Source organism: Chitinophaga hostae, from assembly GCF_018224885.1.
Taxonomy (GTDB): domain Bacteria; phylum Bacteroidota; class Bacteroidia; order Chitinophagales; family Chitinophagaceae; genus Chitinophaga; species Chitinophaga hostae.
The window spans coordinates 1-115,343 of sequence record NZ_JAGTXB010000019.1 but is presented as its reverse complement, the minus strand read 5'-3'; the positions used below and the strand labels follow the sequence as shown (position 1 = coordinate 115,343).

The 115,343-nt window shown below is 47.6% G+C and carries 90 protein-coding genes (1 of these 90 running past the window's edge); 52 read left to right on the top strand and 38 right to left on the bottom strand.

The window, feature by feature from the left end; translation table 11 throughout:
* The 5 genes from KE626_RS27425 to KE626_RS27405 form a co-directional block, all read left to right on the top strand.
* A protein-coding gene (locus tag KE626_RS27425) for an FAD-dependent oxidoreductase (RefSeq protein ID WP_211976224.1) crosses the window boundary here: on the top strand, positions 1 to 483 show its final stretch. Its footprint begins 1,530 nt before the window's first position; the window shows 483 of its 2,013 coding nt (coding positions 1,531-2,013); its start codon lies beyond the left edge, outside the window; its stop codon occupies positions 481 to 483.
* A gap of 83 nt (positions 484 to 566) precedes the next feature.
* Positions 567 to 1,196, top strand: a complete 630-nt coding sequence (locus KE626_RS27420; RefSeq protein WP_211976223.1) for an RNA polymerase sigma factor — start codon at positions 567 to 569, stop codon at positions 1,194 to 1,196.
* A gap of 93 nt (positions 1,197 to 1,289) precedes the next feature.
* Positions 1,290 to 2,510 (top strand): FecR family protein, encoded by a 1,221-nt coding sequence (locus tag KE626_RS27415; protein ID WP_211976222.1) that lies wholly within the window; start codon positions 1,290 to 1,292, stop codon positions 2,508 to 2,510.
* An 81-nt stretch (positions 2,511 to 2,591) separates the two neighbouring features.
* Positions 2,592 to 5,933, top strand: a complete 3,342-nt coding sequence (locus tag KE626_RS27410; protein ID WP_211976221.1) for a TonB-dependent receptor — start codon at positions 2,592 to 2,594, stop codon at positions 5,931 to 5,933.
* A gap of 11 nt (positions 5,934 to 5,944) precedes the next feature.
* The gene (locus KE626_RS27405) at positions 5,945 to 7,645 is read left to right on the top strand and encodes a RagB/SusD family nutrient uptake outer membrane protein (protein ID WP_211976220.1); all 1,701 of its coding nucleotides are present in this window, start codon (positions 5,945 to 5,947) and stop codon (positions 7,643 to 7,645) included.
* Between the two features lie 39 nt (positions 7,646 to 7,684).
* Here the strand turns inward: KE626_RS27405 and KE626_RS27400 are convergent, their stop codons facing one another.
* Positions 7,685 to 8,611, bottom strand: coding sequence for a helix-turn-helix transcriptional regulator (locus tag KE626_RS27400; protein ID WP_211976219.1), 927 nt, complete (start codon positions 8,609 to 8,611; stop codon positions 7,685 to 7,687).
* A gap of 93 nt (positions 8,612 to 8,704) precedes the next feature.
* Between KE626_RS27400 and KE626_RS27395 the strand changes: the two genes are divergently transcribed.
* The 7 genes from KE626_RS27395 (at position 8,705) to KE626_RS27365 (ending at position 21,347) form a co-directional block, all read left to right on the top strand.
* On the top strand, positions 8,705 to 9,577 hold the full coding sequence (locus tag KE626_RS27395; protein ID WP_211976218.1) for an NmrA family NAD(P)-binding protein: 873 nt from the start codon (positions 8,705 to 8,707) through the stop codon (positions 9,575 to 9,577).
* Between the two features lie 86 nt (positions 9,578 to 9,663).
* Positions 9,664 to 10,383, top strand: coding sequence for a metallophosphoesterase family protein (locus tag KE626_RS27390; RefSeq protein ID WP_211976217.1), 720 nt, complete (start codon positions 9,664 to 9,666; stop codon positions 10,381 to 10,383).
* 274 nt (positions 10,384 to 10,657) lie between these two features.
* A complete protein-coding gene (locus tag KE626_RS27385) occupies positions 10,658 to 13,234 on the top strand; it encodes a GH116 family glycosyl hydrolase (RefSeq protein ID WP_211976216.1) in 2,577 nt (858 codons plus the stop codon).
* A gap of 203 nt (positions 13,235 to 13,437) precedes the next feature.
* Complete coding sequence (locus tag KE626_RS27380; RefSeq protein WP_211976215.1) at positions 13,438 to 16,515, top strand: SusC/RagA family TonB-linked outer membrane protein; 3,078 nt, start codon at positions 13,438 to 13,440, stop codon at positions 16,513 to 16,515.
* Between the two features lie 25 nt (positions 16,516 to 16,540).
* Positions 16,541 to 18,343 carry a RagB/SusD family nutrient uptake outer membrane protein gene (locus KE626_RS27375; protein ID WP_211976214.1) on the top strand — a complete coding sequence of 601 codons (1,803 nt, stop codon included), beginning with the start codon at positions 16,541 to 16,543 and terminating at the stop codon, positions 18,341 to 18,343.
* A gap of 24 nt (positions 18,344 to 18,367) precedes the next feature.
* On the top strand, positions 18,368 to 20,062 hold the full coding sequence (locus tag KE626_RS27370) for a DUF4091 domain-containing protein (RefSeq protein ID WP_249207739.1): 1,695 nt from the start codon (positions 18,368 to 18,370) through the stop codon (positions 20,060 to 20,062).
* Positions 20,063 to 20,084: 22 nt separating this feature from the next.
* Positions 20,085 to 21,347 (top strand): hypothetical protein, encoded by a 1,263-nt coding sequence (locus KE626_RS27365; RefSeq protein ID WP_211976213.1) that lies wholly within the window; start codon positions 20,085 to 20,087, stop codon positions 21,345 to 21,347.
* Here KE626_RS27365 and fucP read toward each other — a convergent pair whose 3' ends face one another.
* From fucP to KE626_RS27325, 8 genes are all read right to left on the bottom strand, one after another.
* Positions 21,348 to 22,628 carry an L-fucose:H+ symporter permease gene (fucP, locus tag KE626_RS27360; RefSeq protein WP_211976212.1) on the bottom strand — a complete coding sequence of 427 codons (1,281 nt, stop codon included), beginning with the start codon at positions 22,626 to 22,628 and terminating at the stop codon, positions 21,348 to 21,350. It lies immediately after the preceding gene.
* Positions 22,629 to 22,649: 21 nt separating this feature from the next.
* Positions 22,650 to 23,510, bottom strand: a complete 861-nt coding sequence (locus tag KE626_RS27355) for a fumarylacetoacetate hydrolase family protein (protein WP_249207738.1) — start codon at positions 23,508 to 23,510, stop codon at positions 22,650 to 22,652.
* A gap of 45 nt (positions 23,511 to 23,555) precedes the next feature.
* Complete coding sequence (locus KE626_RS27350; protein ID WP_211976211.1) at positions 23,556 to 24,788, bottom strand: DUF6786 family protein; 1,233 nt, start codon at positions 24,786 to 24,788, stop codon at positions 23,556 to 23,558.
* A 480-nt stretch (positions 24,789 to 25,268) separates the two neighbouring features.
* On the bottom strand, positions 25,269 to 26,918 hold the full coding sequence (locus KE626_RS27345) for a UxaA family hydrolase (protein WP_211976210.1): 1,650 nt from the start codon (positions 26,916 to 26,918) through the stop codon (positions 25,269 to 25,271).
* Positions 26,919 to 26,949: 31 nt separating this feature from the next.
* The gene (locus tag KE626_RS27340) at positions 26,950 to 27,732 is read right to left on the bottom strand and encodes an L-fucose dehydrogenase (protein ID WP_211976209.1); all 783 of its coding nucleotides are present in this window, start codon (positions 27,730 to 27,732) and stop codon (positions 26,950 to 26,952) included.
* Positions 27,733 to 27,735: 3 nt separating this feature from the next.
* On the bottom strand, positions 27,736 to 29,298 hold the full coding sequence (locus tag KE626_RS27335; protein ID WP_211976208.1) for an aldehyde dehydrogenase (NADP(+)): 1,563 nt from the start codon (positions 29,296 to 29,298) through the stop codon (positions 27,736 to 27,738).
* Positions 29,299 to 29,332: 34 nt separating this feature from the next.
* Positions 29,333 to 30,469: a glycoside hydrolase family 172 protein gene (locus KE626_RS27330; protein ID WP_211976207.1), complete on the bottom strand. Its 1,137-nt coding sequence runs from the start codon at positions 30,467 to 30,469 to the stop codon at positions 29,333 to 29,335.
* Between the two features lie 147 nt (positions 30,470 to 30,616).
* Positions 30,617 to 31,636 carry a LacI family DNA-binding transcriptional regulator gene (locus KE626_RS27325; RefSeq protein WP_211976206.1) on the bottom strand — a complete coding sequence of 340 codons (1,020 nt, stop codon included), beginning with the start codon at positions 31,634 to 31,636 and terminating at the stop codon, positions 30,617 to 30,619.
* Positions 31,637 to 31,931: 295 nt separating this feature from the next.
* Between KE626_RS27325 and KE626_RS27320 the strand changes: the two genes are divergently transcribed.
* The 3 genes from KE626_RS27320 (at position 31,932) to KE626_RS27310 (ending at position 34,864) form a co-directional block, all read left to right on the top strand.
* Positions 31,932 to 33,038, top strand: coding sequence for an epoxide hydrolase family protein (locus KE626_RS27320; protein ID WP_211976205.1), 1,107 nt, complete (start codon positions 31,932 to 31,934; stop codon positions 33,036 to 33,038).
* A 219-nt stretch (positions 33,039 to 33,257) separates the two neighbouring features.
* Positions 33,258 to 33,611 (top strand): YciI family protein, encoded by a 354-nt coding sequence (locus tag KE626_RS27315; RefSeq protein ID WP_211976204.1) that lies wholly within the window; start codon positions 33,258 to 33,260, stop codon positions 33,609 to 33,611.
* Between the two features lie 83 nt (positions 33,612 to 33,694).
* Positions 33,695 to 34,864, top strand: coding sequence for an RNA polymerase sigma factor (locus KE626_RS27310; protein WP_346344495.1), 1,170 nt, complete (start codon positions 33,695 to 33,697; stop codon positions 34,862 to 34,864).
* 21 nt (positions 34,865 to 34,885) lie between these two features.
* Here KE626_RS27310 and KE626_RS27305 read toward each other — a convergent pair whose 3' ends face one another.
* Positions 34,886 to 36,397, bottom strand: coding sequence for an alpha-L-fucosidase (locus tag KE626_RS27305; protein WP_249207730.1), 1,512 nt, complete (start codon positions 36,395 to 36,397; stop codon positions 34,886 to 34,888).
* Between KE626_RS27305 and KE626_RS27300 the strand changes: the two genes are divergently transcribed.
* Positions 36,396 to 36,884: a DUF2147 domain-containing protein gene (locus KE626_RS27300; protein ID WP_211976201.1), complete on the top strand. Its 489-nt coding sequence runs from the start codon at positions 36,396 to 36,398 to the stop codon at positions 36,882 to 36,884. The genes KE626_RS27305 and KE626_RS27300 overlap by 2 nt on opposite strands.
* Positions 36,885 to 36,886: 2 nt before the next feature.
* Here KE626_RS27300 and KE626_RS27295 read toward each other — a convergent pair whose 3' ends face one another.
* The 3 genes from KE626_RS27295 to KE626_RS27285 all read right to left on the bottom strand — a co-directional run bounded on the left by KE626_RS27295 (position 36,887) and on the right by KE626_RS27285 (position 40,167).
* Positions 36,887 to 38,320: an MFS transporter gene (locus KE626_RS27295; RefSeq protein WP_211976200.1), complete on the bottom strand. Its 1,434-nt coding sequence runs from the start codon at positions 38,318 to 38,320 to the stop codon at positions 36,887 to 36,889.
* Between the two features lie 9 nt (positions 38,321 to 38,329).
* Positions 38,330 to 39,370: a bifunctional transcriptional activator/DNA repair enzyme AdaA gene (locus KE626_RS27290; RefSeq protein WP_211976199.1), complete on the bottom strand. Its 1,041-nt coding sequence runs from the start codon at positions 39,368 to 39,370 to the stop codon at positions 38,330 to 38,332.
* Between the two features lie 140 nt (positions 39,371 to 39,510).
* On the bottom strand, positions 39,511 to 40,167 hold the full coding sequence (locus KE626_RS27285; protein ID WP_211976198.1) for a GNAT family N-acetyltransferase: 657 nt from the start codon (positions 40,165 to 40,167) through the stop codon (positions 39,511 to 39,513).
* Positions 40,168 to 40,754: 587 nt separating this feature from the next.
* On the opposite strand from KE626_RS27285, the gene KE626_RS27280 reads away from it, so the two are divergent.
* The 3 genes from KE626_RS27280 (at position 40,755) to KE626_RS27270 (ending at position 46,016) form a co-directional block, all read left to right on the top strand.
* The gene (locus KE626_RS27280; RefSeq protein ID WP_211976197.1) at positions 40,755 to 43,820 is read left to right on the top strand and encodes a SusC/RagA family TonB-linked outer membrane protein; all 3,066 of its coding nucleotides are present in this window, start codon (positions 40,755 to 40,757) and stop codon (positions 43,818 to 43,820) included.
* A gap of 16 nt (positions 43,821 to 43,836) precedes the next feature.
* A complete protein-coding gene (locus tag KE626_RS27275; RefSeq protein WP_211976196.1) occupies positions 43,837 to 45,237 on the top strand; it encodes a RagB/SusD family nutrient uptake outer membrane protein in 1,401 nt (466 codons plus the stop codon).
* Between the two features lie 95 nt (positions 45,238 to 45,332).
* A complete protein-coding gene (locus KE626_RS27270; protein WP_211976195.1) occupies positions 45,333 to 46,016 on the top strand; it encodes a hypothetical protein in 684 nt (227 codons plus the stop codon).
* On the opposite strand, the gene KE626_RS27265 is transcribed toward KE626_RS27270, so the two are convergent.
* The 3 genes from KE626_RS27265 to KE626_RS27255 form a co-directional block, all read right to left on the bottom strand.
* Positions 46,017 to 46,661 (bottom strand): hypothetical protein, encoded by a 645-nt coding sequence (locus KE626_RS27265; protein ID WP_211976194.1) that lies wholly within the window; start codon positions 46,659 to 46,661, stop codon positions 46,017 to 46,019.
* Between the two features lie 4 nt (positions 46,662 to 46,665).
* Positions 46,666 to 47,175, bottom strand: coding sequence for an RNA polymerase sigma factor (locus KE626_RS27260; RefSeq protein ID WP_211976193.1), 510 nt, complete (start codon positions 47,173 to 47,175; stop codon positions 46,666 to 46,668).
* A gap of 72 nt (positions 47,176 to 47,247) precedes the next feature.
* Positions 47,248 to 47,880, bottom strand: coding sequence for a DNA-3-methyladenine glycosylase (locus KE626_RS27255; protein WP_249207728.1), 633 nt, complete (start codon positions 47,878 to 47,880; stop codon positions 47,248 to 47,250).
* A gap of 132 nt (positions 47,881 to 48,012) precedes the next feature.
* On the opposite strand from KE626_RS27255, the gene KE626_RS27250 reads away from it, so the two are divergent.
* From KE626_RS27250 to KE626_RS27230, 5 genes are all read left to right on the top strand, one after another.
* Complete coding sequence (locus KE626_RS27250; protein ID WP_211976192.1) at positions 48,013 to 48,948, top strand: glycoside hydrolase family 43 protein; 936 nt, start codon at positions 48,013 to 48,015, stop codon at positions 48,946 to 48,948.
* Between the two features lie 73 nt (positions 48,949 to 49,021).
* Complete coding sequence (locus KE626_RS27245; RefSeq protein ID WP_211976191.1) at positions 49,022 to 49,861, top strand: NAD(P)H-binding protein; 840 nt, start codon at positions 49,022 to 49,024, stop codon at positions 49,859 to 49,861.
* Positions 49,862 to 50,015: 154 nt separating this feature from the next.
* Complete coding sequence (locus KE626_RS27240) at positions 50,016 to 50,897, top strand: hypothetical protein (protein WP_211976190.1); 882 nt, start codon at positions 50,016 to 50,018, stop codon at positions 50,895 to 50,897.
* Positions 50,898 to 51,056: 159 nt separating this feature from the next.
* Positions 51,057 to 51,497: an SRPBCC family protein gene (locus KE626_RS27235; protein ID WP_211976189.1), complete on the top strand. Its 441-nt coding sequence runs from the start codon at positions 51,057 to 51,059 to the stop codon at positions 51,495 to 51,497.
* An 18-nt stretch (positions 51,498 to 51,515) separates the two neighbouring features.
* On the top strand, positions 51,516 to 52,259 hold the full coding sequence (locus tag KE626_RS27230) for an isocitrate lyase/PEP mutase family protein (RefSeq protein ID WP_211976188.1): 744 nt from the start codon (positions 51,516 to 51,518) through the stop codon (positions 52,257 to 52,259).
* 128 nt (positions 52,260 to 52,387) lie between these two features.
* Here KE626_RS27230 and KE626_RS27225 read toward each other — a convergent pair whose 3' ends face one another.
* The 3 genes from KE626_RS27225 to KE626_RS27215 form a co-directional block, all read right to left on the bottom strand.
* Positions 52,388 to 54,667, bottom strand: coding sequence for a hypothetical protein (locus KE626_RS27225; protein ID WP_211976187.1), 2,280 nt, complete (start codon positions 54,665 to 54,667; stop codon positions 52,388 to 52,390).
* Positions 54,668 to 54,796: 129 nt separating this feature from the next.
* Complete coding sequence (locus tag KE626_RS27220) at positions 54,797 to 55,390, bottom strand: dihydrofolate reductase family protein (RefSeq protein ID WP_211976186.1); 594 nt, start codon at positions 55,388 to 55,390, stop codon at positions 54,797 to 54,799.
* A 54-nt stretch (positions 55,391 to 55,444) separates the two neighbouring features.
* A complete protein-coding gene (locus KE626_RS27215) occupies positions 55,445 to 56,320 on the bottom strand; it encodes an alpha/beta fold hydrolase (RefSeq protein WP_211976185.1) in 876 nt (291 codons plus the stop codon).
* A gap of 136 nt (positions 56,321 to 56,456) precedes the next feature.
* Between KE626_RS27215 and KE626_RS27210 the strand changes: the two genes are divergently transcribed.
* Positions 56,457 to 56,705: a hypothetical protein gene (locus KE626_RS27210; protein ID WP_211976184.1), complete on the top strand. Its 249-nt coding sequence runs from the start codon at positions 56,457 to 56,459 to the stop codon at positions 56,703 to 56,705.
* A 7-nt stretch (positions 56,706 to 56,712) separates the two neighbouring features.
* Here the strand turns inward: KE626_RS27210 and KE626_RS27205 are convergent, their stop codons facing one another.
* Positions 56,713 to 57,354 carry a LysE family translocator gene (locus tag KE626_RS27205; protein ID WP_211976183.1) on the bottom strand — a complete coding sequence of 214 codons (642 nt, stop codon included), beginning with the start codon at positions 57,352 to 57,354 and terminating at the stop codon, positions 56,713 to 56,715.
* A gap of 127 nt (positions 57,355 to 57,481) precedes the next feature.
* On the opposite strand from KE626_RS27205, the gene KE626_RS27200 reads away from it, so the two are divergent.
* Both KE626_RS27200 and KE626_RS27195 read left to right on the top strand, forming a co-directional pair.
* Positions 57,482 to 57,979, top strand: coding sequence for an anthrone oxygenase family protein (locus tag KE626_RS27200; RefSeq protein WP_211976182.1), 498 nt, complete (start codon positions 57,482 to 57,484; stop codon positions 57,977 to 57,979).
* Positions 57,980 to 57,984: 5 nt separating this feature from the next.
* Complete coding sequence (locus KE626_RS27195; protein ID WP_211976181.1) at positions 57,985 to 58,326, top strand: hypothetical protein; 342 nt, start codon at positions 57,985 to 57,987, stop codon at positions 58,324 to 58,326.
* An 11-nt stretch (positions 58,327 to 58,337) separates the two neighbouring features.
* On the opposite strand, the gene KE626_RS27190 is transcribed toward KE626_RS27195, so the two are convergent.
* On the bottom strand, positions 58,338 to 59,591 hold the full coding sequence (locus KE626_RS27190) for a thioredoxin family protein (protein ID WP_211976180.1): 1,254 nt from the start codon (positions 59,589 to 59,591) through the stop codon (positions 58,338 to 58,340).
* A 94-nt stretch (positions 59,592 to 59,685) separates the two neighbouring features.
* Between KE626_RS27190 and KE626_RS27185 the strand changes: the two genes are divergently transcribed.
* Together KE626_RS27185 and KE626_RS27180 are read left to right on the top strand one after the other, a co-directional pair.
* Entirely contained in the window at positions 59,686 to 60,222 is a 537-nt protein-coding gene (locus KE626_RS27185) for a DinB family protein (protein ID WP_211976179.1), read from the top strand.
* A gap of 264 nt (positions 60,223 to 60,486) precedes the next feature.
* Positions 60,487 to 61,143, top strand: a complete 657-nt coding sequence (locus tag KE626_RS27180) for a GIY-YIG nuclease family protein (protein WP_211976178.1) — start codon at positions 60,487 to 60,489, stop codon at positions 61,141 to 61,143.
* Between the two features lie 157 nt (positions 61,144 to 61,300).
* Here KE626_RS27180 and KE626_RS27175 read toward each other — a convergent pair whose 3' ends face one another.
* The gene (locus tag KE626_RS27175) at positions 61,301 to 61,726 is read right to left on the bottom strand and encodes an SRPBCC family protein (protein ID WP_211976177.1); all 426 of its coding nucleotides are present in this window, start codon (positions 61,724 to 61,726) and stop codon (positions 61,301 to 61,303) included.
* 132 nt (positions 61,727 to 61,858) lie between these two features.
* On the opposite strand from KE626_RS27175, the gene KE626_RS27170 reads away from it, so the two are divergent.
* Positions 61,859 to 62,881, top strand: a complete 1,023-nt coding sequence (locus KE626_RS27170) for a serine hydrolase domain-containing protein (RefSeq protein WP_211976176.1) — start codon at positions 61,859 to 61,861, stop codon at positions 62,879 to 62,881.
* An 86-nt stretch (positions 62,882 to 62,967) separates the two neighbouring features.
* Here KE626_RS27170 and KE626_RS27165 read toward each other — a convergent pair whose 3' ends face one another.
* Positions 62,968 to 63,324 carry a hypothetical protein gene (locus KE626_RS27165; protein ID WP_211976175.1) on the bottom strand — a complete coding sequence of 119 codons (357 nt, stop codon included), beginning with the start codon at positions 63,322 to 63,324 and terminating at the stop codon, positions 62,968 to 62,970.
* 171 nt (positions 63,325 to 63,495) lie between these two features.
* Between KE626_RS27165 and KE626_RS27160 the strand changes: the two genes are divergently transcribed.
* The 5 genes from KE626_RS27160 (at position 63,496) to KE626_RS27140 (ending at position 68,395) form a co-directional block, all read left to right on the top strand.
* Positions 63,496 to 63,954, top strand: a complete 459-nt coding sequence (locus KE626_RS27160; RefSeq protein ID WP_211976174.1) for a hypothetical protein — start codon at positions 63,496 to 63,498, stop codon at positions 63,952 to 63,954.
* Positions 63,955 to 64,241: 287 nt separating this feature from the next.
* Positions 64,242 to 65,690, top strand: coding sequence for a TlpA family protein disulfide reductase (locus KE626_RS27155; RefSeq protein ID WP_211976173.1), 1,449 nt, complete (start codon positions 64,242 to 64,244; stop codon positions 65,688 to 65,690).
* An 18-nt stretch (positions 65,691 to 65,708) separates the two neighbouring features.
* Complete coding sequence (locus KE626_RS27150) at positions 65,709 to 66,971, top strand: flavin-containing monooxygenase (RefSeq protein WP_211976172.1); 1,263 nt, start codon at positions 65,709 to 65,711, stop codon at positions 66,969 to 66,971.
* Positions 66,972 to 66,995: 24 nt separating this feature from the next.
* Positions 66,996 to 67,415, top strand: a complete 420-nt coding sequence (locus KE626_RS27145; protein WP_211976171.1) for a hypothetical protein — start codon at positions 66,996 to 66,998, stop codon at positions 67,413 to 67,415.
* A complete protein-coding gene (locus KE626_RS27140) occupies positions 67,412 to 68,395 on the top strand; it encodes a class I SAM-dependent methyltransferase (protein WP_211976170.1) in 984 nt (327 codons plus the stop codon). The genes KE626_RS27145 and KE626_RS27140 overlap by 4 nt, the downstream gene beginning before the upstream one ends.
* Positions 68,396 to 68,400: 5 nt before the next feature.
* Here KE626_RS27140 and KE626_RS27135 read toward each other — a convergent pair whose 3' ends face one another.
* The 7 genes from KE626_RS27135 to KE626_RS27105 form a co-directional block, all read right to left on the bottom strand.
* On the bottom strand, positions 68,401 to 68,925 hold the full coding sequence (locus KE626_RS27135; protein WP_211976169.1) for a class I SAM-dependent methyltransferase: 525 nt from the start codon (positions 68,923 to 68,925) through the stop codon (positions 68,401 to 68,403).
* Positions 68,926 to 68,967: 42 nt separating this feature from the next.
* Positions 68,968 to 70,281 (bottom strand): sensor histidine kinase, encoded by a 1,314-nt coding sequence (locus tag KE626_RS27130; RefSeq protein WP_211976168.1) that lies wholly within the window; start codon positions 70,279 to 70,281, stop codon positions 68,968 to 68,970.
* Between the two features lie 2 nt (positions 70,282 to 70,283).
* Positions 70,284 to 70,955 carry a response regulator transcription factor gene (locus KE626_RS27125; RefSeq protein WP_211976167.1) on the bottom strand — a complete coding sequence of 224 codons (672 nt, stop codon included), beginning with the start codon at positions 70,953 to 70,955 and terminating at the stop codon, positions 70,284 to 70,286.
* Positions 70,956 to 71,843 (bottom strand): hypothetical protein, encoded by an 888-nt coding sequence (locus tag KE626_RS27120; RefSeq protein WP_211976166.1) that lies wholly within the window; start codon positions 71,841 to 71,843, stop codon positions 70,956 to 70,958.
* A gap of 19 nt (positions 71,844 to 71,862) precedes the next feature.
* A complete protein-coding gene (locus KE626_RS27115; RefSeq protein WP_211976165.1) occupies positions 71,863 to 72,168 on the bottom strand; it encodes a hypothetical protein in 306 nt (101 codons plus the stop codon).
* A gap of 81 nt (positions 72,169 to 72,249) precedes the next feature.
* Entirely contained in the window at positions 72,250 to 72,720 is a 471-nt protein-coding gene (locus KE626_RS27110) for a hypothetical protein (protein WP_211976164.1), read from the bottom strand.
* Positions 72,721 to 72,820: 100 nt separating this feature from the next.
* Positions 72,821 to 73,792, bottom strand: coding sequence for a GlxA family transcriptional regulator (locus KE626_RS27105; RefSeq protein ID WP_211976163.1), 972 nt, complete (start codon positions 73,790 to 73,792; stop codon positions 72,821 to 72,823).
* Positions 73,793 to 73,932: 140 nt separating this feature from the next.
* Here KE626_RS27105 and KE626_RS27100 point away from each other — a divergent pair, with 140 nt between their 5' ends.
* The 6 genes from KE626_RS27100 to KE626_RS27075 all read left to right on the top strand — a co-directional run bounded on the left by KE626_RS27100 (position 73,933) and on the right by KE626_RS27075 (position 77,245).
* Positions 73,933 to 74,430, top strand: a complete 498-nt coding sequence (locus KE626_RS27100; protein ID WP_211976162.1) for an SRPBCC family protein — start codon at positions 73,933 to 73,935, stop codon at positions 74,428 to 74,430.
* 72 nt (positions 74,431 to 74,502) lie between these two features.
* Positions 74,503 to 74,700, top strand: a complete 198-nt coding sequence (locus tag KE626_RS27095) for a helix-turn-helix transcriptional regulator (RefSeq protein ID WP_211976161.1) — start codon at positions 74,503 to 74,505, stop codon at positions 74,698 to 74,700.
* Between the two features lie 79 nt (positions 74,701 to 74,779).
* Positions 74,780 to 75,535, top strand: coding sequence for an SDR family oxidoreductase (locus tag KE626_RS27090; RefSeq protein WP_211976160.1), 756 nt, complete (start codon positions 74,780 to 74,782; stop codon positions 75,533 to 75,535).
* A 132-nt stretch (positions 75,536 to 75,667) separates the two neighbouring features.
* Complete coding sequence (locus KE626_RS27085) at positions 75,668 to 75,931, top strand: hypothetical protein (RefSeq protein ID WP_211976159.1); 264 nt, start codon at positions 75,668 to 75,670, stop codon at positions 75,929 to 75,931.
* 205 nt (positions 75,932 to 76,136) lie between these two features.
* A complete protein-coding gene (locus tag KE626_RS27080; protein ID WP_211976158.1) occupies positions 76,137 to 76,439 on the top strand; it encodes a DUF493 domain-containing protein in 303 nt (100 codons plus the stop codon).
* 134 nt (positions 76,440 to 76,573) lie between these two features.
* Positions 76,574 to 77,245 carry a YceI family protein gene (locus KE626_RS27075; protein WP_211976157.1) on the top strand — a complete coding sequence of 224 codons (672 nt, stop codon included), beginning with the start codon at positions 76,574 to 76,576 and terminating at the stop codon, positions 77,243 to 77,245.
* A gap of 75 nt (positions 77,246 to 77,320) precedes the next feature.
* On the opposite strand, the gene KE626_RS27070 is transcribed toward KE626_RS27075, so the two are convergent.
* From KE626_RS27070 to KE626_RS27055, 4 genes are all read right to left on the bottom strand, one after another.
* Positions 77,321 to 79,237, bottom strand: coding sequence for a sialate O-acetylesterase (locus tag KE626_RS27070; RefSeq protein WP_211976156.1), 1,917 nt, complete (start codon positions 79,235 to 79,237; stop codon positions 77,321 to 77,323).
* A gap of 33 nt (positions 79,238 to 79,270) precedes the next feature.
* Positions 79,271 to 80,020, bottom strand: a complete 750-nt coding sequence (locus tag KE626_RS27065) for an SDR family NAD(P)-dependent oxidoreductase (protein ID WP_211976155.1) — start codon at positions 80,018 to 80,020, stop codon at positions 79,271 to 79,273.
* Between the two features lie 29 nt (positions 80,021 to 80,049).
* Positions 80,050 to 82,200 carry an alpha-glucuronidase family glycosyl hydrolase gene (locus KE626_RS27060; RefSeq protein WP_211976154.1) on the bottom strand — a complete coding sequence of 717 codons (2,151 nt, stop codon included), beginning with the start codon at positions 82,198 to 82,200 and terminating at the stop codon, positions 80,050 to 80,052.
* Between the two features lie 112 nt (positions 82,201 to 82,312).
* Positions 82,313 to 83,362, bottom strand: coding sequence for a LacI family DNA-binding transcriptional regulator (locus KE626_RS27055; RefSeq protein ID WP_249207727.1), 1,050 nt, complete (start codon positions 83,360 to 83,362; stop codon positions 82,313 to 82,315).
* Between the two features lie 195 nt (positions 83,363 to 83,557).
* On the opposite strand from KE626_RS27055, the gene KE626_RS27050 reads away from it, so the two are divergent.
* Genes KE626_RS27050 through uxuA form a run of 4 tightly spaced genes read left to right on the top strand, consistent with a single transcriptional unit; the run spans position 83,558 to position 92,335 of the window.
* Positions 83,558 to 86,629: a SusC/RagA family TonB-linked outer membrane protein gene (locus tag KE626_RS27050; RefSeq protein ID WP_211976153.1), complete on the top strand. Its 3,072-nt coding sequence runs from the start codon at positions 83,558 to 83,560 to the stop codon at positions 86,627 to 86,629.
* A 24-nt stretch (positions 86,630 to 86,653) separates the two neighbouring features.
* Positions 86,654 to 88,339 (top strand): RagB/SusD family nutrient uptake outer membrane protein, encoded by a 1,686-nt coding sequence (locus tag KE626_RS27045; protein ID WP_211976152.1) that lies wholly within the window; start codon positions 86,654 to 86,656, stop codon positions 88,337 to 88,339.
* Positions 88,340 to 88,388: 49 nt separating this feature from the next.
* Positions 88,389 to 91,148, top strand: coding sequence for a beta-galactosidase GalB (galB, locus tag KE626_RS27040; protein WP_211976151.1), 2,760 nt, complete (start codon positions 88,389 to 88,391; stop codon positions 91,146 to 91,148).
* A 26-nt stretch (positions 91,149 to 91,174) separates the two neighbouring features.
* A complete protein-coding gene (gene uxuA, locus KE626_RS27035) occupies positions 91,175 to 92,335 on the top strand; it encodes a mannonate dehydratase (protein WP_346344494.1) in 1,161 nt (386 codons plus the stop codon).
* Positions 92,336 to 92,541: 206 nt separating this feature from the next.
* On the opposite strand, the gene KE626_RS27030 is transcribed toward uxuA, so the two are convergent.
* The 4 genes from KE626_RS27030 to KE626_RS27015 form a co-directional block, all read right to left on the bottom strand.
* On the bottom strand, positions 92,542 to 93,927 hold the full coding sequence (locus tag KE626_RS27030; RefSeq protein WP_211976150.1) for a RagB/SusD family nutrient uptake outer membrane protein: 1,386 nt from the start codon (positions 93,925 to 93,927) through the stop codon (positions 92,542 to 92,544).
* An 11-nt stretch (positions 93,928 to 93,938) separates the two neighbouring features.
* Positions 93,939 to 97,160, bottom strand: a complete 3,222-nt coding sequence (locus tag KE626_RS27025) for a SusC/RagA family TonB-linked outer membrane protein (protein ID WP_211976149.1) — start codon at positions 97,158 to 97,160, stop codon at positions 93,939 to 93,941.
* 97 nt (positions 97,161 to 97,257) lie between these two features.
* Entirely contained in the window at positions 97,258 to 98,280 is a 1,023-nt protein-coding gene (locus tag KE626_RS27020) for a FecR family protein (protein WP_211976148.1), read from the bottom strand.
* 83 nt (positions 98,281 to 98,363) lie between these two features.
* A complete protein-coding gene (locus KE626_RS27015) occupies positions 98,364 to 98,927 on the bottom strand; it encodes an RNA polymerase sigma factor (protein WP_211976147.1) in 564 nt (187 codons plus the stop codon).
* Positions 98,928 to 99,292: 365 nt separating this feature from the next.
* On the opposite strand from KE626_RS27015, the gene KE626_RS27010 reads away from it, so the two are divergent.
* From KE626_RS27010 to KE626_RS26980, 7 genes are all read left to right on the top strand, one after another.
* Positions 99,293 to 99,847, top strand: coding sequence for an RNA polymerase sigma-70 factor (locus KE626_RS27010; RefSeq protein WP_211976146.1), 555 nt, complete (start codon positions 99,293 to 99,295; stop codon positions 99,845 to 99,847).
* 136 nt (positions 99,848 to 99,983) lie between these two features.
* Entirely contained in the window at positions 99,984 to 100,928 is a 945-nt protein-coding gene (locus tag KE626_RS27005; protein WP_211976145.1) for a FecR family protein, read from the top strand.
* 118 nt (positions 100,929 to 101,046) lie between these two features.
* Positions 101,047 to 104,364, top strand: a complete 3,318-nt coding sequence (locus KE626_RS27000) for a TonB-dependent receptor (protein ID WP_211976144.1) — start codon at positions 101,047 to 101,049, stop codon at positions 104,362 to 104,364.
* A gap of 18 nt (positions 104,365 to 104,382) precedes the next feature.
* Entirely contained in the window at positions 104,383 to 106,017 is a 1,635-nt protein-coding gene (locus tag KE626_RS26995) for a RagB/SusD family nutrient uptake outer membrane protein (protein WP_211976143.1), read from the top strand.
* 140 nt (positions 106,018 to 106,157) lie between these two features.
* Positions 106,158 to 110,225: a hybrid sensor histidine kinase/response regulator transcription factor gene (locus KE626_RS26990; protein ID WP_211976142.1), complete on the top strand. Its 4,068-nt coding sequence runs from the start codon at positions 106,158 to 106,160 to the stop codon at positions 110,223 to 110,225.
* A gap of 271 nt (positions 110,226 to 110,496) precedes the next feature.
* Positions 110,497 to 113,622, top strand: a complete 3,126-nt coding sequence (locus KE626_RS26985; protein WP_211976141.1) for a SusC/RagA family TonB-linked outer membrane protein — start codon at positions 110,497 to 110,499, stop codon at positions 113,620 to 113,622.
* Positions 113,623 to 113,633: 11 nt separating this feature from the next.
* Positions 113,634 to 115,343, top strand: a 1,710-nt coding sequence (locus tag KE626_RS26980; RefSeq protein WP_211976140.1) for a RagB/SusD family nutrient uptake outer membrane protein, incomplete at its 3' end; no start/stop codon positions are given.

The window sequence follows — 115,343 nt, the reverse complement described above, 5'->3', positions numbered from 1 at the left end:
GAAGCAGATGTAAAGAAAGTACAGCAGTTGCTGCAAACTGATCCCCTGGCAGATAACAGCCCGGCGGAGATTTTGGTAGATGATAACGACGAGGCACATGTGACCATCACGGGCGATTGGAAGAAGGGTGGACGTGGCAGTTACGGACCCTCCATGCTTACAGACGATAGCAAGGGCGCTGCGGCTAAATCGGTACGCTTTGCGCCGGAAATTAAGAAAGCCGGTAAATATGAAGTGTTTACCTATGTGCCCCGTTTTCCCGGCATGGATGCAAATATGCATGTAAAGGTCAGCGACGGGCAGCAGATCACCGAAAAACAGGTTGCAGGAGAAACGGTGAAGGTATTGGGACAAACCACCGGTGAATGGGTGAGTTTGGGCAGCTACCAGCTAAAAGCAGGAAAAGGCGCCTATGTGGAAATTGACAACCATAAAACGAATGGGATTGTTGTGGCCGATGCGGTACTGTTTATTCCCCGGTAAAAAAATAATTTGCCGGAAGGATTCGCAGCTATCTTTTTAACGTCTTTAGCAATAACGGTTATATACAGCGTAATTCCACAAAATTGTTATTTTGTAATAAATTCCATGACCTTCCTTTGCTGAAAGATAGCTTACATAATGAAAAAGAGCTGTTGCAGCGTGTGGCTGCGGGAGACCAACAGGCCTTCCGGTTGTTATTTGACCGTTACTGGAAGAAGATGTATGCCAATACCCTGCAGTTTGTAAAATCGGCCGCCAGGGCAGAAGATCTTACCCAGGAAATATTTATTAAAGTGTGGATGAGCCGGGAACGGTTAACAGCCGTGAACCGCTTTGACGCCTTTTTGTATACGGTGTCGAAAAACATGATCCTGGACGAGTTCAGGAAACGGGTATTGCCTACGGTACAGGAAAACGGGCATCATGTTTATATGGAATCAGACCTTCCTTCCGCGCAGGATAAACTGGAATTCAAGGATGTGGAAACACAGCTGAATGCGGCCATCAACCGGTTGCCGGCACAAATGCAACAGGCATTCCGGTTGAGCCGCTTCCAGGGGATGTCGCATGATGAAATTGCGCAGCAGATGAATATTTCCCGCGTTACTTCCAAAAACTATATTGCACGTTCTATTGCCGCTATCAGGAAACACCTGGCCGCAAAAGCCGGTCATTTAACCAGTGTGGGATTGTTGTTGTGGTTATGGTGGTAAAAAGTTTCGCTGGCAGCGGATTCCCGTCATCATTTTTTTCGTCTTTATAATAGCAGCCCTTCATGAGAGTGTGCTGATCTGTCATCCGGTTTTATGTCAAATGAGGAACTAAAAGTATTATTGGAAAAATACCTGAGCGATGAAATCACTCCGGCGGAGCGGCAACGTTTGCAGGTATTGGTACAAAATGATCACAACAGACATACACTGGGTGAAATGATTGCCGCTATCCTGGCAGAAGAACGATATACCACCACTTCGCAGGTGGATCTGCAGCAGGCTTTTGGTGAGGTAATGCAGGAAGCAGCGCATAGGGAAGCCAGGAGCAGGGAGCGAAGCATGATGGTTGTAACAGACAGTTCTTCATCTCCCTACTTCCGTATTTTTTATAAACTGGCAGCAGCGGCTATATTGCTGGTAGGCCTCGGAACAGGCGCCTATTGGTGGTACCGGTCACCACAGCCGGTGGCTAACCGCCCCGTGGCAGCTGTAGTGGTTCCCGGTGGCAACAAAGCTATACTCACCCTGGCAGATGGCAGTATCATTGAGCTCGACAGCGCCCGGGAAGGCGCACTGGGTAACCAGGGCGGTACCCGTATCATAAAGCTCAACGGTGGCCGGCTGGCTTACGCTGCTAACAGCGCAGCAAACGCAGGCGCCGGTTCACAATACAATACCATCAGCACTCCCCGGGGCGGACAATACCAGGTGGTACTGCCCGACGGCAGCCAGGTATGGTTGAACGCCGCTTCCTCCCTGCGATTCCCGGTGGCATTTACGGGGAAAGACAGGGCCGTGACCCTGACAGGAGAAGCCTATTTTGAAGTGGCCCAAAATGCCGGTCAGCCTTTTATCGTGCAAACCACCGGTATGCAGGTAAAAGTATTGGGAACGCATTTTAATGTCATGGCATATTCCGATGAAGGCCGCGTAAAAACAACGCTGATGGAAGGCGCCGTCAGTGTATCACAGGGCAAAGCCACCTCGCTGATGCAACCCGGCCAGCAGGCCAGCATCAACGAATCCGGTGAAGCATTTAATATCACCCGCCCCGACCTGGAAGAGGTGATGGCATGGAAAACAGGAGAATTCAGATTCCGGAAAACAGATATCCGCATGATCATGCGGCAGATAGCCCGCTGGTATAATGTGGAGATTGAATATAAAGGAGACTTATCAGGCATTACCCTTTACGGTGGCATGACCCGTAAAGAAAATGTCGCCCAGCTGCTGGAATTGCTGGAACAAACCGGGGAGGTGCATTTCAGCACCAATGGTAACCACATTACCGTTATGCCCGCCGGAATGAACTAATCAATTGCCCGTTGCCTTTCCACGTTTGGCACCCGCATTTATTTTTAATATCCTTTACACTAAACTCAACCAAAAGATAGTATGGAACTGCTAACCATTTCCAACTCCCGCGGGAGCAGGAGCCGCGTGCCGGCTACATTCAAAACATGGCTGGTCAGGAAGCTCGCCATCTGGTTGCTTATCGCAGGCGCGTTTTCGGCGCAGGCACAAACCACGCAAACAGTCCGGCTCTCCGTCAGCAAGATGCGGCTCGATAAAGTGTTTGACATACTGAGTAAACAAACCGGCTACCAGTTTATCTGCGATCAGAAATTACTGGAAAATACACCGCCACTCAGTGTGGACATTAAAAACAAATCACTCGAGGAAGCATTGAAAATATGCCTGAAAGATTTGCCACTTACCTACCTGATCAAATACGGAACGGTAGTGATAAAGAAAAGCAATGCAGCAGGAGCAAAGCCTGGCACAACTTTGCCGGGAAACGCCACCTCCGGGAAAACCATTACCGGTAACATTACGGATAACAAAGGCGTTCCCTTGCCCGGCGTATCCGTAGGTGTAAAAGCTACATCGAAAGGCGTGCAAACAGATGTAAACGGCAATTTTACGTTGGGCAATATTTCCGACGCAGACGTGCTGACCATTTCCAGCATGGGGTTTCAAACCATCCAGGAACCGGTAAAAGACCAATCTGATTTTCGCATCCAGCTATCGCCCACACCTAAAGCGTTGTCGGAGCTGGTAGTTGTGGGGTACAGCACACAGAAAAAAGTAGATCTCACCGGCGCCGTGGCTACCGTTTCCGGTGAAACGCTGGCGGCAAGGCCCGTAGGACAAACATCCGCAGGTTTACAGGGTACCATGCCCGGGGTTACCATTACACAAGGCTCCGGCAAACCCGGTGGCGACGGAGGCACCATCCGTATCCGTGGCTGGGGTACCCTCAAAAATCCCGATCCGCTGGTGCTGGTAGATGGGGTGGAAGGATCTATCAACAACATTGATCCAAATGTAATTGCGTCTATCACGGTGCTGAAAGATGCGGCATCTGCCTCTATCTACGGTTCCAGGGCGGCCAACGGCGTACTGCTGGTTACCACCAAACGCGGTAAAGGCAATAAACTTTCCATCAGCTACAACGATTACCTGGGTTGGCAAAAGGCCACCAATTTGCCCGAGCTTACTAACGCGCTCGACTATATGCTGCTGGCCAATGAAGCCTACAAAAATTCCGGCCGTACCCCATTGTATGCAGATGCGCTGCTCGATAAATACCGTCAACAGGGCAATGGCAGCTCCGATTCACTGCCTAATACTGACTGGCAGAAAGCGGTATTAACCGGTTCCGGTTTTCAGCAAAGCCATTTCTTAACGGTGAACGGCGGTACCGATAAAGTAAAAATGCTGGTATCCCTGGGATATTTTGACCAGAAAGGTTTGATGAACAATTCCGAATTTAAACGCCTGACTATCCGCAGTAACACAGATATTGTTTTTTCCAAAAAACTGAATATGCAGTTTGACCTGCAATATATCAGTCCTGTTACCACTGAACCCGCCGCCGGCGCAGATGCAATATTTGCCTACATGAATAATATTTCTCCTAACCAGCTGGCCCGTAATGCCAATGGCAGCTGGGGAGAAGGATGGGTGGGAAACAATCCCGCCGCTTCCGCCATCGACGGGGGCATAAGCCGCACCAGCGCGCCCTGGGGAAGCATCAATACCTCTGTCAACTACCAACCCGTAGAATGGCTTACCGCCTCTTTTAATATCGCCCCCAAATACGTGCAAACCTATACGAACAAGTTTAACAAAGTAGTACAAACCTATCATCCGGATGGCACAGCCGGTTTGAAAAATCCACAGATAAGCACCCTCGATGTTTCCGATCAGCGGCAGTTTTATAATAACATGCGCGGTACGCTCACCTTCCATAAAACATGGGGCAAACACGATGTAAAAGTATTGGGTGGCGCAGAACAAAACAGCTACCGGCAGGATAAATTCAGCGCATACCGCGACAACTACGTATTACCCGCTTATCCTGTACTGGATGCAGGTGGCGCCAGCAATATGCGGAATGGCGGCGGCGGAGAAGAATGGTCACTGCGTTCCTTCTTTGGCAGGATCAACTACAACTTCAAAGAAAAGTACCTGCTGGAATTAAATATCCGTAACGACGGTTCTTCCCGTTTTGCCGAAGGCCGCAAATGGGGCGTGTTCCCTTCTGCTTCCGCCGGCTGGCGTATTTCGGAAGAAGCTTTTATGGCCTCCCTTAAACCCGTGATCAATGAACTGAAGCTGCGCGGTTCCTGGGGTAAACTGGGGAATCAGAATATAGGTACCTATCCATCCGCCACGGTGGTAAACCTCAGCGCCTATACGATCGGCGGACAAATCGTGAATGCCGCCGCACTCGACGCATTGGCTAACAGGAACATTACCTGGGAAAGCACCGAGATGAGTGACGTAGGTATAGACATCACCTTGTTTTCACATCTCTCCATAACAGCAGATTATTACAGCAGCAAAACAAAAGATATCCTCCTGCTGCTCAATATACCACTGATCACCGGTTTGAAAGCGCCTTATCAAAATGCCGGTAAAGTAAGCAACAAAGGCTGGGAACTGGGTATCAACTATGATGGTAAAATCAACGACTTTAAATACAATATCGGGGTGAATGTTTCCGATGTAAAAAATAAAGTGATAGACATGCACGGCATTAACCAATCCAATGTAACCGTGAGCAGGGAAGGATACCCGGTGAATGCCATTTTCGGATTACAGGCAGAAGGTTTTTTCCAGAACGCGGATGAAGTAGCCAAGCATGCCACCCAATTCGGTACCGTGGCGCCTGGTGACATCAAGTATAAAGATCAGAACGGCGACGGCATCATCAACGAAAGCGATAAGGTGATTATGGGAAACACCATTCCACGGTATACTTACGGTGTAAACCTGAATGCCTCCTGGAAAGGCATCGACTTTGGCGCATTTATACAGGGAGTGGGAAAGGTAGACGGGTTAATTTATGGTGCAGGGATTATGCCTTTTTATGTAAGCTCCGTGGGTGGTACAGCACAGGAACGGTTTAAGGCCTACTGGACGCCGGAACATACCAATGCCGCCTTTCCGCGGTTGGTATTTGGCGGTACCAACAACCAGCAGATCTCCAGTTTCTGGATGAAAAGCGCTGCCTACCTGCGTTTGAAGAATCTGCAGATAGGCTATACGCTGCCCGCTCATATGGCAAAAGCCATGAAGCTGAATACGCTGCGCGTTTTTGTAAATGGGTCGAACCTGTTTACCGCAAATAAATTCTGGAAAGGATATGATGTGGAAACCGCTGTGGGCGTGGCCGACAACTATCCCGTTGTAAAAGTGTACAGCTTTGGTGTTAATGTAAATTTCTAAAAAACGTAATCATGACGAAGCGTTTAACTTGCTGGACGATCATTACTATTTCCCTGCTGACCATGCAGGCCTGCAATAAAGATTACCTGGAAAAAGATCCTAAGGGAGGTCCTTCCGACGCCTCCTTTTTTAAAAGCCAGGACGAGCTGTTGCTGGCCGTTAACGGGCTATATAAAGCCATGAATAAACCGATGGATCCCGACTATGACCCTGGACAACTCGAAGGCCCTAATATCAGCGTGATGCTGGATGCCGCCAGCGACATCGGTTACGAACGGAATGCCAGCGACCTGCAGAAAATAGGCACCGGCAACCAGGATGCCAACAACACTTATACACAGGGTTTATGGACCGATTTTTATAAGGTGATAGGCCGCTGTAATTTTATATTGGATAACGCGGAGAAAGTAAAACCGGTGACAGATGCAGCGCTGTTTAAACGCAGCATGGGCGAAACCAGGTTCATACGGGCATACATGTACGAACAGTTGATTTCGCTGTTTGGCGGGGTGCCGTTGGTAACGCATCAGTTGAATCTCGAAAATTCGCAGGTACCCCGCAGTGATAAACCGGTAGTACTGGATTTTATTTTTGAAGAGCTGGACAGTGCTGCGGCATGGTTGCCGAAAACATATGCTTCCTCAGAGGCTGGTCGTGCTACCAAAGGTGCTGCGCTGACCATCAAAGCACGTGTGGCATTGTACAATGAAAAATGGAAAGTAGCGGCGGAAGCAGCTAAAGCGGTGATGGACCTGAATGTATATAAACTGGAAGATAGCTATCCCCGCTTGTTTTCCTATGATAATAAAAATTCCGCAGAAGTAATTCTCGCGCTGCAATACCAGCAGCCGGTGATCAACTGGGGCGGGCCATATCCTATTTTATGCAGGAATGCGGGGGGCGCATCCAATAAAATTCCATCGCAGTCGCTGGTAGATGCATTTGAATGTACCGATGGACTCACCATTGATAAATCGCCTTTGTTTGATCCGAAGAAACCTTTTGTGAACCGTGATCCCCGGCTGGCATATACCATTGCATTGCCGGGATCGATATTTTTTAATTATCAGTTTGAAACGCATAAGGACAGCCTGATGTGCTGGAACTACAATACCACACCGGCTACCCGTATTGTGAACCAGGATGCAGTAAATGCGTATGCTTCGTTTAGTGGTTACTGCTGGCGTAAATATGTAGATCTGAAAGATAAGGACAATACCCGTTTGTCGACCATGAGTATTATCCTGGCGCGCTATGCAGAAGTATTGCTTACCTATACCGAAGCCAAGCTGGAAGCCAATGAGCTGGACGCGTCTGTATTTAAGGCGATCAATGACGTGCGGCAAAGACCAGGTGTGAATATGCCGGTTATCCCGGCCGGGGCTACCAAAGAAGAGCTGCGTTCAGCCGTGCGCCGGGAGCGGATGTATGAACTGGCCTATGAAGGATTCCGTTTGTTTGATATCCGTCGCTGGAAAATTGCCGAGAAGGTGATGAAAGGTCCTTTGTATGGCAGGGTGCCAAGAGGGCTGCTGGCAGCAGCGCCGGTTATTGATGCCAATGGTATTGCAGATTACAGCCAGGTGCCTAACCGGGCAGATATGCGGGTGGTGGAGGTGCGTACATTTAACCCGGGAAGGGATTACCTGTGGCCGATTCCGTATATAGAAACCCAAACGAATCCGAAAATTGTACAGAATCCATTGTACTAAGTATAACAAGGATTGCCCGTTGCTTTGCAGCGGGCAATTTTATTTCCTGGTATCTCTTGGCAGCATCCCGAACTTTTTCCTGAAAGCTGCGGTGAAATGATGCGGGTGTTTATAACCGATCCGGTCGGCCACTTCGTTGACATACATTTTCTCGTCCTGTAACAGCCTTTTCGCTTCCTGCATGCGGATATCGCCCAGATAGCCAAATACGGTGCTGTTAAACAACAATTTGAACCCGTTTTTCAGTTTCATCTGGTTGATGCCTGCGCGTTTTGCCAGTTGCTGAAGGGAGAGCGCTTCGCCGTAATGTTCTTCGATGTATTGCCTGATATCGTGGAGGGCTTCGATATCTTTTGTTTGTAATGTAGTTTGTTTCGGGAGATGTTGTTCGTCCAGTTGTTTCACCTGCATCAGGAAAAGCTCGGTAGCCTTGGCTTCGAGATATAGCGCCTTTAAATGGCCGCTGTAGGGCGATTGCTGCATGTTGCCGATAACGCTGTACATACCGGGCGTCATATGAGCCGTAAAAGCAGGAGAGGGAGTATTGACATCGGTGTAGTGCCGGAAGCTTTCCAGGAATTTGCTTTCTGCCGTAAAAAAATCAGCAAAGAAATCCTCTGTGATAATCAGCTCAAAGAACGAACGCTTTTTATTACGTGTAGCCGTTACCGTCATATCAAATGCTTCGGGCGATTCCCGGTATACCACAAATTGTTTTTCGGGGAGTGCCTGCGTGGGATTCACGGTATCATCCTGCATCCTGAAATGGGATACGATGGCTTTTTTACCGGGAAGAAACGACAATATTTTATCGCTGGGGTTGCGGTAACTGCCCCAGCGGAGGTCTACATTTTTGATGGAGAGCTCTTTCAGCTCTATGTGGAACCCGGATGGATCACCGATCCGGACCGTTTTCTCCTGCACGGGGACCTTGTTTTCACTACCTTCCTGGCAATTGCTGAGCATAAAACTTCTTTTTGCGTTGATCAGATTTCCTTTCCCGTTAGCCAACGGCCACGGCAGCAGCTAACTTTGTGTCTACTAAATTAAATCAATAAAATGGAAAACAAGCAGTATATCACCGTATTTGGCGCCACCGGAAAGATAGGGGGTGCAGTGCTTCAATTTTTATCCGCCGCAGGCATACCTGCAATTGCAGTTACCCGTAACAAAAGCAAGGCCGTGGAATTACCTGGCGTCACCTGGGTGGAAGCGGATATGGCCGTTAAGGAAAGTCTGCATAAAACGATGGCGCAGAGCAGCAGTGTGTTTTTATCGTCCGGTATGGGCAGTAATTTTGTGGAAGAACAGCATAACGTGATACAGGCCGCTGCAGCAGCGGGTGTATCGCATATGGTGAAATTATCTTCCGCGGCGGCTGGTAAAAGTACGCCGGGATCGCAGATTGGGAAGTTACACGGCGAAGTGGAAGTATTGCTGAAAGCATCCGGTATTAGCTGGACCATCCTGCAGCCTACCGGCTTTATGCAGAACTGGTTAGGCGAATTTTCGCAACGGGTGAAAGCAGCCCGCAGTATCGAGGAAGCTACCGGTGATGGTAAAAGAGCGTATATAGATGTACGTGATATTGCCGAAGTAGCCGCGCGTATTTTAACCGCGCCGGCAGCCTATGCCGGGCAAACTTATGTACTCACCGGTGGCGAAGCGATCAACTATCAGCAGCTGGCCACTATTATCAGCGACGCAACCGCTACACCGGTAACTTACGTACAGCTTACGATTGAAGCCGCGAGGCAGCGGATGGAACAGAAAGGAATGCCGGCATGGGCAGTACAAACATTAATCGCATACACAGAAGTACAGCATAACGGCGGCGCCGATTTTGTGAGCGGCGCCGTTGCACAGATACTGGAGAAACCTGCCCGCACCGCCGAAGACTTTGTACAGGATTATGCAGCATGGTTTAACTAGTTTTTAGTGCAGCATAGGCGATACTGCGCTTTTTATCCAGCGCAGTATTGGCTATGCTGTTCCCGTATTAATCCGTATATTCAAATATGAAAAGAACCATCGCTTATATCACCGATCCGCATATGGATGACGCATTTACTACCGGGAACCAGGTAGATGCAAAAATAGATTTTGAACATATTCTGCAGGAAGTACAGGCCGCTGGTATTACCTCTGTTGTGATTGGCGGTGATATCGGCGAGCATGTTGTACATGATTTCTTTTTCGACCGGTTAAAGCAGTATGTCACCGATGTAAAAATTACGTTGGGCAACCATGATCATTTTAAAGAAATCCTCCCTTTTTATAACCCGTTGCCGGCAGGCAGAAATGAATTTTATTATTCGGAGGAAGCTGCGGTTTACAAATACATCTACCTCGATTCTTCTGCCGAAGAAATAAGCCCGGAACAGTTTGCATGGCTTGAAAAGGAGATACAGACACCCAAAAAAATAGTGTTGTTTATTCATCATCCGGTGCTGGCCGTTGATGCGGAAGTAGACCGGCTGTTTCCGCTGAAAGGAAGGGAACAGATCGCCGCGCTGCTACAGCAGCACCAGCAGGAGGTGCATATCTTTTGTGGTCACTATCACCTGGCGGATGAGCAGCAACGGGGTAATATACGGCAATATATTACGCCTGCCGTGTCGATACAGTTTGTTAAGGAAGCCCCGGAGCTGGTAATGGATAAGCATGTTTTCGGATATAGGATTATTCATATTGAGGAGGAGGGTATTGATACGAAGCTGGTGTTGAAGAAGCGGTAATAAAGAAACTCAGCCATCCCTTCTCAAAAAAAATTTGGACACTCAAATAAATTATTATAGTTTCATCCTTATAACGTAATTTTTTTTATCGCCCATTTGCTTAAACGTTTAAGCAAATGGGCAGCCACGGAACACGAAAAACGAAAAGCATCCGGCAGGAGGCATGAAAAACTATTGATTAAAAAGAGGGACAGTTGCTTCCGCGTCAACACCTGTGCGAGAAAATTGCCATGCTGGTAGCATCTGCCAGCAGATTTTATAAAATAAATGATACATGAAAAAAAGTAACAACCGACGTTTTTTTCTGAGAAATATCGCCATGACTTACCTCGGTGTTTCTGCGCTCCCCATGGTAGCGCTGGCAACAAATACCGGTGAAACAAGGCCGGCAAAAGAAGGCGCAGACACACCACTGGCAGATCCGGCAAACGACCGTCGTTTTAATGATGTGTATAAAGGAAAATACAATAACCGGATTGCTTTCCCGATAGGGGGGATTGGCGCCGGTATGTTTTGTATTGAAGGTACCGGTGCTATTTCGCATATGTCGGTGCACCATAACCCGGAAATGTTTTATGAACCGGCCATGTTTGCAGCCCTCAGTATAAAAGGCGGTGGCGCAAGGGTGTTGGAAGGCGCCATTCCTGAATGGAAAAAATTCGGGATGCGCGATGCCGGCCTGGGTGGCACCGGTGGCGCTACCTGGGGACTGCCACGTTTTAAAGACGCCACCATGAAAGCGCGTTTCCCTTTTGCGGATATTAATTTGAAAGATCCTGTCATGCCGGTGCAGGTAGCTATAAAAGGCTGGAGTCCTTTTATCCCCGGTGATGAAGATCACGCCAGCATGCCCGTGGGCGCGCTGGAATATCATATCACCAACACCGGCAGTAAAGCGGAAGAATTTATCTTCTCCTATAACGCCCGCAATTTTATGCGGCAGGCCGATACACTGCATACGGTCAGGCCTATGCAAAACGGGTTTGTGCTCACACAGGGCGCACCGGAAAAAGCGGCAGAAAAACAGGGCCACTTTGCCATTTTTACTGCGGAACCCAATACGGTAGTAGATCATTGCTGGTTCCGCGGCGGCTGGTTTGATCCGCTGACCATGGTGTGGAATACTTTGAAAGATGGTAACACGCGCAGTACCCCGCCGGTAGAAAAAGATGCACCCGGTGGCTCCCTGTTCGTACCATTCCGTTTAAAACCCGGGGAAAAGAAAGTGATACGCCTCATGATGGCCTGGTATGTGCCGGATTCAAAACTACGTGTAGGCGAAGACGTGAGTGGGAAGGAAAATGCTTTTGGTAAATATTATAAGCCATGGTACAGCAACCGCTTTAAAGACATTGGTGAAGTAACAGCTTACTGGAACAGCAACTACGACGATCTTTATAAAAAGACCTCGTTGTTTACCAACACTTTTTATAACAGCAGCTTGCCAGCAGAAGTAGTGGAAGCGGTGGCCGCCAATCTCACGATCCTCAAATCAGCTACCGTTATGCGGCAATACGACGGGCGCTTCTGGTGCTGGGAGGGTTCCGGCGATACCTGGGGCAGCTGTCATGGTACCTGTACGCATGTATGGAATTACGCGCAGGCAGTACCGCATTTATTTCCGGCGCTGGAAAGAAGTCTGCGTCAGACCGAGTTTCATGAAAATCAGAATGCGGAAGGCCACCAGGGATTCCGCGCCAATATCCCGATCTCCCCGCTGGTGCATAACTTCCATTCGGCGGCAGATGGGCAGTTGGGTGGCATCATGAAAGTATACCGCGACTGGCGTATCGGCGGTGATGATGAATGGTTGAAGCAACTGTTCCCGCTGGTAAAAGTAAGCATGGACTATTGCATCCGCACCTGGGATCCCCGGGGCAAGGGCCTCGTGGAAGAACCACATCACAACACGTATGATATTGAGTTCTGGGGCGCCACCGGTATGTGTACCAGTTTCTATCTCGGCGCGCTCAGCGCCATCACGCTGATGGGAAAACACCTGGGGGAAGATGTCAGGAAATACAGCGCCCTCTATGAAAAGGGAAAACATAACCTGGAAACAGAACTGTACAACGGGGAGTATTTTATACAGAAAATTCAATGGACAGGGTTAAATGCACCAGACCCGGTAAAAGCGCAGTCCTTCAGTACACAATATGCCGATGAAGCAGTTGTATTGCTGAAGAAAGAAGGGCCCAAATACCAGTACGGCACCGGATGCCTGTCGGACGGGATCCTGGGCTCCTGGATAGCGCGTGTATGCGGCATGGATGAACCCGTGGATCCTGCAAAAACAAAAAGCCATTTGCTGGCGGTACATAAATACAACCTGAAAAAAGACCTGAGCAATCATGTGAACCCGCAACGCTCCACCTATGCGCTGGGCGATGAAGGTGGCCTGTTATTATGCTCCTGGCCTAAGGGCGGTATGTTATCGCTGCCTTTTGTATACAGCAATGAAGTATGGACCGGTATCGAATACCAGGTAGCTTCCCACCTCATGTTCCAGGGTGAAGTGGAAAAAGGACTGGACATTGTACGCGCCTGCCGTAAACGCTACGACGGTACGGTACGTAATCCGTTCAATGAGTACGAATGCGGTCACTGGTATGCCAGGGCCATGTCGAGCTACGGACTGCTCCAGGGCCTTACCGGCGCACGGTACGATGCCATCGATAAAGTACTGTATATCGATTCCAAGATAGGTGACTTCACCAGCTTTATTGCCACCGATAAAGGATTTGGTACGGTGAGCTGGAAAAAAGGCGTACCCTCCCTACAGGTAGCCTATGGTTCCATTCCCGCCACACAAGCCATTGTGGGCGGAAAGAAAATACCACTGAAAGCATAAACTTCTATTGCGGGAAGCCTGTTTCCACCACACGGTTACGCCACCGGAAACGACTTCCCGCCAATACATCACCAAAACAATCTTTACCAATATTCTCTATACATCCAGACAGGAACTATCATCAGCAAACGGCTTTTTAAACAAATAATGCTTAAACGATTAAGGTAGCACCATTAAAACCTATCACCAAAATCAACACGTTTATGAAAGCTTCCCTGCAAGGAAGGCCTCCCATGCCAGGCTCTTTCAAGAAAAGAGGTACAGGCTTCCTCTTCTTTCTTTTTATTTTTATCAATACCCTCTCTGCGCAAAAAGTGATCACCGGAAAAGTCACAGGAGCGGCAGATGGTAAGCCACTCGCCGAAGTGAATGTGGTGGTAAAAGGTACTCCTATAGGCACTACCACCTATCCGGATGGTACCTATGCCATCAAAGCAGAAAAAAATGCCACGTTGGTATTCACCTATGTAGGATATGAAATCCAGCAAATACCGGTAAGCGATATCAGCCAGCTGAATGTAGCCATGAAACAACAATCCAGTACCCTGGGAGATGTAGTAGTGGTGGGTTTCGGTAAACAAAAAAAGATATCCGTTACCGGCGCCATCTCCAGCGTGCCGGTCAGCAACCTGCAGCGCATTGCTACGCCATCCTTATCAAATGCATTGGCCGGCAGCATGCCCGGCATTATTACCCGCCAGAGTTCCGGCGAACCGGGTTATGATGGCGCCGCCGTTTTTATACGCGGCTTCGGCACCTGGGCCAACAGAAGTCCCCTGATCCTGGTCGATGGTGTGGAACGCGACATCAACAACCTCAACACCCAGGAAATCGAAAGTTTCTCCATCCTCAAAGATGCTTCCGCTACCGCGGTATATGGGGTAAGAGGCGCTAACGGCGTTATCCTCATCACCACCAAAAGAGGCAGGGTGGGCCGTCCACAGGTCGTATTCCGCACGGAAAATGCCAGTCTCACCGCCATGCGCCTGCCCGATTATATCAACGGCTACGAATACGCAGGTTTAATCAATGAAGCATTAAACAATGATAATCTCCCGTTAAGATATACGCCGGAAGAACTGCAGAAATTTAAAGATCATTCCGACCCTTACCTCTATCCTGATGTAAACTGGACGGACGCTGTACTGAAGAAGAATACTTTCCAGAGCATCAACAACCTCAGTGTTACCGGTGGAAATGAAATTATAAAGTACTATACCAATGTAGGCTATACGATACTGAATGGTATTTATAAACAGGACCCCGACAATGCCTATAAAACCAATGCGCAGATGAAGCGCTACAATTTCAGGTCGAATGTGGATATCAACGTTTCCAAAACCATCAGCCTGGAACTGGGCGTGGGCGGTATTATCCAGAAAGGTAACTATCCCGGCACACCGGCGCCGGATATTTTTAACGCACTTAAAATCACTTCTCCCATTAACTATCCAAAAGTAAATCCCGACGGGTCCATTGCCGGCGCCTCTACTTCCTACCTGCAGAATAATCCCTGGGGCCTCGTTACAAGGGCTGGTTATACCCGGCAGGACCGGAACACCCTGCAGGGTACTTTCGGAGGTAAATGGGACCTGTCGTCGCTGGTAACGAATGGTCTTTCGGTAAGAGGACTGTTTTCCTACGATCACTGGTATGCCGCTTCCACCGACCGAAAAAAACCTTATGCTATCAAACAATACCTGGGCAAGGATAACAACGGGAACGACCGCTACTCCGATCCGCCGATCCGGGAAGAACAACCCATGGGCTTTAACGTGATCAATGCCGCCAACCGCGCCATCTATACGGAAGTTGCCGTGAATTACAACCGCAGCTTTGGCGATCATAACGTTACCGGCATGATACTCGGTAACCGCCGGGAATATATTGATCTTACGGCCGACAATACCATCAAAAACCTGCCTTATCGCCGTCAGGGATTGGCAGGACGTATCACCTATAATTACAAAAACCGTTACCTCGCTGAAGTAAACGCCGGCTATAACGGTTCGGAAAATTTCCCGGAAGGAAAGCAATACGGTTTCTTCCCCTCTGTATCTGCCGGATGGGTGATCAGCAATGAAAATTTCTGGCACGTTGATGCGGTCTCCAATCTGAAAATAAGAGGATCGTACGGACAGGTGGGTAACGACCAGATAGGCGGTCGCCGCTTCTTATTCCTCACTACCATCAACCGCACCGGGCAATCCTACCTCTTCGGCGATAACCAGCGTTTTTACCAGGGCTTTGATGAAGCACAGATCGGTAATGATGATGTGAGCTGGGAAGTGGCTACGAAGTCTAATATCGGACTGGATATGGAATTATTCAAAGGCGCCGTTACCCTGCAGGTAGATGCGTTCAAGGAAAACAGGTCCGGTATTTTAATTCAGCGGGGCGTGATCCCGAGAGTAACGGGATATTATCCATGGACATTACCATACGCGAATCTCGGTAAAGCCAGGAACAGCGGCATCGACGCATTGCTGGAAGTAAAACATACTACGCACAGCGGGTTCTATTATAATTTCAGAGGTACGTTTACCTATGCCCGTAGTATCTGTACGCAGAATGATGATCCTATCCCGAAATATGCGTATCAGTCGTTCGTAGGGCAACCCATTGACCAGCCACTCGGGCTCGTGGCACTGGGCTTTTTTAAAGACCAGTCGGACATCGACAAAAGCCCGAAACAAAATTTTATGGAAGCAGTAAAACCTGGTGATATCAAATACCAGGATACCAACGGCGATAATGTGATCGACGATTACGACCGGGTACCAATCGGCTACCCGAGAACGCCGCAGATCGTATACGGCGCAGGCGCCAGCTTTGGCTACAAAGGATTTGAACTGAGCTTCTTCTTTACAGGAGTGGCACAAACCAGTTTGTTTGTAGACGGCGCTTCTATGTATGCCTTCCAGATGGGACTGGGCACCTACAATATTATGAGGGAATATTATGACAACCGCTGGACACCGCAAACACCAGATGCCAAATATCCCCGGGTATCACCCATGCAAAATCCCAATAACAACCGGACCAATACCATGTTCCTGCAGGATGCCAGCTACCTGCGACTGAAAAGTGCGGAAGTAGCCTACAACATCAACCTGAAGCAGGGTAAAAGAGCCGGCCTGGAAAGCATACGCGTGTTTATAAACGGTTATAACCTGATGACCTGGGATAAAATAAAAGTGATAGACCCTGAGTCTGACTACGGCACCGGCGGATATCCTTTGCAGAGAAGCGTGAATTTCGGCACCCAGCTTACGTTTTAATTCATTCAATTTTTAAACTGGTCAGATGAAAAATATTGCTCTAGCTATAAAAAATCAGTTTCGCCTGCTGCTACTGGGCCTGCTGGTACTGATACCGTCCTGTACAAAGGACTACCTGAAGAAAGCACCGGATGAAGACCTCGACATCAAAAAGGTTTTTTCCGAAAGAAAATATGCGGAATCATTTTTAACTTCTGCCTATAACAACATTCCTGTGATGCTGGGGGCGGCCGACTGGGACCAGCGCAATCCTTTTACCGGCGCCAGTGATGAAATGGAGATCACTTTCCTGGGCGCCTATTCCCACCTGCTGAACTCCGGCGCCTGGAGTGCCAATGACTACTACCCGGATGTATGGGGCTTTATGTATGAAGGCATCCGTAAAACAAACATCTTCCTGGAAAACGTGGCGCTGGTGCCCATGCCGGAAGAAGACCGGAAAAAATGGATAGGGGAAGCTACTTTCCTGAGAGCGTTTTTTCACTTTATGCTGGCACGCATATACGGACCTATACCTATTGGTGATCATTCGTATGCGCTCAACGAAGACTACACGAAAATCCGGCGTCAGCCGGTTGATAAGGTGATTGAGTTTATTGCTTCAGAGTGCGATAAGGCTGCAGGTATGCTGGACTGGTCGGTATCTACCGATAAGCTGGGCCGCGTTACCAGGCCGGCTGCACTCGCGCTCAAAGCACAGGCATTGTTGTATATGGCCAGCCCGCTGTGGAATGGCAACCCCGATTATACAGGCATAAAAGATAATGTTGGTACGGCGTTGTTTCCAGCCTATGATAAGGAAAGGTGGAGACAGGCGGCCATCGCTGCCAAAGCATGTATCGATGGTGCAGAAGCCAATGGGTATAAACTCTACCGCTCAGCCTCCAATGATCCCGTGAGGAATTACCAGGAAGTGTTTATAGAGCGAAATAATCCGGAAGTGCTGTTTGCCCGCAATGCCGGTGAACACTCGCATTTTGAACGCTGCAGCAATCCCATCAGTTATGGCGGATACTCTATTTTTTGTCCCACCCAGGAATTGATAGATGATTATGAAATGGCAAACGGAGAACGACCTATCACGGGATATAATGGGGATGGTACGCCTGTTATCAATGCTGCTTCGGGGTATGTGGAAACGGGTTATGTGGCTGATAAACATCCTAAAGATTATTATCCGGCAGGTGTAAGAAATATGTATGTGGGCAGGGAGCCACGTTTCTATGCAAGTATTAACTTTAACGGAGCTGTCTGGAAAAACAGGAACATACAATTTTGGTTTGAAGGGCTGGATGGCAGAAAAAGAGCAGGTTCCGATTATTGTATCTCCGGTTACCTGATGAAGAAAATGGTGAACCCAACTTCCGACATCTTCCAAAACAGGTTTTCTTTAAATACCTGGATCTACTACCGGTTAGGAGAAGAATACCTCAACTACGCGGAAGCATTGAATGAAGCAGATGGCCCGGTGGCCGATGTGTATAAATATGTAAACGCGATCCGCGACCGCGCCGGTTTGCCCGGACTGCCCACCGGCTTATCACAAACAGCAATGCGGGAACGTATTCATCATGAACGCCGGATAGAGCTGGCATTTGAAACCCATCGATATTTTGATACACACCGCTGGAAAACAGCGGCAGGCATTGATAGCAAAGAAATTCACGGTATGAATATCGGCGCGGGAAATGCATTGAACGACGATAATTTTTACAAGAGAACCGTTATTGAAAAAAGGGTATTTGTAGCGCCCAAGCACTATCTATGGCCCATACAACAGGCAGAAATAAATAAGAACCCTAACCTGGTACAAAACCCCGGGTGGTAATTTTTTGACGTAAACAATATTCACATGATGCAAAGGTATTTATTACTCGTGGCGCTTTTCCTGGTTGGTAACCATGCCGCGGGCATATCGCCCGCGACAGCAGACAGTACGATGGACATATGGCTGGAAACATCGCTGAAACGTATTTTTCCGCAAACGCCGGCAGGCACTGCCACACAGCTCGATATGATGGCTGCCCGCGGAAGTCGTATATCCTTCCAGGTAGGGTTTCACAGCAATATGAAAGACCAGACCCATCTTACCTGCAGCATGGAAAATGCGGAGGTATTGCAACCGAAGATCCGCTATGTGGGCCTGGTACCTTTGCATCATTTTACCACCGATGTTGCCAGGGAAGAAATGGATGGCATCGGTTATTTACCCGGTTTGATCCCTGAACCGCTGTACCCGCTCAGCACGGTGGAAGTCAACCCGTTTGCGAGCCGCTCTTTCTGGATCACGCTGCAGGTGCCCGCCAACATTAGCCCCGGCATACACCGCTACGAGGTGGTGATGAAATGGACCAAAGGAAAAGCGCAAAAAGAGCAGCGGCTGGTGGTGAACGTCAACGCCAGCAACCTGGTATTGCAGCCCCGCCGCAATTTTCACGTTACCCACTGGTGGCGTGGGGAAGCTACCAGCATTTATTATAAAACGCAGATGTTTGATTCCCTGTGGTGGAAATATACCGAAGCACAGATGAAAGACCTGATGGAACATGGCACCGATGTGGCTTTTATCCAAAACTTTTTTGAATTCAAAACCCTGTTTAAACAGCCCTGCCAGATGCTGATCGTGAATGAAACGAGTTCCGGTAAATACCAGTTCGACTGGTCCGTGATTAAGCGCTTTATAACGATGTGTAAAAAAATGGGCTACAAAAAATTTGAGTGGGCGCATTTGTGGATGTATTGGGGAGTGAAAACAGCGATGCGCGTTTATACCATAAAAGACGGAAAGTATGTACTGCTCTGGGATGCAGACCTGCCGGCCTTTTCTCCGGTGTATGTTAACTTCCTCCGGCAGTTCCTGCCGGCATTTCATGATTTTTTGAAAGATGAAAACATAATGGCCGATTCTTATTTTCATTTATCGGACGAGCCCGCGCAGGAACATATTCCTAATTACAAAGAGGCGAGAGAGCTGCTGCATGAGCTGGCGCCCTGGATGAAGGTGATGGATGCATTGAGCGATATCCGTTATGGAAAAGAACATCTCACGGATATCCCTGTGCCTATCATCAGTTCGGCGCAGGAATACAGCAAAGAGAAAATTCCGCACTGGGTTTATTTTTGTACCGGACCGCGTAATAAATGGCTGAACCGCTTTTTTGATACGCCACTGCCAAAGATCCGTATGTCAGGCTGGTTGTTCTACCACCTGCATGCAGAAGGATTTTTGCACTGGGGCTATAACTACTGGCATAAGCTGGACTCCGAGGAGGCTTCAGATCCGTATACCGACGGATCGGCGCATGCTTACCCCGGTATCGCCAACGGAGATCCGTTTGTGGTATATCCCGGTCCGGATGGCCCTTACGACTCCGTTCGCTGGGAGGTGTTTGCAGAATCGCTGCAGGATTACGCCATCCTGCAATCTGCCGGTATATCACCCGATGATCCGATGTTATCATCACTGCATTCGTATGAAGATTTTCCCAGGTCGGAAGAGTGGATACAGCAGGCAATTAAACAGGTGCTAAGCAGAAAAGGAAGATGAAACAATTTTTAATGATGACCGTATGACCGGATATTATAGGAAGATAAAGTTTAACAGAGGATATACTATACGAAAATGCTTTTTTACAATAGCCGTTTCCGTTAGTGCCGTATGGCTGACGGGCGCCGGCATGCCCGTCCGCCTGCCTGTTTTGAATAAAGGGACTGACACGCCGGGTGTTACACCGCCGGAATGGATACGGCCGGATCATAGCGGCAGTGCGCCGGTATGGGGCATCCGGAACGGTATTGTTGTGGCGTTATGGCCCGCTGCCATAGAAAACGCACGACCGGGCAACGACGGTGGTCCGAGAGGATTATTGCGCATCGGGTATGAATGGAAGAACGTGATTTACCACATCAATTATATTGCCATTGAACCGGTGGTACACGGTAATATGGAGTTCAGTGAAATTTCTCCTTCACAGGTAGATGGTAAGTGGGGCAAACTGATGTGGGCAGGTGAAACACCGGAACCGGGAAGGTTTTCCGCTACGGCAGGTACAAGAGGAGTACTGAAAACAGATACATTTCGTATGCCCGGTAACGTTACTACCGTTCATAAAGGTAAAAGTAAAAAGGCAGGTATCACTGCGGTCACCTCTGCGGTTACGCAACCGGATCCGCAGCACCCGGAACGATCCGTTTTGTTGCTCTATGTTTTTATGGAAAAATTCCGGAACGGGGCGCATCCTTATCTCCGGCTTAGTATCCACAGCGAGCGTCCGGAAGAGTTGTGCATTGAAGTGTTTCAGCAACCGGACAGCGCACCTATGGAGCGTTGCGGCGTAACGGCCACCATGGGTAATTATTCTCGGTTAAGAAACCTGTACCTGCGGCATAGCGTGGTAAACGCGCGACAGCTGTATGCAGGTTACGAGGGTATTGATTTTACCGAACAGGCGCCCTATCCTGCAAATGAAATGCTGCATAACAAACGGGGTGATTTCATCGCTATAGCGCAGCCGGATGAATCATTAAATGAGCTGATGTCCTGGCCGGACACCGCGGCCTATGCGGCAAGATGGAACTGGCGTTACCGGCCGTTTTATAAGCTTACGCAATATTGGCGGGTGGCTGCAGCGCAGGCAGACAGCTCCTTACAGGTGCGTGTAAATGGCCGCGCAAAATACTGGAGCGGTGGTAACAGGAATGCTGCTGCCTATATAGATATTCCGGGTGGCCCGAGTTTCGAAAACTTTGAACTGCGGCAAACTTATCGCGCAGGCCAGCAGTTTTATTTCGGGCTCACCCGTAAAACCATTGAACAATTACTGGCGGAATAATTATGCTTTCACCGGTAACGCATGCCGCCATGCGTAGTAACCAACCAACGCAAAACAGATCAGCGGCACTGTATACCCCAGTTGTACATTGCTGTAAAAAGTGACTGCGCCAAGACCCAATGGAATCAGTGCTCCACCAACAATAGACATCACCAGGAAAGCCGACCCTGACTTTGTTTCATTACCCAGGTCTTTGATGGCCAGTGAAAAAATAGTAGGGAACATAATAGACATAAAGAACTCAACACCCAGTAAAAAGTAAACACCGGCTCTGCCGCCAATCATTACGCAATAACATAGCAGCAATACGCAGGCTATGCTATAAAATACCAGCAGTTGACGGGGCGCTATTTTGCGCATCAGCAGCGTACCTGCATACCGTCCCAGCATAAAACATAACAGGAGCAAACCGAGATAGGTAGTGGCTTCCTTTTCTGGCATATGTCCGCTGAAACCGGCATAACGGATAAAGAAGCTGGAAATGCATACCTGTGCGCCCACATAGGCAAACTGCGCAATTACGCCCCAGCGGAAATGCACATGCCGGAATACCCGGAGATTAATATTGAGACCATCACTATGTTCTTCCTGTATTTTCGGGAAATGTACCACCATGAACAAGATGGCCGTGAGCACCAATACACCGGCGATCGCGAGGTAGGGCACCTGTACGGATCTTGCTTCTGACAGCAGGTAATTATTCAGTGTATCGGGCGACATGCTGTTGAGTTGTTCATGTGTAAATTCTTTACCGGAAAGAATCACTTTGCTCAAAAAGAATGCGGCCACAAAGGCACCGAGCCCGTTAAATGCCTGTGCAAAATTGAGTCGTTGCGTAGCGGTTTCCGGTGTGCCCATCATGGTGATATATGGATTGGCGGCTGTTTCCAAGAACGTCATACCTGCTGCTACGAGGAAGAGGGCAAAGAGGAACAGGCCGAAAGAGCGCAGTTCTGCCGCCGGGAAAAAAAGTACGGCGCCCGCAGCTGCGATGAGCAGGCCCGTAACGATGCCTGTTTTATAACTCCATTTCCGCATTACCCAGGCGGCAGGTAAGGCAAAAAAGAAATAGCTGATCCAGTAGGCAGCATCGATAAAGGCAGATTGAAAATCATTTAGCTGGCAGGCTTTCCGCAGATGCGGGATCAGTACCGGGATGAGATTGCCGGTAAGCGCCCATAAAAAGAAGAGGCTGATAATAAGGATGCTGGCAACTTTCAGCTGGCTGCTGCCGGAAGGGGGCGCGGAGGCCCCTTTCTTTATTTCAATTGTGGAATCCATAAAGGTATTTTGTTTTGTTGGTTATAGGCGACAGGTCTGTACGTCGTTTACCAGCCGGCCTATATGGTCGATGCTGATTTCCACGCGGTCGTTGTCCTGCAGGGTAAAGCCGTTATCCGGTACCAGGCAGGTACCAGTCATCAGGTAACAGCCATCCGGGAAAGCGCATCCCTTGTAAAGAAAATCCACCAGTTCCTGGTGACTGCGTTTCATCTGGCTGATAGGAACGCTGTCGGAATATTGCACCTGTTCGTTGCGGTAAATAGCCATGTTGATGATGGTATCGGAAGGGATCGGCATATCCGGTACCATAAGACAGGGCCCCAGTCCGGCGCATTTCTCATATACTTTTGCCTGTGGCAGGTACAGCGGATTTTCTCCTTCTATGCTGCGCGAACTCATATCATTGCCAATGGTATAACCTTCGATGCTGCCCTGGCTGCAAACAAATAAGGTCAGCTCCGGTTCCGGCACATCCCAGGAGGAGTCTTCCCGGATGAACACCGTTTGTCCGTGTCCGGAAACGCGGTGCGGAGTAGCTTTGAAAAACAGTTCTGGTCTTTCGGCCACATATACTTTATCATAGAAGGTGGCGCCGCCGGATACTTCCGACTCTTCCATCCGGGCGGTGCGGCTGCGGTAGTAGGTAACGCCGGCGGCCCATACTTCCTGCGAGCCGATGGGCGCCAGCAGGTCGGCTGCCAGCAGCTTTTCTGCAGCATCGGTGCTCATCGGTGTTTTATCTTTCAGATCGGCCAGTACAAGGTTAAACAGTCCCTGCCTGTTTACATAGCTGTTCCAGTTGGCGGCAATGGTGTAGTACTGATCCCGGTACGCCACCAGCAAAGCGCCTGATGTTTTATAGATGCGGATGATCTCCATGTTGATGTATTTGTTGATAAGAAAATGCGGAGGTGTTAAAAAAAATTATTTACCCGAAAGGAAGTGTTGTACTTCTTCCAGCGGGAGTTGCCACAGTTGTGCAGCCATGGCCTGTAATGTTTTCTGATCGCCTTCAAAGTGCATGGTTACCTGCCGGTAGGTGAGCGACTCACCGGGTTTCAGGGCGCGCGCATCGGAAGAAGATTCTACTTCATAGAACGGTCCCATTTGGGTGCCATCGGCCAGGGGGCCATCGTTATAGCAGTTAACGGCGTCGCCTTTAAATGGTTCTTTCTGCAGTTCCCATTTTGAATTCACGTAACGACCTGCCGGCACTACTTCATATAGCAATACCGTAAGGATATTGTTTTGCAGGTCGATGCTGCCGGCGCCTTTTTTAGCGACCAGTGGAGAAAGTCCCAGTTTGCCGCGGGATTTACCATCGGCGCGGAATAGCAGTAAGCTATCTTTTACCACCAGGTTTGGGGCGGGAATTTTCCCGAAGTAATCATCCGTAATATGTTGCCGGGCATCAGCGATGTGTTGGAAGGGCGCTACGATGGCGGTTTGATCGGAGGGTTTAAACATGCCCAGCAACCAGATACTCAGCAGGCCGTTTTGTTCCTGCCATGCGCTGTCGCCGCTGTTGGTAACGGCATTATCTGTTTCGTAGGCAACGCCTTTAATACCATCAGGCAGCGCAAACCCAAGCCGGGCAGTAATGTCGCTGCTGCCTAATAAGCGAATGCTCCTGTTGATACTGATGTTAAAAGTGCTGCCTTTATAGTTTTGAATAGTGCCTTTTTGCTGGTAGGTAACAGCGGTATCGGATAATGCCGTTACCGTGTAGTGGGCAGTATCTATCAGCCCGGGTGTTTGCCAGTTGGCGAAATCAAACGTTTTTCCCGGTGGAAAGAACAGTGCATACTGACCGCCTTCGGGCCCAAGCCAGAAACGTTCTTCTCCGCCGAATGCGTTGATATGCGGTGCAAATTTTTGCGATGCCACCAGGTCGTAGTTGATCCAGCCAAAACTTTTACCCTGGCTGCCGCCGGTAGTACTGGTCATCACACGGGCCTGGTAATCGCCTGTTACTACAATACCGCTGCTATCGCTGGCGTGTTTTAATACCACTACGTTTTTCAGATGCTGTTGCAGAAAGGCAACATCTTCCCCGAAATTGACAGGTTTAGCGGGATGTTGTTCCTGTTTTGTTGCTCCGCCGTTGCAGGCTGCAAGGCCTGCTGCCAGACAACCGGAAAGAAGAATAGATCTCATGTTCATGGAATTAGTGATTATAATAGTGGAAGCAGAAAGCTTAAAGCTTAAAGCAAAAAGCAATGCTATCGCTGAAAAATACTTGTTCAAAATACGATCATAAAAAATCAATCCCGCTCTGCCTAACAGCTAAAAGCTAACCGCTAACCGCTCTACAGCGGTTCCTTCAAAAGTCGTTCATAAAAAATCAATCCCGCTCTGCCTAACAGCTAAAAGCTAACCGCTAACAGTTCTACAGCGATCCCCTTCAAAAGTCGTTCATAAAAAATCAATCCCCGCTCTGCCTAAAAGCTAAAAGCTAACCGCTAACCGTTCTACAGCGATCCCCTTCAAAAGTCGTTCACAAAAAATCAATTCCCGCTCTGCCTAACAGCTAAAAGCTAACCGCTAACCGCTCTACAGCGATCCCCTTCAAAAGTCGTTCATAAAAAATCAATCCACTCGCTCTGCCTAACAGCTAATAGCTAACCGCTAACCGCTCTACAGCGATACCCCTCTTTTCCAGGGGATAAAATCATCTTGTCCGAGCTGTTGTGCCTTGGTGCTGTATTGTCCGCTGGCGGTGGCGATCACGAGTTCGAGTATATTGGCGGCTACATCATCGATAGAGGCGTCTCCGCTGATGATGGTGCCGGTATCGAGGTCGATGATGTCCTGCATTTTAGCGGCGAGTTTGCTGTTGGTAGACAGTTTGATAACGGGTGTCACCGGGTTGCCGGTGGGGGTGCCCAGTCCGGTGGTAAACAGCACTACGTTGGCGCCTGCGCCTACTTCTGCGGTAGTGGATTCCACATCGCTGCCGGGGGTGCATAGCAGGGCCAGGCCCGGATGTTGTACCCAGCCGGGATAATCGATGACATCAGTAACGGGGGAGGAACCGCCTTTTTTGGCTGCGCCGGCCGATTTGATGGCATCGGTGATCAGTCCGTCGCGGATATTACCGGCGGATGGGTTGGAGTCGAATCCTGATCCAACGGCTTCTGCTCTGCTGGCGTAGTCGCGCATCAGCTGGAGATAGCGGCCGGCCAGGTCGGTATTGATGCAGCGGTCGCTCAGTTCCTGTTCCACACCGCATAGTTCCGGGAATTCTGATAAGATCACGGAGCCGCCGAGTGCTACCAGCATATCTGCCACACGGCCTACGGCGGGGTTGGCGGAGATACCGGAGAACCCGTCGGAGCCGCCGCATTCCATGCCTATGCATAGTTTGCTGAGCGGTGCGGGTTGTCGTTGCTGGGTATTGGCTTTGGTGAGGCCGTCGAATGTTTGGTGGATAGCCTGGGTCATCAATGCTTTTTCGGAGCCGAGTTGCTGTTGTTCGAGAAAGACAACGGTGCGGTCGAATCCGGGAACGCGTTTTTCAATTTCTTCTTTCAGCATATCTATTTGTGCGTTCTGGCAACCAAGACTTAGCACCGTAGCTCCTGCTACGTTTGGATGGGTAATATAACCTGCCAGCAGTCCGCAAAGCGTACGTGCGTCCTGTTTAGTGCCGCCGCAACCCATGGTGTGGGTGAGCAGTTTTATACCATCGATGTTGGCAAAGGTGCGTCCCTGGAGAACGATGCCTTCTCCATTGCTGCTGTCGGCGATGTTGCTGCTGTCTTTGCCGGAGCGGAAGTCCTGCAGCAGTTGTTGCAGCATGGTTTCGTAACTGTGTTGCTTGCGATAGCCGAGTTCTTTCACCAGTATTTCATGTAGCAATTGTACATTCCTGTTTTCGCAGAATACGAGCGGGATGATCACCCAGTAGTTGCCGGTGCCTACGCGGCCGTCTGTGCGGTGGTAGCCATCGAAGTGCCGGTTTTCCCAGGGAGATATATCCGGTACGGTCCATTGATTGTGCCGTTCTCCTTTCACGGCGAAGGAACCTGAGGCATGGCGTATATTTTGGGTGGTGATCAGTTCTCCTGCGGGGATGGTATCGTTGGCGAGGCCTACGAGTACGCCATACATGATAACGGGACTGTCTTTCGGCAGTTCCTGTGCCGCTATTTTATGTTTGGCTTCAACCTTACGTATAGCCGTTACAGTTACTCCGTCACAATGTACACCGGCGCCTGCGGGGATATCCTGCAAGGCTACCCAAACGTTATCACCGGGATGGATTTTTAGAATTGTTTGTTTCATCGTTGTTAGCATAAATAATGAGGGATGGGGATCAGGTCAGGGATCTGTCCAGGTGTACATAACCTCCGTCTACATGTATCAGCTGACCGGTTGTATGACTCGATTTTTCTGACAGCAGGAACACGGCCATCTGTGCAATTTCTTCCGGGTGTGTCATTCTTTTTTCCAGTGGAATACGTTCCACGATGCTGGCGAGTTTGGCTTCTTTATCTTCGAAGGTATTGATCCAGTTTTCGTATAGCGGCGTCCAGGACTCGGCTACTACGATGGCGTTTACCCGTATGCTGAAGGGGAGGAGTTCCACTGCCCATTCGCGGGTAAGTGCGTTGCGGCCTCCGTTAGCGGCAGCATATGCGGAGGTGTTACCCTGGCCTGTTTCAGCGGTTTTGGAGGTGATGTTGACGATGGCGCCTTTGCTGCTTTTCAGAAAGGGGAGTGCATGATGTGCTAAAAGGTAGTAGTGTACCAGGTTGCGGTGCAGTGATTGCATAAATGCTTCGTACGAACCGGTTTCGAGGCCGATGCCGTCGTTGATGCCGGCGTTGTTGATCAGTCCGTCGATCCGGCCATGTTGTGCTGCAACGGCTTCCACCGCCTGTTTGCAGGCAGCGGGGTCGGTGAGTTCAGCCACTACATGTTCGCCTTTGCCGCCGGCTTCGCGGATGCGGGAAAGTTGTTCGAGGTTATCTTCCCCGCTTCTGCCGATGATCACGGGAATGGCGCCTTCCTGTGCGAGCACGGTGGTAATGGCGGCGCCGATGCCTTTGGCGCCTCCTGTTACTATAATGATCTTATCTTTTAAACCCAGGTCCATAATTTACTTTTGTGTGTTTGAAAAATCACCGTTTACCAGCCGCCAGATGTGCATGGGGTTACTGTCCTGCAGTTCCGGCGGGAGGAGGTATGCCGGGAAATCCTGGTAGCATACCGGCCGGCAGAAGCGGTAGATGGCTGCGGTGCCAACGGAGGTGCCGGCAGCAGGGGTGGTAGCGGGCCAGGGGCCGCCGTGTACCATTGACTGGTTAACGGCTACGCCTGTAGGGAAACCGTTGATGATAATCCTGCCGGCTTTTTCTCTCAGTATATCTACCAGGTCGGCATGTTGTTGCAGGTCAGCTTCGGTACCGTGGATGGTAGCGGTGAGTTGTCCTTCCAGTTTGCGCGCCACCTGGTATAGTTCATCGATGCTGCCAGCGTGGATATGCAGGGAAGAAGGGCCAAATACTTCGTGGCAGATGGCGGGATTTTCCAATGCTTTTTCGGCGCTTACCTGCAGCAGGTAAGGGGTAGCCTGTTGGGCGGTGTCGGGGGCGGCGCCGAGTACTGCTGCGCCTGTTTGTTGCAGCAGGCGGATGCCGTTATGATACGCGTCGAGTATGCCCGGTGTAAGCATAGGTCCGCCGCTCATGGCGCCGATACCCTGTTGCAGGGCGCTGATAAACGCTGCCGCAGCGTCTTCCGAAGGCGTGATAAACATGCCGGGGTTGGTACAAAATTGTCCTACACCCAGGGTAACGGATTGCAGCAGCTGCATGGCCAATGCGGGTCCCTTCTCCCGTAAAATACCCGGCAGGAAAAACACGGGATTTACGCTGCCCATTTCTGCGTATACGGGTATAGGTACGGCTCTGCGTGTAGCCGTTTCATATAGTGCCTTGCCGCCTCTGAAGGAGCCGGTAAAGGCAATGGCAGAAACGATCGGATGTGCCGCTAGGTACTGTCCTGTTTCGTGGGAAGTACCGTGTACCATGGAAAAAACACCTTCCGGCATTTGGGTACGCAGGATGGCTTTGCGGATGGCAGTGGCCACCAGGTATGATGTATGCGGGTGTGCGGGATGTGCTTTGAATACAACGGGGCAACCGGCAGCCAGCGCAGCGGCGGTATCGCCACCTGCTACTGAAAAGGCCAGCGGAAAATTGCTGGCGCCAAAGATGCCGGTTACGCCGATAGGGATCTGCATTTGCCTTACGTCGGGGGTACCGGTATTGATGCGGGCATTTACCCAGGAGCCTTCTTTGATGGTGTTGGCAAACAGCCGCAACTGGCCGGTGGTACGGTCTCTTTCGCCCTGGAGGCGCGGCAGCGGCAGCCCGCTTTCCGCCGAGGCTACGTTGATTAATTCATCTCCCAGGGAAACAATATCATCGGCGATAGCTTCCAGGAAAGCGGCACGCTGTGCTGCCGTCGTTTTTTTATACAGCGGAAACGCTTTGGCAGCGAGGTTTAAAGCGGCATCTATTTCGCCGGTGGTAGCTTCTCTGAACTCCTGCGGCAGCCATTGCTGCTGCCGCGGATCAAATGCCCGGAAGGTATCGTCGCCTTCACCGGAAAAATTATTTCCTATCAGTTGTAATCCTGTTATCAATGTTCGACTCATCTTCCTGATATTTTATATTAAAAGTGGTGTATGCTCAATTCACTTCCAGGTCGCTCATAGCCGGCAGCTTTGGAAAAGGCGCATGAGGCTCACGCTGGTACCAGTATACCACGCTGCTGATGTCCGATTGCTGCGGCAGATAGCGTCCGCCACTGCGCCAGCCAAGGTCCTGTATCGTGATTTTAAGTTCTTTTTCAAAACGGATGGGATCCATGATATGCCAGCGGTACAGGCCAAAACGCTGTTGCGATTTATACAAACCGTCGGGGCGGATCACCTGCGGGAGACCGCTATACGCCGTGGAAAATTCCTGGTACCGGCCTTTGGTATCGAAGTTATAGGAGCCGCAGAAATAGTCTTCCGTACCGGTACCGCAAATAGTAGGAAATTTACCATCGCCGTCCATAAAGAATTTTATTTCGCCTTCGCCCCACCAGCCGTTGTTATTAACGCCCCAGGCCAGGTAGGTACCCACATATTGCCCTTGTCCTTTTACACCATCGATCATGGTAAAGGAAGCATCTTTTACCGGGTTGTTACGACGGAATTGTGCATGGAAATAGCCGGCATCTTCGGGTACGCTGGTCAGCGTATAGTCGACCTGGTAGTATAGGGTCATTCTTTCCGTATTAATATTTTCCATGGTGATCTTGCATTTTTTCCGGAACGGCATGGCCCAGTAGCAGTTGAAGGCGCTGCCGGGATTTACGCATACCGCCAGGGAATTGAGTTGGGCATATTCGCCCCATCCCATGCCGAAGAAATCACCTACGGGTACTTCTACCGAGGGGGTGGTTTCATCGTCCCAGTAAAAGCGGAGTATGGAGTAGCGCCAGTTGCCGGTGGGTGTCATCCAGATATGCTGTATGGCGCCGGGGCCGGTTATTTCGGCCAGTGTTACGGTTTTTCCGGGTTCAATAAAAATGTAGGGGTTTACTTTCCATCCCTGGCCGAGGTCGCGGGCAGCGCCGCGGGCATTGCCCTGGTCGAGAGTAGCCATACCGCCTTTGCCAGCTTCGCCGGTGAAATTTTCCGGGCTGATAGAACGCGTTTTGGCATTGGATAATCGGAACAGGTTACCCATATTCATCTCTAATCCGTTAAAGGATTGTTGTGCGTAGGTGGCCCAGCTGAGACAGGCACTTAAAGATAGCAGCAGCAGTTTTTTCATTATCGTGGTTTGTTTTTAGCAATGAATAGTTATCGTTTACGTATAGTCGGGAACGTTTGTATTTTACTAGTTTATTCGCTTTAACGTTTAAGCAAAAAATCAACACAAAAGGCATCTGTTACGCGGGGATTCCGGGAAAGCTTACTGTTAGCGGCTTCCACAGGATTTTCTGATCACCAGCGAAGTATCGATGCAGATATGTTCAATTTCTTTTTTATTGTCTTTGATCTCTTCCAGCAGTACCCGTACGGCGGCTCTTCCCATTTCCAGGATAGGTTGCCGTACAAATGTAACGGGAGAGTAGAAAAGGTCGAGTGCTTCACTTTCATCGAAGGTGATCACTGCCAGTTGATCGGGAATGCGGATTCCCAATGAGTTAATATATTTCAGTCCTTCTATGGCCAGGCTGTTGGTGGCAAAGAAAATAGCATCGGCGGGATGACGGCCACTGAGCAGCTGATCGATAGATAACCGGATATCTGCTGCCAGGTGCGAGTACCGCGCCGATTTCAGCAAGGTATTACCCGATGTCATATGATGCGCAAGCAACGCTTCCTTGTAACCACGTTTCCTTTCCCCGATATGATGCAGCGACGTTTTATAAGCCACCATCCCGATCCGCTTCCTGCCTGTTTTAACCAGGTGTGATACTGCATGATAGGCCGCTTCGTAATTATTAACTGCAATATGACTGGCTTCTATCTCCGGGAAGAAACGGTCGATCAGCACAAAAGGCACTTTCTGTGCTTTCAGCTGGCTGATCTGCTCTTCCGATCCTTCCGTAGGCGTAATGATCAGGCCATCTACCTGCCGGTTCAGCAATACATTAATAAGGTCGCCCGATTTATCAACGTTTTCATCCGAGCTGCCAAAGATCACGGTATAATTATTCCGTTTGGCTTCATCTTCTATCGTACGGGCAATATTGCCAAAGAAGGGGTTGGAAATATCCGCCACTATCAGTCCTATGGTAAATGACCGGCCGCTTTTCAAACTCCGCGCAATATGATTGGGCTGATAGTTCAGCTTATGCGCAATGGCCCTGATCTTTTTTGCGATCTCTTCGCCAACCCGGGCTTCCTTCTCCTTATTCGTCAACACATACGATACCAATGCGGTGGATACACCCGCCTCCGTAGCGATATCTTTCAGCGAAACCTTTTTCATTTCTTAAAAATATGCTTAAACGTTTAAGGAAACAAGTTTTTTGGAAGATTTTTTACGGACGGAGGATATTTTAAGGCACAAAAACAGGGGGCAGCTATATCGAAAGTGGCCACCACGGAATATTTATAGGGTTTCCTCATCGGCCTCCCCCTGAAGATAACCCGGTTCTTTCAAAAAAAATCAGGTTTTCTTTTTTCCAACTGACAAACTGTTGTCACACAGCACCCGTAGTTTTGTTTCAGCATCTTCATAAAAGATGTTCATCACCCTTAAACTACTAAAAAAAAATACTACCATGAAACAGTTACAGCCTTTTAAAATCGACGTATCAAACGAATTGCTGAACGACCTGTCGGCCAGGTTAAAACATACCCGCTGGACCGATGAGCCTGAGAATGCAGGCTGGAACTATGGCACCAACCCGCAATATCTCCGTGAACTGGTGGCTTACTGGCAGCAAAGCTTCGACTGGCGTAAACAGGAGGCCCTGTTAAACAGCTTCCCGCAGTTTATCACCAACATTGACGGCACCGATATTCATTTTATCTACATAAAAGGAAAAGGCAGTAACACCCGCCCATTGATCCTTACCCATGAGTGGCCGGATTCATTTTTCCGGTTTTATAAAGTGATCCCTATGCTGACGGACGCTTTTGATCTCGTTATTCCTTCTATGCCCGGTTACGGTTTCTCCGGTCATGTAGCCACCACCTCTGAAAACGCCGGACACCTCTGGGCTAAACTGATGACTGAAGTATTGGGCTATACCCATTTCCTGGCAGCCGGCGACTTCGCGGTTACCACCGCGCTGGCGCAAAATTACCCGGCACAGGTACAAGCTATTCATTTAACGGATACAGGCTATCCTAACGGCACGGAAGATTGGAGCACCATGTCGCCTGCTGAACAGCAGTTTGGACAGTTTATCCAGGGCTGGTGGTTTATGGAAGGCGCATTTAATATGATCCAGTCTACCAAACCGCAAACACTGGGCTACGCCCTCAACGATTCACCGGTAGGACTCGCCTCCTGGATACTCGAAAAGTTTTATGCCTGGAGCGATACAAAAGGAAATATAGAAAACAGCTTTACCAAAGATGAACTGCTTACCAATATTATGATCTATTGGGTATCATCCACCATCAACACCGCTATTCGCCGCTACCTGGAAGATGCGCGCGTGATGTTTGGTGAACATGGACCCAAGCCGGTACCCAGAACAGAAGTGCCGACAGCAGTATCCATTTTCCCGGCCGACAGCAATACACCGGAAGAGTGGGCAGCGCGCAGGGTGAATTTGAAAAGATTTACCAAACTGCCCAAGGGAGGAAGATTTGCAGCCCTCGAAGTACCTGAGTTGTATGCAAAGGAATTAAAGGATGCTTTTGCGGCGATAGCCTGATGAGGATGCGCCTGCCGGGATCGTTTCCCGGCAGGCGTTTTTTTTTGCTGATTTCTTCCCTGTTTTAATCCATATTTGCCATAGCGTTGGCAGCATAGATGAGGGGCCATATAAGGTACCACATCCTGGCCAACAAAATTTTTTCTCACCAATGTCTTATTCCGCTTTTTCCATTTGTTATAAGGGTATATTGTTCACAAACATTTAAAACTTATGATCATGGACGAGTTTATGTTAATTTTTAGACACGAGGACGGCAACAAGGTAGCCTCCCCGGAACAAATACAGGTTTGGATGAAACAAACCATGGACTGGATCGGTGGCATCGCCGCCCAAAACAAATTCAGCGGTGGAAACGGTTTGGCTTTTGAAGGGAGCAAGGTAGTGAAACACAACAGCGTGGTAACAAATGGTCCCTTCGGTGAAATCAAGGAAACAATAGGCGGCTACGTCATTGTGAAAGCCGGCTCCGTAGAAGAGGCCGTGGAATTTGCCAAAGGCTGTCCTGTTTTACAGGGAGACGGAAACAGCGTGGAGGTGCGGAAACTGGTGAAAGGAGATGGTGTTCATTAATCCTGTGTAACTAACTTCCTGCAATGGAACAACCCGCTTTAATACCACATCTGTTCAGGACCGAGTTCAGCAAAATTACTGCTGTGCTCTGTAGAGCCTTTGGTATAGCGCATATGGAACTTGCGGAAGACATTGCCGGTGAAACATTTCTAACGGCGCTGGAAACATGGCCATATAAAGGAGTTCCGGACAACCCAACTGCATGGCTATACGTGGTGGCAAAAAATAAAGCAAAGAATTATTTACAGCGTAACCAGCATTTTGCCGAAAAAATTGCCCGGCAGCTAAAAGAAGCATCCCGGGAAAATGAGATGGCAGACATCAATTTATCAGATGAAAATATAGCGGACAGTCAGCTGCAGATGCTGTTCGCCATCTGTCACCCTGCTATTCCGAAAGAAGCGCAGATAGGGCTTGCACTTCGTATACTCTGCGGATTCGGCATCACCGAAATTGCCGACGCATTTCTCACCAGCAAAGATGTTATCAATAAAAGATTGTTAAGGGCCAAAGAAAAGCTGCGGGAAGAAAAAGCAGTGATGGCATTCCCCGGGCCCGCCGCCATCAACGGGCGACTGGATACCGTACTCACCACTTTATATTTATTATTCAACGAAGGTTATTACTCCGAAAGCCAGGATGCGGTGATACGGGAAGATCTTTGCCTGGAAGCTATGCGGTTAACCTATTTGCTGATAGAAAATGAATTGACTAACCAGCCTATGGTAAAGGCGCTGTTTGCGCTGATGTGCTTTCATGCTTCCAGGTTTGAGGCCCGGAAAACCGCCAACGGAGAAATTATTTTATACCAGGACCAGGACGAAACCCTCTGGAATGATGAACTGATCGCCAGGGGCGCCCGCTTTCTGCATGAGGCGTCGCAGGGAGAGCGCTTGTCGCGCTATCACCTTGAAGCCACCATTGCCTACTGGAATACACAGAAAGAGGATACCGCGGAAAAATGGGATCATATCCTGCAACTCTACAATCGTTTATTGCAACTGGCATATTCGCCGGTAGCAGCGCTTAACAGGACTTATGCACTCTCAAAAGTAAAAGGAAAGGAAGTTGCCATTGCGGAGGCGGAGAAGTTACAGCTCACGCGTAATCATTATTACTTTGTGCTGCTGGGAGAGTTGTATACCGGTATTGATAACAATAAAGCGGTACAGTACCTGGAGCAGGCATTGGGGCTGGCGGTCACGCTTACGGATAAACGAACTATAGAACAAAAGATAGCAGGCCTCCGGTGATGAAGGCCTGCAGGCAATGATTTATTTTGTTTGTTTGAAAATCCCGAAATCAGCGATCATAGGCGCCATACGGGAGGAGGTGATACGCAGCCGCAGCTGTTGCGCGCTCACATCCGGGAAAGTAAGGATCCTTTTATAGCCAATGGTAGTGCCGGTAGCGGCTACTTTCCATTCGCTGCCATCCAGGTATTCCAGCACGAAATTTTCTACCCGTTGTCCTTTCCTGATATATTCCTGCAGCCTGCATACATTAAAGGTTTGGGTACTCCCGAGATCTATTTCAATGGTGGCGGTAGTATCCTCATGCTTCGTTGTCCACCAGGTATTTTTATTATCATCTGTCAGCGCATTTTTTCTCCGGCCATTGGAAGATGCGATTTTCGCAGCGCTGAGCAGGTTTTGTGAAAAGATCTGGTCGATATTATTTTTCCAGGCAGCTAAATTTTTAACATCATTTTCTTGTATCAGTCCCCTTTTATCCGGTGGGATATTTAACAGCAGCACCCCGTTTTTACCGACGGCGTTGAAGTAGATGTCGAGCAGCTTTTCCGGTGTTTTCACCTTTTCATCTTCTTCTTTGTGATAGAACCATCCCGGCCGGATAGACACATCCGTTTCTGCCGGGTACCATACTAAACTATTGGCGTGGTATAAGGCGTCACGACTGCCCATATCTTCACCATTACCATAGCCGGAGGGTTTTATCAGCAGTTCCTGCTGGGATAAATCTGCGATCGTTTTTTGGTCTAAATTATTGGCCGGTACCACGCTCCATTCGGTGCTTCTGCCATAGCCGGTTTCTGTACCTACCCAGCGCACATCGGGGCCCATTACCGCAATAACGGCGCCTGGCTGTAGTTTGCGGATCAGCGCATACCAGCGTTTGAAATCATACACCTGTTTTTTGCCATTAGGACCTTCGCCGTTAGCGCCGTCGAACCATACTTCGTCGATCCGGCCGTAGTTGGTTAACAGTTCCGTGAGCTGGTTAACGAAGTAATCGTTGTAGGCTTCGGTGCCATAGGAGGGAGCGTTGCGATCCCAGGGCGACAAATAAACGCCGAAGCCCATACCGGTTGTACGACAGGCATCTGCCACCTCTTTTACCACATCGCCCTGTCCGTTTTTCCAGGGACTGTTTTTCACTGAATGCTCCGTATATTTACTGGGCCACAAACAGAAACCATCGTGATGCTTGGCTGTCAGGATCACCTGTTTGATGCCACCGGCTTTAGCAGCTTGTACCCATTGCATGGCATCGAGTGCAGTTGGATTAAACAGGGAAGGAGATTCTTTGCCATCTCCCCATTCCCGTTCTGTGAAAGTGTTGATACCAAAGTGAAAGAACCCGGTCACTTCCAGTTCCTGCCAGCGCAGTTGTCGTTCTGTAGGCTGTACATTAGCGGCTTTCCGGATAATGGCGGCATTATCATCCCCGGGTAAAATGCTGACATAGGCCGATTGTTGTGCTGTTGCCTGGTGAGCATGGCCAATACCTAATATCAGTGTTAAAAGACATAATTTTTTATTCATGTTCATCTGTATAAACCTCCAGTATACTAAAATTTCCGGGTTAAAAAAAGCAACTCAAACAGGCGGCCTGTTTTTTGTTTGCCTCTTTATCTTCCTGTTAACAACCCATGCACAAAGTAATGAACACGGCATATTGGGTACCTGGCAAAACGAGGACAGATCAGGTAAGATAGAGATCTATCAATCAGGTGACCAGTATTTCGGGAAGCTGTTATGGGGAAAATATATGTTGGACGAGAGAGGGGTTCCACGTAAAGATACGCTGAACCCCAATATCGCTTTAAGAAGCAGGGCATGGCCCAATATAGTGATGCTGACTGGTTTCCGGTATCAGAACGGGCAATGGGAGGATGGCAAGATCTATGACCCTACTTCCGGGAAATCTTATACCGCTGTGATGAAACTAAAGAATGGCCGGTTAGCGCTCAGGGGATATATTGGTATTGAACTCCTGGGAAAAACAATTTACTGGGACCGGGTAAAGTAAGATCAGATACCTTCCGGTTGTAATTCCATTGTATGCTGATCGGTTGTTTCCGGTAATATCCATAACATAACAGCTACTATTCCGAGGCAGATGATACTAACGGTAATGCCTGTATCAAAAGCTATCAGGTAATCGGGAGATGATTCATGAAGGCTGACAACATAATAGAAAACACCGCCCAGTATACTGATACCTAAAGCGGAGGCAGTTTGCTGAAAGGTAGAGAATACGCCCGCCGCCACTCCCGCAAATTTCACCGGTACACTTTTCAGCGCAATGTTTAGCAGGAAGGGAAGTACCAGTCCGTTACCCAGGCCATAGACGCCTATCAGTAATGTAACACACAGCGGACTTACCGTTGGCCGGAACAATCGGATCTGTAACAGGAACGCCACCAGGATAATCAACAGTCCCGCCTGCAATACCCATTTCCCGTATTTAACAATGAGTTTGGCGGCTATCATAGAGGAGATCATAAACAGAATGGCATGCAGTATAAAAGCAAGCCCGCAATCGAGTGCCGAGAAACCAAGTCCATTCTGTAAGTAAATAGCGCTCATGAGCAGGTAGGCGGTGTGCATCATGAAGTGGAACAGCACTGCCAGCAGGCCGATGTTAAATTCCCGGATCTTAAATAGTGCGGTGTCGATCAGACTGCCTTTGTGTAGCAGCACTTTTGTTTGCTGATCGCGGATAAAGTAAGCGAAAATAAACAGGGAAGATAATAACAACGCAATGCTCCACCACGGCCAGCCCAGCTCACGTCCCTTGGTGAGCGGCCAGATCAGGCAAATAAGACCGGTGGTGAGGATCAGCGCTCCCCGGTAATCAAATCGCTGCCCGGTATCTTTTGGTGTTTCTTCCAGGTAATGATAAATGGCCCAGAGTGCTGCCAGGCCTACCGGCAGATTGATAAAAAAGATCAGTCTCCACCCGGCGATGACGAAATGTGTATCAACCAGGTAGCCGCCCAGTATTTGCCCGATAATGGCCGCAATGCTCAGCGTAATGCCGTACCAGCCAATAGCTTTGGCTCTTTCCCGCTCATCCGTAAAGAGCACCTGTATAAATGCGATAGACTGCGGTACCATAAAAGCAGAGCTCAGTCCCTGGAAGAAGCGGGTAATATTTAGTTCCCACGCGGTTTGTGATAAGCCGCAAAGACAGGAAGTGAGTGTGAAGAAAAACATCCCCCAGAAAAATACTTTTTTACGGCCCAGGTAGTCGCCCGCTCTGCCGCCGGTGATGAGAAAAGAAGCGCTGCCCAGCAGGTAGCCGGCAATCACCAGTTGCACTTCCCCGTCTGTAGCATGCACACCTTTCTTGATACCGGGGATGGCCATGTTGATGATAAAAATGTCGATAACATAAAGTAGGGGCGCAGTGAGGACGACGGAAAGTGCTTTCCATCTGTTGCATTTTGCAGTAGTGATCATATTTCCGGGTTAAATTGAATTTGAATTTTCGAAGTCGAGCAACCATTTTTTTCTCCAGATACCGCCACCGTAGCCGGTGAGGTTTCCATCTGTACCGATCACGCGGTGACATGGAACCAGGATAGAGATCCTGTTCATGCCATTGGCGTTGGCTACCGCACGGATAGCGCCGGGTTGGTTGATGGCGGCCGCCTGGTCTTTGTAAGACCTGGTGGCGCCGTAGGGAATATCCCGCAGAACGCGCCATATGGTTTGCTGGAAAGGCGTGCCGGGTGTAAACAACGGAACGGTAAATACTCTTCTTTTTCCTTCAAAATATTCTTCCAGCTGTGTTTTCAACACGTTGAAGTGCGGGTTGGCGCCCTGGATAATATTGGCATTTAATTGTTTGGCGAGCGTCGTTAATTCGGTTTCCAGCATTTTGCGATCGGTGAATTCCAGCAGGCAGATGCCCGGTTCCGCGGCGCAGGCAAACATAGTCCCCAAAGACGTTTCCAGTCTTGTGATATTGATGATGTGTTTATCTTTGCTATTGGAGGGCGATACGCCAAATACAGCTTTAAAGGAATCCGTGAACCCGCTGACAGATTCATATCCTGCATCAAATGCCGCCGATGTGATGGTATCGCCGTTCTGTATTTTTTTAAAGGCAGAATTTATCCGGAACATCCGCTGATAAGCCTGGAAGGTGACACCATGATTTTTTAAAAACCAGCGCCTGATATTGCTGGGTTCAATTCCCCTGCGGAGCAGGTCGGCATCTTTAAATTTCCTGGAAGGATCTGCATTCAGTTCATCAAGGATCTCTTTTATATATGGTGGTGTTTCGTTCATTTTTTCGAGCGGGTTACATACTTTGCAGGGCCGGTATCCCTTTAGTATGGCCTCTTTGGCGGAAGGAAAGAATTCCACGTTTTCGGCTTTGGGCTTCCTGGCCGTACAGGTTGGGCGGCAGAATATGCCGGTGGTTTTTACCGCTGCTATAAATGTTCCTTCATAAGAAACATCTTTGTCGAGGAGTGCCTGGTACATGATTTCATCCGTCAGCATATCGATCTTTCTTTTTTATCAAAAGTAAGATAGTACGGAGTGGGCAACAACCGGAAACTGAACAAGTATTTTTCTTTTTAATTAAATTGTTGCCGGATGCAGTGATTCCTTCGTTTCCTGGTAGTGGCACAGAAATAAATTTATTGCTGCGCCGGTATTTCCGCGGTAGTATATAACGAATGCACTTCCCAACCCAGCGTTTCATACAGGGCTCTGCCCGGGGCGGTAGCTACCAGCAGGCCTTTTGTAATGCCGCGGGCAGCACCTACGCTTTCCAGTGCTTTCATAACAACTGTACCAAGACCGCGGCGCCGGTGAAGCGGATGCGTTTCGATCCGGTCGTAAATGCCGGCATCTTCCGTAAAGGCGATCCTGCCGATGGCGGCTACTTCGCCCTGGGAGGTGAGCACCCGCGCTATAGGTACAGCCATGTTATCGGAGATATCCAGTGTGTATTCCTTATCCAGCTGCATGTTGACGGTTTTCATCGGCTGCAGGCAGGTCATCATAAAAGCGGCAGGGTGTACCATCCAGTTGGATGGCAGGCATTTTCGCACCTCTTCCGGTGCTGCAAAAATCTTTAGTATAATATAAGGATCGGAAATAGTTTCGGCCAGTTGTCCTACGGCAGGCGTAAGGGATGGAAAAACAAAACGTCTTATTACATCCGGCCAACCTACTTCTACGCGGTACACGCCATTCTCCCACACGGGTAAAGCTACTTCTCTGGCTAAGGACCATCCCTGAACCCATTGGGCTACTAATTGAGGATCGGCCTGATGTTGTTGGTCGGACATAGTTAGGATTGAAGAGATTGTTGTTTCAGTTGCCTGTTCCGGGCCCTCGAATTCTTTTTTGATGACGATTGTTTTGCGTTGCAAATGTATTATTTTTTTCCAGTCCGGGTGGCAGCATAAAATCCCTGCCGTGGTGAAAGCAGGTCAAGATAACATTTACACATGGCTACTGCCTACGGAATGCAGTATCTATGGGCATCCGCACTTTTTTATTATTTTTTTAAAAGAATAGTTGGTGGAACAACTTTTTTTTTATTTAATTTACAAAGTGAATCGACCCTTGCAGCAACCAAAATCATGAATTCAATTTTCAACCAGATATCAAACCCATAATTGCCCATTATTGAAGTGTATTAAAACGGAACCCGTGTAGCAATCAATGAGTTTTCAACCAAAATCAACAGCATGAATCAAGCCCTTTAGTCACAAACAAAATCGTCAGTTAAGCAGTAGTACAAACCCTTGTTTCATTGGTTTAGTGTAACAGCTAAACAGGTAGTTATCAACCTATAATTATTGACCTATGTGCATTAGCCTATAGTTAATCTGTCATCATCCTTTATTAAATCTAACCAAAAAAATCGCTTATGAAGAAAGAGCTACTCCTGTGGCTTCTCTTGCTATCGTGTGCCCTGCACGGTGCAGCACAAACGAGAACATTGACAGGAAAAGTCACCGACAAAACCGACGGAGCATCGCTTCCGGGTGTATCTGTCAAAATCAAAGGAACTAATACAGGAACTACCTCCGGCGGTAACGGAGCATTTACGATTACCGTTCCGCAGGGCGCCAGGGTATTGGTATTTTCCTTCCTGGGATACCAGACCATCGAAAAAAATATTACCGGTTTAACCAACCTGGATATCGCGCTCACACAAGGTTCAGAAGGATTGAGTGAGGTAGTGGTAGTAGGTTATGGTACACAAACCAAATTAAATCAAACCGGTGCGGTGGCACAGGTAGGAGGTAAGGAGGTAGAGAATGTACCCTTTACCTCGGTAGATAAAATTTTGCAAGGTAAGGTGCCCGGGCTTCAGTCTGTAGGCGGTTCCGGCCAGCCGGGCGCAGTACAACAGGTACGTATCCGCGGTATAGGTTCTATTAACTCCAGCGCTGCGCCGTTGTATGTAGTAGACGGGGTACCTATCAACACCGGTGACCTTTCGAGGAATACCACTACAGCCAACGCATTATCAGGTATTAACCCCAACGATATAGAAAGTATTTCTGTACTTAAAGACGCGGCGTCTTCGTCTATTTATGGTTCCCGTGCGGCCAATGGTGTGGTGATCATCACCACCAAGAGCGGAAGAAATGGTAAAACCCGTATTCGTGCCGACGCTGAGTATGGAACTGCAAAACCAATCCTGCGCAGCGAAAGCCGCCCGCTCACCAATGAGGAGTTTCGTAATCTGACGGCGGAAGGATTGTTTAATACCGGCGATTACCCTGACCTGGCATCTGCTTTAAAAGATGTGGATGCGGCTTTTGGTACGGGAAAAGGTGTTAACACTGACTGGCTGGATGTTGTTACGCGCAACGGGCAGCAAATGCAGTACAATCTTTCAGCGGATGGAGGAAATGAGAAAACCCAGTTTCATTTATCCGGCGGTTATTTCAAACAGGAAGGAACGGTGCTGGCATCTTCTTTCGACAGGGCCAGCGCTAATATCAGCATCAAACATAAAGCTACTGAGCGGTTATCGTTTGGCAGTAATATTCTTTTCTCGTCTTCGCGGCAGGTAGGTCCTACCAATGGCGGCACTTTTGCCAACCCGGTGCTGGCGGGATATTTTCTGTTGCCTGCACAGTCGCCCTACAAGCCGGACGGCAGCATTAATTTTTCTGCCGATCCGCAGGCGGAATTTGGTCCTGGCGGCACCTTTAACCCAGTTGCTATTGCCGCGATGGATAAAGACAATACCGCTATGCTGAAAGGTATTGGTACGGTATGGGCCGAATATGCGATTCTGCCTGGTTTGAAATTCACTTCCAAATATGGTGTTGATTATAACAACCTGGAAGAATTTAAATATAATAACCCGTTGTACGGCGATGGTTTTAATGATCATGGTATCGTAAATCATACCTATACCCGGTATTTCAATTGGGTATGGACAAACATGCTGAACTACCATGTTGACCTGAAAAAGGACAACCGGTGGGTATTGAATTTAAAGGCAGGTTATGAAGCGCAGAAGTCGAAATTATTTATGAGCAACACTGAAGCCCGTAATTTACCGGCAAGGCTGAATATCCAGTATGCGGCTGCGGGCGCCAATTTTACTGCTGCCAGCGGTAATGGTTCCGACTATGCGTTTGCTTCTATACTCGGATTGGGAGATATTACCTATAACGGCAAGTATGTGTTGTCGGCCAGTTACAGAAGAGATGGATCTTCCCGTTTTGGCAGTGTTAATCGCTATGGTAATTTCTGGTCCGTAGGCGGTTCCTGGAACCTGGATCAGGAAGAATTTATCAAGGGAATCGGTTGGCTGAACCAGCTGAAGTTAAGGGCTTCTTACGGACAGAATGGTAATGCCAATTTTGGCGCTTACCAATTTGACTATATCTGGCGTTCGCTCTATGGTTATGGTACGGGTGTAGATACTAAGAATAATTCTTTTAACTATAATTACGAAGGCAGTGTGGGCAGCGCGCCGTTGTCTGCTGGTAATCCTGCGTTAACCTGGGAAATAAACAAACCACTGGATATCGGCATTGATTTCTCGTTGTTTAAAAACAGGTTGAATGCTACCGTGGAATACTATACCAGAACTACTTCCAGCCTGTTGATGGAGCAACCTTTATCCAGGACATCCGGCTTCCAGGACTTCCTCAACAACATTGGTTCTATCCGTAACAAAGGTGTGGAAATAGCTTTGTCGGGTACACCGGTGATAGCAGGTGATTTCCGCTGGGATGCGAGCTTTAATTTTGCCCGCAATAAAAATGAAGTGATCTCGCTGGTAAGCAGTCAACCGCAGATCAGCGGTTCATTTATTCGCCAGGTAGGACACGATTTTCAGTCTTTCTATCTGCGTGAATGGGCGGGTGTAGACAAAGAAAACGGCGACCCGCAGTGGTACAAGGACGATACGCATAACGAAAAAACCAACAGCTATTCTGCTGCCAAACGTGTTATCTACGGATCTGCTTCTCCCAAATTCTTTGGCAGCTTCGGATCTACTTTTAGTTTTAAAGGCTTTAGCCTGGATGGCCTGTTGTACTATAATTATGGCAACTATGTGCAGGACACCTGGGCCAGGTATCTGCAGGGGGATGGCTTTGCGGGCTCCTTTAATAAAATGGCGCCGCAGCTGAACAGGTGGCAGAAGAAAGGAGATGAAACAAATGTGCCGAAGTATGTGTACGGAGGCAATAAAAATTCGAGCGAGTCTTCTACCCGCTGGTTGTATAAAGGCGATTATATCCGTCTGAGGGATGTAACGCTGAGTTATTCTTTCCCGCAGTCATGGCTGTCGCATGCCAAAATATCCAGTCTGCGTTTATACGTAAGGGGTACTAATGTATGGACCTGGGTAAAGGATAAGAACATTACCTCAGATCCTGAAGCAAGTGTTACGAGTCAATCGAACCTGGAAGTATACATGCCAAAGATCTATACTGTGGGTATTAACCTGGGACTATAACTTAAACGTACAAACGATGAAAAGACAAATCAAACTATATACGGCCCTGGCTGGATTTAGCGCTATGATGTTGCTGGGTTCCTGCGGGAAAAAATTCCTGGATACCACACCTTATGTGAGCGTACCTACGGAGTCAGCTTTTGAAACAGTGTCAGATATTGAAAATGCTGTTAACGGCAGTTATGCGGGGCTTACTGAAACCGATTATTATGGCAGGTCGTTGCCGGTGATCGGTGATCTGATGGGTGATAACACTTATATCTCTGTAAATAATTCCGGGAGATATACAGCGCAGCAGAACTATTCTGTTACTGTAACGGATGCCACGATGAGTGTAAACTGGCTGGATGCCTATAAAGTGATATTGCGTACCAACAATATCATTGATGCGGTAGACCAGAAATTTGCCAACGATGCAGCTGCCAAACAGTTTAAGGCAGAAGCCTTGTCGATCCGTGCGTTGGTTTATTTTAACCTGATCAGGGTTTTTGCCAAACCATACAGCGAAAATCCGGATGCGGAAGGGGTACCACTTATCCTGCATTACAACCGTGATCTGCGTCCTGCGCGTAACAAGGTCAGCGAGGTATATACACAGATCCTGGCAGACCTGGATGCAGCATATCCACTGTTTACGCAAACAAAGCTGGCTACCCGTTTTTCAAAGTATGGTTGCCGTGGATTGGCGGCCAAAGTAAATTTGTATAAGGGTGATTATGCCAAGGCGCTGAGTTATGCCAAAGATGTAATTGACCACAGTAATATCCCTCTTTTAACGAGAGACCGGGTGGCTGCTTATTGGTCAGAAGCCACGCCTTCTGTTTCTACGCCTGAAACACTTTTTGAAGTAGGCGCCGATGCGTTGACAAATGTGGGTAATGACGAGTTGGGGAACATGTACAACCAGCTGGGTTATGGCGATATTCTTTGCGTCCCTGCGTTGTATAACCTGTATGGCGCGAGCGATGTGAGGAAGGGATTGATTCTCGAGGGCGCCAGGGATCCCCAGCCCCTCGTATACATCGTTAATAAGTATCAGCATACCAGCGGTGATTTTGATAATAAAAAGGTGTTGCGGATTTCTGAAATGTACCTGATTGCGGCGGAAGCCAGTAACCGGTTGAAAGATGACGTCAATGCGTTGATTTATCTGAACACGCTGATGGCGCAGCGTGATCCTTCGCTGGTGTATGCTTCTGCAGGCGCGCTGCTACTGGACGATATTATCCTGGAAAGAAGAAAGGAGCTGGCCTTTGAGGGGGATCGTTTCCACGACCTGAACCGGTTGAAGCGTAACCTGGTGAACGGCAAGGGCAGGGTGGTGAATTATGGTGATACCCGTCGTGTAGCGCCTGTTCCGCAAACGGAGCGGGATGCCAATCCGAATATGACCCAGAACGATGGGTATACGAAATAACAGGGAGCAGCTATTTACCTGGTAGAAAATAAAAAGGTTGCAGGTGGCAAAATACCTGCAACCCTTTTGTATTTTAGGAAAATAAAATGAGTATCATGAAACATTGGATGTTGTATGTGTTGCTGTTGTTTGCCGGCCTGGAAAAGGCAACGGCACAGGGCGGCGTTTATCTGAAAGGTGTAGACGGCAGGCCGTTTTTTGAAAAAAGTTATGTAGATATACAAGGCTCGCCATACCTGCAGGATGATTGGGCCAAAGGAACCGTTGAATTTAAAGATGGCAAGGCATACAAGGATGTAGAGCTGAAGTACGACCAGGTAAGGGATGCGCTGTTGTTTAAGAATGAAAAGGGGGAGCCCTTTGAATTTTCTAAGCCGGTAAAGGCTTTTAGTTTAACCAACAGGAAGGATAACCGGCAGCTGGTGTTCCGCAATGGTTACAACCCGGTGAAGGGCGCCACCGCCGATTCCTATTACGAACTACTGGCAGATGGCGCGATGCAATTGTTGCTGAGAAAATCCAAAAAGATCCGGGAAGATAAAGCGTATGGCTCCGCCACCACTGTGCGTACGGTGGAAGAATACGTAAACTACTATATTTCAAAGAACGGTACGCCGGTGAACATTAAGAAAAGTGAAAAGGCGGTGCTGGAAGCCATTGGTGGCAATAGTGCCGCGCTGGAGGCGTATATCCGGAGTAATAAGTTAAACCTGAAGAATGACGAAGACCTGGTAAAGCTGATCGTTTACTGCAATGGTTTAACGCCGGGTACAAAATAATTACCGGCGGTATTCCTCTACCTGTTCCAGCAGCGCCATTGCTTTGATGACGGGATCCCACTCCTTTCCCTGGAAAATGGCCCTGAACCATTTTTTGTGGCGGTTGCTGTACCGGATATTTATAAACAGCCAGATGGCGGCGCAGAAGAATGCGGTAGTAACTGCCAATTGAAGCAGCAGCAACCAGGGATTGCCGGATGCCAGCATGGCCGGGGTCAGGTAGAAGGTGGTCCATACCGGCAACTGCAGAAACAGTATACGGGCACACCAGAGCGAGGAGGATTTCAGCCGGGACAGTTTTTCCTGGGTGGACAGAATTGGTTCGCTGATATCCACCCGTTGGATCAGGATTAACTGGTAGAGGTATATGCCGATAGCCAGTTTCGTGAGCAGTACCTGTATGCCGGCCGATACCAGGAAAAACGGACTGGCGATATGAAAGGTACCGATGAGGATGATGTCTGCTAAAATAACCCAGCCAATCCCTACAAGTAACGCAAATATTTTTGATGGCTTCATGGAAGCCAGGAAGGACCTCACTTTCATATGCATGATATCTTCTGCATTTTTTTTATTTAATGACAGGCTTTCTTCGAGCTTTTTGTCATAACTTTTCCAGAGATGAATAATTGCGGCGTCTTCCATGATGCTAAGATTTAAGGGGGGCGAATTTTTGTTTTAAAAGAAGCTTTATCCTGTTGATTTTTGTGGACACGTTACTGGTGGAAAGCCCCATGATCTCTGCCATTTCTTTATGACTTTTTTCTTCGAGATATAGCAACATCAGGGCTTTGTCCAGTTCTTTCAGTTCTGAGATGAATTGTTGTAATAAACCAATCTGAATGGTAGTATCGTCCGGTATGCCCGGGTCAGTGATATCGAGGATATTGTCTGACAGCGGATTTGATACCTGTTTCCTGCGATTTTCCTTCCGGTAAAATGAAATGGCCACATTTAATGCAATACGGTATATCCAGGTGGAATATTTGTATTGATCCTGGTAGTGATCAAAGGATTTCCACAATTGCACGATGATTTCCTGCACCAGGTCTTTCCTGTCTTCCGCATCGCGGCAGTAGGCATTGGCGATTTTGTATACAATGCCCTTGTGCGTTTGAATCACCGTCAGAAAAGTATCCGATTTATCAATAGTGTTCATTCGTTGTATTTACCTGGTTGTTGGATGAAGAAAATACTTGCTTCTTCATTATTCGCAGCAACAGCAAAAAAATCACACTTTCCCGGAAACATTTTTTATGAGGCCTTTTCCCTTGCTGACCCATTTATTATTTTTAAGCGAAAACCGGTAGGGAAGGTAGGCGTCTTCCCCGGCGTATTGCACACCTACCCTGGTAGATACCAGGATGTTTTCCGCGCTGGTGGCGCCGGTATCTTCTATCCATACCTTATTGCCGGTCAGACTTTCGCCGGTAAGGGAGTTATCGATACCCAGCGCCTTGCTGAGATTGCCGGGGCCGGCAGTAAGATTTTTGACAGGTTGACTACCAAAACGGGATTGCATGGTATCGGTACCATCCACCGGCTCCAATGCCCGGATCAGTATGGCATGAGGGGTATCTGCTACATTGGTGATAACATTGAACAGGTAGTGAATGCCATAGCAGAGGTATACATACGCCACCCCTCCCGATTGGTACATAACAGCCGTTCTGTTGGTGCGGCGTTCATTCCAGGCATGCGAGGCACGGTCGCCAACACCGGCATAAGCTTCCGTTTCCACGATGATACCGGATGTGCGCACGCCGCCGATAGCCGTTACCAATGTTTTCCCGATTAATTCCCTGGCAATTTTAATCACATCTTTTTGCCGGTAAAATGCAGCGTTGAGCTTTTTTATTTTCATGCGGGGGAGGAATGGTCTGTTGAAGGAGGGAAGGTACAAAAAATAAAGGGTGGAGCTGCCTGATGGCACGCGTGTGCATTTATACCTATACTTCCGCTGATAAACTGTATTTTACCTGTCTCAAATATAATTATGAAGAAAGTTTTTCTGTTTGTTTTGTTGCTGGGCCTATTAAATAGCGTGATGGCACAGGATGCCGTGTATATTTTTTCTTTTTTTAAAGATAACGGGCAGGATGGACTGCACCTGGCATACAGTCGTGATGGTTATACCTGGAAGGAGCTGAACAATGGCCGCTCCTTGCTGACGCCCGCCACCGGCGATGATAAGCTGATGCGGGATCCCTGTATTATCCGCGGCGCCGATGGCTTGTTTCATATGGTATGGACGGTGAGCTGGAAGGAAAAAGGTATTGGCTATGCGTCTTCGGCGGACCTGGTACATTGGTCGCCGCAAAAATCCATCCCGGTAATGGCGCACGAAACGGGCGCTTTGAACTGCTGGGCCCCGGAAATAACCTATGATGCTGCACATAAAACGTATATGATCTATTGGGCCACCACTATTCCCGGGAGGTTTGCCGCCGGCGAATCCAGTGGGGACGGTAAGTACAATCACCGGATATATTATGTAACCACCAGGGACTTCGTGCAGTTTACTCCGGCAAAACTCTTGTACGACCAGGGGTTTAATGTAATTGATGCCAGCATTGTTCCGGACCGGCGCCGGTTTATCATGTTCCTGAAAGATGAAACCAGGACACCGCCGCAAAAGAATATTCGTATAGCCACCAGCAAAAAGCTGACGGGTGGTTATAGCAAGCCTTCCGCGCCCATTACAGGTAACTACTGGGCGGAAGGCCCTACCGCGCTGAAGCTGGGTAATAAATGGATCGTGTATTTCGACAGGTATATGCAGCACCGTTATGGAGCTGTTGAATCTACTGACCTGGAAAACTGGGTGGACGTATCAGATAAACTATCTATGCCAGCGGGGATACGCCATGGCACAGTAGTAACCATCACGGGGAAGGAGTTTGAACATTTGCTTCATGAAAGCGGGGAGTAGTTTTTTTTGCCGTGTCGGTTTTGTTCTATTTTCCGGGTACCGGAGCTGGTAATTTTGGAGAAAAGAAATCATCATGAAAGCAAAAAAGAATATCATCTCTAAAGTGCTTGTTTTAGGCGGCACAGGAAAAACCGGCAGCAGAGTAGCGCAACAGCTCACAGAAAAAGGCTGGCCGGTACGTATAGGTTCCCGTTCAGGTACCCCTTCTTTCGACTGGGAAGATGCCGGCACCTGGGGCTCCGCAGTAAAAGATATGGATGCCGTTTATCTTAGTTTTTATCCTGACGTGGCCGTACCGGGTGCTGTAGATAAAGTGGCCGCATTTACAAAGACGGCAGTAGATAATGGTATCAAACATATTGTATTGTTATCCGGTCGTGGAGAAAAAGAGGCCCAGGCATGTGAAGATATCGTGATGAATGCGGGTATAGACTGGACAGTAATCCGGTGTGCCTGGTTTAACCAGAATTTCAGTGAAGGATATCTCCTGGATCCATTGATGGCAGGCCATGTAGCACTTCCCGCAGGCAGCGTAGTTGAGCCGTTTGTAGATACAGAAGATATTGCAGACGTTGCAGTAGCCGCCTTTACAGAAGAAGGACATGCCGGGAAACTGTACGAGCTGACTGGCCCCCGTTTAATTACATTCCCCGAAGCCGTGGCGGAAATAGCCAAAGCCACCGGCAGAAATATTCAATACCAGGAGATAACCATGGAGGAGTACAAAGGGATGCTGGCAGAATATGAGATTCCGGAAGATTTTATCTGGCTGGTGAGTTATTTGTTTACAGAAGTACTGGATGGCCGCAACACTTACCTGGCAGACGGTGTACAGCAGGCATTGGGCCGGGCGCCGAGGGACTTTTCAGAGTATGTGAAAAGGACTGCTGCATCGGGTATCTGGAATGGATAAGATGTATATAACAACACCGCAGGTACTGCCTGCGGTGTTGTATATTTAACCAGTTTGCAGCGCCAGAAAAAATGCTGTAAATTTATAAGATGAAGAAAATACCTGTTAGCCCCTTGCTGTTCCCTCATCAGCGGATAGCAGAAAATCATCTTAAATGAATAAGCTGTTGTACCGGGTCTTCTTTTCCGCCATTACCCGGATGGCACTGGGCATCGCGCTTTTGTTCACCGACCCGTTGTCCGTAACGTTCCGGTATCTTATTGTGATCATCTTTTTATTACCCGTGATAAGGTATATTGTTCATGAGTGGCAGCAAACGGGAATGGATATATTTTTTAACGGCTATCCGAGCCTGGGGATTATAAGCCACGTTTTTATCACCACCGGTATAGCAGCGTTATATGTGTTGGTAGTGGCACATGTGCTCCAGGTATATTCCACCTCCTATTTCTGGTGGATACTTATCGTTATTGTACCCGTAATATGCTGGTACCTGTTGTTTGGTAAAGACGCCCCTCCTACAGAAAGGCGGGAACATAACAGGCGGGCATTGCTGCGAACATTGGCATTTTACATTATTCCCTTTTTCTTTGCCGTCAATTATGCATTTGACTTCTTCACCCCTGTGTATACAAAATATTATATCACCCGCAGCGATCACCACACCTACACCAGCTATGATCCGGATATCAGCGAAACAGCGGTGTATTATTTTTACCTGCTGCCTGCCGGTAGTATAACCGGGACGTCCCGCTGGCAAACCGTTTCTCAAAACGACTACTATGGCGTTGAGAGATATGGTCGTTACAATGGCAGGGATAGTCTGCACTACCTGGTAATGGATAAGTGGAAGGGTCGTGACAGCGTATCGGCCCATTTCAGAGAGCAATTCCAGCTACTGTTGCTACGCACAGACACAGTGCCCTCCCGGCAAACCGTTTCCCACCGGTTATACGAGCAATTTCAAGATGGAGACTACCTGCATAAAGAGGAACACCGCGGCCTGTTTGGATTTAAATGGGTTAGCTATCATTAATTTTATTGCCATGTCCGAATCGACCCGGTAGAAAGTCCATTTCACGCCCCTGCACTCCCTGAATAAGACTGTAACTTTGATCAACACGAGCGGGCTCCGGTAGTATCGGGCAGCTCACCTGTTAAATCAACATCATTCAATAGAAATAAAACAGCAATTATGGAAGGGAAAGATTTTACCACAACCATTTTGGTGGACCAATCTCCAAAAGAAGTATTCGATGCCATTAATAATGTCCGGGGCTGGTGGCAGGGAGAAATTAAAGGCGGCACAGACAAACTCAATGACGAGTTTACCTATCGCATGGGTGATGTGCATTTTTCAAAGCAAAAAGTAGTTGAAATTACTCCCGGCAAAAGGGTGGTATGGCTGATCACCGAAAGCAGGATCAGTTTTGTATCTCATAAGGAAGAATGGCTTAATACAAAAGTCATTTTTGATATTTCCAAAGAAGGAGAAAAAACTAAAATCACTTTTACGCATCATGGACTTGTGCCGGCGATCGAATGTTATGATGGCTGCTCAGGCGCCTGGGGGCAGCTTGTAGAAAAAAGCCTGTTCAGCTTAATTACCAAAGGTGAAGGAGTAGATGTATTTTAAAAATGAAAAAGGATCGGTATGGGAAATTATGAGACATTTTACCAACTACATCATAAGGAAACACCGTTGATACTTGCCAATGCCTGGAATGTAAAGAGTGCTCAGATAATAGAACAAAATGGTTACGATGCCATTGGCACGTCAAGCGGTGCTATTTCAAACTCATTGGGATATGAAGATGGTGAAAAAATGCCATTCGATGAACTGTTTTTTGTTGTGCAGCGGATAAAAGCAAGTACCAATATCCCATTGTCAGTTGATTTGGAAAGAGGATATACCAATGACCTGGCAGTGCTCACCGAAAACATCCAAAGGCTTGTTGATATTGGAGTAGCGGGGATCAACCTGGAGGATGCACAGGGGGAAGAAATTTATCTGAAGAAACTCCATAGCATCAAAAATTATCTGGAAAAAAGCAACCAGAAAATTTTTATAAATGCAAGAACAGATGGTTTTCTGTTGAAAGTTGACGCCCCGCTGGAAACGACCATAAAAAGAGCAAAAGCGTACCAGGATGCGGGCGCCGATGGGCTATTTGTTACAGCTGTTTCAGATACGGCAACTATTAAAGAGATCGCTTCCTCTACTACACTTCCTTTGAACGTTGTTGGGTCGCCCAAACTTTCATCTATACAGACCTTGTCTGAATGCGGGGTTAGGAGAATCAGTATGGCAGTTTTGTTATACAGGGCATCTTACAACCAATTGGATAAATTGATCAAAGAGGTTAGTGCTCAGCAATCATTCGGCCCCTTGTTTTAATTCAAATGTCTTATTGACGCCTTGTGCTATTGAAAAGATACAGTATACCTGGTCTTTCCAATAGCACAAGGCGTTGGTAAATATTCAGTAAAAAAATAGTTTATTTCGGTTATACCGGGAATCCTTCTTTATTTCCCGGACACTACCTGCAATTCAAAAGTCTTTTTACCAATCAACCCCTGCTCACTTACTCCTTCTATTTTCCCTGTAAAACCGCCGTATATATCTGAACAAAAAAAGCTGACAGAAACTTCTCCTTGTTGGTTGGTAGTGATTTCCGGTAGCCAGACCAGCGTTTTACGAAAATCTGGAACGGCGTCGGGATGGGTATCATAATCAGGTTGATAAAATTCCTGGTGGCGATAGTAGCCCTTTGTAGTGGCCAACCGGAATTTCTTTAATAATTCTTCTTCTGTAAAAGTGCGGTAATGATAAACGGCTTGTTTCATTTCTTCTGCCATAAAAGCATATGGATGGGAGAAAATCTCGTGTCTTCTGTTACCGATATATTCGCTGTAATGTTTGCCCTCTATAGGTTTTTTGTTGCTGTGGCATGCAGGACAATTTATAACGCCGCATTCGCCCAGATAATCTGTATTGCCGTCCAGTTTGGCGATGCTATCTAATATCCCCAGGTATTTTGGCCAGGTAGTTCGGCCGCCTTTGGCGGTTATTTGAACACCGGTGAGGGTTTTATGAAACCGGTTATTGGGAGGTAATGAAAAAGCGTCTTCCTTATTATTTTCCGCAGCTATGGCCAGGGGATAGATATCGGTTTTGTTGATCGCCGCTTTTTTAATTGCGGTAAATGGATTGGCTATTTCCATCCCGGCATCACTTTCGGCCAATTGCTTTACATAGATTTTTGCCCCCATGGCTAGTATAGATGAGTCGAGCAGAAACCGGCCGGTGCTGTCCGGAGTAAACGCTTGCTGGTAGCGTTGGTCGCCGTCGAAGGCTAGCAGGATACTTTGACTTTTTGCGGCTTTTCGTTTGTTATGTGACAGGATAAGATGTCCGGTGAGATAATCAGCTACTACCTGTTGATGATGTGTTGCAGACGTGGTTTCCTTCCATACATAGCTTTTCGGGTGTTGTGTAAGCAGCAGCAGATCCAGTGCGGGTTCCCGGTCTTTGTTGTTTTCATCGAAGTACCAGGCAGGGTGGTATAGGTTATCCTTCAGTTGGGAGGAAAGATAGTAATGGTTATCGATCTCCTTGTCATCCTGCGGTTGTTGATAATTGTTCCCACTAACATTGAGGCATAGCGACGCCGCAACGGGCTTTCCGGTCTGGTCGGTGGTACGTATGTTCAATGTTACTTTTTCACGGTTAAGGTAAATACTTTTTGTTAGCTGGTAGCTGATGTGCAGTTTTTTGTTGGGATGAAGATATACCAGGCGTTCCGCCAATGGCTGGTATAGCGTATCGAACAATGTAACCGCCGCCATGCCTTCGGGCGCACTTTGCAGTGGCAGCCCTATTACGAGGCTGTCTGACAGCATCGCAATAGCTATTAACTGCACAATGCCGCGTGTTTGCAGTCTTACATAAATCCGTTGAGGAGTGGTAGCTGTGTTCCTGGTAACACGAAGGGATAAACTGTCGTCATTATTTTTTAACAGGTGCATGGTGATCCCTGTTTGGTTGACTGCGGGCAGGGGGTATGTAGTATCACCTGATGGAGGCTGCAGCCGGACGGTATATGCTACACCGTAGTCGGGTGTAAATGTAAAACTACCCATGCCTGCGTGGCGTGTGCTGAAGCGGGTTACCGGGTTACCTTGTTTGAGCAGGGTGCCGGCTACGTTGACCGGTGTACCGGCAGTATCAGTTGCGCTGAAAGCTACGAGATTGCTGATTCCGGCAACCAGGCGTCCGCCCTCGGGGAACAGGTTGAACCGAATTTTACCATTGGTATTTTTGCTGATAGCCGTTTTCTTTTGTGGGGGATATTTATCTTTTACCACGCGTATACGACGCAGCGCATAACAAGGGGAGGGGCTGTCATCAAACGAATTGGCCGACCAGGCTTTCAGCCAATAATCTCCTTCAGGTAAATCTCCGTCAAGATATACCTGGCCGTTGACCATCCCATTTTTTACCGGATACATTTCCTGCCATACGGTGCTGTCATTGTCTTTTTTCTGCAGCATCACATACAGGATTTTATCAACAGCTAACAATGCCAGGTATTGTGCATCCAGCAGGTAGCTTTTAAACCAGATTTCTTCACCGGCTTCATAAATGCCCCGGTCTGTGTGGAGATAAATATTTGTAACGGGGAGATTAGCGGCAGTGTTATGCACTTGCGCGGCAAGGCTATCGGTAATTATTTTTGGTTGCTGGGAAAAGCAGGGCAGCGAAGCATAGAGTAAAAGCAGTAGGTATATTGTTTGCCGGCGCATGTTATTGAAGGGGGTTGTAAATTTCTATTAAAATAGATAATTTAAACGTTCTTGCCGGATTAAAGTTTCGGTTTGGAAAAACAAAGGGTGGTTCCGGAGAACCATCCCAATATTTAATTTTGAGTTGCCTTACACTTCAATATCGCCTGTAATGACTTCTCCGGCCCGCTTGTAATTGGCTATAATAACCCCTTTTGTTGTCACCTGGCTTTCTGTTAATGTAAATGCCGCCGGGATCGCACCGTTTTCGAACAGCCTTTTTCCTTCACCGAGAATTACCGGGTAAATTTTCAACCGGAGCTCGTCTACCAGGTCATGCTTAAGCAATAGCTGAATGAGCTTACCACTGCCCCAAACCTGGATGTCGGCGCCTTCTGACTGTTTAAGTTTTTCGATATCTGCCGGGCTTTTGAGGAAGACGGTATTTTTCCAGTCTGATTCTTCCATGGTTTGCGACAGCACGTATTTGGTGCCATCATTAATGCCTGGCCAGAAGTCGGCGTGTTGGGGCCAGTAGGGTTCAAAAATTTCAAAAGTTTTTCTACCCAAAAGGTAATCTGCCGGTTTCATCTCTTCCTGCATGATCTTGCCAAAAACCTCGTCGCCGTAAGATACGGTCCAGCCGCCATATTTGAAGTTGCCGGATGTATCTTCTTGGGGGCCGCCGGGGCCTTGCATAACCCCATCTAAAGTGATCATTGATATAACAGTTATTTTTCTCATTTTATTCGCTTTTTGTGATTAAGATAGAAGTTATGTTTTACTGTATACACGTGGTTACTTTAAAAAACTGTCCAGGTAGTTTAAAATCGTTGTTGTTTGCATCATCAGGGTAACATGTCCTTGTGAAGGAACAATGGCCAATTGCGATTTTGGCATGGTTCCCAGATCCGCAGAAACAGCACCTCCCAATAATTGATATGTTTTTATCAACTCAATTTTATCCAGTCCATCGTTATCGCCGGATATGATTAATACAGGTGCAGCAATTTTCGAAATATTGGCCTCGCCGAAGTTGAAAGGTACCACAGCGTAAGCAAACATCTGCTCCAGGAATTTTGTCCATTTTGTTTTATCGGGTGCTACCGCATCATAAGCGGCTTTCATAGGGCTATTGCTAAAAAATTCAGGTTTCAGTCCTTTAAACGCATTGTTTACTGAGGGTAGCCAACCGTTACTTTTATAAGTGGCAGAAATGATGACTAATTTTTTTAACCGCTTAGGACTTTGTATCGCGAACTGGTAGGCCACAGCGCCGCCAAAACTATATCCTGCTACATCAGCACTGTCAACTTTCAGGTAGTCCATTACTCCTTCTACATCGCGTGCTAAAGTAGCGTGCGATAATTTTCTATCTGAAAAGGGGGTATGTCCATGTCCTTGCAATTCAATGGCGATTACTTTCCTGGTTTTTGACAGCTCGGGAATTAATTGGCTCCAGTTCGTATTAATTGTCATAAAGGCACCATGCAGTAAAATGATGGGGTTGCCCTCGCCATATACTTCGTAATAAACTTTGGTACCATTAACAGGTGCGTAACCACTGTCGGAAGGTTTGAGTGCTTGCCCGTTTGAACTGGATGTTGCCAACATGCTGATTGCAATTAAGAGGAATGATTTAAGCGGATTAGCTATTTTGAATAAATTTTTCATATCGCCATTGAATTTTAGTTTCAATTTTATTGACAAGACAAAGATGAAATTCATTTCAGGATTTGACCCGGGGGGAAAACGACAACTTAAGGGATGAATTGCGACAAAGCAGTTTTTGGGAGTAGCGGTAACAGGTATGAGAGAAACGGTTATTGCAAATAACCTGCTGGCAGCCGGTCAGTCAGATTTGCTTTCTGACTGGTCGGCTGATCCTTATGATAAAAATTTTACTGAGGGCGTGTTGATGAATAGGGCGGAGCAACAGGTGTTTGATGCCTCTTTTCCTGAGCACCCATTAACCCGGGCGAGACAACTGATTACCCAGATAGAAAGAGATCTTCAATGGAAGCAGGAAACAAATCGTTTACCCGTATTTAATCAATAGTGTTCTGTTATTTCTTATGCGATGGCTGCACAAATACTGTCATCAATCCTAAACCAATATATATAATACCCGTAATCACTGACTGCATACGGATATAATAGCGATTATTCTTGACCATCTTACCAAGACTACCGGCAGCCAGGGCATAGGCGCCATCGCTGATAGTGGCCATCACGGAGAACATCAGCCCCAGTATCAGTACCTGGAGGGCTACATGCCCTTTAGCGGGATTGATGAACTGTGGCAGGAATGCGAAAAAGAACATACATGTTTTAGGGTTCAATACATTTACCACTACTCCCTGCCAGTATATCTGTGCGGAGGACTGGGGAGTGGTGGTTGTTTGGGCAACCGATACCTGGCGGGAACCAAATATTTTTTTCAGCCCAAGGAAAATCAGGTAACCGGCGCCGGCGAATTTAAGTACGGAGAAAGCAACGGAGGAAGCCATCAGGATGGCGGAAAGTCCCGCCGCTGCGGCAATGGTATGTACTACGGTACCCGTTTCAATGCCCAGTACCGAAACAATACCTGCACGGCGTCCCTGGTCGGCGCTTTTAGCAATAATATATAAAACGGCGGGTCCCGGTATGATCAGCAACACCAATGAAGCCAGTATAAATGTCCATAAAGAAGTAGTATCAATCATAAGAGGGTAGTTAAGACCACTAAAATACAGGATATTTCCAGGTTTTACGGCAGGTGTCGGTTTTGTTCTATTTTTGGGGAACTTCCTGCGCTAATTTGCACTCAGAAACAAACCTAATCTTACTGCTATGTTAAAGTTTTCAACGCTGCTGTTAATTATCACTGCTACTTTTACCGCGCTGATGGCGGGTCTTTTTTACGCCTGGTCCGTTTCCGTGACCAATGGTATTGGCCGTCTACCCGACAGTGGCTATTTAACTGCTATGCAGGTAATGAACCGCGCTATCCTCAACCCGGCTTTCCTGGGCATTTTTATGAGCACCCTGATATTACTGCCGGTTTGTACTTACCTGTACTTCAGCCAGCCGCTGAACAGCACTTTCTGGTGTTTGCTCCTGGCCTCCCTTTTTTATGGTATAGGCGTATTTGGTGTTACTATGGTAGGAAATGTTCCCCTGAATGATGCATTGGATGCTTTTAATATCTCCGGCGCCGGCGCAACCGAGCTGGCAGCTATGCGGGCAAAATTTGAAAGTACCTGGAACAGCCTGAACCTGGTAAGGACAGTATGCAATACCATCTCCCTGGTGTTTACCATCATCGCTTGTATCTCCTCAAATAAATAATACACATGAAAATCCATCTGATTGCCTCAGGGCTGCTGATTACAGCGGCTCTGGCCAGCCTTCCTTTGCATGATAGTTACGCCGCAGGTAAAATTCCGGGAACAGATGATCCCCGCGCCAGGAAGGCTGTATTGTCTGTGCTCACAAATAAATGTAATGTTTGCCACCGGCACAGTAACCCCGGAAAGGTATTTACTCCCGACAATCTTGACGAACTGGCTCCTAAAATTTATAAACAGGTATTTGTAAAAAGAAGGATGCCCAAAGGAAGAGATATCCGGTTAACACCGGAAGAGGAACAACAGCTGCGGGATTGGCTGGAAACAAAGGTGGTAGCCCGGAATTAATCAGTGGTGTACTACCGGTTACCTGCCACTGCTTCCTGCAGTTTTGTGATGAGCGTTGCGTTGGCTTTTACTCCTGGTATCAATTGCTCCGCTCTCAGTGCCCATTGAAGGGCATCTTTCAAAGCCTTATCTGTAGGGGCAAGCGTTTCAGAAAACGCGGTAGCAGCGGTAAACAGCTTCATATGAATTGCCCTGGAGTAAATATTTACGATATAGGGTTTCTCTTCCTGGAATCCCGGTATTTTGGTACTGTCTTTTTCGCCGCTCAGGAAAGGCGCCATGAGCTGCTGGTAGCGCCGGGCATCCTCTGCATGAATGGAATCTACTGCTATCTCCATTGAATTACCGACCATGGTATAACCGGATTTTTTCAGCAGCACGGTATCCTTTGCCATACCGGCATATATCAGGTTGATCCGGTTAATATGCGCTGCCTGTTTGGTGGTAATGTCCAGTTGATTGACATAACCCAATAGCTGCTTTATTTCCGCTAACTTTTTTTCTCCGATGGCTGCGGGAATAGCGCGTTCTGCAAGTTGATCGTAGAGATGCTGCCGGATGGCTGCCCTGGACGATTCGCTTAACTGATCATAGCGACTCATCAGCAGGGGAAGGGCCCTGGTTTTGGTGCCAATCATTTGCTCACCGATGAATACCAGGGTCGATTCTTTATGTTGCTCATTTGCGGGTAATACCTTTAATAACTCATCCAACAGCAGCGTATTATCCATATTTAACCGGGCCTTGCTGGAAATATAGGTGCGCAGAAATCCGGGACTGCGGTCGCCGGCATTAAAGGCGGCTTCGAGCCTGGATGGCCGGTTTTTATCTGCCAGCAGCGTGGTGGCTTTATCTGCATGGGTGTTGAAAACTTCCGCGGGGCCTTCGCCTGCTACTTTGTGTACCAGGTATCCATTGTTATCAAGATAGAGAAACGACGGATAGGCGCCGATATTGAATTTTTTTGCCAATGCTACTCCTTCTCCCTTTTCTGCATTCAGTTTATAACTGATGAATAACGGATTGTATTTGTCGCCAACAGCTTTCAGCGGAAATACCTGCTGATCCATTTGTTTGCAGGGACCGCACCAGTCGGTATATACATCTATAAACACCATCTTCTGCTGCCGCTGCGCTTCCTGCAGTAATGCGGCATAGGAGCCTTCAAAAAAACAGATACCCGTTCCCGGCTTGTCCTGCGCATTCACACGGGAAGTAAAAAAGAAGAGCAGAAGCGAAAGAGAAATGATCGGACTTGTTTTCATACGTTTTTGCTTAAATTGGTGCTGCCTGGCGATACGGGAAAATAATTCTTTTGTTGCTTTTTTTACTGATTTTTTTACCGCGTAATACTGGCTGATGACAATAAACAAAGCAGCGGAACTGCTCCGGCAGTTTAACGACACCACCGACAAATGGATTACTTACCTGGACGACTATACGTTACCTATGCTTCATCAGCGACCCGATGTGGCATCCTGGTCGCTGGGGCAGGTATATGTGCATATCATAGCCGATACCACCTGGTACATAGGACAAATGAGAGCTGCACTATCGGCGGGTAATAGCGATCATGAACAGGAAATGCGTGCCGACGCGAAAGCAATGTTCCTGCAAAACGGGTTCCCGGATGCGCGCATGGCTAATCCCTTTAACAGCCTGGATTTAAATCAGCCGGAAAATAAGGCATCCCTGCAGCAAAGCCTTTTGTCTATAAAAGCGGAAGTAAACCAGTTGTGTAACAGCGTGGATATCTCCGCATCTATCGGGAAAGCGGAACACCCGGGATTTTATTTTTTTAGTGCTGCAGAGTGGTTGCAGTTTGCCGAGATGCATATGCGGCATCATTTCCGGCAGAAGCAACGGATCGATGAACAATTGTTTGATAAAAAATGATATTGCAATTGATAGCGCCATGTAAGTTTGTCGTGATCCCGTTACCGCTATAGGATACTTATCTTAGTTATTTTCCTGCAGGCTGCTATTGCCGCTGGTCTGCTACTCCCTGCCTTTTTATTTTTCCTGTTGCCGGGAATTCCGCTGTTGATCGGGGTGTTCATGAAGATATGACACTTGACAATTTAAATGATTTTGTACATCGTAATCATAGTCGTAAATTGATACCACAATTGTCAATTTAATAAGTGTGAAAACCACCTCATGGAGCAAGTACGAGTTGGAAAATGTGTGTATATCCTGAATACGGGGCGAAATCTGTACAAGATCGGGAAAACCCAGGACCTGCATAAAAGGCTTGCGGCTTACCATACCCATCTGCCCGTGATGTTCCGTGTCATCAGGCAGTATGCTGCATTGAACATGACGGACCTGGAGGAAAGTCTGCATATTGTTTTTCAACACAAACGGGTTAAAGGCGAATGGTTTGAACTGAGTAAAGACGACCTGGTTATCTGCGATAACATTGCCCGGAATTATGCCTTGCAGACATTGCAGAAACAACACCGTAAACTGGGCAGCTTAACTTTTAGCAGCAACCCTATGTTGCAGGTGATGGAAGCAAACGAAAAATACCTGCAGGATTATTCCCGCATTGCCGACGATATCAAACTGGGACTCAACAACGACGAGATTTTTGAGTTGCATGAGGGAACCGTTAATAAGGCGATTATTGACACGGTAAGGCGTTTGCTGAGATATCGTACCCCCAATTCCGAATTCCTGGGCAAATGGCTGCGGGTAGTCAATGAGCTGAGTGATGGGGTGAGTGAAAGTATTATTCTGCATAAATACAAAGGACAAATCAGCCGCTCCACGATACAAATGATCAAAAGAATATTGCGTAACCAATTGTATTAGCGCCCGGCGCAATTGCGTTTGGCTGATTTTCCGTGGCCCCGGTTCTTTCGCCAGGTATCGGGTAAACACTTCCACTGCATTTTTTATCGCGGCATAGGCAGACGATCCGGGCATACTGATGCGTAGGAGGCAGCTATCAATTTCAAATAAGGGAATATCAGGAGAGTATTTCGTTTAGTTGTTGCAGCATCGCGCCCCAGTTATCCTGTGTTACTTCCGGCGCCACCCCTACCTGGGAAAGCGTAAGTTTACACCCTTCATATTGCGGGGTAATCAATACCGACACAACCGTTTTCCCGGGGAAATGTTTGGGTACTTCCAGGGAAAACGACAGCCGCATGGGCGAATCGATGGTGATGTAGTTACCAAAGTGGTCAATTTCTTCGCCCTGGTTGTTGCGGCCGAGAATCGAGAAAAAGCCACCGGTTTGCGGATCGGTATTGGCGCTGATGATTTCGTTTGAAGGACTTTTAAACAGCCACAGCTTTATGATGGCGGGATTTATCCAGGCATCAAAGACCTCTTCTGCTGAGGCGGCAAAAAATTGGGTCGCTTGCACCGGCTGGAAATCATTAAGCTTCATGGTGTATCTTATTTAATAAGATGTTGCTTCCCGAAATTAATCATTATTCCGACACGTTGTTGCCGTAAAATGATGACAGGTAAGCGACTGATGTTCATTATTTTTATTTTAGTGTTCCCGTCAAACAGGTTTATGAGAATCGTCATTTTTTTTACCCTGCTTTTTACAACCATCGCCGCCAGGTCCCAGGTAACTTTTGACAGCTCAGCTTATCTGCGCGATAATCGCGGGATTTTTTCCCTTGTAGTGGCGGTAAATGATAGCATTGTATATGGGAAAAATTTTAACGGTAAAACGGGTGAGGAGCTTTTCAATAATCAATCGCTCACGAAAAGTATCGTGGCAGTATTGATAGGAATAGCCATTGATAAAGGTTTTATTGGCTCAACGGAAACGCCTGTCGCCGATTTTCTGCCGGTGCTTAAAAAAGATCCGGACCCGCGCAAACGTCGTATCACGGTGGGGGATGTGATGAACCAGGCATCGGGGCTGTGGCATGAAAACCTGGAGCGGCTGGATCTTTACCTGGCCCTGAACGATCCGTCCGGGTATGTGCTGGAGCAGCCTTTGCTGACGGAGCCCGGCGCAGCACTTCATTACAACAACGCCGCCTCTCATTTGCTATCGGTGATCCTTTCAAAAGCTACCGGGCAAACCACCCTGTCGTTTGCCCAAAAGTATTTATTTACCCCGCTGGATATCCACGAGGTAACATGGCCAAAAATGAAGGACGGATACTATGATGGCGGAGGATTGTTCAGCGTGCATATGCGCACGGTGGATGTAAACAAAATAGGTCGGTTACTGCTGAATGGCGGCCGCTTTAAAAGTAAACAGCTGGTTTCCCGCAAATGGGTGCAGACCTTACTCGCACCGGCAAAAACATATCCCGCTCCCTGGGGACTCGCCAATACCACCTACGGACTTTGCTTCTATCATAAAATCTATAATGGCGAACCGCTCACCTATGGCATGGGGTGGGGTGGACAATTCCTGATCCTGATACCCGGCATGAATGCTGCTGTATCCGTGAACCAGGATGTAAATGATCAGACCGCCATCCGGCAATCTGACATATTTATGAACCGGATTTTTCCGTTGATCTTCGACTGGATCAGGCATACTTTTCCCCGGCCGCTAACAACGAAAAATTGAAACTACCTTCCCGCAAAAGCATCCGCAACGTGCAGCTGCCCCGGCTGATGATACCCGCGTAATGCCTTTGCAGGAAGGATTATAAATTAATAAATAGATGCGAACACGGTGCCTGTAATTGTCACATTAAACGTGGCGCTTCCGGAAGAAGTGGTTACCGACTGTCCTGCAAAAGTAAAGGTGTGTGAACCGGGTGCTGAAGCATACATGTTAACCGTATAACTTCCTGCTGTTAATGGGCCATAAGAAGAACCGGAATTAGGGTTCAGATAGGCGCTGATGTTAGTAGGTCCGTATAGGTAAATAGCGGCATTATCACTGGTGCCGTTATTCACGTTCAGGCCGATGCTAAAAAATCGGGCAACATTCTTTTCTGCATGGAGTATTTGCAAAGGGAATGCGGCAATGGTGCAAAAAATAAGGAGACAAAATAGTTTTTTCATAACAGTACTGATTTGATTTGAGGCAGCTTCCAATTGCAACGGGTTACAGAACTCATAACAATATAATGATCTGGTTTCATAGTTGCAAGCTACCTCAGTCGTTATGTGTATGCTTCTCTTTCTTTTTTGTATTTTAGGGAGGAGAAAAAATATATAACGGAAGATATAGTCATGGATTTACCTATCGTACAATACAAAAAACATCGCGTGGCCTATACTGTGTCGGCATGCATCGGATTGGGCGCCGTATGTTGCGGCTATTTTCCTTATGTAAGGAATAATGCTGCGTCGATAGGCGGATGGATCTTAATCGGTATCGGCCTGCTTACTTTTATTGGCTGCAGCTGGAGTGCGATCGACAAATCGGTGGTGCTGGAACTGAATCACGAAGGCATTAAACATAAATCATTTTTCTATGGCTGGGATACGCTGCGCAGTTATGGCATACGAAAAGAGATCGCTGAAGGCGGCAGCTTTAATTACCTCGTATTGTATTTAAAAACCACCGACGAGCCGTTGGATATACAGCTCGACTGGCTCGACGATCATGAGTCGGTGCCGGAAAAAATGGCGATGTATGCCGGTGCGTTTCATATTAGTTTTGACGGAGTAACCAAAAAAGAAGTGTAGGTAGCGGTATAGTTATCGTGTGCCCGGAACATTCCCGGTATTTAGTGTGTCGGTAAAGAAAATATAGGAATCCGTCAAAATAGTGGTGGTTTTACTTCTACTACACTGCTATTTTCGTAGAGAATAATTGTTTAACTCATTTGTTTATGATCAGCTATTCTACCGTTATACCTCCTATACTCCATTAACCTAAGAAAATGCCTATAACCCGGATCTTCCAGATTATTGCATTGTGTTTCCCAAAGACGCTATTGAAGACGCCTGTTCCTTGCCTATACATACCATTTTTGCTGATAATCCTACTTTACTTTTCTTCCTGCTCAAAAAGAACCATCACTTTTACAGCGGCATCATCCTTATTTGATTCAACCGCGTTTCATCCGCAGGCCATCGACAGAATGAGTATTCTCATAGACGAGAAGAACGGCCTTAGTATGAAAGAAATCTCATTAACAGAAAATAGTTATACAACTATTTACGAAAGGCGCCCCATTACTTTCCGGCCAATGAGTATGACGTTTACCCGGCGTACCGCATCTCCGGGAGATACTTTAAGCATCAGCGAAAATGAATATGGTATTTTAATTTACAGGACCACCAATCCTCAAAGAAATACGGCGCTGTTTTGTATTAACCTTTGGGATAGTTTAGGCTTTGCCACCAAAAAAGATGTATTAAGAAAGTATTACGCATCAGATACTTTATCTCTGCACGAAAAAAGCGCTATTAGGGAAGATATCAAGCAGCACGTTAATACCCTGTCGAAGTTAAAGAGAAAAATATTGGACTCTCTGGCTATCCGCTATTCTTTATCGTCGGATTTTTTGCGCAGCCGGCGATATCAAATTGAGTCGGATTCGTTATCCGATACCTATTGGCTTTACGACAGGTTCCTGAAACCCATAGAAAATCGGGAAGGTTGGTTGGCCATCTGCAGGACATTCTGTAAGGACCTTGGCCATTTCGGATCAACTAAAGGCTCCTTTTTTTATTTTAGAAATTGTGCTGATCGTTTGCTTTATTTTGTTGAAAGGGAGCATAACATTAAAAGCATGTTGCGGGATACTACGGATTTTATTAATCACTACAATTCCATTGCGAATAACTTCAGCGGCGCTGCAAAAGACTACCTGCTATCCGTACTCATGCATGATGCAGCTTCCAAAAGAATGGAGATACCTGAAAATTATATCAGGAGTTACTTTGCGGTTTGTGGTAATCGTAGCTATAAATTTGATATAAGAGATAAGCTGAGGCAGCAAAGAAAGATCGGGAGTTTTAAACCGGCTGTTTCCGGAAATGACGTACTGTCTGTCAAAACAGGAACAAGAACCACCATTGAGGATATTATAAAAAATGAAAAAGGGAATATCATTTTAATTGACTTCTGGGCCAGCTGGTGCGTTCCATGCAGAGAAGAATTTCCATTTCTCAAAACATTATCTGAGAATTATAAGGGCAAGAAAATAAAATTCATTAAAATATCACTCGATAAAGATATTGAGAAATGGAAGTCTGCTTCCCGGAATGAAGGATTTACCACTAATAATTACGTCCTGGTGAATGCTAAGCAATCCAAAATGATAGCAGAATATAATATACAAACAATTCCACGCTTTATGTTAATTAACGGAGATGGCGAAATGATTACCCCGGATGCTCCTCGTCCCAGTGATAGCGCCTTAAAAATACTGATTGAAAAATATCTCGCTAGTTCCCATAAAGAGCGCCAATAAAATCAACAAGAGCAATGAATGCTGGTTGCAATATATAGCGCTTGTTATCCGTCAGATCATCTGTATCTTTTGGAAGATGGAAAGTTGTGCAGTAGTGCGTTGGTAATGCTGACCAACTTTTGTATCTTAAAGGAAGGTAAACAATACTACGTGCAGCAAACCAATACGCTCATCATCGGCGCCAGTATTGCGGGCTTAGCCTCCGCAGCTTCTTTGCAGAAGAAGGGTATTACATATGTTATTATAGAGAAGGAAAGCCAGGTGGCCACTCCCTGGCGTAATCATTACCATCGCCTGCATTTACATACCAGCAAAAGGTTGTCAAGCCTTCCCTATAAAAAATTTGATAAAACCATTCCCCGTTATCCGGCACGGCAGCAGGTGGTGGACTATCTCGACGATTATCAGCGGACATTTAATATACAGCCGGTTTTTAACACCAATGCTGTTTCCATCAAAAAGGAAGATGATCAATGGATTACCACCACCAATAACGGGATCTTCCGGTCGCGCTACGTTATTATGGCTACCGGCGCCTATGGAAAACCCAGACCTATTGATTTTAAAGGTATTGACAGCTTTCCCGGGAAAGTGCTGCACAGCAGCGGGTACAAAACGGGTAAGGACTTTCAGGGGCAGCGGTTGCTGGTGGTGGGATTTGGTAATTCGGCCTGCGAAATAGCAATAGACCTGTATGAACAGCACGCCATACCTGCCATGTCGGTTCGTTCAGCCGTAAACGTGATACCGCGGGATGTTTTTGGCATCCCGGTGCTGGAGCTCAGTCTGCTGATGAACTATCTGCCGCCCCGCGTGGCGGATACGCTCAACGCTCCCCTGATAAACAGGCTGGTAGGTGATATTACCGCACTGGGACTTAAAAAGAAACCTTATGGTCCGCTGGAACAGGTTCAAAGAGAGGGTAATGCGCCGGTACTGGATATTGGTACGATCCGGCATATCCGGGAAGGCCATATACAGATCTTCGGAGATATTGACCATATTGCGGGCAATACTGTTTATTTCAGCGATGGCCGGAAAGCCGTGTTTGATGCTATTGTGGCGGCTATTGGCTATTACCGCGACTATGCCGAAATTGTACAGGTAGATAAAAACCGTTTCACAGATTTACAGCTAAGCGCCGGTAAACAACAGTACTTCGGTAAAGACGGCTTGTATTTTTGCGGGTATTGGGTGAGCCCTACCGGTCAGTTCCGGGAAATTGGGCTGGATGCAAAAAAGATTGCGGCAGATATTGTGCGCAGAGAAAGAAATGGTTAACGAAGTTGAAGATGATAGTTGTCTATGATGAAGAAAGCAATCATAAAACGATTCCTGGTGTATTTCCTGTTGAGAGATATTCCTCTTATGCTGATAGTATGCAGTATCATAGGCGCGGAGTCGACGTCCGATGTTATCCGTACCTTGTTATCCGCCTGGCTTCCGTTAATCTTAATTTATTTCCCACCGGTGATTTTGCTGAACGCCCTGCTGTTTGGCTGGGCTTACGTCTACTTGTTAAAACAATTCACAGAAAAGCGTTCACCCGTTTACGTCGGGTATGGTCTGGGCTTGCTGATGCTGGAAGCGCTCTTGTTAAAGATCAGCTTTTATGAAGATATACATTGGCTGGTGGTATTTTTTATTTTTGTTTACCTTGTAGTGTTTACAGGAATATATTTCAGAAAAGTATTGACACAGGGAGACAAAGCCCTGTGGAGATGATCTGGCAAGGATCGCTAACAGGAACAATGACAGCTGTTTTTATGAATGATGATAACCATGAAGGAGGAAACGCAGTCCAGGCCATTGCTGAAATAGCCGCCTATATCGGATCATTGGAAGAAGACACGGCGCTTTACGAAGAAAAAAACTTTGATAAACGTGCAGAGGCGATCGACTTTATTGAGTTCCAGGTGATAGATCAGGTGGATGAGCTGTGTGCCGGAACGATGCCACCGGATCAGCTGGTGCAACTTAAACAGCGTGGCGTGACTATAAAATCAATGCTGGAAGCTATTGACAGGGGCTTGTTTCAACGATTACGGGCTGCTATCCGCACCACAGGACATACCGGTGCTGCATTTAAAAACCTGGTTGCAACATATGTGGATCTGCGGGCCAATCGCAACGAATACCCGGAGGACGTAGGGTACGATAATCTCGATATTTTTATCAACGGGCTTTCTCCTTTTCAGACTATACCGGAACCCACCAGGGACCTGGACCCGGAAATGGTGCACTACCAAAAAACGCCTGCCAGGATTATTTTTGAGCTGATAGAAAAATGCCCAGTCAGGAAAGACGATGTATTTTTCGATGTAGGCGCGGGCCTGGGACAGGCGGCCATCCTGGTAAATCTGCTTGCCGGTATTACCGTGAAAGGAATAGAATTTGAGCCGGCTTTTTGCGCGTATGCCAGGGCCTGTGCTGCGGACCTGAATTTACCCGGTGTAACTTTTATAAATGCAGATGCCCGCCAGGCGGATTATTCCGATGGAACCATCTTTTTTATGTTTACCCCATTCAAAGGTGAAATTATGCTGGAGGTGTTGAGTATGCTGCGGAAAGTATCGTTGAGCAAACAGATCAGGATTGTTACATATGGCCCCTGTACTGCACAGGTGGCCTTGCAGTGCTGGCTGAAGATGAACGCCCCGGAGGAGGATCATCCATATCACCTGGCTGTTTTTAAAAGCCGGTAATCCTGTTATCTGCTGAATAACGCCGCATACATTTTGCCTGCCCGGAATATTGATGGTCTTTCGCCCAGCTTTATGGCGGATGTGAACCCTGCTTTGCGAAACAGCGCCGTCAAAGATTGAAAGGGAATAGGATAGGGGACCCATGGATTGGCGTTCGTGGTTTCATATTCAACAATTAAAAAAGCACCATTTTCCCCGAGTTGCGCGCTGATCTTATCAATAAAAGCGGGTTTGCCGGCTACATAGTGCAGGGAATTAGCCATCATGATACCATCCAGGTCAGATACCGGTAAATCATCTTCCAGGAAATCCAGTTGCCCCGGTTTTATATTAACCTGATGAGGATTGGCTAAGCGCGATAAGGTAACAGGACTTTTGTCCCAGGCGTAGATCGTGCTGTTTGTTTCCAACAGGTTAGCCAGTGCATAGGTGAATAGACCGTCGCCGCATCCCAGATCGGCCCAAACGCTTTGCCCGGGTGCGGAGAAATGAATATGCTTTATGAGTGCAATAGCATCTTTTAAATCCATGGTATATAAATGTAAACTTATTTTTGACGAAAGCTAATGGATTTAATTTAACGGGAAGGTCAGTATAAACACACTGCCTTTACCTTCCGTGGCTTCCACATTGATTTGTATGTTATGATACTGTGCAATGGTGCGTGCAATGGAGAGGCCCAGTCCATATCCTTCTACCGTGCTTTTTTGAACTTTCCGGAAGCGGTGGAAGATGGTATCTATTTCGTGGGGACCAATACCGATACCGGTGTCTGTAATGATCAGGCGATAGGCAGTAGGCAACAGTTCATCGCTGACAGCAATGCTGCCATTGTCCCGATTGTATTTGATGGCATTGTGAAGAAGGTTATAAACCAGCTGGAAGATGAGGTCATAATTAAGGTGGTGCAATACCTGTTCTGCTGAAAGTTTTGCGGAAAACCGCAGCTGTTTTTCTTCCAGCCGGTGTTCCAGCTCTTCCATGATGGAGGCCACAAGCAGTTGGGGTGACACATCATCATTTTTGGGAAACTGGTCGTTTTCTATGCGGGAAATCAGGAGCAGCGAGTGAACGATCTTTTTCAGACGGTTCAGTGTTTTCATCATGCCCATGATCTTCTTTTGTGGCTCTTCGTATGGCTCGAGATCCACCAGCAGGTTCTCCATTTTTGTCTGGAGTATGCTTACGGGTGTCATCAGTTCATGCGAGGCGTTGGTCGTGAATTCGCGTTCTTTTTCAAAAGCTTCATTGATCTTGGTCATCAGTTCTACGAGTGAATCGTCGAGATATCTGAAATCGGTAGTAGATGTTTTTACTGGTGATGCCTGCTCCCGGAATGGGAACCGCCTGTTGAGCAAACGGGTACTGATGATCACTCCTAATGGTTTTAACAGCAGCCTGGTAAAAATAAGGTCAATGAGGATGGTGATGATGATGAGTCCTCCCAGTACGTAGAGGGCTACACGTTGCAAAGGACGGTTGTACTGGCTGATGGTGGCAGTTTTTTTGCCTACTTCCAGCATAAACGGGCGTTGATGATCGGTGAGTATATGGCTCAGCACCCGGTAGGTAAGGGTGTCGCCCTCCACCACTCTTTGCACGGTAGCAATCGTATCGGGTATGATCATTTTACCGGCAGGTTCCAGGGAAATGTATTCTTCTTTCAGCATGGTATAGCTGCCATAGTTTTCTTCCCCTTGCAGGTAAGCGTCAATACCATTTTGACGGATAACCTGTAACACTTTTTTCTTTTGTTCCCGCAGATAAAAATCGTTGTATTTATAGGCGATATCTTCCACGAGGAAGGGAAGAACCAACACAAAGAGCACTACCACGGCCATTTTTGACAGTGTAATGAACAGTGTTAGTTTGGTAAAGAGTTTCAAGCTCAGATCTTTATTTTATAGCCTACATGCCTGATGGTTTGCAGCCAATCCACTGCAGCGTACGCGGATAATTTTCTCCGTATATTTTTGATGTGTACATCGATATAGTTGGAATCATAATCATCGTCGGCGAAGTTGCTCCAGATATGTTCACCCAGCTGTGTGCGGGTGAGGGGCCTGTTTTTATGCAACAGCATATAACTTAGCAGGTCAAATTCTTTCCTGGACAATGTAATTTCTGTTTGTTCAAAGTAAACATTTCTTTTCTGAAGGTCTACATTAAAGTCGCCTACAGGAATTATTACGTCCTGCAAGGCGAACTTTCTCCTGGCAATGGCCTGCATTCTTGATTGCAGTTCCAGCAGGGAAAAGGGTTTGGGCAAATAATCATCTGCTCCCAGGTCCAGTCCTTTGATACGGTCTTCCAGTTGTCCCCGGGCGGTTAAGATGATATAAGCGGCATCCGGGCATATTTTACGGGCTTGCTGTAACAGTTGCAGGCCATCCATATCGGGAAGACCAAGATCGAGCAATACGAAGTCGTATGTGTTATCATCCAGCTTGCTGATGGCCTGGCTGCCGGTGGCAGCAAGATCGCAACGGTACGCCTTTTTGAGGAAGGTGTCCATCTCAGTGGCCATGGCTCTTTCATCTTCTATGATCAATACTTTCATTTAGAACTGGTAATAAAAACTACAGTTTACAAAAGAGTGGGTATCGCCTGCACCGGTAAGGGCTTTATCGCTCAGCAACGACAGCTGGTATTCCACTTCCAGCATATAGTGCGCGCGGTTGTAAGCCAGCGGCAGGTGCAGGTTGTAGGATAGCAGATCGAACCGGGTTGCTTCTTTTGTCACGGTCTGGCTGTTGACCGGAACGCCGGGAAGCAGCGGTATTGGCAGGCCCAGTTTACTGAATTCAAGATATCGCTCTTTTATGTATGTTTCGTAAAAATGTTGGGTACCGGCTACCACATCGATGGAAGGGGTGATGGTTACCAGGTCTTTTGTTTTTGAGAAGCTGCCGAGCTGAATGAGTTTTTCGGTGCTTAGTGTTACAAATATATCCTGTTGTTTCCCAAACGCATAATCCGCCTGGATGCCGGTGGTCATCCAGTATTTGTATTTCAGCGAGGCGGTGGCGTTATCGGGATTGGCGGCTTGGAGGAAGGAAGAATTGGTTGGGTAAAAAGTATGACTGTAGGCCAGGTCGGCGGTAAGCTTTTTGCCGATGGAAAAACTGATCCCTGCGCCGGCGCTGGTGGCAGAAACAAAGTGGGCAGTATCATTCAGCAGGCGGTAGGCGGTGCTGCTGAAATAGATACCGCAGGGGAGCTGCAATACCCCGCTGGCGGCAACATAAGGCATAGCTGCCGTAGCTGTTTGACCATAATAGCTAGCATTGTTTGAGTATAAAGCACCCAGTGTGAATGTGATTTTTTTCTGTCCTGTTTGTGCGGTATCGTTTTGCGCTGTTACAGACGCCTGTGTGGTATCTGTTTGTGCTCGTACAGACATATGGCATAGCCCTGCCAGGAAGGCCAGTATTAGTGCGTATCTCATATTCTTGTTTTTAACCCTGTTAGATCAGCTTACGAACGGTGATTTTTGGTTTAATGATCCTGATGGGTTTCACGGGCAATGGAGAAGGAATAGCTATCGGCTTTACCACCCGCCTCGATTTAGGCACTTCTTTTATTTGTGGCAGCGATACGTCTATTACTTTTTCAACAGGTTTATCGGCCGGTTTAGGGGCCGGTGACACACTGTCTGTCCGCATCGTGATATAATGATAAGCGGATAAATCTTCCCTGTTGGCATACCCGTAGCCATAGCCTTTTTGAGGCTGTACTAGCGCCAGGATAGACGCTAGCAGGCATGCGGACATCAATAATTTTGCCATATAAGAGGGAAGCGGAACAGAATTTTACCGTTGTTCACCGGTAAAATTCTGCTTTTTCTTTTGAAATTACAAGATACCCAATGCGGCGCCGCCAGTGATCCTGGTATTTACCCTGATGGGAACAGGTGCTACCTTTATGGCTTGTTGCCCCACAGCCCTGACATTAGCAGCTGTTTTGATAACACCCCCTTCTACTTTTACCGCGTGATCCGCCACGGTTTTAATGGTGGTTTGCCCTTGCTGAACAGCGATCGCTGTAATAGTTTGCGCTTTTTCACGGACATGCCCAGTGGCTGTTCCGCCAGCATCTTTGATAGCGTTGGTATTAATCGTGGCTTCGCCACTTTGGGAGGCATCCATGCCAGTGCTACCCTGCGGGGCAGTGACGTTAGCGCCGGCACTGTTGCTGCTGCTGCCACTAACAGTGCTCTGCTGTTTGGTAACCGTAGTATTGCCACTGGTCTGAATACTGGCCTGCTGGGCAAAAGCTGCTCCGGAAAAGAACAACGCAACGATCATTAACACTTTCGACTTCATAATAACGGTTTTTCAGATGGTTTAATAATTGTCTGGAGCAAAGCTAAATACCGAAGATGAAGCGAAAATGAAAATTGAAAAAATAAGGTATTTAAACCACCTAAACGGGTACTTTATTATATTTAGCCCGGTACTCCAGCGGAGAAATCCCGGTTATCTTTTTAAAAACTTCCCGGAAAGCCTTATCATCAGAATACCCCACTTCCATCATCACCTCAAAGATGCTTTTCCTGCCTTTTTCCAACGCATTTTTGGCGGCTTCCACTTTTACACGCTGTAAGTATTCCACAGGAGTATTGCCGGTAGCTTTGATGAAGCGCCGGTCGAAATTCCGCCTGCTGGTAGCGAGTTTCACCGCCAGGTCCTCAAAAGAAATTTTTTCACCCAGGTTGTGTTCTATATAAGTCTGCGCCTGTGAAATCAAATCATCGCCATGATTCTTCTGCATCTGGAAAATGTGAAAGGGCGATTGTGATGATCGTTCAATATCAATCTGGAATATTTTTGAACAGTAAACAGCGATCTCCCTGCCAAAATATTGCTCTACCAAAAACAGGATAAGGTTTAAAAAAGAGTAGCCGCCACCGTTAGTATATATCCCTTTCTCGGAAGTGATCAGTTTGTCGGTATGCAGGTGCACATTGGGAAACAGCCGCTTGAAATCGGCCGACAAATTCCAGTGGGTAGAGCAACTCTTCCCGTCCAGCAAGCCCGTAGCAGCCAGCAGGAAAGCGCCGGAACACATACTCGCTACTTCTGCACCGGCTTTATATTGAGCGGAGATCCAGGTAATCAGCCCGGCATTGTCCTGCATCACCTGGCTGTCGTAAGAAACAGAAGGGATGATCAGCAGGTCAGTTTTCTTCACATCATTGATGTTTACCGGGTACACCGAAAAGAAACCGGCATCCAGTTTTATTTCAGGCATAAAACCGGCTATGCGGATATCCATCATGGATTCGTTACCCATCCTTTGCCAATGGGCATTTGCCTGGCTCAGGATTTCGAATGAACCCGTTATACTGCTGAGATTAACATCTCCTTCGGGAACAACGATGGTTACATGCTTCATAAAGATGCTTTTACCAAAGATACTTATTTATTGTGTCTAAAATGACCCGGAATAAAGTCTATATCACACCCTGTAACTCCCGGGTTAAGACCGTAGTTTTGAAAAACAACATTTCATCTTTTTCATTAAAATCTATAAAAATGAGAACACCGGATTTTACCACTACAATATTGGTGAACCAAACACCATCCGAAGCCTTTAACGCTATCACCGATATACGCGATTGGTGGTCAGAAGAAATTGAAGGAGGTACACATCACCTGGATGATGAATTCGTTTATCATTATAAAGATATTCATTATTGTAAAATGAAATTAATTGAACTGGTACCTGGCAAAAGAGTGGTTTGGCTGGTGGTGGATAGTTATTTCAATTTTACTGCCGACAAAGCCGAATGGAGCGGAACAAAGATCGTTTTTGATATCTCTCAGAAAGATGCGCAAACAGCCGTAACATTTACACATGAAGGCCTGGTACCTCAGCATGAATGTTATGAGATTTGCCGGGAAGCATGGACCCATTATATAACAGAGAGTTTGTACAGCCTGATCACCACCGGTAAGGGACAACCCAACCCTAAAGAATCGGATGGTTACAACGCCGAACTGGCGGGAAAATGGAAACTGGAGCAGCATTAATATCCGAAAAGTTCACCATGCCGGCTATATGGATTTACCGCATTTACGCTGTAGATTTGTAAGAAAGTAGTAATGGCGGATACTGATATTAAGAAGATCAGCAGAGGCGAGGAAATCACCGGTCAGTACTTTGTGTTGCTTGACAGGCACATCGATGACCTGCAAATAGCCATCACACTGACTTACGACCCATCCAATTTTTCCAAATTCTTTAAAAAATATGTGAAACTGACACCCGATCAGTGGCGGAAAAATAACAGGTCTGTATAAAACTTCCGAAAAGTTCACCACGATATAACTATTTAGTCGCTGGATCTTTGCCATAGTTTAAACAACTAATATTTTTACTATGGCAAGAAATGATTTAAATGGAAAAGTAATTTTGATCGCCGGTGGCGCGAAAAACCTGGGCGGCTTATTAAGCCGTAATTTTGCAGAGAAGGGAGCAAAATTAGCCATTCATTACAACAGTGAAAGTACAAAGGCAGATGCCGAAAAAACACTGGCGGATGTACAGGCGCTGGGTGCTTCAGCATTCCTGTTCCAGGCAGATCTCACAGATGTGAAGAATATTACCCGGTTCTTCGACGAAGCCGTGACAACGTTTGGCGGTGTTGATATTGCTGTTAATACAGTAGGAAAAGTGCTGAAAAAACCATTCGACCTTACCAGTGAAGCGGAATACGACAGTATGTCCGACATTAATTCCAAAGTGGCTTATTTCTTTATACAGGAAGCAGGAAAGAAACTGAATGCCGATGGTAAGATATGTACCATTGTAACATCGCTGCTGGCGGCATTTACAGGGTACTATTCCACTTACGCAGGAATGAAAGCGCCGGTTGAACATTTTACACGCGCCGGTGCAAAGGAATTTGGCGTCCGCGGTATTTCAGTGTCAGCGGTGGCGCCGGGGCCAATGGATACGCCGTTCTTTTACGGACAGGAAAGCGATGATGCCGTAGCCTATCATAAGGCAGCGTCTGCACTGGGCGGCCTCACCAATATCAATGATATTGCGCCATTGGTGGAATTCCTCGTGACTGACGGCTGGTGGATTACCGGGCAAACTATTTTTGCCAATGGCGGATATACTACCCGTTAATACTTTTCATTTCCGTGAATGTACTTTTTCCCGCAGGTTTTTCGTATAATTATGCCTGTTACCGATAACCCGGTTAACCCATACTCCATATAAAGGAAACATGCAGCTGCATATCACGAAAGCCATATTGTTATGAAAGGAAAACTGGTTTTGTTCTGGCAAAGTTACGGACCACCTCTTGAAGCGGTGGGAATTATACTATTACTCGTTGGCAATACCTATATGAAGCATTCCGCTGCTTTTAAAGGTATTGCCATTGCTTACTGGGTAATTTGCCTGGCGCTTTATATTATAACGGCGCAATCCTACCGTAAAATGCGGTTCTGGCTTTTCCTGGTACTGGGCCTGATCCTGGCCGTTAACCAGCTATTTCAGCTGATCGATACCGTTGGTTAATTATTTTGCCTGGTTGTTTGCAAAATAATCCGGCGGATACATTTTCTGGCCATACTTTTCTGCCAGGTCCGGCATTTTTTTCTTCATGGCATCATCCATTACGGGCGGTGGCAAAAATTCGCCGTACCCGGCTTCGCGGTTTACCGCAAAAAGGAGCTATTTTGCAGGTTGATTTTGATAAACAGAATTGATAAATAGTGTTAATATGTCTATAGAGGAAAATCTAAATGCCAGCTTAAACGGAGATCCATATGAAAATTTTCGTACCCTGTTGCAGCAATCCATCGTATTCCCCACCGAATATACTTTTAAGTTCATTATAAAAGCGGAAGAAGAGGACAAGATAACGGAACTGAAGTCGATGTTTGCCGGCGCTACTATTACAGAAACAAGTTCTTCCGGTGGAAAATATAAATCCTTTACTGTACTGGTATTTGTTCAGAATGAAGAAGAAGTCATTTCCTATTACAAGGAGGTGTCGAAGATCAATTCAGTGATTATGTTGTAGCAGCAGTGGTCATACCTGTTGTAGTACATAATATGAAGGAATTGTTATAATATTGACATTTTTCGATGTATTGTATTTTGGTTGAGCCGGATTCACTAATTTCGGCGACTTATATATAATACTAATTCAAATTTATGAAGCAAACAGTACCTGCCTTTATCCTGCTGGCCATGCTGGCGGCATGCGGTGGCGCTTCGACCGATCAGGCGAAGACCGACGAAAAGAAAGAAGCAGCTGCAGCAACCGGCGCAGCTTATACAATTGACACTACCACTACAACTGTTCAATGGCGTGCTACACACAAAGGTGGATTTGCACCTCGTTTCGGTACTATCAAAGTAGCAGATGGTAGCCTGAACATTGAAAACGGCGCCGTTACCGGCGGTAGCTTTGATGTAAACCTCACCAGCCTGGCTGCTGATCCGGCTTCTGTTACAGAGCCTGATAAAAAAGCATCCGACCTGGAAGGCCACCTGAAAAGCCCCGACTTTTTCGATGTTGCTAAGTACCCGGCTGCTAAATTTGTTATCACCGGCGTAGCTCCTTTCGACAGCACCAAACAGAAAAGTCTGCTGGAAGGCGCTACCAATCTTATCAGCGGCAACCTGACCCTGAAAGACAGCACCCTGAACATCACTTTCCCTGCACAAATCACTGTTAGCGAAAACAACGTAACTGCGAATGCAAAATTCGTGATCGACAGATCTTCATGGGGTATCAACTACAAAACAGAAGGCAGCCCTGAAAACTGGATGATCAGCAAAGATGTTGAAATTGGTTTTAGCCTGAAAGCTGTAAAAAAATAATTGCTTTCCTGCCAATATCAAATGAAACAGCCCGGCAATATTATTTGCCGGGCTGTTGCTGTAATAGGAGCACAGTTACTCCACGGTACTGAATGGGGACGCGGGCAGCAGCTCCCTGTTAAATAAATTAGGATTTACCGGGTTATCTGACCACGCATAACGAACATACCTTGGCGCGGGGACGTCATCGCTCCATACAATTATTTTATTCCCGTCTATCTTCGCCTGCGCCCATACAAATTTTTTATCTGCAGCAGCAATCTCAAATGTGGAAGGCGCCTCGCCATCAGGTGTCATTAACCCGCTACCGGTATCGGTAAAGCTGATCGTGACTTTATTTTCGTTGATAACAGCTGATTCATAAAGGGGACCGGAAGAAGTAATATTTTCCCTGTAAGCCGCTTTCATAGCCGCGAGAGCCAGGCGTTCACCTACATCTTTTTTATTGTCAGGATGTATATCATTCCACTCCCCAAGGTCAATCGCCACTGCCATGGCGGTATTGGGAACGGATAATGATTTGAATTGGGCAGCCCTCAATTCGGCCCAGTTGCTTTCTGCCGGCAAATAATTGTAATCCATAAACCCGGGCAGCTGCACAAAAAGAAAAGGAACGGATCCTTGCTGCCATTTGTTGCGCCAGTCGCCGATCAGCGCCGGTAATAATCGTGCATATTGTTTGGGCTCACCGGTATTGGTTTCCCCCTGGTACCAGCAAAACCCCTTAATGGCATAATTGGTTTCCGGGGCTACCATGGCATTATACAAAGCGGCAGGTTGATTAGGGAGATGAATACCTCCGGGTTCCCGCATTGCAGCGGGAGAAAAAACAGCGCCTACTTTATAGGCCCAGTCGCCTTTTAAGTCGACCGTATCAGCACCCGAAAAAATGCAATAGGGTTTATCCGGAACAAAGCCTCCTTTACCGGCGGTATTGCTAACCCTGACGACAAAAAGATTTTTACCGGTTTTCAATACGGAAGCAGGTACCCGGTACCGGCGTTGCGGATACAGGTAGGTAGTGCGGCCTGCCGGCTGTCCGTTGATATAAAGTTCATCTGCATCCACAATGCGCCCCAGGAAAACGGTGGCGGCTTTCCCGGCCATGGCAGCAGGTATATCAATTTCCCTGCGGTACCATACCACGCCGTTTAAATCTTTCAACCCCTGATCTTCCCAGTAGCCGGGGATATTGATGCGGCGCCATCCCCCGGGTATATAGTTGGTGTCGTACCATCGGGGAGTCCCTGCCAGCCCGGCGTCTGCCGGTGTTTTAGGCATAGCTGCTGCCGTACGCCTGAAACGGTTGATATAAGCAGTGTCTTTATTTTTTTGTATGGTGGCAGCGGGTCCGGGAAAGGCTTTCAGGCCTTCCTCGCTGATCCATGCTTCTATAGGCGTGCCGCCTACGCTGGCGTTGATAATGCCGATAGGTATTTTATATTTTTCATGAAGTCTTTTGGCAAAGAACCAGGCGACTGCCGAAAACGGTCTGACAGCTTCTCCCACTGCGGGTTGCCAGTACCCGTCAGTTATATCTGTTTGAGAGCCGGAGAGGCTGGTTTGCGCAGGTACCAGGAATTGCCGGATCTCCGGATAGTTGGCCGTGGCAATTTCGTTGGCATAAGTTACATCGTGAATATTGAGCTGATGAACCATGTTGGACTGCCCGCTGCAAAACCATACATCGCCAAACAGGATATCATGCAGGGTAATTTTATTAAGCCCGGTAATGTCCATGCGATAAGGGCCGCCGGCTTTGGTGGGTGGCAAATGCAGCATCCAGTTGCCGTTGGCATCGGCTTTAGTGGTATATACTTTACCGTTGAAACGGACCTGTATTTTTTCATGGACAGATGCCCATCCCCACAATTTTATTTTTTCATCCCGCTGCAGGATCATGCTGTCGCGGATCAGCCGGGGCAGCTTTACCTGTGCAAACCCGCTGAACATGCAGCATAGTAACAGTGGAAGGAAGATTGATTGCTTCATCTTTAGCTGATTCATTTGATATGATGGGTGTTGTTAAAAACCGATGCTGTTTCCTCCATCTACCGGTAATACCACTCCTGTAATAAACTTTGCTGCATCAGTAGTCAGGAAATAGGCGGCGCCGGCTACGTCGGCAGGCTGGCCCATAGTGCCCATGGGGGTTCTGCCAAATACCTTTGCCTTTCTTTCCGGATCACTGTCCAATGCTTTTGCGGTCATATCGGAATAGATAAACCCCGGTGCAATAGCGTTGATCCGGATTCCTTTGGGCGAGAGCTCCACCGCCATGGCCCTGGTCATGCCGTCGATGGCCGTTTTGCTGGCGGAGTAGGCGATCACCTTGGGTAAACCATATTGCGCTGCCATTGAACTGATGTTGATAATACAACCTGCTTCCTGCTGCAACATGTTTTTCACCACCTCACGGCTCATCGTAAACACGGCAGTGAGATTGGTCAGGATGACCTGTTGGAATTCGTCATCGGTTACTTCCGTAAAATCTTTTTTCATATTGGTGCCCGCGTTATTCACCAGTATATCTATCGGGCCGTGCTGATCTATGACCGATTGTACCAACGCGGGGATGGAAGCAAGCTGCGTCAGATCACAGGGGATAGCGTGGCATAATGCGCCCAGTTGCTGAACGGCAGCATCCAGTCTTTCCTGGTTTCTACCGGTAATGACTACACGGATTCCTTCCTGCACAAATTTTTCGGCGATAGCCAGACCAATGCCTGAGCCGCCGCCTGTTACAATAGCTAGTTTTCTTTTTGTGGCTGTCATTTTCCTTCTTCAGTTTTTAAGTGCTGTGGTTAAATACCCGGAGCATACGGGAACCGCAGGTTTTTATAATATTCCAGTGTGTGGCCGGGCTTTTCATACTGTAACGGAATGGGCAGCCTGCTGCAGGTCTGAAAGTACAACAGGCAGGCATTGCGCCACCAGGTAGCTTCTTCGTGCTGTATTTTCAGCAGCATACTTACCTGTTCAAATCTTTGCTGATCCACAAATGGGCGCAGTGTATTCCAGGTATCCCGCATTTTTCCTGCCCGTTCGGCGCCGGTATAATATTGAAAACATAATTCTTCCCATACATTACGCCCGTTTTTCAATTGAAAGTTCCAGGGTACATGATGAAACCACAACAGGTATTTTTCATCGCAGGTATGGCTGTTTTCCCATTGTTTTCGCGCACCGGGATAATATTGCGCCAGCGCATTACTGCCGGTCACGGTGCGGTCAAAGCCGATGCCGTTGCTGTCGGATTTATGGTAGTAAACAGGATTCCACTCCGGCCGTTGCTGATTACTCACCCATGGTGCGGGGCCGTAGTGATGGCCTGTACCCATGATATGATGCAACCCGATAGGGTTGGAATATTGTACAATGATATCGCGGCTTTCCAGCATTAATTGCGATGCCGTTTTCAGAAAATCCGGCTGATTGGAAAAGGTCATGCGCAACCATTCGCCGGCGATCTGTTCGCTGGAAATAGCAGGATCCCAGGCGAGGCGTCCGAGCGTGTACCAGTTTGCCTGTGCAAACGGATGACCGCACCAGTTAATGTCGTTACCGATATTAGCTACGCCGGCGATGCCTGTGAGCCTGTGCCCGTCCAGTGTTCCGTCAATCACTTTGGCTACGGTGCTGCCTTTTCCTTTATAGTAGGTATCGCTTTCCAGGGTTTCTTTGAATAAGGGCGCCAGGAATACCAGGCTCGTTCCTTGTCCCAGGTATTCCTGTGTTACCTGGAACTCCATCATCAGCGGTGTTTGGGGCATGGCGCCAAACAAAGGATGAAATGGTTCCCGCGGCATGAAGTCGATTGCGCCGTTTTTTACCTGTACCATCACGTTGTCGCGGAATTTTCCGTTGAGTGGAACAAAATCATCGTAGGCCTGTTTATGCCGGTCCAGCGGGTTATCGTGACTGTATACAAACGCGCGCCATATAATGATGCCATTAAACGGGGCAATGGCGTCGGCCAGCATGTTGGCGCCGTCGGCGTGACTGCGTTTATAATCCTGCGGACCGGGTTGTCCTTCGCTGTTTGCTTTTACGAGAAAACCGCCGAAGTCGGGGATGTACGTGTATATCTCTTTTATTTTTTCTCTCCACCATTGTTGTACGCCGGCATCTAAGGGGTCTGCAGTTTTTAGTCCGCCGATTTCAATAGGAGCGCTGAACCTGGCCGTGAGATAGACTTTGATGCCATAGGGGCGGAATACGTCCGCCAGCGCTTTTACTTTTTCCAGGTAGGCGGGGGTCAGGATAACTGCATTGGCATTTACATTCGTGATAACGGTGCCATTGATACCGATGGAGGCGTTGGCCCTGGCATAGTCGATATAACGCTGATCAATATACGTAGGCAGGGTATGCCAGTTCCAGATGGAGAAACCTGCGTAGCCCCGTTCTACTGTTCTGTTGGGATTGTCCCAGTGGTCCAGCATCCGGAGGCGGATCTTAGGCGCCGAAACAATATGTAATGATGTGATGGGTTGTTCCGTTTGCAGGAGGCGCAGGAAATGAAAAGCGCCATACAGTACTCCTTTTTCTGAATTTCCGGAGATGAGAATGCATTGTTTACCGTTTATTTTTTTGGTGGTGATCACGAAGCCTTCGTCACCTGCGGCCTGCAGCTGCGTGGCAATACCGGCGTTGCGGATAAGGGCAGAGGAGCGGGGCGTGCCTGCAATAATGGCGCCATCGCGGGTTACGCTGTGGTGGTACCCGATTTCTGTTTGCAGCAAACCGGCGATTCCTGTGAGCAATTCGTTTTTTATAATGTTCATCGTGGCGGAGGAGTCGCCGGTGATGAGCTGGGTAATATTTTTACGATAAACGGATAGCAGTATGTGATTGCTGACAGGTTTGTACCGCAACCAGAGATCGTACCCGTTTTCTCCTTTGGTGATAAGAAAGCAGCAAAGGCATAAAATCAATAACGTGTTTTTTTTCATACGGATAATCAACTGTTTTTTCTCAATGACAACATACAAAAACTAACTGGGAATCACCTTTTTTGTATATTTTTTCGCAATCGGTTGCGTGAATATCATAAAAAAAATTGGTTTATGGCAATTTGTTTTTGAGCGACGATGCCCTGATGACCATATCCGCGCGGAGCGTGATAGCATTGGTGGTATACAGGTTGCTGATGCCTTTGAGGTGGTTAATTAAATAGGTGGCGGCCGTATTGCCGATGCTGTCACCGGAATAGTCCATGGTGGTGAGGTTGGGTTCAATCACCCGGCTGATGGGGTCATTATTAAAGCCTGCAAAGGCAATATCTTCCGGGATACGCAGGCCTGCGGTCTTGAGGGTCAGCATGCAATACACGGCAGCGGTATCATTGGCGGAGAACACGGCATCCGGGCGCTCTTCCGCTGGCAGGTCCAGTATATACCTGGCGGCATCTGCGCCGGCCTGTTCCGAGAGGGGACCCGTTAAATACAGTTTCTTGCTGAAAGGAAGATGGTGGTCCTCCAGCGCTTTCCGGTAGCCGGCCAGTCTTTCCTGGTACACGTTCCTCAGCAGGTTTCCGCCCAGGTGCATGATCTTTCTGCAGCCCTGGCTGATCAGGTGTTTGGTAATATTATAGGCGGCCTCCTGGTTGTTGATACCAACGGAGGTGCTTTCGTCGTGGGGATACACGCGGTCAAAGAAAACGACCGGTATTTTCCTTTTGAAGAAAGGCTCTAAGTGGTGGATATCCTGAGTATTATAAGAAAGGGAGATCAGCAGACCATCTACCCGTTTATTAAACATGGTGGCAGCATTGCGTTTTTCCTTCTCCACATCTTCGAGCGATTGCGCAATGATGAGGTTATAGCCGTGGCGGTTGGCGGCATTTTCCATGCCGGCCAGGGCAGACGACATAAAGTGACTGTTCAGCCTGGGCACCAGCACACCCAGTGTATGCGTATGCCGGCTTCTTAAACTGCTGGCAAATGTATTTGATTGATAACCAAGCGACTTTGCCGCTTCTGCAATTTTTTTCCGGGTGTTTTTACTGATCATGGGATTGTTTTTCAACCCCCTGCTCACCGTGGCAGCCGAAATATTCAGGTATCTGGCTATATCATATATCGTTACTTCCCGGTCTTCTGGCATTTCTGGCATTTTTCTTCTGCTTGTTTATCAAAGGAAATGAACTTTTTTTGAATAAAAAAATGCAATCGGTTACGTAAATCCTATTTTTTCTTATATTCGTTTCACTGATGTCAACCAAACGATCAAAAAAGGAATAACCACGTTAGCATAATTCCAACCCGTTTTTTACCATTTTTTATAATTGTCCTTATGACACTAAACGTTATGAAAAAAACTGAAAACTTTAAAAACAGCAGGAACATCCCCCAACTATCCATCAACCGGGTAGTGGCGATGATTCTTTTTTCGGCCTGTCTTTTTGCCTGGCCCATACTCCTGGCAGCGCAGGATAAAACCATCCACGGCCGCGTCACCACCGAACGCAACGATCCGGTGCCCGGCGCGTCCGTCGTGCTCAAAGGCACCAACAAAGGACAGGTCACCAACGGCAACGGCGAATTTGTAATTACCGCCACCAAGGGCGCCGTCCTCGTTATTTCAAGTATCGGCTACGCCAACAAAGAAATAACGGTGGAAGACGATACCCGGATAAATGTGCAGCTCTCCCCCGCTGCAAAAGATGTGGGAGAGATAGTGGTAGTAGGATATGGCACGCAGAAAAAGAAAGACCTGACCGGCGCAGTGGCCAGTGTAAACCTCGAATCGCTACGGGAAGCCCCCAACACCAATATCGGCCAGTTCCTGCAGGGAACCGTACCCGGATTGAACGTTGGCATCGCTACCGTGGCAGGCGGCACACCGCCCATCTCCATCAGGGGGCGCGTAACGCTGAACGGTAACCAGAACGTACTCATGATCCTCGACGGTATTCAGTACACCGGCTCCCTTTCCTACATCAATCCCGATGATATCGCCACCATTGATGTATTGAAAGATGCCAGCTCCACCGCCGTTTATGGCGCGCAGGCAGCCAACGGCGTGATCCTCATCACCTCCAGGAAAGGAAAAATTAACCAGCAACCACGTATCGCCTTTTCTACTTCCTATACCAGTCAATATCCTACTATCGGTAAACTGAAACCATACGACCGGGAAGGATATCTTAATTATTTAAAGGAAGCCTTCTACGACAAGGCCTACCTGGCGCCGGATTATACCACACCCAATCCCGATTTTAAAATTGAAGACGTAGCGGATAACAGTATCCGTAACGGGCAAGGCGGATTACTGCCCAACAACTACGACTGGTTTGGAGAAGGAACCAATACCGGCACCATTTCGGAAACCAACCTAAGTATTTCCGGCGGGGGCGATCGTGTTACCTACCTTGTATCCGGAAGCCTGGTGGATCAGAAGGGATTTATTGTCAACGATAAATTTAAAAGAAAATCGATCCGCGCCAACATCGAAACACGACCGCTATCCTGGTGGAAAGTAGGCCTGCTGTCGTCGGCTGCATTTATTAACCAGGACGGTGCCGAACCTTCCTTTGGTAGTTTGCAGCGCATGACGCCATTAATTGTACCCTACGACACCGCCGGTAAATTAATACCGTTCCCGATGAATACGCTGGAACCGAATCCATTTACTACTTATCACGTGGATGACTACGACCGCACCAACTATTTTTTCGCCAATATTTATACAGATATAGATTTTCCCTTCCTGGAAGGACTCAACTACCGCATGAACTTCGGTAACAATTACAGGTTATCAAAACACTTCTTTTCCAGTATTTATGATGCCGGACAAACAGGCAGGGCTTACAAAGAGTTCCAGGATTATTATGATTATACCTTCGATAACATCCTTACCTATTCCAAAAAATTTGGCGATCATGATATCACAGCTACCTTGTTGTATGGTGCAGTAGGAAGAAAGTTCAACAGCACTTTTTCCGAAGCAAGAGGGTTTCCACGGCTCACGCTCAGCTATAATAACCTTTCACAGGGCACTAACCAGTTTGCGCAATCCGATGCCTGGGAAGAAAACCTGGCCTACCAGATGGCGCGCGTAAACTATAAATTCAAAGACCGGTACCTGTTGACCGCTATCCTGCGCCGGGATGGGTTTTCCGGTTTTGCAAAGAACTACAAATACGGCACCTTCCCGGTACTTGCCCTGGGCTGGATTTTATCGGAAGAAAATTTTATGAAGGGCATACCTGCCATCGATTACCTTAAACTGCGCGCAGGCTATGGTATCAACGGCAACCAAACTTCGCGTTATACTTCCATTGCCCGGGTAACTACCAACGCAGCCTACGTATTCGGTGATGGCGGTACCACCGCTTTCGGTCAGCAGGTATCTTCACTGGGTAACGACAACCTGAAATGGGAACGTACCAAAGGACTGAACATCGGTGTTGACTTTAACGCTTTCAACAACAGGCTGACAGGTACATTGGATTATTACCGGAACAATACCTACGATTTGCTGTATAGCGTGGCGATCCCCAATGTTACCGGGTTTGGCAGCATTACCACCAATCTTGGCCAGATCCGTAACAGCGGTTTCGAAACTTCTTTGACCTATAACATAATAGATAAGAAAGACTTTAAATGGTCGGCCACCGCCAATTTTTCCACCAACAAAAACCAGATCATCACACTAACAGGAATGGACGCCAATAAAGATGGAAAAGAAGATGACCTGGTGTCAAGCTCGCTGTTTATCGGCAAATCCATCAAAGCCATTTATGATTACCAGCTGGATGGTATTTACCAGCTCAATGACCCGAGAATACCCGGTTTTCCGGTGGGGTCAGTCAGGATAGTGGATCAGAATAAAGACAATGATATCACGCAGCAATCGGACCGGGTTTTCCTGGGCCGGCAGGAGCCGGCCTACAGGGTGAGCCTGTTCCAGAATTTCTCTTATAAAGCTTTTACAGTGAGCCTGTTTCTGAACTCCGTGCAGGGTGGCAGAAACGGATATCTCGGTAATAACAACCCCTCATTTTTCCGGGAAGACAACAGTATCCGGGTAAATAACCTGCAGGGAATTGACTTCTGGTCGCCTGGTAATCCCACCGGTAAATACCCGAGAAATATCTCCGGCTCCCGCGCTAAAATTGAACCTAGTATGTACCAGGACAGGAGCTTTGTGAGATTACAGGATGTTTCCATTTCCTATAACCTGGCCACCAGTCTTCTGAAGAAATTCAAAGCCCAGTCGATCAACCTGTATGTGAGCGGCAAAAATTTATATACCTGGACAAACTGGGAAGGATGGGATCCTGAAGCCAACGATAATGACGGCAATCCGATGGGCCTGGTGATAGGAGGAAGACCCGTTCTGAGAGGTTTTACGGTAGGGTTGAACATTGTATACTAAAAACCACGTTGTAAAAATATTTATATGAAAACATTGTACCGGACATCACTCCTGTTTATACTCTGCTTCGCGTTTTCGTGCAGGCAGGATTTCCTGGATGAAAAGTCGTTGTCGTTCCTCAGCACCGCCAACGCGTTTAAAACGACAGAAGATTTTGACGCATCTGTCAACAACCTGTACGGATTAGTAAGAAGTGAATTTTACACGTCCAGCGACTGGCAACCGATGCAGTATCTATACAGAACAGATATGGCGGTGGAAGTGTCGGTGGGCAGCAACCCCAACCTGTCGGCTGAATTTGGTCCCAATGGCACGCTTACCAATAACCACTGGAGCCAGCTGTATAAAATTGTGGCAGAGTCAAATACCATTATTGACCGTATTCCTGCTTCCCGGCTTTCAAATGCCAACAAAGTGCTGTTTGAAGCCAGGGCAAAGTTTTTCAGGGCTTTAGGTTACAGAACGCTTGCCTATTTATATGGAGGTGTACCGCTGGTATTAAATGAGATTGTGGGAGAGAAAACAGATTTTGTAAGGGCAACAAAAAAAGAAGTATTGACACAGGTTATTGCGGACCTGAAATTTGCCGCTACCAATTTACCGGGAATTACCGTGGTGAAGGATGGAGAAATATCCAACCTTGCTGCACAGCACCTGTTATCGGAAGTATATCTTGCTGACGGCCAGTTTCAGCATGCCGTGAATGCTGCTTCGGCGGTGATCGATGATCCGGCTACTGACTTAATGAAGACCCGTTTCGGTGCACGCTCCACGGTTACGCCGGGAGATGTATACTGGGACCTGTTCCAGGCAAAAAATCAGAACCGGAAAAGTGCCGGTAACACCGAAGGGATCTGGGTTATCCAACTGGAAACAGATGTGCAGGGCGGATCTGCGGTGTCAACTGCTATGGCAGGCAACTACCAACTGGAACGGGTACACGTACCGTTGTACCGCGACATGCGGGTGAACGGTGTGGCATTATTCCTCTGGCCCATTGGTGATTATACCGGCGGCAGGGGTGTTGGTTTTTTACAGCCTTCAAAACATTTTGCTGATGAAGTATGGCAAAGTGATTTTAATAATGATATCAGGAATGCGAACCATAATTTCGTAAGAGAAGTAGTAGCTACCAATCCTGCGAGCCCGTTTTTCGGGCAAAAAATTTCTACACAAAATCCTCCACCCGGCGCTAATATTACTTTTCCCTCAAGAGTTTTTTATCCTTATCAGTCAAAAGCCACCACACCTTTCAATCACCCCGCTGCATTATATGTAAACCCGGGTGCTTCCGACCCGGTGAAGAAGTACGAATTAAAAGCTACCGCAGGTGGTACCTATGCAGATCAGTACATGTTCAGGTTGGCTGAAACTTATTTACTGAGAGCAGAGGCTTACCTGGGGCTGGGAAGTACCGGTCCTGCCGCGGCAGATATAAACGTGGTACGGGCAAGAGCGAATGCCTCCCCGGTATTGGCCGGCGCCGTTACGCTGGATTATATCCTGGATGAACGGTTAAGGGAATTGGGAGTGGAAGAAAAAAGGATGCTGACGTTGATGCGTTTGGGTAAGTTGTATGAGCGGGTAAAAAAATACAATCCTTTTTACGGCGTAAATATGGATCCCCGCTTTAATCTCTGGGCCATTCCACAGGGAGAAATTGAAAGAAACAGGAGCGCTGTGCTGGAACAGAACCCGGGTTACAACTAAGCAGACAGCGGATGAAACCGGATCGTTTTAAGTGAATAAACCAGGGTACATGATTGTTAGCTTATGGCCGGAACTGCGCCGGTTGGCATTTCGCAGCGCCTGTTGCATGCTGTTACTCTGCCTGTTCACAGGATATACCTGTAAAAGCCAGGTGGGTGCGGGTAAAGAAATACACCGGGAACGTATCAGCATTAATGATCACTGGAAATTTTTCCGGTATGATACCACGCCGGATAAACTGATGTACGATGTGCGGCCGGAGGTAACCGACCGGAATGATAATGTAGTGGCCGATAGCAAGCCCACAGCATCTGTTGCCGTACAGGCTTCGGAACAGGTGTTGAAGCGTTGGATACTGCCTTCCGGTAATGATTTTATAGCAGATCCGTCCAGGCATCACCGGCGCCCGTCGGGCAATCCGGGGGAGGGCTTTCCTTTTGTGCAAAACAACTTTGATGATCGCAGTTGGGAGGTGGTTGACCTGCCGCATGACTGGGCCATCAAGGGGCCTTTTTACAAAGAGCAGGATGCGATTGTAGGTGGTGGCATGGGGCGGCTGCCGGTGCAGGGGGTAGCCTGGTATCGCCGGAAAATAAATATCCCGGTAGCCGATAAAGGAAAAACTGTTTACCTGGATATCGACGGGGCGATGTCTTATGCCATCGTTTGGTTGAATGGCCGCCTGGTAGGAGGCTGGCCATATGGCTACAATTCTTTCCGCCTCGATCTTACGCCATACATCCGGCCTGGTGGTGATAACCAGCTCGCCATAAGACTGGATAATCCAACCAATTCGGCCCGCTGGTATCCAGGCGGAGGTATTTACCGCAATGTATGGTTAACGAAAGTAAACCCGGTACATGTGGCGCAATGGGGCACTTTTATTACCACCGAAAATGTTTCCGCTTCGTCGGCCATCGTTAAGGTGAGCGTACGGGCCAGCAATCAGTCGGCTGCGGATCGGCCCATCGAAATTGTTACGGACATCTACACGGCAAATGAAAAAGGCGAAGCAGGCGGGAAAAAAATAGTCACCATGCCGGCATCGGTGATCACTGTAAAAGCCGGCGCCAGCTACCAGGCAACGCAGCAGGTTACCCTGCAACATCCGTTGTTATGGGGGCCGCCACCTGCGCAATATCCCCACCTGTACTTAGCAGTTACGCGCCTTATTTCAAGCGGGAAACAGGTCGATGAGTACCAGACCCTCTTTGGTGTCCGATCGTTGACTTTTGACGCCGAAAAAGGTCTCCTGGTGAATGCTGCGCCGGTGCGTATACAGGGCGTGAATCAACATCATGACCTGGGAGCTATAGGTGCTGCATTTAATGTACGCGCTGCAGAAAGACAGCTGGAAATACTCCGGGAGCTGGGATGCAATGCCATTCGTTTGGCGCATAATCCGCCGGCGCCGGAACTGCTGGATTTAACGGATCGTATGGGGTTCCTGGTGATCGATGAAATTTTTGATAACTGGGAAAGAAAGAAAACACCTTTGGATTTTCACCTGATTTTTCCCGACTGGCATGAACCTGATACAAGAGCTTTTGTAAGAAGGGACAGGAACCATCCATCTGTAATGGCATGGAGCTTTGGCAACGAGGTAGGAGAGCAGTATACAGGGGAACAGGGCGCCACGCTGGCAAAAGAGCTATATGACATTGTCAGGGAAGAGGACAGTACCCGGCCGGCCACGGCATCCATGAACTATGCAAAACCGGACATGCCTTTTCCCCGGGTGATGGATATATTGAGTTTGAACTACCAGGGAGAAGGCATCCGCGATGCGCCGGCGTATCAGCGTTTAAAGGGTATCAGCACATCGCCGCTTTATCCTGCATTTCGGCAACGGTTTCCCGGGAAGCTGATCGTGAGTAGTGAAACAGCTTCTGCATTGAGTACACGCGGTACGTATTTGTTTCCCGTAACAGCGGCCATCAGTGCACCGGTGGAGGAAGGCGCCGGCGGAAACAGCAGGTTGCAGCAGGTAAGCGCCTATGAGCTGTATACGGCGGCATTCGGCGCCTCGCCCGACAAAGTATTTACCTCGCAGGATAAGCATCGTTATGTAGCCGGTGAATTTGTATGGTCAGGCTTTGATTACCTGGGTGAACCTACACCGTATTATGCTGCACGCAGCTCCTATTCGGGCATCATGGATCTGGCAGGGTTTAAAAAAGACCGTTTTTATTTGTACCAGTCGAGGTGGAGGCCTGCATATAAAATGGCGCATATCCTGCCGCACTGGACCTGGCCGGATCGCGTGGGAGCGGTTATCCCGGTGCATGTATTTACATCGGGCGATGAAGCAGAGTTGTTCCTGAATGGTGTTTCACTGGGCAGAAAACATAAGGGACAATATGAATACCGTTTGCGTTGGGATAGCGTTACCTATCAACCTGGCATACTCAGCGTGGTGACGTATAAGAACGGCCGGTTATGGGCTGCAGACACGGTAAGAACAGCCGGGGCACCCGCACAGCTGCAACTAACAGCTGACCGGCGCAATATTGCAACAGACGGAAAAGATCTTTCCTTTATTACGCTTCGTGTATGCGACAGCGAGGGGGTATTGATTCCCAGCGCCTGTTACCCGGTTCATTTCGAGGTATCGGGGCCGGGTGAAATTATCGCCACGGATAACGGTGATCCGGCAGACCTGGTTGCTTTTCCATCTCCGGAAAGAAAAGCATTTAATGGATTGGCGCTGGTAATTATCCGTGTAAAAAAAGGGGGAACAGGTCCCATTAAGGTAACGGCGCAGTCGCCTGGTTTAACACCTGCGCAGGTAATATTGAACAGACCATAGTCATCTATTTTTAAAACAGGATTTTTATGTTAATGCATGAAACCATGCGCTGGTTTGGACCGCATGATATTGTTAGCTTAAGGGATATCCGGCAATCGGGCTGCGCCGGCGTTGTTACGGCATTGCATCAGATCCCCGTGGGTGATGTGTGGCCGATAGCAGCAATCGTGGAACGAAAACAACTGATCGAAGCCGTGGGTATGAGCTGGACGGTAGTAGAGAGTTTGCCGGTGAGCGAAGATATAAAACGGCGCAGCGGGAATTATCTCACCCACATCAAAAATTACCAGCAGAGTTTACAACACCTGGCGGCCTGCGGGCTGAAGGTGATTACCTACAACTTTATGCCGGTGCTCGACTGGATCCGCACGGATATCAGTTATACGATGCCCGATGGAAGTAAAGCGCTTTATTTCGAACGCGCCGCTTTTGTTGCCTTTGATGTTTTTATGTTGTGCAGACCACATGCCGGAAAGGATTATACCGCAGATGAAATACTGGCTGCGGAGACCTGGCTGGATACGCATACGGAGGCCGACAAGAACAGGGTGTTTCAGAATGCGTTGCTTGGTTTACCGGGAAGCACCGGGCGTTTTACACCGCAGGAGATTTTAGCAGCGTTGGAAACCTATCAGCATATAGACGCCGAAAAATTAAGAACACATTTGTTTGCATTTTTGAGAGAAGTGGTGCCGGTGGCTGCTGCACTGGATCTGAAAATGGCCATTCATCCCGACGATCCGCCTTACCCGGTGCTGGGCTTACCTCGCGTGGTAAGCTCCGCGCAGGACTTGCTTGAAATTGTACAGGCGGTTCCTTCGCCGGCAAACGGAATATGTTACTGCACAGGATCGCTGGGAGTACGACCGGATAATAACCTGCTGGAAATTATTCAACGATTGGGGCAGCATATTCATTTTCTTCACCTGCGCAACACGCGGCGGGATGAATCCGGGAACTTTTATGAAGCAGACCATTTAAATGGCGATGCCGATATGGTGGCGATTGTTCGTGAGCTGTTGCTGCTGATGAAGCAACGGAATGTTTCCTTACCCGTAAGACCGGATCATGGCCACCAGTTGCTCGATGACTTGGAAAAGACCACCTATCCGGGGTACTCCTGCATTGGAAGACTAAAAGGGCTGGCGGAACTCCGCGGCCTGCAGGTAGGGCTGTCCAGCTTTTAGCTTTTAGCTTTTAGCTTTTAGTAAATGCAGCGGAGTTTGTCTTTACCAGGATTAAACTGATTTTGATGATTTACAAGATTTTTTTCTTGTGATGATACTTGATTTAAAAAATAAAATCGGGCAATCAATAAAATCAGTTTAATCCTGGTAAAGACAAACTCCGCTGCATTTACTAAAAGCTAACAGCTAATAGCTAAAAGCTGGTATCACTCATACCCCGGGTTTTGCGGGAACGTTGCTTTGTTATTCATGATATCTATTTCCTGCTGCGGTATAGGATAAATGAGGCGGAAGCCTGGCAGCGTTACTTTTTTATTCGCCAGTATTTCGGTAACTGCGCGGTTGGTACGAATCAGGTCAAACCAGCGGTCGCATTCAAATGGCAGCTCCAGGCGGCGTTGGCGGTATATTTCATTCCGGAAGCTGCTTTGGTTGGGCAGATCGGCGGCAGATAATTCAGCGAGGCCTGCGCGGGTACGTATCAAATTGAGGTAAGTAAACGCGTTGCCTGTAGCGCTGTATGCCTGTTCATTCAATATCTCCGCCTGCATCAGCAGCACATCTGCGAAACGGAGTACCGGGAAATCATTACCGGCATTCCCGTTAACCGGTTCATCCAGGAATTTGCGCGGCATCATGTTGGCATTGCCGGTGGGCTTTACGGCTACTGATAAAGGTTTGCGCAGATCGGCGTCGTCGTAGGCTTTGAGTAAGGTGGTATCTACAGTAATGGTTTGGGAATTGGCGTACCAGAAGCTATGGTCCTGGTTGGCCACTCCTTTTGCATAGCGTACTGCAAATAATATTTCTGCATTATACTTGTTGGTGGTGCTGAAAACATCTGCCACTTTAGGTAATAATGTAAATACGTTGCTGTTGATCACATCCTGCAATACGGTTTGTGCCGCTGCATATTTTTTTTCATAGAGATATACCTTCCCCAGTAATCCCTTTGCTGCCCCGTTGGTAACACGGCCCAGATCAGCAGCAGGATAGGTGGCAGGCAGGTTGGCGGCGGCAAAAATAAGATCTTCTTCTACCTGTTTGTAGATGGCTGCTGCGTCATCGCGTTTTAGATTCACCGCATTTACGGGATCGGTGGCGGTAGTTAGCAGCGGTACTGCTCCCCATAGTCTTACCAGGTTAAAGTAATCCAGCGCCCTGATAAAACGTGCTTCTGCCTTAATACGGTTTTTTAGTGTTTCATCCATGCTGATGCCATCTATGGCAGTCAGTAGTGTATTGCAGCGGAAGATGCCGTTGTACACGCCTACCCAGGCATTATAGAAGTTGGTATTACCGGGATTGTCGGAATAACGGTTGATCTGGTAGTTTTGCCCGGCGTTGGAAGAAGGATCCTGGTCGGTAAAATTATCGGCCCGTGCTTCCATCAGTGTTTCGAAGGTGGCGCCATACTGGCTGCTCTGCGCCAGGGAGGCATAGCAGCCATTTACAGCCGTTACCGCGTCGCCGGCCGTTTTAAAGAATTGTCCCGGTGCGATGGTGGAAACGGGATTAAGGTCCAGGAACTTTTTGTTACAGGAAGCAAAAATCAATACCAATACCGGGAGAAAGAGTTTATATTTTTTCATGGTTTGCTGCATTAAAAAGTGACGTTAAGACCAATCATATAAGTGCGTGCCAACGGGTAGGAACCATAGTCTTCTCCGGCGGTAAGCGCGTTTTCCGTACGGTTGCTGATCTCCGGGTTGAATAAAGAATATTTGGAGAAAGTAAACGGATTTTGAACAGCGCCATAGATCCTCGCGGAGGAGATGCCTGCCTTGCCGAGCATTGCCGGCCGGAAGTTGTAGCCCAGTGCAATATTCCTGATCCTGATATAGGAACCGTCTTCCACATGCCAGGAGGAAGTGATGCCATTACCGCCAGTAGCCAGCCTGTTGGCACGATTGACTAATCCATTGCCGGGGTTTTCCGGGGAAACATAATGGTCTTTTACTTCACTGAGATTATTGAAATTACCTTCCACGTTGGCGATATAGCGTCTGAAGAGATTAAGGATCTTATTGCCCTGGCTGCCCTGGATAGCAACGCTCAGGTCAAGGTTTTTATAACGGAGGGTATTGCTGAAACCAAAAATATATTTTGGCTGGAAGCTGCCTACAATGGTCCGGTCGTTGGCATCTATTTTACCATCGCCATTGATATCTTTAAATTTCAGGTCACCTACACGTGTGGGGTTGCTGGTTTTGGCAGATACGTCGAGGTCGTGCTGATCTTTGTAGATACCATCTGTCTGGTACAGGTAGTAGGAGCCGATCGTTTCACCTATTTTAGTAATGAAGTAAGTATTGCCGGTGCCGCCGGTGGCAATAATAGGTGCGCCGGAAGGTCCCAGTTTAGTTACTTTATTGTTGTTAAAAGCGATGTTGGCATTGCCTTCCAGCTGCCAGTCTTTCCCGATCTTTTTGTTGTACGACAGGGATATTTCCACTCCTTTATTGTTAACCGCGCCTATATTTTGCAGATAGGTACTAAAGCCGGATGCGCCGGGAACGGGCAGATTGAGCAGCAGCCTGGTAGTTTTTGCATTATAGTAATCAACGGTGAGGTTCAATATCTCGTTAAATAATCCCAGTTCGAGTCCAACATCAAAACTGGCCATGCTTTCCCAGGTAAGATCCGGATTGGCCGGGCTGGTAATAGATACGCCGTTTACCAGCGCCTGGTTTCCCAGGATATAGTTACTATTGGCATTGCTCATTTGTGCCAGTGAGCCGTAGTTCGGGATCTGGAAGTTACCGGTTAATCCATAGCTGCTCCTGATTTTGAGTGAGCTGATCTGTTTTATGGTTTTAAAAAAAGGTTCGTTGGAAACCTGCCAGGCACCTGATATGGCGGGGAAGGAAGCCCATTTACGATTGATGCCGAAGCGTGACGAACCATCGCGTCGTACGGAGGCGGTCAGGAAGTATTTGTCGGCGTAGCTGTATTGCGCCCTGCCCAGCCAGGAGTTCAGACTCCACTGCTCAAGAGTGGAACCGCCGGCGTTTACCTGTCCTGCGTTGAGGGTGGTAACGATATCGGTGGGGAAGTTGTTAGCAGTAAGGGTATTGTGTTCCTGGTTTTCTTTCTGTACTGTAAATCCTGTGAGCACATCTAATTTGTGCCTGCCAAAAGTTTTGTTGTAGGTCAGTGTATGTTCGGTCAGCCAGTTGGTGTACATGTCGGTGTTAGAGAAACCGGTAGCTACAGAGGGCAGGGTACCCGAAGGAAGCGGCAAATTGGAGGGCCGGTAATAATCCCTGCGGAAGCTGTTCAGATCTGTGCCTGCGGAGATCCTGTATTTCAGGTTGGGGATAAATTCATATTCCATATAAGCGTTGGCCGTCAGGCGGAAATTTTTGATCCGGTCTTTCACCAGCGAAGCTACCGCTACAGGGTTAAGCTGGTTGGTTTGTCCGTATCCCCATACGTTTACCGAGTCAGCAAAGGTGCCATCCGGGTTATGTACCGGGAAAATAGGGGCATAGCCCAGCGCCAGTGCAATAACGCCGGAATTGGGCGCAAACCAGGGACCTTCGGCATTTACCACATGGTTGTCTGTATAGGAAGGCGTCATGTTCACACCAAAACGGAATTTACCGTTGCTGCCGTCAACCCGGAAGCGGCTGGAATAGCGTTTGTAGTTGTTGTTGATCACGATACCATCCTGGTTAAAGTAGTTAGCAGAAAAATAATAGGAAAGGCTTTCATTCCCGCCTGATATGCTTACGGTATGACTTTGCATAGGCGCTTGCCTGAAAATTTCTTTCTGCCAGTCGGTGTTCGTAAGACCGGGTTTACCTTCCAGGTAAGGCAGTATTTGTGGCGGAATCCGGGTGGAAGGGTTGTTGGGCCTTACGCTGTTGGGGTCCGTTGGTTTGCCGGTGGGCACTGCATCGAGGTAGGCGTTGTTATGCCCTTCGTATACCAGTTGTGCATAATCATAGGCATTCAGTACGTCCACATGTTTGTTAACCGTTTGCACGCCATAACTGCCGTCATAGCTGACACTCATTTTGCCTGCCTGTCCTTTTTTCGTGCGGATCAGTACTACGCCGTTAGAGCCCCTGGAGCCGTAAATGGCTGCTGATGCAGCATCTTTCAGCACATCGATGGAAGCGATATCATTCACGTTGATAGATGCCAGCGGGTTAAAAGGCTGCTGGTAATTATTCACGCCGGGAGAGGCGCTGCGGGTATCGTTGGTAATGGGTACGCCATCTATTACAAACAGCGGGTTGTTGCCGGCGCTGATGGAACCTATACCGCGTACACGGATAGATACGTTTCCGCCGGGTGCGCCATTGGTTTGCATTACCTGGATACCGGCCATTTTGCCGGCCAGGGCCTGATCAAAGGAGGTGATCGCCTGTTGTTTCAGATCAGACGAGCGCAGTGAAGACACGGAACCGGTTAGTTCTTTCTTGCTGCGGGTACCATATCCTACTACTACCAGCTCATTTAATCCTTTGCTTGCTTCTTTCATACGGATCAGCAGGAGGTTGCTGTTGCCATCTTTTACCTGGAATCCGTTTAACAGGCTGTTTTCATAACCAATAAAACTAAACGTAAAATCATATGCCACGCCTGGCTTCATTCCCTGCAATCTGAACAGGCCTTTGTCGTCTGTAGTGGTGTTCATTCTGTCGCTGCCATTATGCTGTTTCACCATTACAGATACGCCGGGCAGCGGATCTCCGCCTTCACTTCTTACACTCCCCTTAATGGTCACAGCGATATCCGCATCCTGCGCATGGGCGTGCAATGCACAGATGAATACTAAAAGTACACAGCAGTACTTTTTTAATAGTCTGATCATTTTTTAACAAGTGTTAGTTAAAGTTTAAAAAATAGATAGCCCTCCACGTGCACATGGTGCAGGCGTTTAAATATTATATAACGGTAGATGAATGATTTTACCTGGTCTTCCTGATCAACATTGTTTCCGCTTCCTGCGCAAGTTCCAGGTTGTTCAGCTGACAAATAACTTCCAGGATATTCCGCAGGGAATCTGTTTTTAATACCTGGCCGGTGAAATAAGCGCCATCCACATCGCTGTGTTCATACCGGATGCCGGTATGGAAAACTGTTGCCAGTTTGTTCAACACGCTATCCAGCGGTGCATTGTTGAATGTCATCAGTACGGCATGTGTTGCGCCGGCGTTTTTGCCGGTATTATCCGCAGCCGCTTTTTCAATAGCGTATTGATGTATGGCATGATCGAAATGAACTGTTTCGCCGGGTAATAAATAAATATCTTCTTTGGTAGTGCCATCTTTTGCGTGCACGCGCACCTTACCTGTTTCCAGTTTTACGGTAACGGCCTGTGGCTGTTGTGCATCTACGGTAAACCGGGTACCCAATGCGATACTCTCGATGTTGCCGGCATTTACCGTAAACGGGTTGTTGGTATTAGCTTTTACCTCGAAGAGCGCTTTGCCCTGCAGCGTAACATTACGCAGCGCGCTATCCGCATACCGGAGTGTGGCGCCGGCTTCCATGGTTACCGCTGAGCCTTCCGGCAAAGTGATCATCACTGCCTTGCCGGTAGTATTCCGGATAAACTTCAGCTGAGGAGTTGCTTTCGCGATGTTGTTGCGCCCTTGTTTGGGCAGGGTATAATGGTACATCATGGTCATGCCTGCGAGCAGGAGCAATCCTGCCACTGCCGCCGCGTAGGGGAGCAGTTTACCGATACGATGACGTGCCGGTATTTCCTGCGGCGTCATTTTGTGGTGAAGCTGCTTTAGTATAGACGCTGTTTTTTCCGGTGTCAGTACCTGCTCGCCCGAGGCTACGGTACGGTCAAAGGTTTCCTGCAGCGATTGCCGCAGGGCAGCATCTTCTTCCTGTGCCAGCATATTCTCCAGTAATGCCACATCGGAAGCGGTGGCGCTGCCGTCTTTGATTTTCTGTATCAGTGCGATGATCTGTTTCATGTTGTTCAGTTATAAAAAGCAGCGGAGGGGTAAAAAGAGGGGGGCGGTGAAGGTTACGGAATTGTTAACAAAAATGGCGCTATTTATTGCAGGTAAATGGTGAGGAAGAGTGTTCCGACCACTGGTACAGTGGCCTGGTTGGAGGCGATGTAGGCGCGTATGGATTTGGAGGAGGCCTGCAGGTATTCTTTTACGGTATGATGTGAAATGCCCAGGATGCGGGCGGCCTCAGCGGCGGTTTTACCTTCCAGCCGGCATAACTGGAATACTTTCTTTTTACCGGGGGAAAGGAGGTTAATGGCTTCGTTGATCAGTGCGAGCCTGCTTTCCCGGAGTACGGCATTGTCATCTTCCATCATTTCCCGGATAGCGGGGTATACGGCCAGTTTTGATTTTTCGGCAGCTGTCTTTTTCAGGTATTGTAATGATTTATGATAGCTTACCACAAACAGCCAGTTACCTGCTCCCTGTGCGAGATCCAACTGGTGCCGGCTGTTCCAGAAGGCGAGAAATACTTCCTGCAGGATATCTTCCGCCACATCGTGCTGCTCCACCAGCAGGCAGATATTCTTAAATACTGCATGATGATATTGATGATAGATGGCATCAAATGCCGCCACGTCAACCGAGTTCAGAAAGGAAGTCAATGCTGTGTTTATTTATTTACCGATAGTAATTTCCCGACAAACAAAAATACAACCGAACCCATAAAATAGCTGCCGGCAGATATTAAATAATGATTATCACTGCGCGGAGAGGAATGCATGTATATACAATGTTCCGGCTCCCTGTTTTTTATACCGGTTACCGGCTCCGGGCAGTAATGGGCAGCCGGTTATGCCTGCCGAAGGTAGCTGTATTAAAAAAATATTACCAAAAAGATCCGCTGATTAATTTTAATTGTATATTAGACAATTATTAATCGGGTTTTCAGATTCACTATGTTATTAGTTACGAGCCGCAGGTAAGTCAGTTCCGGGGCCGGTTTCACGTTTATGTTAATTTTCCACATATGAATGATGTGCATCTTCAACAATTTGCAGACGATGTTCTTTTAAATTTGCTGAAAGAAGATAACAGGGAAGCATTTGATGTGATTTACGCGAGATATTGGGAGCGGTTGTACTGTTACCTGGTAAAAGCAATTAAGGACACCGCGGAGGCAGAAGATATCCTGCAGGAGATATTTGTTTCATTATGGAAGCGCCGTAACAACCCGGATGGCATTGAATCACTCAGTACCTACCTGTTTTCCTGTGTGCGCTACGGGGGATTCAGGTATATACGTAACGAAATAAAAAAGAACAACTTCAGAGCATCGTGGCGCCTGCTCATCAACGAAGAAGACGACCTGTTTGAACGGCAACTGGCGGCCAATGAGCTGACCAAACTGCTGAACAGGGAAGTAGATAAACTGCCCTTGAAAATGCGGCAGGTATTTATTTTAAGCAGGAAAGAAGAACTCTCCTATAAAGAAATTGCCCATAAATTAAATATCTCCGATAAAACGGTGAAGAAACAGATTAGTAATGCACTGAAGTTTCTTCACGTAAGACTGCAAGGCTAAAAAAATCCTGAAATTTTTTTATTCCATCTACTACCACCGTTTATTTTTGAACACTTCCTTAATAGCTGCCTTAAATTTCGCATCACTGATATGAATACGCAGCTGGTATAATGTCCCGCATTTCAAATAATTGCTGATGAAAGAAAATGACCTTAAGCGCCTGCTGGATCGTTATTTAAGAGGGGAATGCACCCCTGAAGAAGAACGGCAGCTGGAGGCAGGATTTGACAGGCTTGCCGCTGAAGGAGACACGGAAGTATACGACAGGGACAGAAAGCTGCATAGCATCAAACAGAAAATAGACAGGCAGATACGACAGGAAGGATGGATACGATTCCCGGTTATAATGAAGATGGCAGCTGCGGTGATGCTGGTATCGTTTGTACTGGCATTTTGCTACTACAAGCGCGCCTATTTCATCCACGGTTCAGCTGCCATTCAGTATGCAGTTGTGGTGGCGCCAAAGGGAGAGCGGAAGAAGCTGACATTAAGCGATGGCTCCACGGTAATACTGAACGCCGGCTCCACACTAAGGTACCGGGTGAAATTTGACCGCCACACCAGGGAAGTAACCCTGCTCGATGGAGAGGCCTTTTTTGATATACAGCCCAACGATAAAGTCCCTTTTGTGGTAGCTACAACGGGAACGCATACACGGGTATTGGGCACGGCCTTTAACGTACAGGCGTACCAGTCATTTGAAGCGGTGAAGGTGACGGTAATACGCGGCAGCGTTGCGGTAAACGGAGCCTCCGGGCAAACACCGGTGGTACTGTTGCCGGATGAGCAGGTAACCGTTAACACCACTACCGGACAACAGGCTAAAAATCACGTGAACGCGGATGAAAGTATTAGCTGGGTGCAGGGAAGATTTCAATTCAGAAATGAGACACTGGCAAATGTTGCGCTGATTTTACAAAACCGCTTTAATGTGAAGATCGGATTTAAAACGCCCGGCAGCAGGGAAATCCGCTTCACCGCCAACTTTGAGGCCACTGATTCATTAGATAAAATCCTTTTCGCTATTGCCAAAGCGAATGGACTGACCTATTCCATAAAAAATAATGTGGTACTGTTCTGATATACAACAGCTATCCGCAGGATATAAAGACCGGTCCATCCACGTTTCTTATGCATGACCGGATCAGCAGCGTTTAAAAATAAGCAAGCCGTTTTATTTAACCAAAGCATTCAAATGTATGAAAAAGATCATTTGGTATTATCTCTATGCCATTCAGAGAATGATGGGCATCAGTTGCAGACTGTTTTTATTGACAATATTGGGTACCCAGGTATTGCTGGCCGGTACTTCCTCTGGTCAGGCGGCCAGGGAGATAAAGATTAATGTGCATGTAGAAAACAGGTTACTGGCAGATGTGCTGGCCATCATTGAAAAGAAAAGCGGTTTGGGTTTTGTATATAACGATAAGCTGGTGGCTAAATACAGCAATATATCCGTTACAGGGGAATCATTATCCGTAGCTGCCGTGCTGTCCAGGATATTTAAAGATACTAACCTGGACTACCTGGAAAAAGACCGGTTGATCATTGTAACGGAAAAAGCAGCCAAAGCAGCTCCGCAGGATATATATGTCGGCACTAAAGACTTTCAGCAAATAACCGTCAAAGGTAAAGTTACTGATGACAAAGGCGAACCGTTGATCGGCGTAAGCGTAAAAGTAAAAAACGGGCATACCGGCACCTCCACCGGCGTGGACGGACAATATTCACTGACCATCGATGATGAAGCCGCAATATTGCTGTTTTCCTATGTTGGATACCAGGACCAGGAGTTGCCTGTATCCGGTAAAACAGCTATAAATGTGGTGATGAAGCTAACAGTAGCCAACCTGCAGGAAGCGGTGGTAATTGGTTATGGCACACAAAGAAGAGCGGATGTAACCAGTGCAGTAGCAACCGTGAAGGCAGATAATTTCGTGAAGGGACCCGTACTCGACGCCGGACAATTACTCCAGGGCAAAGTAGCCGGCTTAACGATTGCCTCACCCAGTGGTAACCCTACCGACGGAACACAAATTTTGTTGAGAGGTAACACTACTTTATATGGCGCTAACGCTAACCCGCTGGTAATTATTGATGGGATTCCCGGCGACCTTAAAACAGTGGCGCCCGAAGATATCGCTTCCATGGATGTATTGAAGGATGGTTCCTCCGCCGCCATTTATGGTGTTCGCGGTTCAAATGGTGTAATCATCATCACTACCAAAAGAGCAAAGGGCAGTTTTACCAACAACGTTGATTATAGCGGCTATGCTACCACCCAGGTGATTTCAAAAAAGCTTGACATGCTCACCGCACAGGATTACCGTGATCAGATCAAGGCAGGAACAAGGCTGGCCGCATGGGATGCAGGCAGTAACACCGACTGGTTAAAGGAAGCCACCCGCACGCCGCTGACACAGGTACATAATCTCACGATCAGGGGGGGCAACGACAAAACCAATTACCTGGTATCTGCCAACTACCGGGCATTGCAGGGCATTTTCAGAAAGAGTGATAACAACACCTTTACCGGCAGGATTGACGTGAACCACAGCATGTTTGATGATAAACTGAAACTGAACATCGGCATCTTAAATCAAACAAATAATTACACAAGAAATAATAACGGAGATAACAGTTTTAACGGATGGATCTACCGGCAAACGGTGATCCGCAATCCTACAGAACCGGTGCGCAATGCCAACGGCGATTTTTATGAGCAAACCGGCAACTTTGATTACGAAAATCCGTTGGCCCTTTTGTATGAAAGCGATGGCGAAGCAAAAAATGTAAACTCCCGTATGAATGCCACCCTTACCTACAGGCCCATTAATAATTTAAAATTATCCGCACTGTTTTCCTATGCGCGGTTTAATGCCAACAAGGGTTATTCAGAAAGTAAAAAACATATTTCAACCATTAAAAGCGGTTTAAACGGTTTTGCCTCCGTAAGCGCAGACCTGTCTATAGACCGGCTCACAGAGTGGACAGCGGAATACTCCAGGTCTTTCAGGAAGCACCAGGTCGTATTGCTGGGTGGTTATGGTTACCAGGAGAATACCTCTTCCGGTATGTATTCCGATAACCAGGATTTTCCGACAGATGTTTTCGGATATAATAACCTTGGACTGGGAGAAGGTATAAAGAATAAGCTGGCCAATATGAGCAGCAATAAAACGGAAACAAACCTGATCAGCTTTTTTGGAAGATTGAATTACAGCTATGATGATAAATACCTGCTGATGGCGAGTTTGAGGCGTGAAGGGGCCAGTCAGCTATATGGCGCCAAGAGTCCCTGGGGTAATTTCTGGGCTGTTTCAGGCGGCTGGAGAATTTCCAATGAAAGTTTTATGAAAGGCCAGGATTTATTTGATGACCTGAAACTGCGCGCCGGATATGGTATCACAGGAAATCCGCCACAGGATGGATTCCTCAGTCAACCGCTCATCACCTACGGCGATTATGTGTATACAAACGGCAAGTGGACAAGGATATTGGTTCCTGCCACCAATGGTAACCCATTTATCAGGTGGGAAGAAAAAGGCGAAGCTAACATCGGTTTGGATTTCAGTTTGATGAAGGGAAGAGTAAGCGGTAGCATAGATGTGTATAACCGCCGCATTTCAGGCTTGCTGTATAACTACGCCGTGCCAAGTCCGCCCAATCTTTACCCCAGCACAACGGCCAACGTGGGAAAGATGGAGAACAAAGGAATAGAGATCATGTTGAATTTTGTGCCGGTAAAATCAAAGGATTTTGTCTGGAATACCAGCGTGAACTTCTCTACCAACTCCAATAAACTGATCAGTCTTTCGAATGAACTGTATCAAACTACCACGCCTTACTTCACTACCGGCGGCGCAGGTGTGCCCATACAAACGTTTACGAATATCGTGACCATTGGTAAAGGGATTGGTGATTTCTACGGATACAAAGTAATTGACATCGATGATAACGGCAAGTGGATTTATGAAGGAAGAGACGGAAAGGCCGTTAAGTACGATGATTTTGCGCATAGTTTTGAAGACAAGAAAGTGATCGGTAACGGGTTGCCGAAATACTATGCAGGCTGGAACAATAATTTTTCCTATGGAGATTTTGATCTGGGTATCACTATGAGAGGTGCATTTGGTTACCAGATCATCAACTCCCAGAGAATGTATATGGAGAACCCGGCTATTCAGAACTATAATATTTTGAAATCCGCCTATGATCCGGTGTTTGGGAAAACAGCGCTGAAGGTAAATGCGCTGGAGTTTAACAGCTATTATGTGGAAAACGGGGATTTCTGGAAGGTGGATAATATCACTTTAGGCTACACATTTAAACACATAAAAAGTAAAAGCATAAAGGGGGCGCGTGTCTACGCATCCTCTCTGAATACGTTTATCATTACAAAGTACAAAGGGCTGGATCCGGAAGTAAACCGTATGGGACTGAGTCCTGGCATGGATGACCGGGACAAGTATCCGACTACACGTTCATTTACCGTAGGTGTGAATCTGAATTTTTAACATTGAAAATATTAGCTGATGAAAAAGTTTAGCATCATTTATACGTTCGTGGTAATCCTTGCTGTTACCATTACCTTGCCCGCCTGTACCAAATTAAAAGACACACCTTATACTGCCATCATATCCACTTCATTTAAGCCTACCAAGGCAGACCTGCCTTCGCTGGTAGGAGCGGCTTATTCACAGTGGCGTTTTATATTGCTCGACTGGAACGGCTTGTGGCGCGCGCAGGAAGTTTCAGCCGACCAGCTGGTGATCCCGAAGCGCCCGTGGGGATGGTTTGATGATGGTGTTTATCAAAGATTACATAAGCATACCTGGACCACGGATGACGATGTGGTGAAGCAAACCTGGTCACGGACCTACGCAGGTATTACCAACTGCAACAGGATTATTTACCAGATAGAATCCGGACTTATCCAGATTGCGGAAGGAAAAGAAGCAACGCTTGCTGAGCTGAAAGTCGTGCGGGCATCTTACTACGCCATCCTATGCGATTTTTACGGCAATGTTCCTATTGTAACAAAGTTTGATCTGCCGGTAGGTTTTCTCCCCAAACAAAATACCAGGCTGGAAGTATACAATTTTATTGTAAAGGAGTTATTGGATAATATCCCTTTTCTCAGCGCAGATAACAATGCTGCTACCTACGGTAAATTTAACAAGTGGGCTGCGTTTACACTGCTTGCCAAAATGTACCTGAATGCCGGTGTTTATACGGGAACAACCAAGTGGGTGGAATGTGTTGCCGCCTGCGACAGTGTCATCAATTCCAAAGCCTATATACTGGAGGGCGCACAGAAAAATGTGTTTGTAACGGAGAATCAGAATTCGAAAGAAATTGTTTTTGCGTTACCGATGGATGAAGACTATACAAATAACTGGAATGCTTTTGATCTTCATATGCAAACATTGCAACAGGAAAACCAGGCCACCTACAACCTTAAGAATACGCCATGGGGTGGTATTTGCGGTATCCCCCAGTTTCTAAGCACTTTTGACCCGGCCGATGCGCGTTACCAGCGTAACTGGATCAAAGGGCAGCAATATACCGCATCAGGACAAATGTTGTATGTAGCCCAGGGCGATTTTGCCGGTAAACCGCTGGCCTTTATAAATGAATTACCCGGACTGGAAAAAGGAGAGTCCGTACATGGTTTCCGCCTTGGTAAATTTGAAATAAAAATGGGTGCTACCAACAGGTTAAGCAATGATTACCCGATTTTCCGGTATGCAGAAGTATTGATGATGAAAGCGGAATCGCTGCTGAGAAACGGCGATGCCAATGCTGCCGCCGCTATTGTTACCCAGGTAAGACAACGAAGTTTCGCAGCGGATCCTGCGAAGGCGATTGTTACCGGTGCGCAACTGCAGCTGGGCAGTAGCTATGCCTATGGCCAGCAGGATAAGGTAAACAACCAGTTCACCAATGAAGGCGGAGCAGATATCCGGTACGGACGGTTTTTAGATGAGCTGGGATGGGAATTTGACCAGGAAGGGCACCGGCGTACGGATATGATCCGGTTTGGTGTATTTACCAAAAAATCGTGGTTATCGCATGCAGTTACCAACAACATTAATAAAACGTTGTTTCCTATACCGAGAACTGAAATACAGAAAAATAATAACCTCGTGCAAAATCCCGGTTATTGAGTGATGAACCGGCAGCTGTTCTTTCAAAGAACAGCTGCCTTTTTTACCTGCTATGACCAACCGACGTTTTTTGCCCCATTAGTATTTAATCATTATCTTGGTTGAAGGCATCTTATAAAGGATCTTCAAAGCAAGATACAGTGATCTATATTCCTTACCCACGTACCAGTATTATATACCTGTTTTTAGCAGCGCTGTTTGCCTGTAGTATTCTACAGGCACAACAACCTATTAGTCATCTCGGCATTGAGCGGGGGCTGTCGAATAACTCCGTTACCTGCATCCATAAAGACCGTTACGGGTTTATGTGGTTTGGAACCTACGATGGGCTAAACCGTTTTGACGGGTACGGTTTCAAAGTTTCCCGGCAACAGCTTAAAGTACCTAACTCCCTGGCCAATAACCGCATTGTTACCATTGCGGAAGATTCTACCGGCTATATGTGGGTAGGCACCAAGCATGGCGCCAACCGGGTAAAAGGACCAACTGGATTATTTCAGCCCGTATATTATTCTTCATGGGGAAAAAAAGATACGTTACCGGTATTGTCAGAAGTGTATTCGATTGTTACAAATCGCAGGGGAGAGGTGTTGATGGGCACTTCCAACCACGGACTATTGGTGTATCCGCCCAATAGTGGCCTGGCCAGGCAGGTGCCGCTGGTAAATGGCGATACTGTTTTTACCGGTAATATTCCCGGTATCGTGAACGACGTGCAGGGCCGTTGCTGGCTCATTGTGCAGAATGTGGGGCTTTGCCGCTACGAGGAAGACAAGCAACGTATCACGGTGGTAAATCAACAGCAAAAAAGAGGGAACTGCCTGTTGGCTGATAATGCAGGATTGTTGTGGATGGGCACCGATGATGGCGTATACCGGTATGATCCCGCCACTAACCAACTTTCCCGCTCGCTGCAAGCAACACGGCAGCAGGATACTAAGGTGTTCGGTTTGATGATCGATGCGGGCCACCAACTGTGGGTATCTACTGATGGCGACGGTATTTTTGTAATGCCAGCAGCAGGTGGCGCCGCGCGGCAGCTCCAAACCGGGAAAGATAAATCATCCCTTACCAGTAACGCCGTGTATGCCGTGTATGAGGATCAGGACCAACGTAAGTGGATTGCCACACTCCGCGGCGGTATTAATATCCTGGATAAACAAAAGTCCCGCTTTACTACCATCGCAACAAATCCTTTGGCAGATGGGAGCCCGGCCGCCAATTTTGCTTTTTCATTTTGTGAAGATGAACATAAAGACATCTGGATAGGTACCGATGGCGGCGGCATTTCTATCTGGAACCGCCAGCAGAATTGTTATACTGCTTTTGCCCATAAAGAAAACAATCCCGGGTCCCTCAGCAACGATAATGTAACCAGCATTGTGAAGGATCAGGATAACAATATTTGGGTAGCCACCTTTGGAGGTGGTATCAACCGGTACAACCGGGCAAAGCACACTTTTGAGAAATATTCGTGCAGTCTGAATGGTTATGAAGATAAGTTTGTATGGAAACTATACATCGATAGCCAGAACACGCTGTGGGCCGGCACTTGTATGGGCGGCACCATTTACCGCTTTAATAAAACCGCCAACCGGTTCGAGTGCTTTGATCCCGGCTTGCGCGATATAATTACCATTGGGGAAGACAGGGCCGGTGATCTTTGGTTCGGTACTTATACTAAACTGATCAAAGCAGATAGGAAAAACCGGCAGCACCGGTATTATGATATGGATTTCAACGTCCGTGCGCTTTATGAAGACAAAGCCCATCATTTCTGGGTGGGCACCGAAGGGGGCGGTTTACTCGAGTTTGACCGCAGTACCGGTAAAGCCAAAACCATCGCAGAGCAGCAAGGATTACCCAATAACGCTATATTAAATATTGAGGAAGATAATAAGGGCAACCTGTGGATGAGCACCTATAATGGTATTGTCCGTTACAATCCCGACAGCAAACAGTGTAAGAATTTTTATGAATCGGATGGTTTGCAAAGCAACCAGTTTAACTACAATGCGGCCCTGCGGCTGTCGACCGGCGAACTGCTATTCGGCGGCATCAAAGGGTTTAATATTTTTGACCCCGCTGCTATCGCGGACCATACCGATTTTCCGGCCCTGCTTATTGCGGGTTTGAGGATCTCCAATACGCCCTATGAAGAAGGAGCGGCCGGAAGCCACGCCCAGCCGCTCAGTTATCTCAATAAGCTGGTATTGCCTTATGATAAGGCGGTGTTCTCCCTCGATTATGTAGCGCTGGAATATTCTTCCCCCGATAAGATCAGTTATGCTTATTATATGGAGGGCTGGGACAACGACTGGAATTATGTAAACACTCAACGAACCGCTAACTATACCCGTTTGCATGAAGGCAGTTACCGCTTCCGGATAAAGAGTACCAATGCGGATGGTGTATGGAATCCGCAGGAACGGATCATAAAAATTACGGTGTTACCGCCCTGGTATCGTACCTGGCTGGCATATATGATATACGGATTGCTTACCGGCGGGCTTTTGTACGCCTATCGTTTTTACCAGCAACGACAGGCACGTTTACGTTATGAAATAGAACTATCGCGTTTGCAGTCGGAGAAGGAAAAGGAAGTACATGAAAAGAGACTGTCATTTTTTACCAATGTATCGCACGAATTCCGTACACCGCTTACGCTGATTATCAACCCCGTAAAAGAACTGTTGTATAGCGACGGCCGTCAGATTGAAAGCAAGGACCTGACGATCGTATACCGCAATGCCCGCCGCTTACTCAGCCTGGTAGACCAGCTGCTGTTGTTCAGGAAAGCCGACCAGGAAGAGGAGCAGTTAAAAATTGTACCCCTGGATCTGGCGGCTATCTGCCGGGAAGTATATCTCTGCTTCACCCACCAGGCCGGCATGAAAAAGCTGCAGTTTGATTTTAATTGTAATAATGAGCAGGTAATGGCCTATGCCGACAGGGAGAAAATAGAAGTAGTATTATTTAACCTGTTGTCGAATGCCTTTAAGTATACGCCTGACGGCGGAAGCATTGGCTTTTCCCTGTCAGACACACCAGAAGGCATTGTTATCCGTGTTACCGACAGCGGCTGCGGTATCCCCCGTGATGTTGGCAACCGGTTGTTTGAACGTTTTTACCAGGTAACCGGGAAAGATACTACCCTGAAAAATGGCTTTGGTATCGGGTTGTACCTGGTAAAGCAGTTTATCGGGGCGCATAAAGGCAGGGTGGCCTATGAAAGTGAGCCGGGAATGGGTACTGCTTTTATCATCACCCTGCAAAAAGGGAAAGATCACCTGCACGGCTATCCTATTTTTGAAGAAGCTGCCGGAATGGAGTCCCTGCTGGAAGAACTGGTGGAGGAAGATGACCTGGCGCAGATGGAAGCGGAGGAAGCTGCCGCCGAAGATACACTCGATGTGTTATTGTCGCCCAGGCCAAGTATGCTGATTGTAGACGACAACGGCCAGATACGGGATTATATTAAAAGCATATTCAGGAACACTTTTAATATATATGAAGCATCGGAGGGAGGGGAAGGCTATGAACTGGCCAGCAGGCACCTGCCGGATATCATTATCAGCGACGTATTAATGGAAGGGCAGAGCGGGATAGAATTGTGCCGGCAAATAAAGTCCGACCCGGCGCTGGGGCATATCCCGGTGGTATTGCTGACCGCCAGCTCTTCTCCCGAAATAAAATTAAAGGGTATTGAAGGCGGGGCCGATGATTACCTGAGCAAACCATTTGATAAGGACCTTTTCGTAGCCCGCATCACTAATATTATCCGGAGCCGTAACATCCTGCAGCAGTATTTTTATAAAGAGATAACGCTGAATGCCGGTACCCAGAAAATATCGGCTGAGTACAAGGAGTTCCTGCACCGTTGTATTGCCGTGACCGAAAAGCATCTTGATAACCCGAACTTCAATATTAAAGTGTTTGCTCTCGAAATAGGGATCAGTCACTCTACGCTGTATAAAAAAGTGAAATCCATTTCCGGTCACTCGGTCAGTGAGTTTATCCGTTTCATCCGGTTAAGGAAGGCAGCCGAACTGCTCATCAATACCGGCTGCAATGTTAATGAAGCAGCTTTCCAGGTAGGATTTAACGATGTGAAGTATTTCCGTGAGCAATTTTGTAAGGTCTTTGAGATGAATCCATCGGCCTATATCCGGAAATACCGTCGGAAATTTGATAGTCAGAAAAGTTAAGTTTAGAAAGCGGAAGGCCTAAAGCTAAAAGCTATTGAAGCGAATGATGAATGCGGGAAATATCCGTTAAGATTATTCGCATCAATAGCTTTTAGCTTTAGGCTTTCTGCCTTCCGCTCCCTGAAAATCAGCGCCTTATTCCCAATTTCTCCCCCAAAATAGGCGAATCTCTCCCCCTTGTTTCAGGATGATTCATCCGAATTTTACCCCTGTCAACCAGCGTAATACGGGGCATATCGCCACCGTCATTCTAAACAGCAATACCGACGTTATGAAAAAAAGCTACTGTTGTGTACGGTCTTTTTTGCGGATAACCTATGTTGTCCTCTTATCCCTGACCTCATTACCTTTTTCCACTTTTGCCGCCGCAAAACCGGCCGGCGTTATCATTACCGGTAAGGTAACTGATGAAAAGGGCGGCCCCCTCATAGGTACCACCATCGTGGTGGAGGGCACCCAAAAATCTACTTCAGCCGATGGCGATGGTAACTACCGTATAGATGTGCCCGACGGGCACCGGGTGCTGGTATTTTCCTGTATAGGATATATTACCCGTAAGCTATCATTGGGCAGTGGTGCTGTTTTGAATGTGAAAATGCAGCCCGATGAAAAGAACCTCGGAGAGGTGATCGTGGTGGGGTACGGTGTACAGAAAAAAGTGACGGTAACCGGCGCGGTGGCCTCCATTGGTACAAAAGAATTGCTGCAATCGCCGGTGGCTAACGTATCCAATATGCTGGTAGGGCGCCTGCCAGGCCTTATTGCCGTACAACGCAGCGGTGAGCCGGGGCAGGATGGTTCCAGTCTCAAAATCCGCGGTATTGGTACTCTCGATGCCGGCTCGGGCTCCGACCCGCTGATCATGGTAGATGGTATTGAACGTTCCAACATCAACCAGATAGATCCCAACGAAATAGAAACCATCAACATACTGAAGGACGCGTCTTCCACGGCAGTATACGGGGTAAGGGGCGCCAACGGCGTTATCCTGATCACTACCCGCCGTGGTAAAATGGGGCCGCCAAAACTGAGTTTAACTTCCAACCTGGGCCGGCAAAGTCCTACACAGCTGCCTAAAATGGTGAGCAGCTATGACTATGCCCTGCTGAAAAATGAGGCGCTGAAAAATGATGGCAAGGAGCCTTATTTCACCAACGAAGACCTGGAGCTGTTTAAATCCGGTAAGGACCCGGTGTTTCATCCCAGCATTGACTGGTTTGATATGATGCTGAAACCTTATTCCCTGCAGTCGCAGCATAACCTGAATATCAGCGGAGGCACCCAGCTGGCGCGGTACTTTATTTCCGGTGGCTACTTCGATCAGAACGGGGCTTACCGCTATGCGGATTATAACCCCGGGTTCAGCGCCAATCCAAAATACAAACGGTATAACTTCCGGTCTAATTTTGATTTTGATATAACCCCTTTATTTACCGTAAAGGTGAATCTCGGCGGACAGGTAGAGAATCAGAATTACCCGGCCAAATCTGCCGGCGATATTTTCTTTGATGTGCTTTCTGCAAATCCCTTCAGCAGTCCCGGTATCGTGGATGGTAAGCTGGTAACTATTTCCGGCGCAGTAAACGCGCGGAACCCTTTATTGACCATGCTCAATGCGGGCTACCAGCAGCTGTTTAAAAGCAATGTGAATTCGTCCGTTATTCTGAACCATAAGCTGGATTTTATCACGGCGGGTTTGTCGGCCCGCGGTACTATCGCTTATGATAGCTGGTACAGCCACTCCGTAAGGCGTTCCAAAAATAACGTTACCTATCTCGCCGTAAAAGATCCGGCCAATGCAGGCAATGTACTGTATGTGCCGCAGGGCGAAGAAACTACGCTTGGCTTCAGCGAAGGATACGATAAGCGCCGGAAAATATACGGTGAACTGGCGCTGGACTACAGCCGCACTTTCGGTGCGCACACGGTAACGGGTTTGCTGTTGTATAATCAAAGCAAAGCCTATGCACCGAGTCTTACCTATAAAGTACCCAATGCTTACCTGGGAATGGCAGGCCGTATTACCTATAACTTCAAAAGCCGTTACCTCGTAGAGTTTAACATGGGATATAATGGTTCGGAGAACTTTCCTGAAGGCAGCAGGTTTGGCTGGTTCCCGGCCTACTCCCTTGGCTGGGTCGCCTCTGAGGAGCCTTTCTTTCCAAAAAATAAGTACCTCACCTTCCTGAAAGTCAGGGGATCATATGGAGAAGTAGGTAACGACAAGCTGTCCGATATCTTCAATGGCGGATCACGATTCCTGTATCTTCCTTCTGCCTTTGCATACGGCGGTGGATATAATTTCGGGGAAGTAGGGTCTACTTACCAATGGTATGGCGGCTCTTATGAAGGTAAACTTGGCAACCCGGATGTTACCTGGGAGCGGGCGAAGAAATCGAACATCGGTGTGGAAATGAAATTATTTGACAGCAGGTTTTCTTTCACCGGCGATTACTTCCAGGAAAAGCGCAATAATATCCTGGCCATGCGTGGCGCAGTACCCGGTATTGTGGGTGTAAACGACCTGCCGGCATACAACCTGGGCAGGGTAAGCAATAAAGGCTTTGAACTGGAAGCCGGTTATAATGATCATGCAGGTAACGTGAATTATTGGGTAAAAGCGAACTATTCATTTGCCCGCAATAAAATAGAATTTAAAGATGAAGCGCCACGTTCGTATCCTTACCAGAACGAAACCGGCAACCCGGTAGGCCAATATTTTGGATTGGTGGCAGAAGGATTGTTTAACAGCTGGGACGAGATCAACGATGCCAAAAGACCGCAGTCGTCCTATGCCCCGGGGGCCAATGGCCGCGATGCTTTGCAACCGGGCGATATCCGCTACAAGGATGTAAATGGCGACGGCATTATTAATAACGACGACCAGATGCCTATTGGCTATTCGCAGTTCCCGCAGATTATTTACGGCTTTTCATTTGGCGGCTCCTATAAAGGATTTGATGCCTCTGTGTTATTCCAGGGGGCAGATAAAGCATTCGTGTACCTGGAGCAAATGGCGGCATGGCCTTTTGATACCGACTGGCGTAATGCCATGACAGTACACCTGGAGCGCTGGAACGAAGAACGGTATAAGGCAGGAGAAAAGATCAGTTTCCCGCGTTTGTCGCAAAGCCCTGCGGGTAACAACTATCAGCGTTCCAGCTACTGGCTGAAAGATGCCGGCTATGTGCGGTTGAAGAACGTGGAAATCGGGTACACCTTCACCGAAGGTATCCTGAAACGGGCCAGGATCAGCAGTGTGCGGGTATATGCCAACGGTATGAACCTGGTTACCTGGTCGTCGCTCAAAACCTATGATCCGGAAGCGCCGGATGGCCGCGGACAGTTTTATCCGCAACAAAAAGTGTACAACGTAGGGTTGAATCTGCAGTTCTAAAAAAACAAATCATGCAACAAGTAAAATATTATATCATACTCAGCCTGCTGTTGGGCGCCTTTTTTTCCTGTACCCGGGACTTCCTGGAGAAGCCGCCATCAGTGGATATTACGGAGGACACGATTTTTTCAAAGCTTCGTAATGCAGAAACATTTTTGTTTGATGTATACGGTAACAGTATCCCTTCCGGGTTGCCTACAGGATGGAGTAATTCCAGCAGCGGCGGTATCGTAGCCGGTGTGCTGGCAGCTGCCTGCGATGAAGGTGATATTGCCGACAGCTGGCCGGGAGCCAACCGTTTTAACGAAGGACAATGGAATGCCAACGATAACCCGGAAGATGATTTTAATACCCATTATAAAGCTATCCGCAAAGCCAATATTTTTATGGAGCGCATCGATGGTGTACCGGATGCCAGCGGGGAATATAAAGCGCAGTTAAAAGCAGAGGCACGTTTTCTCCGCGCACTGCAATACTTTGAGCTGGTGAAACGCTATGGGGGCGTACCGATTGTAGACAAGCGTTTGCTGAACAGCGATAATCTCAAACTGCCACGCAACAAGTTTGAAGAATGCATCAACTTCATTATCGGCGACTGTGATGCCGCCGTTGCTGCGTTGCCCGCAGCACAAACAGGTTTCCTGCGGGGGCGCATTACCAAAGGCGCTGTGCTGGCGCTGAAATCACGGGTACTGCTATACGCCGCAAGTCCCTTGTTTAACAGTGCTGCTTCCTACGTAACTACTACCGATGCTACCGCTACGCTGGTGGGTTACCATAACTATGATGCCGCCCGCTGGCAGAAAGCGGCTGATGCCGCGAAAGCTTTGCTGGACTGGGCTCCTGCCGGCAGCTGCCGTTTGATCACGGAGTTTGGGGCAGATAAGAATTATGAATATGCGTGGTCGCAACCCGACAACGCAGAAATTATCCTGGCCAATAAATCCAATGGCTGGTGGGGTATCTACAGCGACTATTTCAATTTCACCATGCCGGTAAATATTTATGGCGGCTGGTATGGTATTTCCGTGCCGCTGAACTTCGTAAAGCTTTACGAGAAGAAGACCGGTGGCGCGCAAACCTGGCCCCAGTCGGGCGATAACGCCAATGCCATGTATGCCTCCCTGGATCCCCGGTTTGCACAATCCGTCGGGTACAACGGCAGCAACTGGAACAGCGAAGTAGGTGCTGTGCAGATGTATATTAAGGCCGACGGTAAACCTGCCCTGCATGGAGGCGACCGTGGCGGCGGACAGTGGTTGCATAAATTCCTGCCGCGAAACGTTACCTGGTCTACCTATGGCGCTACCATTAACTGGCCGGTATTCCGCCTCGCGGAATTTTACCTTAACTACGCCGAAGCGCTGAATGAGGCACAGGGTCCTGTAACGGAAGTATATGCCGCTGTCAATACCATCCGCGCCCGCTCCGGTATGCCTGCCATTTCCGGTAAAACAAAAGAAGAAATGAGAACGGCTATACGAAATGAACGTTCCGTGGAACTGGCATTCGAAGAACATCGTTACTGGGATGTACGGCGCTGGAAAATTGCCGGCGATGAAGGGATTATGAACGGGAAGATGTATGGCCTGAGACTGAAGCCCATAACCGGCAGCAGCGAATTTCATTTCGACCAGGTGGTGTTTGAACAAAGGGTGTGGAACGATAAGATGTACCTGTATCCTTTCCCCAACACGGAGATCTACAAACAATACATTGTG

Bases quoted from the DNA above. Each gene is read 5' to 3' on its own strand.
- KE626_RS27385 (WP_211976216.1), top strand. From the start codon at position 10,658: ATGAAAAAAAGTAACAACCGACGTTTTTTTCTGAGAAATATCGCCATG.
- KE626_RS27050 (WP_211976153.1), top strand. From the start codon at position 83,558: ATGAAAAAAACTGAAAACTTTAAAAACAGCAGGAACATCCCCCAACTA.
- KE626_RS27110 (WP_211976164.1), bottom strand. From the start codon at position 72,720: ATGAAGTCGAAAGTGTTAATGATCGTTGCGTTGTTCTTTTCCGGAGCA.
- KE626_RS27305 (WP_249207730.1), bottom strand. From the start codon at position 36,397: ATGAATAAAAAATTATGTCTTTTAACACTGATATTAGGTATTGGCCAT.
- uxuA (WP_346344494.1), top strand. From the start codon at position 91,175: ATGTTAATGCATGAAACCATGCGCTGGTTTGGACCGCATGATATTGTT.
- KE626_RS26995 (WP_211976143.1), top strand. From the start codon at position 104,383: ATGAAAAAGTTTAGCATCATTTATACGTTCGTGGTAATCCTTGCTGTT.
- KE626_RS27235 (WP_211976189.1), top strand. From the start codon at position 51,057: ATGGAAGGGAAAGATTTTACCACAACCATTTTGGTGGACCAATCTCCA.
- KE626_RS27150 (WP_211976172.1), top strand. From the start codon at position 65,709: ATGCTGGTTGCAATATATAGCGCTTGTTATCCGTCAGATCATCTGTAT.
- KE626_RS27215 (WP_211976185.1), bottom strand. From the start codon at position 56,320: ATGAAAAATTTATTCAAAATAGCTAATCCGCTTAAATCATTCCTCTTA.
- KE626_RS27105 (WP_211976163.1), bottom strand. From the start codon at position 73,792: ATGAAGCATGTAACCATCGTTGTTCCCGAAGGAGATGTTAATCTCAGC.
- KE626_RS27265 (WP_211976194.1), bottom strand. From the start codon at position 46,661: ATGGAAGACGCCGCAATTATTCATCTCTGGAAAAGTTATGACAAAAAG.
- KE626_RS27340 (WP_211976209.1), bottom strand. From the start codon at position 27,732: ATGGACCTGGGTTTAAAAGATAAGATCATTATAGTAACAGGAGGCGCC.
- KE626_RS27325 (WP_211976206.1), bottom strand. From the start codon at position 31,636: ATGAAAAAGGTTTCGCTGAAAGATATCGCTACGGAGGCGGGTGTATCC.
- KE626_RS27135 (WP_211976169.1), bottom strand. From the start codon at position 68,925: ATGGATTTAAAAGATGCTATTGCACTCATAAAGCATATTCATTTCTCC.
- KE626_RS27355 (WP_249207738.1), bottom strand. From the start codon at position 23,510: ATGGAGATCATCCGCATCTATAAAACATCAGGCGCTTTGCTGGTGGCG.
- KE626_RS27225 (WP_211976187.1), bottom strand. From the start codon at position 54,667: ATGCGCCGGCAAACAATATACCTACTGCTTTTACTCTATGCTTCGCTG.
- KE626_RS27065 (WP_211976155.1), bottom strand. From the start codon at position 80,020: ATGACAGCCACAAAAAGAAAACTAGCTATTGTAACAGGCGGCGGCTCA.
- KE626_RS27390 (WP_211976217.1), top strand. From the start codon at position 9,664: ATGAAAAGAACCATCGCTTATATCACCGATCCGCATATGGATGACGCA.
- KE626_RS27075 (WP_211976157.1), top strand. From the start codon at position 76,574: ATGAAGCAAACAGTACCTGCCTTTATCCTGCTGGCCATGCTGGCGGCA.
- KE626_RS27120 (WP_211976166.1), bottom strand. From the start codon at position 71,843: ATGAGATACGCACTAATACTGGCCTTCCTGGCAGGGCTATGCCATATG.
- KE626_RS27000 (WP_211976144.1), top strand. From the start codon at position 101,047: ATGAAAAAGATCATTTGGTATTATCTCTATGCCATTCAGAGAATGATG.
- KE626_RS27030 (WP_211976150.1), bottom strand. From the start codon at position 93,927: ATGAAAAAATATAAACTCTTTCTCCCGGTATTGGTATTGATTTTTGCT.
- KE626_RS27005 (WP_211976145.1), top strand. From the start codon at position 99,984: ATGAAAGAAAATGACCTTAAGCGCCTGCTGGATCGTTATTTAAGAGGG.
- KE626_RS27070 (WP_211976156.1), bottom strand. From the start codon at position 79,237: ATGAAGCAATCAATCTTCCTTCCACTGTTACTATGCTGCATGTTCAGC.
- KE626_RS27415 (WP_211976222.1), top strand. From the start codon at position 1,290: ATGTCAAATGAGGAACTAAAAGTATTATTGGAAAAATACCTGAGCGAT.
- KE626_RS27220 (WP_211976186.1), bottom strand. From the start codon at position 55,390: ATGAGAAAAATAACTGTTATATCAATGATCACTTTAGATGGGGTTATG.
- KE626_RS27175 (WP_211976177.1), bottom strand. From the start codon at position 61,726: ATGAAGCTTAATGATTTCCAGCCGGTGCAAGCGACCCAATTTTTTGCC.
- KE626_RS27365 (WP_211976213.1), top strand. From the start codon at position 20,085: ATGACCGGATATTATAGGAAGATAAAGTTTAACAGAGGATATACTATA.
- KE626_RS27165 (WP_211976175.1), bottom strand. From the start codon at position 63,324: ATGAAAAAACTATTTTGTCTCCTTATTTTTTGCACCATTGCCGCATTC.
- KE626_RS27045 (WP_211976152.1), top strand. From the start codon at position 86,654: ATGAAAACATTGTACCGGACATCACTCCTGTTTATACTCTGCTTCGCG.
- KE626_RS27400 (WP_211976219.1), bottom strand. From the start codon at position 8,611: ATGCTCAGCAATTGCCAGGAAGGTAGTGAAAACAAGGTCCCCGTGCAG.
- KE626_RS27195 (WP_211976181.1), top strand. From the start codon at position 57,985: ATGAAAATCCATCTGATTGCCTCAGGGCTGCTGATTACAGCGGCTCTG.
- KE626_RS27125 (WP_211976167.1), bottom strand. From the start codon at position 70,955: ATGAAAGTATTGATCATAGAAGATGAAAGAGCCATGGCCACTGAGATG.
- KE626_RS27275 (WP_211976196.1), top strand. From the start codon at position 43,837: ATGAAAAGACAAATCAAACTATATACGGCCCTGGCTGGATTTAGCGCT.
- KE626_RS27200 (WP_211976182.1), top strand. From the start codon at position 57,482: ATGTTAAAGTTTTCAACGCTGCTGTTAATTATCACTGCTACTTTTACC.
- KE626_RS27100 (WP_211976162.1), top strand. From the start codon at position 73,933: ATGAGAACACCGGATTTTACCACTACAATATTGGTGAACCAAACACCA.
- KE626_RS27060 (WP_211976154.1), bottom strand. From the start codon at position 82,200: ATGAAAAAAAACACGTTATTGATTTTATGCCTTTGCTGCTTTCTTATC.
- KE626_RS27315 (WP_211976204.1), top strand. From the start codon at position 33,258: ATGGACGAGTTTATGTTAATTTTTAGACACGAGGACGGCAACAAGGTA.
- KE626_RS27240 (WP_211976190.1), top strand. From the start codon at position 50,016: ATGAATAAGCTGTTGTACCGGGTCTTCTTTTCCGCCATTACCCGGATG.
- KE626_RS27160 (WP_211976174.1), top strand. From the start codon at position 63,496: ATGGATTTACCTATCGTACAATACAAAAAACATCGCGTGGCCTATACT.
- KE626_RS27180 (WP_211976178.1), top strand. From the start codon at position 60,487: ATGGAGCAAGTACGAGTTGGAAAATGTGTGTATATCCTGAATACGGGG.
- KE626_RS27245 (WP_211976191.1), top strand. From the start codon at position 49,022: ATGAAAGCAAAAAAGAATATCATCTCTAAAGTGCTTGTTTTAGGCGGC.
- KE626_RS27330 (WP_211976207.1), bottom strand. From the start codon at position 30,469: ATGAAAAAACTGCTGCTGCTATCTTTAAGTGCCTGTCTCAGCTGGGCC.
- KE626_RS27205 (WP_211976183.1), bottom strand. From the start codon at position 57,354: ATGATTGATACTACTTCTTTATGGACATTTATACTGGCTTCATTGGTG.
- KE626_RS26985 (WP_211976141.1), top strand. From the start codon at position 110,497: ATGAAAAAAAGCTACTGTTGTGTACGGTCTTTTTTGCGGATAACCTAT.
- KE626_RS27145 (WP_211976171.1), top strand. From the start codon at position 66,996: ATGATGAAGAAAGCAATCATAAAACGATTCCTGGTGTATTTCCTGTTG.
- KE626_RS27080 (WP_211976158.1), top strand. From the start codon at position 76,137: ATGTCTATAGAGGAAAATCTAAATGCCAGCTTAAACGGAGATCCATAT.
- KE626_RS27255 (WP_249207728.1), bottom strand. From the start codon at position 47,880: ATGAAAATAAAAAAGCTCAACGCTGCATTTTACCGGCAAAAAGATGTG.
- KE626_RS27270 (WP_211976195.1), top strand. From the start codon at position 45,333: ATGAAACATTGGATGTTGTATGTGTTGCTGTTGTTTGCCGGCCTGGAA.
- KE626_RS27115 (WP_211976165.1), bottom strand. From the start codon at position 72,168: ATGTCCGCATGCCTGCTAGCGTCTATCCTGGCGCTAGTACAGCCTCAA.
- KE626_RS27395 (WP_211976218.1), top strand. From the start codon at position 8,705: ATGGAAAACAAGCAGTATATCACCGTATTTGGCGCCACCGGAAAGATA.
- KE626_RS27250 (WP_211976192.1), top strand. From the start codon at position 48,013: ATGAAGAAAGTTTTTCTGTTTGTTTTGTTGCTGGGCCTATTAAATAGC.
- KE626_RS27380 (WP_211976215.1), top strand. From the start codon at position 13,438: ATGAAAGCTTCCCTGCAAGGAAGGCCTCCCATGCCAGGCTCTTTCAAG.
- KE626_RS27285 (WP_211976198.1), bottom strand. From the start codon at position 40,167: ATGTCCGACCAACAACATCAGGCCGATCCTCAATTAGTAGCCCAATGG.
- KE626_RS27335 (WP_211976208.1), bottom strand. From the start codon at position 29,298: ATGAGTCGAACATTGATAACAGGATTACAACTGATAGGAAATAATTTT.
- KE626_RS27290 (WP_211976199.1), bottom strand. From the start codon at position 39,370: ATGCTGACGGATGAAATCATGTACCAGGCACTCCTCGACAAAGATGTT.
- KE626_RS27410 (WP_211976221.1), top strand. From the start codon at position 2,592: ATGGAACTGCTAACCATTTCCAACTCCCGCGGGAGCAGGAGCCGCGTG.
- KE626_RS27025 (WP_211976149.1), bottom strand. From the start codon at position 97,160: ATGATCAGACTATTAAAAAAGTACTGCTGTGTACTTTTAGTATTCATC.
- KE626_RS27020 (WP_211976148.1), bottom strand. From the start codon at position 98,280: ATGAAACAGATCATCGCACTGATACAGAAAATCAAAGACGGCAGCGCC.
- KE626_RS27375 (WP_211976214.1), top strand. From the start codon at position 16,541: ATGAAAAATATTGCTCTAGCTATAAAAAATCAGTTTCGCCTGCTGCTA.
- KE626_RS27055 (WP_249207727.1), bottom strand. From the start codon at position 83,362: ATGCCAGAAATGCCAGAAGACCGGGAAGTAACGATATATGATATAGCC.
- KE626_RS27260 (WP_211976193.1), bottom strand. From the start codon at position 47,175: ATGAACACTATTGATAAATCGGATACTTTTCTGACGGTGATTCAAACG.
- KE626_RS27345 (WP_211976210.1), bottom strand. From the start codon at position 26,918: ATGAAACAAACAATTCTAAAAATCCATCCCGGTGATAACGTTTGGGTA.
- KE626_RS27280 (WP_211976197.1), top strand. From the start codon at position 40,755: ATGAAGAAAGAGCTACTCCTGTGGCTTCTCTTGCTATCGTGTGCCCTG.
- KE626_RS27190 (WP_211976180.1), bottom strand. From the start codon at position 59,591: ATGAAAACAAGTCCGATCATTTCTCTTTCGCTTCTGCTCTTCTTTTTT.
- KE626_RS27405 (WP_211976220.1), top strand. From the start codon at position 5,945: ATGACGAAGCGTTTAACTTGCTGGACGATCATTACTATTTCCCTGCTG.
- KE626_RS27010 (WP_211976146.1), top strand. From the start codon at position 99,293: ATGAATGATGTGCATCTTCAACAATTTGCAGACGATGTTCTTTTAAAT.
- galB (WP_211976151.1), top strand. From the start codon at position 88,389: ATGATTGTTAGCTTATGGCCGGAACTGCGCCGGTTGGCATTTCGCAGC.
- KE626_RS27370 (WP_249207739.1), top strand. From the start codon at position 18,368: ATGATGCAAAGGTATTTATTACTCGTGGCGCTTTTCCTGGTTGGTAAC.
- KE626_RS27230 (WP_211976188.1), top strand. From the start codon at position 51,516: ATGGGAAATTATGAGACATTTTACCAACTACATCATAAGGAAACACCG.
- KE626_RS27295 (WP_211976200.1), bottom strand. From the start codon at position 38,320: ATGATCACTACTGCAAAATGCAACAGATGGAAAGCACTTTCCGTCGTC.
- fucP (WP_211976212.1), bottom strand. From the start codon at position 22,628: ATGGATTCCACAATTGAAATAAAGAAAGGGGCCTCCGCGCCCCCTTCC.
- KE626_RS27350 (WP_211976211.1), bottom strand. From the start codon at position 24,788: ATGAGATCTATTCTTCTTTCCGGTTGTCTGGCAGCAGGCCTTGCAGCC.
- KE626_RS27185 (WP_211976179.1), top strand. From the start codon at position 59,686: ATGACAATAAACAAAGCAGCGGAACTGCTCCGGCAGTTTAACGACACC.
- KE626_RS27320 (WP_211976205.1), top strand. From the start codon at position 31,932: ATGAAACAGTTACAGCCTTTTAAAATCGACGTATCAAACGAATTGCTG.
- KE626_RS27210 (WP_211976184.1), top strand. From the start codon at position 56,457: ATGAGAGAAACGGTTATTGCAAATAACCTGCTGGCAGCCGGTCAGTCA.
- KE626_RS27170 (WP_211976176.1), top strand. From the start codon at position 61,859: ATGAGAATCGTCATTTTTTTTACCCTGCTTTTTACAACCATCGCCGCC.
- KE626_RS27300 (WP_211976201.1), top strand. From the start codon at position 36,396: ATGTTCATCTGTATAAACCTCCAGTATACTAAAATTTCCGGGTTAAAA.
- KE626_RS27095 (WP_211976161.1), top strand. From the start codon at position 74,503: ATGGCGGATACTGATATTAAGAAGATCAGCAGAGGCGAGGAAATCACC.
- KE626_RS27090 (WP_211976160.1), top strand. From the start codon at position 74,780: ATGGCAAGAAATGATTTAAATGGAAAAGTAATTTTGATCGCCGGTGGC.
- KE626_RS27085 (WP_211976159.1), top strand. From the start codon at position 75,668: ATGAAAGGAAAACTGGTTTTGTTCTGGCAAAGTTACGGACCACCTCTT.
- KE626_RS27140 (WP_211976170.1), top strand. From the start codon at position 67,412: ATGATCTGGCAAGGATCGCTAACAGGAACAATGACAGCTGTTTTTATG.